Annotated in this window: 96 protein-coding genes and 1 tRNA gene (2 of these 97 running past the window's edge); 54 read left to right on the top strand and 43 right to left on the bottom strand. The window is 63.7% G+C overall.

Annotation, left to right across the window (positions count from 1 at the left end; genetic code table 11):
- The 8 genes from AB4Z43_RS12125 to AB4Z43_RS12160 all read left to right on the top strand — a co-directional run.
- Nucleotides 1–1,974 carry the 3' portion of an indolepyruvate ferredoxin oxidoreductase family protein gene (locus tag AB4Z43_RS12125; RefSeq protein ID WP_441937593.1) on the top strand. Its footprint begins 1,506 nt before the window's first position, so only the last 1,974 of its 3,480 coding nucleotides appear in the window; the start codon falls outside the window, past its left edge; it ends in the stop codon at nt 1,972–1,974.
- 91 nt (nt 1,975–2,065) lie between these two features.
- Nucleotides 2,066–4,381, top strand: a complete 2,316-nt coding sequence (locus AB4Z43_RS12130; RefSeq protein ID WP_019862762.1) for a putative bifunctional diguanylate cyclase/phosphodiesterase — start codon at nt 2,066–2,068, stop codon at nt 4,379–4,381.
- 147 nt (nt 4,382–4,528) lie between these two features.
- Nucleotides 4,529–5,296: an N-acyl amino acid synthase FeeM domain-containing protein gene (locus AB4Z43_RS12135; RefSeq protein WP_019862763.1), complete on the top strand. Its 768-nt coding sequence runs from the start codon at nt 4,529–4,531 to the stop codon at nt 5,294–5,296.
- Nucleotides 5,297–5,426: 130 nt separating this feature from the next.
- Entirely contained in the window at nt 5,427–5,576 is a 150-nt protein-coding gene (locus AB4Z43_RS12140) for a DUF3096 domain-containing protein (protein ID WP_019862764.1), read from the top strand.
- A 164-nt stretch (nt 5,577–5,740) separates the two neighbouring features.
- The gene (locus AB4Z43_RS12145; RefSeq protein WP_019862765.1) at nt 5,741–5,965 is read left to right on the top strand and encodes an aa3-type cytochrome c oxidase subunit IV; all 225 of its coding nucleotides are present in this window, start codon (nt 5,741–5,743) and stop codon (nt 5,963–5,965) included.
- 85 nt (nt 5,966–6,050) lie between these two features.
- Nucleotides 6,051–7,322: a Re/Si-specific NAD(P)(+) transhydrogenase subunit alpha gene (locus AB4Z43_RS12150; RefSeq protein ID WP_441937597.1), complete on the top strand. Its 1,272-nt coding sequence runs from the start codon at nt 6,051–6,053 to the stop codon at nt 7,320–7,322.
- Entirely contained in the window at nt 7,322–7,747 is a 426-nt protein-coding gene (locus AB4Z43_RS12155; RefSeq protein ID WP_032921464.1) for a proton-translocating transhydrogenase family protein, read from the top strand. Before AB4Z43_RS12150 ends, AB4Z43_RS12155 begins: the two co-directional genes overlap by 1 nt.
- Nucleotides 7,748–7,753: 6 nt before the next feature.
- A complete protein-coding gene (locus AB4Z43_RS12160; protein ID WP_069090813.1) occupies nt 7,754–9,151 on the top strand; it encodes an NAD(P)(+) transhydrogenase (Re/Si-specific) subunit beta in 1,398 nt (465 codons plus the stop codon).
- A 75-nt stretch (nt 9,152–9,226) separates the two neighbouring features.
- Here AB4Z43_RS12160 and AB4Z43_RS12165 read toward each other — a convergent pair whose 3' ends face one another.
- A complete protein-coding gene (locus tag AB4Z43_RS12165; RefSeq protein WP_441937600.1) occupies nt 9,227–10,144 on the bottom strand; it encodes a hypothetical protein in 918 nt (305 codons plus the stop codon).
- Nucleotides 10,145–10,464: 320 nt separating this feature from the next.
- Between AB4Z43_RS12165 and AB4Z43_RS12170 the strand changes: the two genes are divergently transcribed.
- A complete protein-coding gene (locus AB4Z43_RS12170; RefSeq protein ID WP_441937602.1) occupies nt 10,465–11,613 on the top strand; it encodes an alpha/beta hydrolase family protein in 1,149 nt (382 codons plus the stop codon).
- A gap of 179 nt (nt 11,614–11,792) precedes the next feature.
- On the opposite strand, the gene gyrB is transcribed toward AB4Z43_RS12170, so the two are convergent.
- The 3 genes from gyrB to AB4Z43_RS12185 all read right to left on the bottom strand — a co-directional run bounded on the left by gyrB (nt 11,793) and on the right by AB4Z43_RS12185 (nt 17,699).
- On the bottom strand, nt 11,793–14,264 hold the full coding sequence (gene gyrB, locus AB4Z43_RS12175) for a DNA topoisomerase (ATP-hydrolyzing) subunit B (protein WP_441937604.1): 2,472 nt from the start codon (nt 14,262–14,264) through the stop codon (nt 11,793–11,795).
- A 145-nt stretch (nt 14,265–14,409) separates the two neighbouring features.
- Entirely contained in the window at nt 14,410–17,040 is a 2,631-nt protein-coding gene (locus AB4Z43_RS12180; RefSeq protein WP_038651620.1) for a caspase family protein, read from the bottom strand.
- A gap of 89 nt (nt 17,041–17,129) precedes the next feature.
- Nucleotides 17,130–17,699 (bottom strand): NADPH-dependent FMN reductase, encoded by a 570-nt coding sequence (locus tag AB4Z43_RS12185; protein WP_038651623.1) that lies wholly within the window; start codon nt 17,697–17,699, stop codon nt 17,130–17,132.
- 201 nt (nt 17,700–17,900) lie between these two features.
- Between AB4Z43_RS12185 and AB4Z43_RS12190 the strand changes: the two genes are divergently transcribed.
- Entirely contained in the window at nt 17,901–19,268 is a 1,368-nt protein-coding gene (locus AB4Z43_RS12190) for a cytochrome P450 (protein ID WP_019862775.1), read from the top strand.
- A gap of 27 nt (nt 19,269–19,295) precedes the next feature.
- On the opposite strand, the gene AB4Z43_RS12195 is transcribed toward AB4Z43_RS12190, so the two are convergent.
- From AB4Z43_RS12195 to AB4Z43_RS12205, 3 genes are all read right to left on the bottom strand, one after another.
- The gene (locus AB4Z43_RS12195) at nt 19,296–20,273 is read right to left on the bottom strand and encodes a complex I NDUFA9 subunit family protein (RefSeq protein WP_441937607.1); all 978 of its coding nucleotides are present in this window, start codon (nt 20,271–20,273) and stop codon (nt 19,296–19,298) included.
- Nucleotides 20,274–20,382: 109 nt separating this feature from the next.
- Nucleotides 20,383–20,835: a DoxX family protein gene (locus AB4Z43_RS12200; protein WP_202361026.1), complete on the bottom strand. Its 453-nt coding sequence runs from the start codon at nt 20,833–20,835 to the stop codon at nt 20,383–20,385.
- A gap of 360 nt (nt 20,836–21,195) precedes the next feature.
- Nucleotides 21,196–22,152 carry a GlxA family transcriptional regulator gene (locus tag AB4Z43_RS12205; protein ID WP_441937771.1) on the bottom strand — a complete coding sequence of 319 codons (957 nt, stop codon included), beginning with the start codon at nt 22,150–22,152 and terminating at the stop codon, nt 21,196–21,198.
- A gap of 88 nt (nt 22,153–22,240) precedes the next feature.
- On the opposite strand from AB4Z43_RS12205, the gene AB4Z43_RS12210 reads away from it, so the two are divergent.
- Nucleotides 22,241–23,377 (top strand): DJ-1/PfpI family protein, encoded by a 1,137-nt coding sequence (locus AB4Z43_RS12210; RefSeq protein ID WP_441937609.1) that lies wholly within the window; start codon nt 22,241–22,243, stop codon nt 23,375–23,377.
- Nucleotides 23,378–23,425: 48 nt separating this feature from the next.
- Here AB4Z43_RS12210 and AB4Z43_RS12215 read toward each other — a convergent pair whose 3' ends face one another.
- From AB4Z43_RS12215 to AB4Z43_RS12235, 5 genes are all read right to left on the bottom strand, one after another.
- Nucleotides 23,426–24,427 (bottom strand): Ldh family oxidoreductase, encoded by a 1,002-nt coding sequence (locus AB4Z43_RS12215; protein WP_019862779.1) that lies wholly within the window; start codon nt 24,425–24,427, stop codon nt 23,426–23,428.
- Between the two features lie 150 nt (nt 24,428–24,577).
- The gene (locus tag AB4Z43_RS12220; RefSeq protein WP_064984701.1) at nt 24,578–25,387 is read right to left on the bottom strand and encodes an ABC transporter permease; all 810 of its coding nucleotides are present in this window, start codon (nt 25,385–25,387) and stop codon (nt 24,578–24,580) included.
- Complete coding sequence (locus AB4Z43_RS12225) at nt 25,387–26,052, bottom strand: ABC transporter permease (RefSeq protein ID WP_441937611.1); 666 nt, start codon at nt 26,050–26,052, stop codon at nt 25,387–25,389. Before AB4Z43_RS12225 ends, AB4Z43_RS12220 begins: the two co-directional genes overlap by 1 nt.
- 206 nt (nt 26,053–26,258) lie before the next feature.
- Complete coding sequence (locus AB4Z43_RS12230) at nt 26,259–27,056, bottom strand: transporter substrate-binding domain-containing protein (protein ID WP_010913030.1); 798 nt, start codon at nt 27,054–27,056, stop codon at nt 26,259–26,261.
- A 54-nt stretch (nt 27,057–27,110) separates the two neighbouring features.
- Entirely contained in the window at nt 27,111–27,926 is an 816-nt protein-coding gene (locus AB4Z43_RS12235; protein WP_019862784.1) for an ABC transporter ATP-binding protein, read from the bottom strand.
- Between the two features lie 214 nt (nt 27,927–28,140).
- On the opposite strand from AB4Z43_RS12235, the gene AB4Z43_RS12240 reads away from it, so the two are divergent.
- From AB4Z43_RS12240 to AB4Z43_RS12255, 4 genes are all read left to right on the top strand, one after another.
- Nucleotides 28,141–29,013, top strand: a complete 873-nt coding sequence (locus AB4Z43_RS12240) for a dimethylarginine dimethylaminohydrolase family protein (RefSeq protein ID WP_019862785.1) — start codon at nt 28,141–28,143, stop codon at nt 29,011–29,013.
- Nucleotides 29,010–29,660: a TetR family transcriptional regulator C-terminal domain-containing protein gene (locus AB4Z43_RS12245; RefSeq protein WP_064984407.1), complete on the top strand. Its 651-nt coding sequence runs from the start codon at nt 29,010–29,012 to the stop codon at nt 29,658–29,660. The genes AB4Z43_RS12240 and AB4Z43_RS12245 overlap by 4 nt, the downstream gene beginning before the upstream one ends.
- 92 nt (nt 29,661–29,752) lie before the next feature.
- Nucleotides 29,753–31,333, top strand: coding sequence for a 5-guanidino-2-oxopentanoate decarboxylase (locus tag AB4Z43_RS12250; protein ID WP_441937614.1), 1,581 nt, complete (start codon nt 29,753–29,755; stop codon nt 31,331–31,333).
- A 238-nt stretch (nt 31,334–31,571) separates the two neighbouring features.
- Nucleotides 31,572–32,279 carry an SDR family NAD(P)-dependent oxidoreductase gene (locus AB4Z43_RS12255; protein WP_019862788.1) on the top strand — a complete coding sequence of 236 codons (708 nt, stop codon included), beginning with the start codon at nt 31,572–31,574 and terminating at the stop codon, nt 32,277–32,279.
- Here the strand turns inward: AB4Z43_RS12255 and AB4Z43_RS12260 are convergent.
- The 4 genes from AB4Z43_RS12260 to aroA all read right to left on the bottom strand — a co-directional run bounded on the left by AB4Z43_RS12260 (nt 32,264) and on the right by aroA (nt 38,259).
- Complete coding sequence (locus AB4Z43_RS12260) at nt 32,264–34,129, bottom strand: hypothetical protein (RefSeq protein ID WP_441937616.1); 1,866 nt, start codon at nt 34,127–34,129, stop codon at nt 32,264–32,266. The genes AB4Z43_RS12255 and AB4Z43_RS12260 overlap by 16 nt on opposite strands.
- A 134-nt stretch (nt 34,130–34,263) precedes the next feature.
- Entirely contained in the window at nt 34,264–35,961 is a 1,698-nt protein-coding gene (gene rpsA, locus AB4Z43_RS12265; RefSeq protein WP_010913037.1) for a 30S ribosomal protein S1, read from the bottom strand.
- Between the two features lie 209 nt (nt 35,962–36,170).
- Nucleotides 36,171–36,821: a (d)CMP kinase gene (cmk, locus tag AB4Z43_RS12270; protein ID WP_019862791.1), complete on the bottom strand. Its 651-nt coding sequence runs from the start codon at nt 36,819–36,821 to the stop codon at nt 36,171–36,173.
- 79 nt (nt 36,822–36,900) lie between these two features.
- Nucleotides 36,901–38,259 carry a 3-phosphoshikimate 1-carboxyvinyltransferase gene (aroA, locus tag AB4Z43_RS12275; RefSeq protein WP_069090822.1) on the bottom strand — a complete coding sequence of 453 codons (1,359 nt, stop codon included), beginning with the start codon at nt 38,257–38,259 and terminating at the stop codon, nt 36,901–36,903.
- Between the two features lie 206 nt (nt 38,260–38,465).
- On the opposite strand from aroA, the gene AB4Z43_RS12280 reads away from it, so the two are divergent.
- Together AB4Z43_RS12280 and AB4Z43_RS12285 are read left to right on the top strand one after the other, a co-directional pair.
- Nucleotides 38,466–38,852 carry a TIGR02300 family protein gene (locus AB4Z43_RS12280; protein ID WP_027047671.1) on the top strand — a complete coding sequence of 129 codons (387 nt, stop codon included), beginning with the start codon at nt 38,466–38,468 and terminating at the stop codon, nt 38,850–38,852.
- 172 nt (nt 38,853–39,024) lie between these two features.
- A tRNA-Ala gene (locus tag AB4Z43_RS12285) sits at nt 39,025–39,100 on the top strand.
- Between the two features lie 494 nt (nt 39,101–39,594).
- On the opposite strand, the gene AB4Z43_RS12290 is transcribed toward AB4Z43_RS12285, so the two are convergent.
- Nucleotides 39,595–39,846, bottom strand: a complete 252-nt coding sequence (locus AB4Z43_RS12290) for a hypothetical protein (protein ID WP_441937619.1) — start codon at nt 39,844–39,846, stop codon at nt 39,595–39,597.
- A 725-nt stretch (nt 39,847–40,571) separates the two neighbouring features.
- On the opposite strand from AB4Z43_RS12290, the gene ssuD reads away from it, so the two are divergent.
- From ssuD to AB4Z43_RS12350, 12 genes are all read left to right on the top strand, one after another.
- Entirely contained in the window at nt 40,572–41,744 is a 1,173-nt protein-coding gene (gene ssuD, locus AB4Z43_RS12295) for an FMNH2-dependent alkanesulfonate monooxygenase (protein WP_441937621.1), read from the top strand.
- Nucleotides 41,741–43,201, top strand: a complete 1,461-nt coding sequence (locus tag AB4Z43_RS12300) for an FAD/NAD(P)-binding protein (protein ID WP_441937623.1) — start codon at nt 41,741–41,743, stop codon at nt 43,199–43,201. Before ssuD ends, AB4Z43_RS12300 begins: the two co-directional genes overlap by 4 nt.
- 165 nt (nt 43,202–43,366) lie before the next feature.
- A complete protein-coding gene (gene sfnG, locus AB4Z43_RS12305; protein ID WP_064984414.1) occupies nt 43,367–44,470 on the top strand; it encodes a dimethylsulfone monooxygenase SfnG in 1,104 nt (367 codons plus the stop codon).
- Between the two features lie 123 nt (nt 44,471–44,593).
- Nucleotides 44,594–45,520: an ABC transporter ATP-binding protein gene (locus AB4Z43_RS12310; RefSeq protein WP_441937625.1), complete on the top strand. Its 927-nt coding sequence runs from the start codon at nt 44,594–44,596 to the stop codon at nt 45,518–45,520.
- The gene (locus AB4Z43_RS12315; RefSeq protein ID WP_441937627.1) at nt 45,517–46,416 is read left to right on the top strand and encodes a branched-chain amino acid ABC transporter permease; all 900 of its coding nucleotides are present in this window, start codon (nt 45,517–45,519) and stop codon (nt 46,414–46,416) included. The genes AB4Z43_RS12310 and AB4Z43_RS12315 overlap by 4 nt, the downstream gene beginning before the upstream one ends.
- A 2-nt stretch (nt 46,417–46,418) precedes the next feature.
- A complete protein-coding gene (locus AB4Z43_RS12320; RefSeq protein ID WP_064984419.1) occupies nt 46,419–47,459 on the top strand; it encodes a branched-chain amino acid ABC transporter permease in 1,041 nt (346 codons plus the stop codon).
- Nucleotides 47,460–47,544: 85 nt separating this feature from the next.
- A complete protein-coding gene (locus AB4Z43_RS12325; protein WP_441937629.1) occupies nt 47,545–48,882 on the top strand; it encodes an ABC transporter substrate-binding protein in 1,338 nt (445 codons plus the stop codon).
- Nucleotides 48,883–48,961: 79 nt separating this feature from the next.
- A complete protein-coding gene (locus AB4Z43_RS12330) occupies nt 48,962–49,768 on the top strand; it encodes an ABC transporter ATP-binding protein (RefSeq protein WP_441937631.1) in 807 nt (268 codons plus the stop codon).
- Nucleotides 49,769–49,791: 23 nt separating this feature from the next.
- Complete coding sequence (locus tag AB4Z43_RS12335; protein ID WP_441937633.1) at nt 49,792–51,039, top strand: SfnB family sulfur acquisition oxidoreductase; 1,248 nt, start codon at nt 49,792–49,794, stop codon at nt 51,037–51,039.
- A gap of 63 nt (nt 51,040–51,102) precedes the next feature.
- Nucleotides 51,103–51,663: an FMN reductase gene (gene msuE / locus AB4Z43_RS12340; RefSeq protein ID WP_019862803.1), complete on the top strand. Its 561-nt coding sequence runs from the start codon at nt 51,103–51,105 to the stop codon at nt 51,661–51,663.
- A gap of 115 nt (nt 51,664–51,778) precedes the next feature.
- Entirely contained in the window at nt 51,779–52,264 is a 486-nt protein-coding gene (locus tag AB4Z43_RS12345) for a hypothetical protein (RefSeq protein ID WP_038651664.1), read from the top strand.
- Nucleotides 52,265–52,476: 212 nt separating this feature from the next.
- Nucleotides 52,477–53,688 (top strand): epoxide hydrolase family protein, encoded by a 1,212-nt coding sequence (locus AB4Z43_RS12350; RefSeq protein ID WP_441937636.1) that lies wholly within the window; start codon nt 52,477–52,479, stop codon nt 53,686–53,688.
- Between the two features lie 39 nt (nt 53,689–53,727).
- Here AB4Z43_RS12350 and AB4Z43_RS12355 read toward each other — a convergent pair whose 3' ends face one another.
- The 7 genes from AB4Z43_RS12355 to AB4Z43_RS12385 all read right to left on the bottom strand — a co-directional run bounded on the left by AB4Z43_RS12355 (nt 53,728) and on the right by AB4Z43_RS12385 (nt 62,804).
- Nucleotides 53,728–54,402, bottom strand: coding sequence for a helix-turn-helix domain-containing protein (locus tag AB4Z43_RS12355; protein ID WP_441937638.1), 675 nt, complete (start codon nt 54,400–54,402; stop codon nt 53,728–53,730).
- Between the two features lie 168 nt (nt 54,403–54,570).
- Nucleotides 54,571–55,113, bottom strand: a complete 543-nt coding sequence (locus AB4Z43_RS12360; RefSeq protein ID WP_441937640.1) for a hypothetical protein — start codon at nt 55,111–55,113, stop codon at nt 54,571–54,573.
- Entirely contained in the window at nt 55,106–57,991 is a 2,886-nt protein-coding gene (locus tag AB4Z43_RS12365) for a sarcosine oxidase subunit alpha family protein (protein WP_441937642.1), read from the bottom strand. Before AB4Z43_RS12365 ends, AB4Z43_RS12360 begins: the two co-directional genes overlap by 8 nt.
- Nucleotides 57,988–58,254, bottom strand: a complete 267-nt coding sequence (locus AB4Z43_RS12370; protein WP_064984431.1) for a sarcosine oxidase subunit delta — start codon at nt 58,252–58,254, stop codon at nt 57,988–57,990. The genes AB4Z43_RS12365 and AB4Z43_RS12370 overlap by 4 nt, the downstream gene beginning before the upstream one ends.
- 20 nt (nt 58,255–58,274) lie before the next feature.
- Entirely contained in the window at nt 58,275–59,528 is a 1,254-nt protein-coding gene (locus tag AB4Z43_RS12375) for a sarcosine oxidase subunit beta family protein (protein ID WP_441937644.1), read from the bottom strand.
- Between the two features lie 37 nt (nt 59,529–59,565).
- Entirely contained in the window at nt 59,566–61,977 is a 2,412-nt protein-coding gene (locus AB4Z43_RS12380; protein WP_441937646.1) for a GcvT family protein, read from the bottom strand.
- Nucleotides 61,978–62,144: 167 nt separating this feature from the next.
- On the bottom strand, nt 62,145–62,804 hold the full coding sequence (locus AB4Z43_RS12385; RefSeq protein WP_064984434.1) for a TetR/AcrR family transcriptional regulator: 660 nt from the start codon (nt 62,802–62,804) through the stop codon (nt 62,145–62,147).
- Between the two features lie 239 nt (nt 62,805–63,043).
- On the opposite strand from AB4Z43_RS12385, the gene AB4Z43_RS12390 reads away from it, so the two are divergent.
- From AB4Z43_RS12390 to AB4Z43_RS12400, 3 genes are all read left to right on the top strand, one after another.
- Nucleotides 63,044–64,483: an aldehyde dehydrogenase family protein gene (locus AB4Z43_RS12390; protein WP_019862814.1), complete on the top strand. Its 1,440-nt coding sequence runs from the start codon at nt 63,044–63,046 to the stop codon at nt 64,481–64,483.
- A gap of 54 nt (nt 64,484–64,537) precedes the next feature.
- Complete coding sequence (locus AB4Z43_RS12395; RefSeq protein WP_441937649.1) at nt 64,538–65,113, top strand: DUF1349 domain-containing protein; 576 nt, start codon at nt 64,538–64,540, stop codon at nt 65,111–65,113.
- A 64-nt stretch (nt 65,114–65,177) separates the two neighbouring features.
- Nucleotides 65,178–66,170 (top strand): hypothetical protein, encoded by a 993-nt coding sequence (locus AB4Z43_RS12400; RefSeq protein ID WP_441937651.1) that lies wholly within the window; start codon nt 65,178–65,180, stop codon nt 66,168–66,170.
- Here AB4Z43_RS12400 and AB4Z43_RS12405 read toward each other — a convergent pair.
- From AB4Z43_RS12405 to AB4Z43_RS12430, 6 genes are all read right to left on the bottom strand, one after another.
- Nucleotides 66,153–67,727, bottom strand: a complete 1,575-nt coding sequence (locus AB4Z43_RS12405) for a glycosyltransferase (RefSeq protein ID WP_441937653.1) — start codon at nt 67,725–67,727, stop codon at nt 66,153–66,155. The genes AB4Z43_RS12400 and AB4Z43_RS12405 overlap by 18 nt on opposite strands.
- Nucleotides 67,724–68,947, bottom strand: coding sequence for a glycosyltransferase family 4 protein (locus AB4Z43_RS12410; protein ID WP_441937655.1), 1,224 nt, complete (start codon nt 68,945–68,947; stop codon nt 67,724–67,726). Before AB4Z43_RS12410 ends, AB4Z43_RS12405 begins: the two co-directional genes overlap by 4 nt.
- 170 nt (nt 68,948–69,117) lie before the next feature.
- Nucleotides 69,118–70,647, bottom strand: coding sequence for a mercuric reductase (locus AB4Z43_RS12415; protein ID WP_441937657.1), 1,530 nt, complete (start codon nt 70,645–70,647; stop codon nt 69,118–69,120).
- The gene (locus AB4Z43_RS12420; RefSeq protein ID WP_441937658.1) at nt 70,637–71,986 is read right to left on the bottom strand and encodes a glucoamylase family protein; all 1,350 of its coding nucleotides are present in this window, start codon (nt 71,984–71,986) and stop codon (nt 70,637–70,639) included. The genes AB4Z43_RS12415 and AB4Z43_RS12420 overlap by 11 nt, the downstream gene beginning before the upstream one ends.
- Nucleotides 71,987–72,210: 224 nt before the next feature.
- Nucleotides 72,211–72,960, bottom strand: a complete 750-nt coding sequence (locus AB4Z43_RS12425; RefSeq protein WP_441937660.1) for an SDR family NAD(P)-dependent oxidoreductase — start codon at nt 72,958–72,960, stop codon at nt 72,211–72,213.
- 102 nt (nt 72,961–73,062) lie between these two features.
- Nucleotides 73,063–73,833, bottom strand: coding sequence for a helix-turn-helix domain-containing protein (locus AB4Z43_RS12430; RefSeq protein WP_441937662.1), 771 nt, complete (start codon nt 73,831–73,833; stop codon nt 73,063–73,065).
- Between the two features lie 110 nt (nt 73,834–73,943).
- On the opposite strand from AB4Z43_RS12430, the gene AB4Z43_RS12435 reads away from it, so the two are divergent.
- The 5 genes from AB4Z43_RS12435 to AB4Z43_RS12455 all read left to right on the top strand — a co-directional run bounded on the left by AB4Z43_RS12435 (nt 73,944) and on the right by AB4Z43_RS12455 (nt 81,333).
- The gene (locus tag AB4Z43_RS12435) at nt 73,944–76,085 is read left to right on the top strand and encodes a hydantoinase/oxoprolinase family protein (RefSeq protein ID WP_019862823.1); all 2,142 of its coding nucleotides are present in this window, start codon (nt 73,944–73,946) and stop codon (nt 76,083–76,085) included.
- A 14-nt stretch (nt 76,086–76,099) separates the two neighbouring features.
- The gene (locus AB4Z43_RS12440; RefSeq protein WP_038651702.1) at nt 76,100–78,304 is read left to right on the top strand and encodes a hydantoinase B/oxoprolinase family protein; all 2,205 of its coding nucleotides are present in this window, start codon (nt 76,100–76,102) and stop codon (nt 78,302–78,304) included.
- Entirely contained in the window at nt 78,301–78,786 is a 486-nt protein-coding gene (locus AB4Z43_RS12445; protein WP_019862825.1) for an acetone carboxylase subunit gamma, read from the top strand. Before AB4Z43_RS12440 ends, AB4Z43_RS12445 begins: the two co-directional genes overlap by 4 nt.
- A 70-nt stretch (nt 78,787–78,856) precedes the next feature.
- Entirely contained in the window at nt 78,857–79,684 is an 828-nt protein-coding gene (locus AB4Z43_RS12450; protein ID WP_441937665.1) for an SDR family NAD(P)-dependent oxidoreductase, read from the top strand.
- A 335-nt stretch (nt 79,685–80,019) separates the two neighbouring features.
- Nucleotides 80,020–81,333: an O-antigen ligase family protein gene (locus AB4Z43_RS12455; RefSeq protein ID WP_038651709.1), complete on the top strand. Its 1,314-nt coding sequence runs from the start codon at nt 80,020–80,022 to the stop codon at nt 81,331–81,333.
- Between the two features lie 100 nt (nt 81,334–81,433).
- Here the strand turns inward: AB4Z43_RS12455 and AB4Z43_RS12460 are convergent, their stop codons facing one another.
- Nucleotides 81,434–82,330, bottom strand: coding sequence for a LysR family transcriptional regulator (locus AB4Z43_RS12460; RefSeq protein WP_441937667.1), 897 nt, complete (start codon nt 82,328–82,330; stop codon nt 81,434–81,436).
- Nucleotides 82,331–82,603: 273 nt separating this feature from the next.
- Between AB4Z43_RS12460 and AB4Z43_RS12465 the strand changes: the two genes are divergently transcribed.
- The gene (locus AB4Z43_RS12465; RefSeq protein WP_027047679.1) at nt 82,604–83,338 is read left to right on the top strand and encodes an SDR family NAD(P)-dependent oxidoreductase; all 735 of its coding nucleotides are present in this window, start codon (nt 82,604–82,606) and stop codon (nt 83,336–83,338) included.
- Between the two features lie 154 nt (nt 83,339–83,492).
- Entirely contained in the window at nt 83,493–84,092 is a 600-nt protein-coding gene (locus AB4Z43_RS12470; protein ID WP_441937669.1) for an NADPH-dependent F420 reductase, read from the top strand.
- A gap of 185 nt (nt 84,093–84,277) precedes the next feature.
- Here AB4Z43_RS12470 and AB4Z43_RS12475 read toward each other — a convergent pair whose 3' ends face one another.
- Entirely contained in the window at nt 84,278–85,537 is a 1,260-nt protein-coding gene (locus tag AB4Z43_RS12475) for a polysaccharide biosynthesis/export family protein (RefSeq protein ID WP_441937671.1), read from the bottom strand.
- Nucleotides 85,538–85,621: 84 nt separating this feature from the next.
- Nucleotides 85,622–86,299, bottom strand: coding sequence for a sugar transferase (locus tag AB4Z43_RS12480; protein WP_027047680.1), 678 nt, complete (start codon nt 86,297–86,299; stop codon nt 85,622–85,624).
- Between the two features lie 601 nt (nt 86,300–86,900).
- On the opposite strand from AB4Z43_RS12480, the gene AB4Z43_RS12485 reads away from it, so the two are divergent.
- Nucleotides 86,901–87,176, top strand: coding sequence for a hypothetical protein (locus AB4Z43_RS12485; protein WP_010913072.1), 276 nt, complete (start codon nt 86,901–86,903; stop codon nt 87,174–87,176).
- Between the two features lie 24 nt (nt 87,177–87,200).
- On the opposite strand, the gene AB4Z43_RS12490 is transcribed toward AB4Z43_RS12485, so the two are convergent.
- From AB4Z43_RS12490 to AB4Z43_RS12515, 6 genes are all read right to left on the bottom strand, one after another.
- The gene (locus AB4Z43_RS12490; RefSeq protein ID WP_441937673.1) at nt 87,201–89,045 is read right to left on the bottom strand and encodes an ABC transporter ATP-binding protein; all 1,845 of its coding nucleotides are present in this window, start codon (nt 89,043–89,045) and stop codon (nt 87,201–87,203) included.
- Nucleotides 89,046–89,053: 8 nt separating this feature from the next.
- Nucleotides 89,054–90,055, bottom strand: a complete 1,002-nt coding sequence (locus tag AB4Z43_RS12495) for a serine kinase (RefSeq protein ID WP_441937675.1) — start codon at nt 90,053–90,055, stop codon at nt 89,054–89,056.
- Nucleotides 90,052–91,974, bottom strand: coding sequence for a lasso peptide isopeptide bond-forming cyclase (locus AB4Z43_RS12500; RefSeq protein WP_441937677.1), 1,923 nt, complete (start codon nt 91,972–91,974; stop codon nt 90,052–90,054). The genes AB4Z43_RS12495 and AB4Z43_RS12500 overlap by 4 nt, the downstream gene beginning before the upstream one ends.
- Nucleotides 91,971–92,381, bottom strand: coding sequence for a lasso peptide biosynthesis B2 protein (locus tag AB4Z43_RS12505; RefSeq protein ID WP_441937678.1), 411 nt, complete (start codon nt 92,379–92,381; stop codon nt 91,971–91,973). Before AB4Z43_RS12505 ends, AB4Z43_RS12500 begins: the two co-directional genes overlap by 4 nt.
- Before the next feature lie 88 nt (nt 92,382–92,469).
- Nucleotides 92,470–92,769 (bottom strand): PqqD family protein, encoded by a 300-nt coding sequence (locus tag AB4Z43_RS12510; RefSeq protein ID WP_019862839.1) that lies wholly within the window; start codon nt 92,767–92,769, stop codon nt 92,470–92,472.
- A 136-nt stretch (nt 92,770–92,905) separates the two neighbouring features.
- A complete protein-coding gene (locus AB4Z43_RS12515; protein ID WP_010913078.1) occupies nt 92,906–93,058 on the bottom strand; it encodes a lasso peptide in 153 nt (50 codons plus the stop codon).
- 517 nt (nt 93,059–93,575) lie between these two features.
- Here AB4Z43_RS12515 and AB4Z43_RS12520 point away from each other — a divergent pair.
- The 8 genes from AB4Z43_RS12520 (at nt 93,576) to AB4Z43_RS12555 (ending at nt 102,009) form a co-directional block, all read left to right on the top strand.
- Nucleotides 93,576–94,700, top strand: a complete 1,125-nt coding sequence (locus tag AB4Z43_RS12520) for a nucleotidyltransferase family protein (protein WP_441937681.1) — start codon at nt 93,576–93,578, stop codon at nt 94,698–94,700.
- Between the two features lie 64 nt (nt 94,701–94,764).
- Nucleotides 94,765–95,787 (top strand): glycosyltransferase family 2 protein, encoded by a 1,023-nt coding sequence (locus AB4Z43_RS12525; RefSeq protein WP_019862841.1) that lies wholly within the window; start codon nt 94,765–94,767, stop codon nt 95,785–95,787.
- A 288-nt stretch (nt 95,788–96,075) separates the two neighbouring features.
- Complete coding sequence (locus AB4Z43_RS12530; RefSeq protein WP_019862842.1) at nt 96,076–96,477, top strand: hypothetical protein; 402 nt, start codon at nt 96,076–96,078, stop codon at nt 96,475–96,477.
- A 154-nt stretch (nt 96,478–96,631) separates the two neighbouring features.
- Nucleotides 96,632–97,513 carry a glycoside hydrolase family 16 protein gene (locus AB4Z43_RS12535; protein WP_064984456.1) on the top strand — a complete coding sequence of 294 codons (882 nt, stop codon included), beginning with the start codon at nt 96,632–96,634 and terminating at the stop codon, nt 97,511–97,513.
- A gap of 49 nt (nt 97,514–97,562) precedes the next feature.
- Complete coding sequence (locus AB4Z43_RS12540; RefSeq protein WP_019862845.1) at nt 97,563–98,894, top strand: UDP-glucose dehydrogenase family protein; 1,332 nt, start codon at nt 97,563–97,565, stop codon at nt 98,892–98,894.
- A gap of 64 nt (nt 98,895–98,958) precedes the next feature.
- Entirely contained in the window at nt 98,959–100,401 is a 1,443-nt protein-coding gene (locus AB4Z43_RS12545; RefSeq protein WP_064984708.1) for a GMC oxidoreductase, read from the top strand.
- Nucleotides 100,402–100,414: 13 nt separating this feature from the next.
- Nucleotides 100,415–100,864, top strand: coding sequence for a hypothetical protein (locus AB4Z43_RS12550; protein WP_038651740.1), 450 nt, complete (start codon nt 100,415–100,417; stop codon nt 100,862–100,864).
- A gap of 65 nt (nt 100,865–100,929) precedes the next feature.
- Complete coding sequence (locus AB4Z43_RS12555) at nt 100,930–102,009, top strand: glycosyltransferase (RefSeq protein WP_019862848.1); 1,080 nt, start codon at nt 100,930–100,932, stop codon at nt 102,007–102,009.
- A 124-nt stretch (nt 102,010–102,133) separates the two neighbouring features.
- Here the strand turns inward: AB4Z43_RS12555 and AB4Z43_RS12560 are convergent, their stop codons facing one another.
- Together AB4Z43_RS12560 and AB4Z43_RS12565 are read right to left on the bottom strand one after the other, a co-directional pair.
- A complete protein-coding gene (locus AB4Z43_RS12560) occupies nt 102,134–103,156 on the bottom strand; it encodes a phosphoribosyltransferase family protein (RefSeq protein WP_064984459.1) in 1,023 nt (340 codons plus the stop codon).
- Nucleotides 103,157–103,209: 53 nt separating this feature from the next.
- On the bottom strand, nt 103,210–104,706 hold the full coding sequence (locus tag AB4Z43_RS12565; protein ID WP_441937684.1) for a lipopolysaccharide biosynthesis protein: 1,497 nt from the start codon (nt 104,704–104,706) through the stop codon (nt 103,210–103,212).
- Nucleotides 104,707–104,893: 187 nt separating this feature from the next.
- Here AB4Z43_RS12565 and AB4Z43_RS12570 point away from each other — a divergent pair, with 187 nt between their 5' ends.
- From AB4Z43_RS12570 to AB4Z43_RS12595, 6 genes are all read left to right on the top strand, one after another.
- Complete coding sequence (locus tag AB4Z43_RS12570; protein WP_019862851.1) at nt 104,894–106,066, top strand: glycosyl transferase family 1; 1,173 nt, start codon at nt 104,894–104,896, stop codon at nt 106,064–106,066.
- Between the two features lie 15 nt (nt 106,067–106,081).
- Nucleotides 106,082–107,071: a glycosyltransferase family 2 protein gene (locus AB4Z43_RS12575; protein ID WP_064984463.1), complete on the top strand. Its 990-nt coding sequence runs from the start codon at nt 106,082–106,084 to the stop codon at nt 107,069–107,071.
- Nucleotides 107,071–108,021 carry a glycosyltransferase gene (locus AB4Z43_RS12580; RefSeq protein ID WP_441937686.1) on the top strand — a complete coding sequence of 317 codons (951 nt, stop codon included), beginning with the start codon at nt 107,071–107,073 and terminating at the stop codon, nt 108,019–108,021. The genes AB4Z43_RS12575 and AB4Z43_RS12580 overlap by 1 nt, the downstream gene beginning before the upstream one ends.
- Entirely contained in the window at nt 108,011–108,994 is a 984-nt protein-coding gene (locus AB4Z43_RS12585; protein WP_064984466.1) for a glycosyltransferase family 2 protein, read from the top strand. The genes AB4Z43_RS12580 and AB4Z43_RS12585 overlap by 11 nt, the downstream gene beginning before the upstream one ends.
- 74 nt (nt 108,995–109,068) lie before the next feature.
- The gene (locus AB4Z43_RS12590) at nt 109,069–109,965 is read left to right on the top strand and encodes a UTP--glucose-1-phosphate uridylyltransferase (RefSeq protein ID WP_019862855.1); all 897 of its coding nucleotides are present in this window, start codon (nt 109,069–109,071) and stop codon (nt 109,963–109,965) included.
- 284 nt (nt 109,966–110,249) lie between these two features.
- Nucleotides 110,250–112,637: a polysaccharide biosynthesis tyrosine autokinase gene (locus AB4Z43_RS12595; RefSeq protein ID WP_064984468.1), complete on the top strand. Its 2,388-nt coding sequence runs from the start codon at nt 110,250–110,252 to the stop codon at nt 112,635–112,637.
- A 59-nt stretch (nt 112,638–112,696) separates the two neighbouring features.
- Here the strand turns inward: AB4Z43_RS12595 and AB4Z43_RS12600 are convergent, their stop codons facing one another.
- Both AB4Z43_RS12600 and AB4Z43_RS12605 read right to left on the bottom strand, forming a co-directional pair.
- Nucleotides 112,697–113,779 carry an acyltransferase family protein gene (locus AB4Z43_RS12600; RefSeq protein WP_441937689.1) on the bottom strand — a complete coding sequence of 361 codons (1,083 nt, stop codon included), beginning with the start codon at nt 113,777–113,779 and terminating at the stop codon, nt 112,697–112,699.
- 134 nt (nt 113,780–113,913) lie between these two features.
- A protein-coding gene (locus AB4Z43_RS12605; RefSeq protein WP_202360990.1) for a propionyl-CoA synthetase crosses the window boundary here: on the bottom strand, nt 113,914–115,069 show its 3' portion. It continues 752 nt past the right edge of the window; the window shows 1,156 of its 1,908 coding nt (coding positions 753–1,908); its start codon lies beyond the right edge, outside the window; it ends in the stop codon at nt 113,914–113,916.

Here is a 115,069-nt window from a genome sequence, read left to right on the forward strand (position 1 = left end):
GGCACGCTGGCGATCCGCTTCGCTTTGTCGAGTGAGGCCAACATCACCTACAAGATCCTCTACAACGACGCCGTGGCCATGACCGGCGGCCAGCCGCATGAGGGCGGCCTGACGGTCGACATGATCGCCAGGCAGGTGCGGGCCGAAGGCGTCGACCGCATCGCCATCGTCACCGACGAGCCGGACAAATACGCCGGCAAGGCCGAATTTCCGGCCGGCGCCACCATCCATCACCGCGACGACCTCGATCTCGTCCAGCGCGAGCTGCGCGACGTCAAGGGCGTCTCGATCCTGCTCTACGACCAGACCTGTGCCGCCGAAAAACGCCGGCGGCGCAAGCGCGGCACCTTTCCCGATCCCGACAAGCGCGTCTTCATCAACGAACTGGTCTGCGAAGGCTGTGGCGATTGCGGCGTGCAGTCGAACTGCGTCTCGATCCAGCCGGTCGAGACCGAATTCGGCCGCAAGCGCAAGATCGACCAGTCGAGCTGCAACAAGGACTTCTCTTGCGTCAACGGCTTCTGCCCGTCCTTCGTCACCGTGCACGGCGCCAAGATCCGCAAGGCTGAGGGCCTTGCCGGCAAGACCGATCCGCTTGACGGCGTCCCGACACCGGCCGAATTCCCGCTGGGCGCCGAGGGCTGGGCGGCGATCATCGACGGCGTCGGCGGCACCGGCGTCGTCACCGTTGGTGCCGTGCTCGGCATGGCGGCCCATCTCGAGGACAAGGGCTGCGGCATGATCGACATGGCTGGCCTCGCCCAGAAGGGCGGCTCGGTATTCACCCATGTCCGCATCGCCCGCACGCCGGACGACATCCATGCCATCCGCGTCTCGGCTGGTAAGGCCGACCTCGTGCTTGGCTGCGACCTCGTCGTGTCGGGTGCCAAGAAGGTGCTGACCGCAGTGCGCGAGGGCCATACGATCTTCCTTGCCAACACCGCGGAGATCATGCCCGGCGAGTTTGCCCGCTCGGCGGATTTCTCCTTGCCGATCGAGCGCCTGAAGAAGGCGATCCGCACCGCCGCCGGCGACGACAAGGCGCATTTCTTCGATGCCACCCGCACCGCCACGGCGCTGTTCGGCAATTCGCTCGGCGCCAACATGTTCATGCTCGGCTTTGCTTTCCAGCATGGCGGCCTGCCGCTGTCGGCGGAGGCTGTCGAGAGGGCGATTGAGCTCAACGGCGAAGCGGTGGCGATGAACATCGCCGCCTTCCGCTGGGGCCGCCGCGCGGCGCACCAGCCGGATTTCGTGCGTGGCCTCGTCGCCCAGCCAGGCAAGGCAGGAGAGACGGCCCCGGTCGCGCACTCGCTGGACGAGATCATTGCCCGCCGTGTCGCCTTCCTGACCGCCTACCAGAACACCGCCTATGGCAAGCGCTATGCCGACAGGCTGGCGCTGCTGCGCGCCGCCGAGGCCAGGGCCGTGCCAGGCTCGACCGCCGTGACCGAGGCGGCGGCCAGGAACCTGTTCAAGCTGATGGCGATCAAGGACGAATACGAGGTGGCGCGGCTCTACACCGACGGCTCCTTCGCCGCCGAGTTAGGCAAGCAGTTCCAGAGCTATGAAAAACTCGAATTCCATCTCGCCCCGCCGATCATGGGCCGTCGCGGCAATGACGGCAGACCGCGGAAGTCGAGCTTCGGCCCCTGGATGATGAAGGGATTCCGCCTGCTGGCGGCGCTGAAGGGCCTGCGCGGCACCGCTTTCGACCTTTTCGGCTATACCGCCGAACGACGCATGGAACGGCAGCTTCTGGCGCAATATGAGGGCGATCTTGAGCTCGTCGCCAGGTCACTGGCGCCTGATAAGGCCGAGGCGGCGGTCGCTCTGGTTTCGGTTCCCGCGCTCATCCGTGGTTATGGCCATGTCCGGCAGGCCAGCGCGGAAAAGGCCGCGGGCGAGCGTCGAAGACTGGTCGAGCGCCTGTCCAGCCCGCCGACGCGGGCGGAACTCCAGGCCGCCGAGTGATCCAAAAAGCCTCTGAAATCAGGCATTTCAAGCCAAGCTAAAGGTTTTTTAATGGGACTATGCCAAGGCTGGGGCTCATTGGGCGCCAGTAATGGGCAAAACAAAAGCCGATAACATCCCCGTGGATGTTTATATCCAGTTTGTGCGCTCGTTGTTCGACAACGCGCACATGCTGATAATCGGCGCGCTTTGCCACGCTGTCATCAGCCTCATGGTTTACTGGCGCAATGGCCAGCCGGTTTTTCTGGCTCTGGCGGGCGCGCTGCTTGGCATCGGCGTCTGGCGTTACTTCAGCCTGCGGCGGTTCCACCGCTCGGGCGGTGAAATGCACGACGCCGCCGATGCAAAGAAGTGGGAGCGCGAATACATCCTGAAGGGCAGCCTTCAAGGGTTGTTGCTGGGGTTCTTTTGCTTCATTTCCATCTATGTCTACTCCGATTCCTATGCAGAGATCGGAGCGCTGTCGGTAACGATGGCCTCTTTGGTGACCGTCGTCGGCCGAAATTACGGGTCGCCGCGCATGGTGATGATCTTCGCGGTTACCTTTGTCGGGCCGATCGCCGCGGCGCTCATCCTCAGGTTCGACATCCCCTATGTCGTGCTCGGGCTGCTGATCATTCCCTTCATGTTTATCATCAAGGGCAGTGCCGACCACGTCCGCAACGTGTTGTTTTCGGCAGTCGTTGGACACAAGCAGGCGCGACAGATCGCGCAGCGGTTCAACCGCGCCCTCAACACCATGTCGCATGGTCTGGTGATGCTCGGCCCCGACGGCAAGGTGGTCGTCGGCAACGCTGAAGCCGCCCGTCTGATGTCACTAAGGTCGCCGGACCAACTGCTCGGACGGTCGATCCATTCGCTGTTGCTGCGCGGCGTCGCCGGCGGCATGCTGGCACCGAAGGATTGCCGCTACGTGGAGGCGCAACTGACGCGCGCGCTGCGCGAGGGACGTGACCGCAAGGTGCTTGTCTCCTTCTCCAACGGGCAGCACTACGAATTCTCCGCTCGCGAAGGCAACCAGGAATTGGGTGTCATCACCTTTGAAGACGTCACGGCTCGTGTCGAGGCGGAGGAAAAGATCCGTTTCATGGCGCGCTACGACAACCTCACCGGTCTGCCGAACCGCGCTTATTTCCATGAACTGGTCGGCGAGCTGATGGCTTCCGGAGAGCGCGACCGGCTGTGCGGCCTGGCCGTGCTCGACCTCGACGATTTCAAGAGCGTCAATGACACGCTCGGCCATCCGATCGGCGACGGGTTGATCTACGCGGTCGCCGAGCGTCTCGCCGCCGTTGCCGGGCAAGGCATCACCGTCAGCCGTTTCGGCGGCGACGAATTCATGGTCTTCTTCGACCGCATCGAGGATGAGAGCCATCTGACCATGCAGATCGACGAGATCTTCGCGGCATTGCAGGGCGAGGTGGACGTCGCCGGGCATGGATTGCGGATCCAGGCCAGCGCCGGCGCGGTTCTGTCCAAGGTCGCGGAAACCGATGTCGACGCCATGATCGTCAAGGCAGACCTCGCGCTCTACAAGGCCAAGGAGCTTGGTAAGAACGGCTGGCGGCTGTTCGAGGCGGCAATGGACGCCGCGTTCCGCAACCGGCAGCTGATGAAGGCGGATCTTCGCAGCGCGGTGGAAAGCAGGAGCCTGCGGGTCGTCTACCAGCCGATCGTGGCGATGGACACCATGCGCATCGCCAGCTGCGAGGCGCTGTGCCGCTGGGACCATCCCGATCTCGGACCGATTTCACCCGGCGTCTTCATCCCGCTGGCCGAGGAGATGGGCATCATTTCAGAGATCAGCGCCTTTGTGCTTCAGGCCGCCTGCCTCGAATGCGCCAAATGGCCCGACCAGACCAGCGTCTCGGTCAATCTGTCCGCCAGGGACTTCCGCAATGGCGACGTCATCCGGAAGGTTCGCGAAGCGCTGGAGGTTTCCGGGCTGGCGGCCAACCGCCTTGAGATCGAAGTCACCGAAACCGCACTGCTGGATGACAAGTCGCAGACCCGCCAATACATCGAGGAACTGAAGCAGCTTGGCGTGCGCATTGCCCTTGATGATTTCGGCACCGGCTATTCGAGCCTGAGCTATCTCCACAAGCTGCCCCTCGACAAGATCAAGATCGACCGCTCCTTCGTGATGGACGTCACCCAGAATCCGCGCTCGCTGGAGCTGCTGAAGGGCGTCGTCGACCTGGCCCGTATCCTGGGACTCATAGTCACTATCGAAGGCGTCGAAACATTCGAGCAGCTCAAGGTCCTGCTGCATTCGGTGAAGCCGGATCTTGTCCAGGGCTTCCTGTTCGGCGCAGCGCTCAGCGCGTCGGGCATCGAAACCATGTCCAACGTGACCTGGCCTTTCGCGGCGGAATTGCAGCCGGTTGCGAGGCGCGTCGCCACCTGAAATCAGCCATCGATTGCCCAAAGCGCCGCTGCGCCCGCAATTTACCATTTGTTAACGTTAATTTAGGGTAAACGCAAAAGCTGGCAATTTTGCTTCTTGTTCCTCCGGCGCTTCGCTATTGTCGTTGTGTGGCGGTGCGAGGACAAAATGGAAAACAAGGTATTGGGTACGCCGCTGGCGGCTGCGACCAGCGATAAGCATCGCCCGTCAGTGTTCTCGGATCACGTCATGGATGTTCTGGAGCACGTGGAATATCGGCTCTGCGATGGCGCCGAGGACCTCGAGGCGATCTACAGGCTCCGCTACAACTCCTACCTTCACGCCGGCATGGTGAAGCCGATGGCTTCCCGCATGGTGAAGGACAGTTTCGACGATCTGCCCAATTCCTATCGCTTTGGCGTGTTCTTCGACGGTGTGCTCGTCAGCACCATCAGGCTCCATTATGCCAGCGCGAGATACCCTGTTTCACCCAGTACCGATGTTTTCGGCGACGTGCTGGCGCGGCGTCTGGCGGCCGGTGAGACTTTCGTCGATCCAAGCCGGTTCGCGGCCGATCTCGAATGGTCGAGCAGCCTGCGGGTGCTGCCATACATTACGCTCAGGCTGGCGGTGGTTGCCTGCAGTCACTTCAAGCCGACTTATTGCCTGACGGCGATCAAGGAAGAACATTCCGCTTTCTATCACCGCATCTTCAGGTCGGAGCAGGCGGTGCCCCCGCGAAACTATCCCGGGCTTACCGTTCCCGTGCATCTGTACCAGTCGAAATGCTCCGAAAACATGCAGGCGACGCTGGATCGCTTCCCGTTCTTCAACTCGACGACGTTCGAGCAACGCATGCTTTTCCAACGCCCCAACAGGGGTGAACTGGCGCCGTTGACCATCCTGCCCACCGCCAAATATTTCGAAGCGGCCTAAGCGCACGCGGCCCAAGGGCCTCATGTCTCGTCATTGGGTAACGATGCATCCCGATGGAGCTTTCCAGGCCTGACGGCGTTATCAGTGGCAGCATCAGCCGATGCCATCGCCTCTGGAAAGGACCCCCGACATGCATATTTCCCAGCTTGCGCTCACGCCGCTTATCTCGCTGATCGCCGGTGTGCTGATCCTGATCATGCCACGGCTGCTGAACTACATCGTCGCGCTCTATCTGATCGTCGTCGGGCTGCTCGGGCTTTTCCCGCACCTCGCTGGCTGAGCGCCGCCGAGCTGGCCTGCCGCAACAGCCACCCTTCGCCGAACCGGTCGGCGGTTTCAATTTTCCCTTGAGGCAGTTGTCGGCTCCAATGCGGCAATAGCGCCATTGCTCTCGGGCCGGCTTTTCGCTATGTGCCTGAAAGATGTCTTCGAAGGGGTATTCCTATGGCTGATCACTCGCCGACCGGTCCTGTCGAACTGGGCGCGAAGATGGACTATGCCGAGCATGACCGCACCTATGCGGGCTTTCTCGCTCTGGCCAAATATGGATCGCTTTTCTGCGGCGCGCTGCTTATCGCGATGGCCTTCGGTTTCTTCGCGGGCGGTTTCTTCTCGGCACTTATCCTGTTCGCCTTGATCATGGCCGCCGGCGCCTTCATTCTGCGATAGACCTTCCAAAACCCAGTTGCCATTGACCTCGCCGGATATTCCGGCCGACTTTGCGCAAACAGGTTCCAGCCGAAAGGATCATGCGGTGGGACAGACGGTTTTCATCCCTCGTGAGCTTGATGCGAACGAGCCGCGCGTCGCGGCCTCGCCCGATACGGTCAAGCGGCTGGCGGGGCTGGGCTTCGCCGTGATTGTCGAAACCGGCGCCGGCACAAGGTCGCGCATCCCCGACGAAGAGTTTGCCAAGGCGGGTGCCGCCATCGGCAAGGCCGCGGACGTTGCCAAGGCCGATGTCGTGCTGAAGGTCCGCCGGCCTGATGAAACCGAGCTGAAGAGCTACAAATCGGGTGCGGCCGTGATCGCCATCATGGATCCCTACGGCAACGATGCCGTCGTCGCGGCGCTGGCAAAGGCCGGTGTCACTGCCTTCTCGATGGAATTCATGCCGCGCATCACCCGGGCGCAATCGATGGACGTGCTATCCAGCCAGGCCAATCTCGCCGGCTATCAGGCGGTCATCGACGGCGCCTCGGAATATGATCGTGCCTTGCCGATGATGATGACGGCGGCCGGCACGGTGCCGGCGGCGAAAGTCTTCATCATGGGCGTCGGCGTCGCCGGCCTGCAGGCGATCGCCACGGCGCGCCGCCTTGGTGCCGTTGTCACCGCCACCGACGTGCGCCCCGCCGCCAAGGAACAGGTCGCCTCGCTCGGCGCGAAGTTCCTGGCCGTCGAGGACGAAGAGTTCAAGGCCGCCGAAACAGCCGGCGGCTACGCCAAGGAAATGTCCAAGGAATACCAGGCCAAGCAGGCGGCACTCACCGCCGAGCACATCGCCAAGCAGGACATCGTCATCACCACGGCGCTGATTCCAGGCCGGCCGGCGCCGAAGCTGGTGTCGGCGGCGATGGTCGCCTCGATGAAGCCGGGCTCGGTGCTCGTCGACCTCGCCGTCGAGCGTGGCGGCAATGTCGAAGGTGCTCGGCCGGGTCAGGTGGTGACCACGGCCAATGGCGTAAAAATCGTCGGCCACCTCAACGTGCCAGGCCGCGTCGCCGCGTCCGCCTCGCTTCTCTATGCCAAGAATCTGTTCGCTTTCCTCGAGACGCTGGTCGACAAGGCCACCAAGACGCTCGCCATCAACCGCGACGACGATCTGGTCAAGGCGACGATGCTGACCGACGGCGGCAAGGTGGTTCATCCGGCCTTCGCCAAGGCCGACCAGCAGCCGCGTGTCGAACCCGCGGCGATCCCGGCCAAGACCATGGTCGCCGACGCGTCCACGCCGAAAAAGACCGCGGCCAAGAAACCTGCCGCATCCAAGTCGTCCTCGCCCAAGTCGAAAGGCACAGCGTGATGGATCAGACCCTGCAGAAAGCCCTGGACCAGCTCGACCAGGCAAGTGCCGCCGTCCGGCTGGCGGTGCAGAACCTGGCCAATGCTCCAGGCGGCGCCGAGGCGGCGGGTGATGCCGCGCACGCCCTGTCCGGCGGCGCCATCGATCCCTTTGTCTTCCGCTTCGCCATCTTCGTGCTGGCGATCTTCGTCGGCTACTATGTCGTCTGGTCGGTGACCCCTGCGCTGCACACGCCGCTGATGGCCGTCACCAACGCCATCTCGTCCGTCATCGTCGTCGGCGCGCTGCTCGCCGTCGGCATCGCCGCCTCCGGCATTGCCGCCGGCTTCGGCTTCGTCGCGCTGATGCTGGTCTCGGTCAACATCTTCGGCGGCTTCCTCGTCACCCAGCGCATGCTGGCCATGTACAAGAAGAAGGACAAGTAGAGCGCCATGAACGCCAACTTCGCGTCCTTCCTCTATCTCGTCTCCGGCGTCCTGTTCATCATGGCGTTGCGCGGCCTGTCGCACCCGACCACCAGCCGCCAGGGCAATCTCTACGGCATGATCGGCATGGGCATAGCCATTGCCACCACGCTGGCGCTGGCGACCCCGTCCGCGGGCCGCTTCGGCCTCATCGTGCTCGGCCTCGCCATCGGCGGCGGCGTCGGCGCCGTCACCGCGCGCCGCATCGCCATGACCTCGATGCCGCAGCTGGTCGCCGCCTTCCACTCGCTGGTCGGCCTCGCCGCCGTCATGGTCGCGGCGGCGGCCATCTATGCGCCGGAAAGTTTTGGCATCGGCACGGCGGGCGACATCCATGCACAAGCGCTGATCGAAATGAGCCTCGGCGTCGCCATCGGCGCCATCACCTTCACCGGCTCGGTCATCGCCTTCCTGAAGCTCGATGGCCGCATGTCGGGCAAGCCGATCATGATCGGCGGTCGCCACTTCATCAACGCGGCTCTCGGCGCCGCGCTCATAGTGCTGATCGTGCTTTTGGTCAGCACGGAATCGAAGCTGGTCTTCTGGCTGATCGTCGCCGCTTCGCTGGTGCTCGGCATACTTTTGATCATCCCGATCGGCGGCGCCGACATGCCGGTCGTCGTCTCGATGCTCAACTCCTATTCGGGCTGGGCGGCGGCCGCGCTCGGCTTCACGCTCGGCAATCTGGCGCTGATCATCACCGGCGCGCTGGTCGGCTCGTCCGGCGCGATCCTGTCCTACATCATGTGCAAGGGCATGAACCGAAGCTTCATCTCGGTCATCCTCGGCGGCTTCGGCGGCGAGACGGCGGCTGCGGCCGACGACGGCATCGAGCGCACGGTCAAGCAGGGCTCGGCCGACGACGCCGCCTACCTGATGATGAACGCGCAGAAGGTCATCATCGTGCCCGGCTACGGCATGGCGGTCGCCCAGGCGCAGCACGCGCTGCGCGAAATGGCCGATAAGCTCAAGGCCAACGGCGTCGACGTGAAGTACGCCATTCATCCTGTGGCCGGCCGCATGCCCGGACACATGAACGTGCTCTTGGCCGAAGCCAACGTGCCCTATGACGAAGTGTTCGAGCTCGAGGACATCAATTCGGAGTTCGCCCAGGCCGACGTCGCCTATGTCATCGGCGCCAACGACGTCACCAACCCGTCTGCCCGCGACGACAAGTCCTCGCCGATCTACGGCATGCCGATCCTCGACGTCGACAAGGCGCGCACCTGCCTGTTCGTCAAGCGCTCGCTCGGCTCCGGCTATGCCGGTATCGACAACACGCTGTTCTATAAGGACGGCACCATGATGCTGCTCGGCGACGCCAAGAAGATGACCGAGGAAATCGTCAAGGCCATGGATCACTGATACGGCCGATAGGCAGAAATAGCAAAGAGCCCGGCTCTGGTGCCGGGCTCTTTCATTTCTGGCGCAAGCCTAGGCTCAGCGGCTGGTCAGGAAAACCGCTTCCTCTTCGTCGCGCTGCCTGCCGCCGAGGGCCGCGGCCGCACTGGCGATGAAGGCGCCGATGACCAGCGACAAGGCACCGAGCAGGGCGAAGGTCGCACTGGCCTTCCTGGCGCTGTCGGCCGCCTGCTTGGCCTTGACCTTGGCGTCCTCGACCTTGGCAACCATTGCATCGACGCGCGCCTTGGCGTCGGCCTCGGAAAGGCCGGTGCGGGCGGCAACCAGTTGCGCCAGGTAGGTCTTGTCGTCGCCCGAAATCTCAACCGCGGCGGCGCTGGCGACGAGGATACGCGAGGCCTGGCCTACAGCGGCGGCATCCCCATCCGGAGTGGCAGCAGCCAGCTTGCTCGGATCGGCGGGACGAAACAGCGAATCCACCAAATAGGAGGTCGCGTTGTTGGCCGACGCATTGCCGGCATTGGCTGAGGCACCGGCAGATGCTCCCAGGGCTGCACCCGACGCCACCGTGGACACGGCCTGCACGCCCGAGCCAAGCACTGCGGAAAGCGCAGAGCCGAGGACACCGACGACAAGCAACGTGGCCAACGCCCAGGCAAGAAAGCCGTGCGCCGTGTCGCGGAAATAGACCTCATCCGTGTGGATGCCGACCCATTTGGTACGCAGGCGCCCCGCTAGGTAGCCGCCGACTCCGGAAGACAGCCATTGCACGATAACCAGCCAGATCGCGGTCGACGCCGCGAAGGTGGTGATCGACGCACCAGAGCCCGACCATGGTGAGACCATGGTGAGCCCAAGACCGGAGCCGAGCAGCATCAGGATGAAAGTCAGCGTCGAAGCCGCGAAGGCGCCGGCAATGATCGGTCCCCAACTGACTGCTGTCGCGGAGGATTCTTCGGAAGCGGATAGGTCGATAGCCGATACGGTGGGCTGCATCAACGCCCCCTACCGTACGAACAGCATGATGAGGATGATGATCGGGATCGGAATACCGAGCAACCAGAGCAAAATACCACGTCCCATGAAGGCCTCCTGTGAGAAATTGTGATCGATGTTGGCACAATGTCCCGAGAGGGCTTCCGTTCCGGCGGGCTATAAAATGATTTTGTTTGCCGGCGATGGAACAATTCGGAGCGTCGCTCCGCACCAATGTCTCAAGTGATCATGTTGTTGTGATTTGACCCATAGGCCGTGTCGGGCAAAAGCGGAAATCTGGACGAATTTTCTTCGAAGTGCCTTGCCGAACAGGAAGCCAAATGGCTCTGAAGAGATTCCAGAAGAAGCAAAGAGCAAAAGCCCGGCGGATTTCTGCTCCTGTCCGCGGGCTGCGCCCGGCAATTTTCGTCGGCCTGGTCTTGCTCTCTGGTTTGTTCACCTGGGGCGCGGCCCTTGCCGCTGCAACTGGTGCGCCGATCGGCGCGCCATCGGCCAGTTCGGCTGCCGAAGACACCGCGCATCTTTCTCCCGTGGGCTTCGAAGCGGTTCAAATACCCAATGGCGGAGAGGCGCCGCTGGCTGCCGGTATCTGGTACCCGACTTCAGCCGAGCCGCGCGATGTACCGCTGGAAGGCTTCCACCAGCGCGTTGCGCCTTCCGGTCCGGTAAAAGGCCATGCGCTGCCGCTTATCGTGATCTCGCATGGCGGCGGCGGATCCTATGCCGGCCACTATGATACGGCGATCGCGCTGGCGAGAGCGGGGTTCATCGTCGCCGCGGTCAGCCACGCCGGCGATACTTTCGACGACCAGAGCAAGGTGCTGATGTTATGGCGCCGGCCAGCCCAGCTAAGCCGGCTGATCGATTTCATGCTGAAGGACTGGCAGGAGCACGCCGACATCGATCCGCAGCGCATCGGCGCCTTCGGATTCTCGAATGGCGGCTTCACCGTACTGATCGAAGCGGGCGGAATACCCGATCTCGGCAGGATCGACCCATACTGTGCGGCAAACCCGCAGCACGATCTTTGCAAGGCGTTGGCGAAAGCGGGGGTCCATTCCGTTGCAAAAGCGGTCCAGCCGCCACCGGATGCGTGGCAGCCTGATCGGCGAATTCACGCCATCGCGGCTGCCGCGCCGGCGTTCGGCTTCACCTTTGACCGCGCCGGCCTCGCCGCGGTTCACATCCCGGTGCTTCTATGGCGCGCGGCCGACGACCGGCATCAACCCGACCCCTGGTATGAGGAACAGATCCGTTCGGCGCTGCCGCGACCGCCGGAGTATCGTGTCGAACCCCTGGCGGGTCACTATGCGTTCCTGCCGCCATGCGGTGCCCGACGGCGCGCCGCTGCTCCCGAAATTTGCATCGACGCACCCGGCTTTGACCGGGCCGCGTTCCATCAGCGCCTGAACGCCGCCCTGGCAGACTTCTTCAGCGCATCGCTACAGTCTCAAAGCCCGTCGCATTGAAGCGGATTCAGCGGACGCGCGCAGAGCAATTCCAGGAAAAGTGTGAGCGGTTTTCCGTCCGGAATTGCGTTAAAACAAAGAGATGGAGCGGTTCGCCGTTTCCGTGAAACGGTGAACCACTCCAGACTCTTGTGCATGTCGTTTGCCCAAAACCGCTGCACGGTTTTGGGCGACATGCATCAAATATCCAGATTGGCGACCGACAGCGCGTTGTCCTGTATGAATTCGCGCCGTGGCTCGACCTCGTCGCCCATCAGCCGTGAGAACAGGCTGTCGGCATCGGTCGCGTCGTTGACTTTGACCTGCAGCAGCGAGCGCACATTCGGGTCGAGCGTGGTTTCCCACAATTGCTCGGCATTCATTTCGCCGAGACCCTTGTAGCGCTGCATGGTCAGCCCCTTGCGGCCGGTCGCAAAGACGGCGTTGAGCAGCGCCAGTGGTCCCGAGACGATTTCGGAGACATCCTTGCGGCGCAGCACGGGCGGCGTCCCGTAGACCTCGCTGAGGCGCTGTGCGTAGCGGTCGAGCTGGCGGGCGTCGGCCGAATTGATCAGCCCCATGTCGAGATGGGCGTATTCCTTGACGCTGCGCACGGTGCGCTCGAAGACATAGCCGCCGCTGCCGTCATTCGAGGTCGACATGCGGCCGGTCCAGCCGCGCTCGGTGTCCTCGGCGATGATGTCGAGCCGTTGCGCGACCCGCTCCGCCATGGCGTTGGCGCGGCCAAGATCGCTGAAGACGTCGGGGTTGAGACCGCCGGCGATCGACGCTTGTTCGACCACGCCTCTGTTGTAGCGCGTGTGCAGGCCGTTGATGAGCTGGCGCACAGCCAGCGCGTCGTCGACCGCACCGCGCAGATCCTGCCCGGTACGCACTTCGCCCGAGCCCAGCGTGAGCGACGCTTCCTCCAGCCCGGACTCGATCAGGAACTCCTCGAAGGCGCTTTCATTCTTGATGTATTGCGAGCTCTTGCCGCGCGTCACTTTGTAGAGCGGCGGCTGGGCAATGTAGAGATGGCCGCGCTCGATCAGCTCCGGCATCTGCCGGAAGAAGAAGGTGAGCAACAAGGTCCTGATATGGGCGCCGTCGACGTCGGCGTCGGTCATCAGGATGATCTTGTGGTAGCGCAGCTTGTCGGCGTTGAACTCGTCCTTGCCGATCGAGGTGCCCAGCGCCGTGATCAGCGTGCCGATCATGTCGGAGCCGAGCATGCGGTCGAAACGCGCCCGCTCGACGTTGAGGATTTTGCCGCGCAGGGGAAGGATAGCCTGGTTCTGGCGCGAACGGCCACCCTTGGCCGAGCCGCCGGCCGAGTCACCCTCGACAATGAAGATTTCGGATTTCGCCGGATCGCGCTCCTGGCAGTCGGCCAGTTTGCCGGGCAAGGACGTGACGCCGAGCGAGCTCTTGCGGGTGATGTCGCGCGCCTTGCGCGCGGCTTCGCGCGCCGCCGCGGCCTGGATCACCTTGTCGATGACCACCTTGCCTTCGGTCGGATGCTCTTCCAGCCAGGTACCGAGCGCCTCGTTGACCAGCCCCTCGACCACCGGGCGGACCTCGGAGGAAACCAGCTTGTCCTTGGTCTGCGAGGAGAATTTCGGATCGGGAACCTTGACCGACAGTACCGCCGTCAGCCCTTCGCGGCAATCGTCGCCGATCAGCGAGACCTTTTCCTTCTTGGTCAGGCCCGAGGATTCGCCATAGCCGGTGATCTGGCGCGTCAGCGCGCCACGGAAACCGGCCAGATGGGTACCGCCATCGCGCTGCGGGATGTTGTTGGTGAAGGCCAGCACGTTCTCGTGATAACTGTCGTTCCACCACATCGCCACTTCGACCGTAATGCCGTCGCGCTCGGCCTTGATGGCGATCGGCTTCTCGATCAGCGGCTTCTTGACCCGGTCGAGATACTTGACGAACTCTTCGAGGCCGCCATCATAGTGCAGTTCATGCCGCACGACGTCGGCGTGGCGGGCGTCGGTCAGTATGATGCGCACGCCGGAATTGAGGAAGGCGAGCTCGCGCAGCCGGTGCTCCAGCGTGCCGAAGTCGAACTCGACCATGGTGAAGGTTTCGGCCGACGGGAAGAAGGTGATCGAGCTGCCGCTGCGGCCCTCATAGGTGCCGGGCTGCTTGTCCTGCTCGTAGCTGCCCGTGGCCTTCAACGGCGCATCGGCATTGCCGTGCGTGAAGCTCATTTCGAAGATCTGGCCGTTGCGGCGGATCTTGAGCTTCAGCCATGCCGAAAGGGCGTTGACCACCGAGACGCCGACGCCATGCAGGCCGCCCGACACCTTGTAGGAATTCTGGTCGAATTTGCCGCCGGCATGCAGCTGCGTCATGATCACTTCGGCCGCGGAAATGCCTTCGCCGGTGTGGATATCGGTCGGAATGCCACGGCCATTGTCGATCACCGTCACCGAACCATCGGGGTTGAGCGTCACGGTGACGAGGTCGGCGTGCCCTGCCAGGGCCTCGTCGATGGCGTTGTCGACCACCTCGTAGACCATGTGATGCAGGCCCGAACCGTCGTCAGTGTCGCCGATATACATGCCGGGGCGTTTGCGGACAGCGTCCAAGCCCTTCAAAACCTTGATGGAATCGGCGCCGTATTCGGCTTCGGCGCCGTTGGTGTTCTCGGTCTGGTCGCTCATGAAAACCTATTGTCTAGATGCCGCTTGTACAGCGCGAAAAATCGGCCCCGAATCGCGCGTCTGATATAACGTAGATATAGGCGCTAAAGGCAGTTTTTCCAAGGTTTGCGGGCATTTCCGGGCCGAATCCCGGGCTGGCAGCCGGCTATTTTTTCTGGGCGTTCAATTTGGCGAGAACGCCGCGCAAATATTTGATCGTGGGTTTGTCTCTTGGAGCCAGCCGGCCTGTGCGGTCGAGCTCCAGCGTCAGGTTCAGCGCCTTGGTCAGCACGGCCTTCGGATCCTTCGCCACATACGCGTAGTTGATGTAGGCCTGTACCAGATCAAATTGCCAGATCGCATTGTTCGGATCGGACTGAGCCAGTTTCTGGCGGATGCCGAGGCTGGCCTCGAAGGCCTTCTTGGAGCCCTCGAAGTGGCGCTGCTTGGTCTCCAGCATGCCGATTTCCGACAAAGTGATCGACAGGTCGCGTTGCCAGTCGGAATTGCCTGGATCGAGCTTGGCCAGCCGGTCGACAATGGCAAGACTATCCTGGTAGTTTTGCAATGCGCCGCCGACATTGCCCTGGGCATCAAGCACACCGGCAACTTTTTCCAGGCAGACCGACAGGTCGCGCTGCCAGTCGGTGTTGCCGGGGTCTTCAGCGGCAAGTTCGCGCGCTACGGCCAGCGCTTGCTGATAGGAAGCCAGTGCCGCTGGCCAGTTCTCCTGGTCGTTGAGCGCGTTGCCGATCTTGGCGTAACTGATCGACAGATCGCGCTTCAAGTCGGTGTCGTTAGGGTCACGGCGTACCAGTTCCTCGGCGATCGCCTGGCTCTTGCTGTAGGCCGCGAGCGCACCGGCGGCGTCGCCGCGCTCGCGCAGTACATCCCCAATCCTCTCGTGGCTGACAGAAACCGCGCGCTCGCGCTCAGGGTCATCGGGTTTGTTCTTGGCCAGCACAAGCCGAATTCTCAGGCTCTCTTCAAAGGCCGTTTGGGCGTCGTCCAACTGTCCCGCGGTCCGGGCAAGGTCGCCGATTTCATCATAGGTTATGGTCAGGTCGCGCAGCAGGTAGGCGCTGTTCGGCTCGGCATCGGCCAATTTCTGCTTGATCGACAGGCTTTGCTGGTAGGCCTTGGCCGCCGCACCCACATCGCCCTGCGTTGCCAGCACGTTGCCGATCTTGTCATTGGCCATGGCAAGATCCCCGAGCCAGCCTTTCTCGTCCGGCACGCTTGCGGTCAGGTCCCGCAGCATGTCCCGGGCCGCCTCATAGTGCTCCAGGGAGGTTGGCAGGTCGCCTTGCACCATCTTTATGTTGGCGAGCTTGATGTGGCTGATGGCGAGATCGCGCTTGACGCTGCGGTCGGTTTCCTGACGTGACCGCTGCTCGAGATTGGTCAACAGCGCGGTAAAGGCGCGGCCGGCCGCCTCGACATTGCCCACCGTCGTATAGAGAATACCGAGTTCCTCCAGCGTGCGGCTCTGGCGATCGGCCTGTTCCAGGTTGAGCGAGGTCTGCCCGGCCTCGCCATAGAGCGCCAGCACCGATTCATAGTCACTAATGGCCGTGGCGTAGTCGAGGTCGGCGCGCGCCGCACCACCGGATAGGAAGCGCGTCGCGGCCTCGGACAGGGTGCGGCTGACGAAATTGCCCTTCAGCGCCTGGCGCGAAACATTGTCGATGTCGGCGGCCTTGGCGAGAAGAGCGCGGGCACCATCGAAGGCGCCGAGCGAAAGCTGTTCCTCGGCCTGCCGGCGCAATTCCGCCACCTGCGGATCGTCGGAGGCGAGCGTCTTCATTTCGCCGCGCACCTTGACGAAGGCGTCGGCGGCCTCGCGCAGCCGGGCATTCAGGCTGTCGGCGGAGAGATGGTTGGCGTCGGAACTGATCAGCGCGCCATAAAGCGGCGCCAGCGGCATATCGGCGTCGCTGGCGATCTGTTCGACCTCGCCGCGCATTTCCGGGGTCACGTCGGCCATGGCCAGCAGCAGCCGTTCGCGCTCCGGCAGCTGTTCCTTGGCGGCAGCGGCAAAGAACAGTTTCGGCAGGCCGCTTTCGACATAAGGCAGTTGCTTGCCGCGCGAGAGGTCATAGACCTCCTGCTGCACCAAGGTCAGCACCGAGCGGATCTCCAATCCATCCGTGCCGAGATATTTGGTCAGCGCGGTCGTGAAGGGCGAGTTCTGGCCGGTGCCGTCGGCGGCGGTCTCGCCCGGGGCGGCCGAGAAGGCGAACAGGATGTTTTCCGCACGCCCGACGCGGCCGAGACCCGGCTTGACCTTGTCGGCGACATCCTTCGCCAGCGAAGTCGCGCCACGCCCTTCGCCGCTGCTTGCCGAGAACGGATCGCTGCGGCACGCATCGAGCACGATCAACCCGACCTTGGCGGTCGCGGCGACGGCATCGCGCACCTCCTCCAGCGGCAGACTGGTCTTGTCCAGTTGATCGAGCGAAGACGCGTCGGCATCGACCGGCAGCAGCCGGTTGTCGCCTGAGATTTCGACGCCATGGCCGGAGAAATAGACCAGCGCGACATCGGCGCCCTTGGCATCCTCGCGAAAGTCGTCGAGCGCGCGCCGCATGCGCCGAAGGTCCCGGTTGGTTTCTAGGGTGACCTCGAAGCCGAGCTTCTTAAGCGCGGCTTCCATCGCCTCGCCGTCATGGATGGGATTGGCGAGCGGCCGCACCAGCCGGTAGTCGTCCTCTGCCATGACCAGCGCCACGCGCCGTTCCGCCACCGCGGTGGCGGTGGTCGCAATCGTCAGCAGCAAGGCAAACAGCAAGCGCAAGTCGAACCGCCCCCGGCTCAGTCACCTGCCGACCATTCCACCTCTTTACGGCGCGGGCAAGCCGGCGCGTTTGGCCAACACCGGCCCGTTCAGGCAGCGCGCAGCGGCTTCAGCGCTTCGCTCCAGCGCAACAGCTCGTCCAGCATGGTCCTGGCCCCGCCGGTCACCTGTTCGCTGGCGCTGAAGGCGCCGTTCTCGTCGAGCAGCTTCTGATACATCGGCAGCGCGACGCCTTCCGGGATCGGCATGATCCCCACCGACGTCAAAAGCGGCTTCAGCGCCTGCGCCGCGCGCAGGCCGCCGGACACGCCGCCATAGCTGAAAATGGCGGCCGGCTTGTACTTCCATTCGCGCAGCAGGTAGTCGATCGCGTTGACGATCGCTGGCGCTGCGAAATAATTATACTCGGGCGCCACGAACACGAAGGCGTCCGCGGCGTCGATCGCCTTCGACCAGGCCTTGGTGTGGTCGTTCTGATAATTGCCAAGCCTTGGATGGTGCGGCTCGTCCAGCACCGGCAGGTGGAACGCGGCAATGTCGGTCAGCACCGGCTCGAATTTCCCGTGCTGGCGCGCGAATGTGTCCAGCCATTCGGCAAAAACCGGGCCGGCGCGGCCGGGCCGCGTGCTGCCGATGATAATGCTCAACTGGTGCTTCAAGGCGGGGCTCCTTTCTCAAGCGGTATCTGTTGGTGACTGTCAGTACGGCAGAGCGTCCCGGCGGACAAGGCGAGATGCCGGAGCAGGCGGTCACGATCGGATGAATGGAGCGTCTGCTTCGCGTGGCGAAGCGCCTGCCGTCCGGTCACATGGACGCGGGGATCGCCAGCCACTACATTGATGCGAGCAGCGGAGCACTTCATGGACATTCAGCCCGCCCCCTTTGTTCCCCCCGCGCCGAAGCCGCGCACAACGCCGCCTTCAACGCTGGAGATGATCCGCATTGTCTATCGCAATCCGCTCGAATTGTGGGGAGAGCATACCTATAACGAGCCGTGGATTTCCGCGAATGGCGTTGGTGGCCATCTGATCGTCGCCAACGATCCCGGCCTCATCCGACATGTGCTGGTCGACAACGCCAAGAACTACAAGATGGCGACGGTGCGCCAGAAGATCCTGCGGCCTATCCTGCGCGATGGTCTGCTGACCGCCGAGGGCGAGGTGTGGAGGCGCTCGCGAAAGGCGATGGCGCCGGTGTTCACGCCGCGCCATATCTTCGGCTTTGCCCAGCCGATGCTGAAACGCACCAAGGAGTTCGTCACCCGGTACGAAGCGGGCGGCACATCCGACATCGCCCACGACATGACATTGCTCACCTATGATATCCTCGCCGAGACGCTGTTCTCCGGCCAGATCGCGGGCGAGCCGGGCAGTTTCGCCAACGAGATCGACCGCCTGTTCGAAACCATGGGCCGCGTCGATCCGCTCGATCTGTTGCGCGCGCCCGACTGGCTGCCGCGGCTCACCCGCATCCGCGGCCGCAAGACCATGGCCTATTTCCGCAAGATCGTGACCGATACGGTCAAGATGCGCGAAGAGAAATTCAAGCGCGATCCCGATGCGGTGCCGCAAGATTTCCTGACGCTGCTGCTGAAGGCCGAAGGTCCCGACGGGCTGACGCGCTCGGAAGTCGAGGACAACATCATCACCTTCATCGGCGCCGGCCATGAGACCACCGCGCGGGCGCTGGGCTGGACGCTTTACTGCCTCGCCGAATCGCCATGGGAGCGCAATCGGGTCGAGCAGGAGATCGATGAGGTGCTGGCGCGCGAATCCGATCCGACGAAGTGGCTCGACGCCATGCCGTTGACCCGCGCCGCCTTCGACGAGGCGCTCCGGCTCTATCCGCCGGCGCCCTCGATCAACCGCGAGCCGATTGAGCCGGAGATGTGGAAGGATCTTTATATCCCCAAGCACGCGGCCGTGCTGGTCATGCCCTGGGTCGTCCACCGCCACAGGAAGCTGTGGGACAGACCCGACGCCTTCCTGCCCGAGCGCTTCCACCCAGGCAACCGTGAGAAGATCGATCGCTTCCAGTATCTGCCGTTCGGTGCGGGGCCGCGCGTCTGCATCGGCGCCAGTTTCGCCATGCAGGAAGCGATCATCGCCCTCGCCATCCTTTTGTCGCGCTTCCGCTTCGACACGACGGCCGAGACCAAGCCTTGGCCGGTGCAGAAGCTAACGACCCAACCGCAAGGTGGGCTGCCCATGCAGGTCACGCCGCGCTAGGCGTGACTTTCAGGCGGTTGCGGTGAATCAACCCGCGGGCTTGCGCTGCTGGAACTGGCCGGCGGCGCGGAAGCGCCAGAGGTAGCTCGGCAGGATCGTCGCGATCGATTGCGGCTGGATGTCGAGCCCGGCGAGCGTCCGGTTGGCCTTGACGGCGGCTTCCGAGACGATGTTGTGCTCGCGCAGCTGCATCACCTGGTCCTTGGTTAGCAGCGGATTGGGCAACAGGCCGAGGATCGAGGCCTGGATGTTGGCCACCCACCACGGCACGGGAACCAGCAAGCGCTTGCGCTCGATCACGGCGAGCAGCTCTTCCATGCACTCCTTGAAGGTGAGCACATTGGGGCCGCCAAGCTCGTAGATCTGGCCGCGATTGATCTTGCCGTCGACCGAGCGCGCCACCGCTTCGGCGACGTCGCCGACATAGACCGGCTGGAACTTGGTCCTGCCGCCGCCGATCAGCGGCAGCACCGGCGAATAGCGCGCCATGTTGGCGAAGCGGTTGAAGAAGCTGTCTTCCGGTCCGAAATTGATCGACGGCCGGAAGATCACGGCGTCGTTGATCGTCTCGAGCACGGCCTTCTCGCCAAGCGCTTTGGTGCGCGCGTAATCCGATTCGGAGTCCGCGTCTGCGCCAAGCGCTGAAATATGGGTCAGCCCGGCACCGACCGAGCGCGCCGCCTCGGCGACGGCGCGGGAGCCGAATTCGTGCACGGCGGAGAATTTCTGCCGGCCGGTCTCATGCAGGATGGCGACGAGGTTGACGACATGGTCGGCGCCCTGCACGGCGCGGTCGACCGACCAGCGCACGCGCACATTGGCCTGCACCGGCTGGATCTGGCCGACATTGCCGAGCGGCTGCAGATGGCCGGCAAGGTCGGGCCGCCGGCAAGCAACCCGGATGCGGTAGCCGCGCTTGGCCAGCGCGCGCACCACATGGCGGCCGACAAAGCCAGACCCGCCAAAGACGACGACGAGCTTTGGGGTCTGCAGGATTTCGGTCATGGCTGGCTCCGGCGCACTTTCCAGATGGCTTGGCTGAAGCCGTTTCATAGTCGGTTTTGCGCCAAAGGCAAAGGGTGACGCGTCGTCGCGTCACCCTCTTGAAAGCTGGTTAGAACACCTTGCCGATGCGGGCGTCGACCGAGTGACGGTTGCCGCCGCGAATGACGAAGAAGAGCAGGATCGCGGCCCACAAAAGCGACTTTTCAGCACCCGGAAAACCCTGGCCCATGGTCACCCAGTGGAACCAGACTGTGACCAGCAGTACGAACAGGCCGGCAAAAGCGGCAGGACGCGTCAAGAACCCGATGGCGATGAAAATGCCGCCGAAGAATTCGGTGCAGGCCAGAAGCAGCGACCAGAAGGCGCCGGGATAGAAGCCGAGGCCTTCGACCATCTCGGCGGCGCCGAAAGGATTGGTGATCTTTTGCGAGCCGTGGATGGCGAGGAACGCACCGGCGACGGCGCGCAGCACGGTTTCGCCGGCGTCATGCAGCGACGAATACAGGCGGCCGAGCGCCGGAATGATCAGTCTGCCGCGGGAAGCGTCGGTGGTTGCGGACATCGTAGCTCCTGTCTGTGTGAACACCTCTGCAGACGCCCGATGGATCCCATCAAGTCAAGTTAACTAAAGTTAACTTTTACGATCATGTTTATCGGACGCGTGGGACGAAACGCAGAAAACCCCGCCGAGGCGGGGTTTTCCGGGTGAACTCGCGTCGAAACCAGGGTCCAACGAGGCGGCCTGACCTGAGACGGTATCAGCATGGCGTAAGACGCCCGCCCCAGCCCTGGACGCATTCGACAAAAGACACCGACCGGGCAAACCCAACCCGGACAGTCATTGGTCGCCGCGACACGCAGGAAGGTTCATAAGGCGGATAAAAATCGTACCGCCGGGGCGACATGAATGCGTCGAAGGACGTCACCGGCCGCCATTGCGGGAAACCGCCGCTGCCCGCCTGAGCGCTTGCGGTGGCTGGCCAAAGCTTCTGAGGAAAGCGCGGCGCATTCGCCCGGCATCGCCGAAGCCGCTCTCTTCTGCGATGCGATCGAGCGACATGGGGCCTGTTTCAACAGCGATCCGCGCGCTCTCCAGGCGAATTCGTTCCACGGCCTTGGCCGGAGTGGTGCCGGTTTCCGCCTTGAAGGCGCGCGCAAAATGCCGCGGGCTCATGGCGGCACGATCGGCAAGGCACTCCACGGTCAGCGGTTGGGCGAGCGCGGTGCGCATCCACCCGATCAGCTCGATAAAGCGGCCCGTTCGTCCGCCGAGTTCGACAAGGGCGGAGAATTGCGACTGGCCGCCGGGGCGGCGTTGATGCACGACAAGCTGCTGCGCAACGCGTCGCGCCATGGCCGGGCCAAGATCATCCTCGATGAGCGCCAAGGCTAGGTCGATGCCGGCCGAAATGCCGGCTGAGGTCCACACGCTGCCATCCCTGACGAAGATCCGCTCCGCATCGAGTTTCACCGCGGGATAGCGGCGTGCGAAGTCGTGCGTGCTCCACCAGTGGGTGGTGGCGCGCCTGCCGTCGAGAAGTCCAGCTTCGGCCAGCAGATAGGCGCCTGTGCACACGCTCGCCGTTCGCCTCACACCCGTGCCCCGGAGCCAGGTGACGATCTCCTGTGCGGCAGCCATGGAGCGAATGATTTCGCCACCGGAGATGATGGCGGTGTCGAGCGGCTCTTCCGTCGACAAAGGCCGGGCCGCGAGCCGCACGCCGGATGAGCTTTCGATCTCCCCGCCGCCGGGCGCCAGTATATCGAGCGTATAGCTGCCGACACAAAAGCCTTCCGCCAGCTCAAAGGCCGCCGCCGGGCCGGCCGCATCCAGCAATTGGAAGCCGGGGTGAATGATGATGCCAACCTTGCGGATCATGGCAGTTTTTGCGCGATATATGTCATTTAGGACAAGTCCTACCGCAGTTAGGGTGATGGTCAAGTGTTTCGATCGGAAGGACTGGGTCATGAATTTGCGTATCATGCTGTGGAGTGGTCTCGGCCTCGTGGCGGCTGTCCTCGCATTGGGTGCCGCATGGCTGCTGTCGCTGCCGGCGGCGTCCCAGGCTGCCGTTCAGCCGGCAATCGATGCCAAGGAGGCCGCCGCGACGCTTGCGGCATTGAAGCCGCCGAAGCGCCAGCGTCCCCTGATCGCCATCGTCGGCATCAACGACGGCACCGAAACCACCGACTATCTCATGCCCTACGGCATCCTGCGGCGCGCCGATGTCGCCGATGTCGTGGCGCTGGCGACGCAGCCCGGACCGATGAGATTGCACCCGGCCTTGCAGATCGAGCCCGATGCGACGACAGCGGCATTCGACGCCGAGCATCCGGACGGCGCCGACTACGTCATCGTCCCGGCCATGATGCGCGACGACGACGCCGAGGTGCTGAAATGGATCAAGAGCCAGGCAGCCAAGGGCGCCATGGTGATCGGCATCTGCGCCGGCGCCAAGGTGGTCGGTGCCAGCGGGTTGCTCGACGGCAAGCGGGCGACGACCCATTGGTATTCCGTCGGCGAGCTCCGCGAGAAACATCCTGCGATTCACTATGTCGCCGACCGGCGCTTCGTCGTCGATCAGGGTGTCGCGACGACAACGGGGATCACCGCGTCGATGCCGATGATGCTGACCCTGATCGAGGCCATCGCCGGCCGGGACAAGGCCGAAGCCGTCGGCCGTGATCTGGGCCTGGCGCACTGGGATGCGCGGCACGACAGCGGCGTCTTCAAGTTCACCCGCCCGTTCGCGCTGACGGCGATCGGCAACGCGCTTGCCGTGCTGGATCATGAGCAGCTCGGCATCCCGCTGACATCAGGCGTGGATGAGGTGTCGCTGGCGCTGGTCGCCGATGCCTGGTCGCGAACCTTTCGCTCCGGCGCGGTCACATTCGCCGGCAACGACGGCGCGATCGTCAGCCGCGACGGCTTGCGTATCTTGCCTGACCAGATCGCCACCGGCTGGCCGGTCGACCGGTTGGTTCCGGCAATGGCCGATCCGCGGCCGGCGAGGGCGCTTGACCAGGCGCTGCAAGACATCTCGGCGCGCCACGGTGCACGCACGGCCGACTTCGTCGCCATGCAGCTCGAATATCCCCGGTGAAAGGCACTGTCTAAGGCCCGGCACCGGCCGGCGTTCGTCCGCCGCAATTCAGGCCGAATAGCGCTCGGCGAATTCGGAAATGCGCTGCACCACCGCCTTGGGCGCGGTGATGCCGCGCGCCTGCGCCTTCTCGGCGGCTTCCGCCCGGGCGCGGCCCGGCACATGCACGCCGAAGCGGCGGCGCAGGCGGTCGAGCTGGTCCTTCATGCGCTGTTCGAAATCCGGATCGAGCAGCTTGGGCTCGATAGCCAGCACGAACAGGCCGGTGCCGGGGCTGTCGGGCCCGCCGGTGAACCAGGGCGCATCGAGCGACCAGTTGGCCCCGGAAATGCCCGCAGCCAACACTTCGACCATCAGCGCGATGTTGGCGCCGCGCTGGCCGCCAAAGGCAAGCATGGCGCCCTTCATGGCCGCCGCCGGGTCGGTGGTCGGATTGCCGCTGGCGTCCAGCGCCCAGCCTTCCGGGATTTTCTTGCCGTCTTCGGCCGCCTTGCGGATGTTGACGAAGGCAGTGGCGCTCGATGACTGGTCGATGACCAGAGGCGCGCCGTCGGCGGCGGGCGCGGCAAACGACATCGGATTGGTGCAATAGACCGGCTTGACCGAGCCCGAGCCGGCAAGCACCGCCGGGCCGTTGGTCGCGGCGAAGGACACCAGCCCCTGTGCCGCCAGCCTGCCGGTGAAATAGCCGAGCGCGCCGCACGTATAGGCGTTCTTCTGCGAGAAGATGGCGACGCCGAACAATTTTGCCGCCTTGGCAAGATCGTCGATCGTCCGGTCGAAGCCGGTATGCGCCAGCCCGCCCCGTGCATCGCAGAGATAGACGGCCAGCGCCGGCCTTGTGATCACCGGATCGGCATTGCCGTCGATGCGCCCGGCTTCCAGCGCTTCGAGATAGTCGATGAAATGCGACAGGCCGACGGTCGAAAGCCCTTCCGCCTCGGCGGCGATGATCGAGGCGGTGAGCGACTGCGCCGCTTCCTCATTGGCGCCGGCGCCGAGTGCCGCCATCCGGCACAGTCCTCTTGCCTGGTCGAGACTGAGTTGCATTATGGCTGTCCTGGGGTTGCGGGAATCTGGTTGCGTTGTCTGGTCTGTGCCTAGCAGCAGATGAGCCGGCGTTTGTGTTGAAAATCGTCCGCACCTGCAAGAAAAGCGGCGGATATCTCCATCGTTGCCGTCTGCGCGATCGGTGCGCCTCTAGCCGACCTTGACCGGAATCCGCGCCTCGATCCGGCTGAGAGCCAGGACCAGAATGCCGGTGATCGCCATATAGATCAACGCCAGCAGCAGCAAGGGTTCGTAGGTGAGGTAGGTGTCCTGCCGCACCTTACCGGCGACGGCGAAGATATCGATCACGCTGATCGTCGCCACCAGCGGCGTCGACTTCAACTGCAGCACGGTCTCGCCGGTCAACGTCGGCAGCGCCCGGTAGAAGGCCTGCGGCAGCCAGATGCGCCGGAGGATCTTCCAGCGGCTCATGCCGAAGGCGCGGGCGGCTTCCAACTGTCCCTTGGGCACGCCGGCAAAGGCGCCGCGCATCACTTCGCCCTCGTAACCGGCGAAGGACAGGGTGAGAGCCAGAACGCCGTACGGCCATGCCTGCCTAAGATAGGGCCACATCCAGGAGTCGCGGATCCATGGATATTGAGGGAACAGCGAGCCCAGCCCGTAATAGAGCAGCCACAGTTGCAGAAGCAGCGGCGTGCCGCGGATGATGGTGCAGAAGACTTTCGCCGGCGCCGCGACCCAGATCGAACCGGCGGCCTGCGCCAGCCCGACCGGCACGGCGATCAGGAAGCCGAGCGCGCAGGTGACGGCCAGGATCCACAGGGCCCGCCAGATGCCCATCAGGCCCATTTCCCAATATTGCGGCAGCCAGTCCCAGCGCATGAAAAAGGCGGCCGACAGCACCAGCCCCAGCGCGATCAGGATGAGGACGATGCGGTGCGGCTGCAGCCAGAGCGAGGCGCGCGCCGCCGTGTTGATGATGGCCGCTTCGCCCGCCATCAGCGTGCCTCCTTGACCGAAGGCATGCCCCGCCGCGCCCATTTCTCGGCGCGGCCAAGCAGGAAGTTCGAAAACAGCGTCACCGCCAGATAGAGAACGCCGGCGGCGAGATAGAATATCAGATAGGCCTTGGTGACGCCTGCTGCCTGCCGAGTCGCCAGCGTCAGCTCGAAGAAGCCGACGACGGCCAGCAGCGCGGTGTCCTTCGTCGCGATCAGCCACAGATTGGCGAGACCCGGAATGGCAAAGGGCAGCATCGCCGGCAACGTGATGCGCCGCAAGAGAAGGCCGGGAGACATGCCGAAGGCGCGGGCGGCTTCGATCTGGCCTTGCGGGATGGCCAGGATCGCGCCGCGCATGACCTCCGTCGAATAGGCGCCCTGGCAGAAGCCGAGCACGGCTATGCCGGCCACCAGCCCGCTAATATCGACACGCTGGTAACCGATCGCGGTCAGCACCTGGTTTATCAGGTCGGTGCCGGCATAGTAGAGCAGCAGGATCAGCACCAGTTCCGGCACGGCGCGCACCACGGTGGTGTAGACCGCGAGCAGGTCGCGCACCACAGGCCCGCCATAGAGCTTGCCATAGGCGCCGCAGATTCCGATGACCAGGCCGACGATCGTGGCGCCGACGGCAATCTCGAGCGAATGCAACAACCCGAGCATAAGTGTGCCGCCCCAGCCGACGGGCGCGGGCGAGAGGAGTTCGATGATACCGGCCGCCGAGGCCGGAAGAAGCGCGTCGATCAGCTTTGCCCCCGGATTGCTGGCTCTCTCTGCCGACGCCAGCGGCCGGCGGCAGGCATGCGTGGGAAGGATAGGCCGGAGGGCACGACGTTGGCGTCATGCCCTCCGGCTCATGCGGAGGGGCGTCAGTTCGACTGCGTCGAGCCGCCGTAAATGTCGAAATCGAAGTATTTCTTCGAGATCTCGTCATACTTGCCGTTGGAGCGGATCGCCTTGATGCCGGCGTTGATCTTTTCCTTCAGGTCGGTGTCTTCCTTGCGCACGCCGGCGCCGACGCCCGGTCCGAGCACCTCGTCGTCCGGAGCCACCATGCCCTTCAGGTCGCAACAGGCCTTGCCCTGGTCGGACTTCAGGAATTCGCCAAGCGCGATGGAATCGGCCTGCACCGCATCGAGGCGGCCGGCGGCGAGATCCTGGTTGGCTTCGTCCTGGGTCTGGTATTCCTTGATTTCGGAAGCCGTGGAGCCGAAGTGCTTCTTGGCGTAGACGGCGTGCACGGTCGACACCTGGACGCCGACCACCTTGCCCTTCAGGTCGTCAGGCGTGGCGCCGAACTTCTGGTCCTTCGGTCCGATAATCGCCGTCGGCGTGTTGTAGTACTTGTCCGAGAAGTCGATCGTCTTCTTGCGCTCGTCGGTGATCGACATCGACGAGACGATGAGGTCGATCTTCTTGGTGGTCAGCGCCGGGATGATACCGTCCCAGGCAACAGGCGTGATGACGCAGTCGAGTTTCTCCTCGGCGCACACGGCGTCGATGAAGTCGATTTCCCAGCCGACCCATTTTCCCGAGGCATCCGGCGAGGTGAAGGGCGGATAGGGCTCGGCGGCGACGCCGATCTTGACCGGATCGGCCTTGGCCACGCCCATGGCGGCGACGCCGAGCAGCAGTGCCGCGGCGAATGTCTTCAGAACAGTCTTCATTTCAAACTCCCAGTTTGTTGTTGGTTCCCGGTTTTCTTCCGTCTCGGCCTGTCCCTAGCCGATGTTGCGGATGAACTGCTTGAGCCTTTCGGATTTCGGCGCGCCGAAGATCTGCTCCGGCGGGCCTTCTTCCTCGACGAGCCCGTTGTAGAGATAGACGACATGGGTCGCGACCTCGCGGGCGAACTTCATCTCATGGGTGACCAGCACCATGGTGCGGCCTTCGCGCGCCAGATCGCCGATAACCTTCAGCACCTCGCCGACCAGTTCGGGGTCGAGCGCCGAGGTCGGCTCGTCGAACAGCATGACGCGCGGATTGATGGCGAGCGCGCGGGCAATTGCGGCGCGCTGCTGCTGGCCGCCTGAAAGATAGGCCGGATAGACGTCGCGCTTTTCGGCAAGCCCGACGCGCGCCAGCAGTTTTTCGGCCTGGGCGATTGCCTCGTCGCGCTTGACACCGAGCACATGCACGGGAACCTCGATGACGTTTTCGATCAGCGTCATGTGGCTCCACAGGTTGAAGTTCTGGAACACCATGCCGAGCTTGGAGCGGATGCGCTCGATCTGCCTGCGGTCGGCCGGAACGGTGTGGCCATGGCTGTCCGCCTTGAGCTTGATCTCCTCGCCATTGACACGGATGATGCCGCTGGTCGGATTTTCCAGGCAGTTGATGCAGCGCAGCAGCGTCGATTTGCCCGAGCCCGAGCCGCCGATGATGGCGATCACCTCGCCATCGCGCGCCGACAGCGACACGCCCTTCAGCACATGCAGCTGGCCGAATTTCTTGTGCAGGTTTTCGACATGGATTGCTTCGGCAGCGCCACTCTGCGCCTTGCCGGATGAGACTGCGGCAGCTTCCACCGCGCTCACCGGCTGGCCTCTGCATCGTCGGCGGCAGTTCGTCGAACGTCTATCCGGCCAATCAACATATACGCTGTACTGCCCCGCTCCAGATTTCAGCATGGACCCAACGGCGCGAGCCCGTCAATCCCGCCCATTACGGCACTTGCGAGCTTGTTGCGCAAGTGTATAAATAGCCCTCCATGAAATTTTCTCGGTTTTTTTCAGCAAAAAAAGGGCTTCGATGAGCGCTTTCGGATCACAATCCATGGCAGCGCCGCTGCGACGCGTGCTGATGCGGTCGGCGGCCAACGCGATGCGCGACGCCGACAGAGCCGCCTGGCACTATGGCCCGGGATTCAATCCAGCGAAAGCGGCATCGCAGCACGCGGCCCTTGCTGAACTGGTGGCGGCCTCCGGCGCCGAAATCGAATGGATCGAGGACAAGGCCGACGGACTTTCGGACTCGGTGTTCACGCACGACCCATCGCTGATGACCAACCGCGGCGCACTGATTCTGTCCATGGGCAAGCCGTTGCGCGCCCGGGAGCCTTCGCTGCATGAGGAGACCTACAGGAGACTGGGCATTCCGATCCTCGGCCGCGTCGAGGCCCCAGGCCAGGTCGAAGGCGGTGACTGTGTCTGGCTGGATGCGCGCACGCTGGTGATCGGGCGCGGTGTCCGTTCCAACCAGGAAGGCATCCAGCAGATCTCCAACCTGCTGACGCCGCTGGGCGTATCGGTCTACGGCTTTGACCTTCCGTTGTGGCAGGGCGAAGAGGCCTGCCTGCATCTGATGTCGGTGATCAGCCCGCTGGCCGATGACCTTGCTTTGGTCTATTCACCGCTTTTGCCGGCCCCGTTCTATCAGATGCTGAAGGCGCGCGGCATCCGTCTGGTCGAAGGCGATGCCGAAGAGTTCGCGGCTTCCAACGGCCTCAGCCTGAACGTGCTGCCGACCAATCCGCTCCAGGTCATTGCCGTCGCAGGCTTTCCCAAGACCAAGGCCGCGATGGAAGCCGCCGGCTGCACGGTCGAAATCTTCGAGGCCGATGCGCTCTGCATCGCCTGTGAAGGCGGGCCGACATGCCTGACGCGGCCGATTCTGCGCCAATGAATGCGCCATCCCGCCGCAGGTTCCGTCGCGAGGGCGAGGAGCGGCGGCGGCAGGATTTGATCGAGGCAACTCTGGACAGCGTGGCGGAACGTGGTCTGCAGGGCGCCACCTTGCGCACCATCGCATTGCGCGCCGGCGTCACCGCCGGGCTGATCCGGCACTATTTTCCCGGCAAGGAAGAATTGCTGCAGGAAGCCTATGCTGCCCTCATGGGCCGCATGACCGAGCAGGCGAAAGCGGCGTTGGCCATGGAAGATGCCTCGCCGCGCCAGCGCCTTGCGGCTTTCGTTACCGCCAACCTCAACGTGCCGATCATCGACGCGCGAGTGTTTTCGCTCTGGGCAACCTTCATCGGCCGCGCCGGTGCGGATCCAAGCCTGGCTCGCGCCCACCGCGAAGGCTACCTTGGCTTTCGCAACGAGGTGGAAGCCGTTGTGGCCGAGGTGCTCGCCGCCGAACGGCGCGAGCCGGACGCAAGCCAGTTGCGCCACCATGCCATCGCGATCAATGCAATCATCGACGGGCTCTGGATAGAAGGCTGCCTGGCCGGCGAGATGTTCTCGCCCGGCGAATTGGCGGCGATCGGCATCAAGACTGTCGAGGCCGAACTGGGCCTCGCGCCGCTAAAGCAATTCCAGGAAAAGTAAGATGCGGTTTTCCGTCCGGAATTGCGTTGAAAACAAAGGACCGAGCCGATCACTGTTTCCGAACAGTGATCGGCTCTAAGGGAAGACAATCAATGACAACACTAGGCGAAGCCCTGATCATGCTGCTCGAAGCGCACGGCGTCGATACCGTCTTCGGCATTCCCGGCGTCCACACGGTCGAGCTCTACCGTGGCCTGGCGCGCTCGAAGATCCGCCATGTCACGCCGCGCCATGAACAGGGCGCCGGCTTCATGGCCGACGGCTATGCCCGAGCCAGCGGCAGACCAGGGGTCGCCTTCGTCATCACCGGACCGGGGCTGACCAACACCATCACCGCCATGGGCCAGGCGCGCGCCGATTCGGTGCCGATGCTGGTCATATCAGGCGTCAACGCAATGCCGACGCTGGGCAAGGGGCTGGGCTTCCTGCATGAGCTCCCGGACCAGCGCGGCATGATGGAAAAGGTGGCGCTGTTGTCGCGGCGCGTCACCGAGGCAAGCGAATTGCCTGACGCGCTGGCGCAGGCCTTCGCGCTGTTTTCATCGTCGCGGCCGGGTCCGGTGCACATCGAGATCCCGACCGATGTCATGGTCGAGCCGGCCGACGACATTTCGGCGTTGTTGAGCAATGCGGCACCGCCGGCACCGGATGGCGCGGCCATTGCCAGTGCTGCCAAACTCATCGCCGCCGCGCGCCGCCCGCTGATCCTGGCCGGAGGCGGCGCCAAGCGGGCCGAGATGGCGCTGCGGCGCCTGGCCGAGACACTGGGCGCGCCGGTCGTCGAGACCACCAATGCGCGCGGCCTGCTGCACCGCCACCCGCTCTGCGTGCCGGCAAGCCCAAGCCTGAGGGCGGTTCGGGCGCTGATGGCCGAGGCCGATCTGGTGATTGCCGCCGGCACCGAATTCGGCCCGACCGACTATGACGGCTATGGCGACGGCGGCTTTGTGCTGCCATCCAACCTGATTCGCATCGACATCGGCGCCGACCAGCTCGCACGCCGCCCGGTGACGGTCGGCATCCAGGCCGACTGCACCGAGGCGATTGAAGCCTTGCTCGCCGCGATCGGCCCCACTCATCCTGCCGCGTCCGGCGGCGAGGCGCGCGCCGCCGCCGCACGCAAGGCGGCATCCGCCGAGCTGAGCCCGGCCTATCTGGCGCAGGTGCATGCCGTGGAGATGATCCGCGATGCCTTGCCGGGCGCCATCGTCGTCGGCGATTCGACGCAGCCGGTCTACGCCGCCAACCTCTATTACGATCACGACCGGCCAGGCGGCTGGTTCAACGCCGCCACCGGCTTCGGCGCGCTTGGTTACGGCCCGCCGGCGGCAATCGGCGCCGCACTTGCCGTGCCCGATGCGCCGGTTGTCTGCCTGACCGGCGATGGCGGCTTCCAGTTCACCTTACCCGAACTTGGCGCGGCGCTCGATGCAAAGGCGCCGGTCATCTTCGTGGTCTGGAACAACAGGGGCTATCGCGAGATCGAGACCTCGATGCTCGATGTCGGCGTCGAGCCCGTTGGGGTCTCGCCGGCGCCGCCGGATTTCTGCAAGCTGGCCGAAGCCTATGGCATATCAGCAGAACGGCTCGCCGATATCGGCGCCTTGCCGCAGGCCCTGAAGCGCGCCCGGGCAACCGGATTGCCTTGCGTCATCGAAATCACCGTCGATTGAAGGCTTCAGCCCAGCGTTGATCTCTCGTCTGCATCGGACCATTCGTCGGCTCGCCTGTTGTACCGCAACGGCCGCATGGCTGACGCTATTGCCATAATATGCGTTGTGACGCATGCAAAGACGCGACGGCTGCCATGTCGAGATATCAATTGAGTGATCGCCCGAAAGGCGCGACGCTTCGCGTCGGGGCGGCACAACAAGCGACACAATCATAAAAACACGACAGGAGCGGTCCAGGATGACGGAAACACTTCAAGGCAGGCATATCGTTGTGACCGGTGGGACCGGCGCTCTCGGCGGTGCGGTGGTTGGCCGGCTGCTGGAACAGGGCGCCATCTGCCACGTGCCGAACGCACACGCCGCGGCACCCCAGCAATTTCCTTTCACCGCCCACGACAACGTCAAGCTGGCGCACAATGTCGACCTGTCGGACTCCGCCAAGGTCGAAGCCTTCTATGCCCAGGTTCCTGCCTTGTGGGGATCGATCCATCTCGCCGGCGGCTTCACCATGGCGCCGGTGGAAAAGATCGAATCGGCATCCTTTGCCGAGATGATGGACACTAACGCCCGCACTACCTTCCTGTGCAGCCGCGCGGCGATCCGATCGATGCTGGCGTCGGGCACATCAGGCCGCATCGTCAACGTCACCGCGCGCGCCGGGCTCGACCCCAGGCGCGGCGCCGGCATGGTCGCCTACACCGCCAGCAAGGCGGCGGTCGCGGCCATGACGGTGGCGATGGCCGAAGAACTCAAGGCCAAGGGCATCCTGGTCAATGCCGTGGCCCCGTCGACGCTCGACACGCCGGCAAACCGCGCCGACATGCCGGATGCCGATTTCAGCAAATGGGTCAGCCTGGAAGCAGCGGCCGAAGCCATCGCCTATCTCGCCTCGCCGGCCAACCAGGCGATGAGCGGAACGCTGGTGCCGCTCTACGGCCGGGCCTGAGCGGCGAGCGTCGAAGTCGGGCACGCGGCATCCGATCCATCGGCATTGCGATAGCTGTAGATGCGCAGCGGCGATGAAGCTTTCGTCGGGCACTCCCGCAACCATGCCGGCGGCCGGCCTTCAATCAGGCCCGCCGCGAATGGATAGGCGGCTTCCAGTCCCGGCAATGGCGGGCCTCGCCAGGCGCAAATCGCGACATGCGTTGCCTTGGACGCATCGAGTATCGCGCGGGGGTCGGCGGTCGCCGGATCGAGGAAACGATAGCTGCGCTCGATGCCCTTGGCCGATGGATGGTTGGGGATCGTCACCACCTTGGGGCCCTCGGCGAGGGCGACGAAACGTGAGCCGATCAGCGGGGGAGAAAGAACGACGGCGCCAGAGGGCCAACCCTGTTCCGGTTCAAAAGGGCTGGAATAGCAGCCGTCGGCGAGTTCGGCGGCGGGAACCGCCGCTTGCGCCGGTTTCACCGACAGGTGGTACAGCACCATTGCTCCGGACAAAACCAGACCGGGCAGGATCAATGCGTATCTGTGCGATGCCGCCGGCACCGGAGATTTCAAATAGCGACCCAGCCCCGCACTCGGCAGGAGGCTCGCCAGGGCGAAGATGAGGCCGATGCCGGAGAAGATCGGCAGGTAGCGGTAGTAGCGGACATAACCGATCGCAAGCGCCAGCGAGAGCAGCGAGAACAGCGCCAATATGACGACAGGCCGGCTTCGACCTTCCGGCCTGGCGCAGATCACGGCTGGCGTGAGCGCGCCGATAAACAGCAGCGCCATGCTGAGAAAACCCGTCGACAGGACGACATCAGGGCGCCGAAACAGGCTCAATTCCTGGAGAATTCTGTTGATCATGTTGTCGCGGACATAGGCGTCGATCGAGGCATAGGGGCTGGCCAGGCATTGCGGGAACAACCCCGCCAGCACCGCCGCGCTGGCCGCCGCGAACACCAGTAGGATTGCTGTTCGCATCGGCCACCCTCCACGCCGGCCGGCAAGCAAGGGCACGAAGGCGAACGAGAGCCCGGCCGCGACCAATGCCGTGACATGCGGCGTCGAATAGGTGTCGCATCTGACCGCGGCATAGGCAGAAGGCGGCACGATCGCCGCGAACAGGCCGATTGCACCGGCGGTCAAGGTCAGCCCGAAACCGATGATCCTGTTTTGGCCGCCCTCGCGGTCGAAGATCCAGTCGAAGGCATAGACCGCCATCACCAGGGCGTAGAACGGCGCGAATTCGGCGCTGACGGCGATTGCCAGGGCCGTCAGCAGCCCGTTGACGAAGGCCGAAAGGCGGTTCTGCGACATCATCAAAACCAGCGCCGCCAGCAGAAGCAGGATCTGCAGATTGTGATAGTCGATCCGTCCCGGGGCGAATTCGAAAAAGCTGCGCGCGGCAAAGATCAAAGCCAACGGCAATGCAACGGCCGGGTAGGCAAAGCCGATGGCTGTCACCAGCCGATTGTAGAAATAGAGCGCGGGCGCCAACAGCAGCAGCGGGACGGCAAAGCTTGCCAGCGTCAGAGCCGGCTCGAAGCCGGAAAACGGCGCCAACAGGCGCGCGAAGGCGGCGTAGGGCAAGTCCACGATCCACGGCCAGTGTGAGACATAGGGCTCTGGCTGGACGATGCCGGGCAGCGTGCGGTCGAAGATATTGCCCGTTTCAAGCAAAGTACGGATTTCGTGCAGCTTGAGGAGATCGTCCGCGTCATTGTTGAGCTGGAAGCCCAGAGACCACAGAGCGGTCGTCAGGATCGCCATCGCGCAAAAGCAGAACAGGACAGGCGAGCTGGTGTAAAGGCGCAGCAACCCCGAAGGCTGCGCAGCGGCACGATTGGCGCCAGTGCTCATGGAAGTATTCCGTTGGACCACCGGCAAATACGCGATGAAGTTTATGTTCTCGTAAAGAAAAAGACCCGCCGGATCGCTCCGGCGGGTCTTTTTTGTAAGGCCGCACGCGAGGCGTGCTGTCGATGGCTGACGCCTTAGTTGCCCTGCTTCTTCAGCGCGGCACCCAGGATATCGCCCAGCGAAGCGCCGGAGTCGGTCGAGCCGTACTGGGCGACCGCCTCCTTCTCTTCGGCGATTTCCAGCGCCTTGATCGAGACCTGCAGCTTGCGGGTCTTCTTGTCGAAGGCGATGACGCGGGCATCGACCTTCTGGCCGACGGTGAAGCGCTCTGGGCGCTGCTCGTCGCGGTCACGGCTCAGATCGGAGCGCTTGATGAAGGTCTCGATGCCGCTGTCGACCAGCCGCACTTCCAGACCGCCATCCTTGACGCCGATGACTTCACAGGTGACCACGGCGTTCTTGCGCAGTTCTCCGGAAGTCGCTGCTTCGCCGACCGTGTCGCGGGCCAGCTGCTTGATGCCGAGCGAGATGCGCTCCTTCTCGATGTCGACGTCGAGCACCTGCGCCTTGACCATGTCGCCGCGATTGTACTCTTCGATGACCTGCTCGCCCGGACGGGTCCAGTCGAGGTCGGAGAGGTGCACCATGCCGTCCACGTCGCCTTCCAGACCGATGAACAGGCCGAACTCGGTCTTGTTCTTGACCTCGCCCTCGACCTGGCTGCCGACCGGATGGTTGCGCGCGAAGGCTTCCCACGGGTTCTCGAGCGTCTGCTTGAGGCCGAGCGAGATGCGGCGCTTGGCCGGATCGACCTCGAGCACCACCACGTCGACTTCCTGGGTCGTCGACAGGATCTTGCCGGGATGCACGTTCTTCTTGGTCCACGACATTTCCGAAACGTGGATGAGACCTTCGATGCCCGGCTCCAGCTCGACGAACGCGCCGTAGTCGGTGATGTTGGTGACGGTGCCTTTGATCTTCTTGCCGATCGGGAACTTGGTGCCGATCTCGGACCACGGATCGCTCTCGAGCTGCTTCATGCCGAGCGAGATACGGTGGGTTTCCTGGTTGATGCGGATGATCTGCACCTTGACCGTCTGACCGATGTTGAGAATTTCGGTCGGATGATTGACGCGGCGCCAGGCCATGTCGGTGACATGCAGCAGGCCGTCGATGCCGCCGAGGTCGACGAACGCACCGTAGTCGGTGATGTTCTTGACGACGCCTTCGACAACCTGGCCTTCTTCGAGGTTCTGCACGATTTCCGAACGCTGTTCGGCGCGGCTCTCCTCGAGCACGGTGCGGCGCGACACCACGATGTTGCCGCGGCGGCGATCCATCTTGAGGATCTCGAAGGGCTGCGGGTTGTGCATCAGCGGGGAGACGTCGCGGATCGGGCGGATATCGACCTGGCTGCGCGGCAGGAAGGCCACGGCGCCGTCGAGGTCGACGGTGAAGCCGCCCTTGACCTGGTTGAAGATGACGCCTTCGACGCGCTCACCCTTGGTGAACTTCTCTTCGAGACGGACCCAGCTCTCTTCGCGGCGGGCCTTCTCGCGGGAAAGCATCGCTTCGCCAAGCGCGTTCTCGATGCGCTCGACATAAACTTCGACGGTGTCACCGACCTTGAGGGTGGTGTCCTTGCCCTTGACGCCGAATTCCTTCAGCGGCACGCGGCCTTCGACCTTGAGGCCGACGTCGATGATGGCCATGTCCTTTTCGATCGCGGTGATCGTGCCCTTGACGACCTGACCTTCGCCGGAATGGCCGGTAGTGAATGATTCTTCGAGCAGGCTCGCGAAATCGTCGCGAGTGGGATTTGCAGCTGACATTGTTTCTCCTGGAGTGCCCCGCATCTCTGAGCGGGACGGGCGCCGTGGGTTAGCGTTGCGTTGGCCTGCCGGCGTTCCGGACTTAAAAAAGCCCTGGGCCGCATTTTAAGCGGCAATTTCGGCGCATGAAGAATGCTGGCAGGCTGGTTAGTGCCCGATATGGGTATTTTCTGCGCTTCCGGCAACGGAAACGCGGGAGAAAACCCGGATCAGGCGTTGTTTCTCCTGGCCAGCACGTCGTCAACGATCGCCATGGCCGCGAGAAACGCGGCTTCTATAGCCATTTCGCTGGTATCTAGCAAGTGCGCGTCGGCGGCCGGCTTCAAGGGCGAGTCGGCACGGCCCATGTCGCGCTCGTCGCGGCGCATGATATCGGCGAGGATTTCGGCGAAATTGGCGGTGCCGCCGATGCTTTCGATCTCTGCCAGCCGGCGCTTGGCGCGTACCTCCGCGCTCGCCGTCACATAGAGTTTGATGTCGGCATCAGGGCACACGACCGTGCCGATGTCGCGCCCGTCCAGCACCGCGCCCGGCGGCGTCCTGGCGAAGGCGCGCTGCTTTTCCACGAGAATGCGCCGCACCGTCGGATACACCGCAACTTTCGAGGCGGCCTCGCCGATGGCATGCGCCGACAGCACCGCCCGGTCGAGCTTTGCCATATCGACCTGGCGCGCCGCGGTCTCGGCCGCCGAGACATTGTCGAGCGGCAGCGCATGCTGAAGCAATGCATAGGCGACCGCCCGATAGGTGAGGCCGGTGTCGAGCAGGTTCAGCCGGTAGTGGTCGGCGAGACGCCGGGCGAGTGTGCCTTTGCCTGCACCGGCAGGGCCGTCTATGGCAATGGTGAAGACGTGAGTCATTGGCTGGCCAACGAAAGGGTTGGGCGCCGAGATCCTTCGCCGCCTGCCAAAGTGCCGCGGCTGTTGGTTGCCATGACCGTCACCCGATCTCCGCCCCGAGCCCCGTCATCAGTCCCATGAACTCCGGAAAGCTCGTCGCGATCATCGCCTGGTCGTCGATGGTGACAGGCTTTTCCGTCGCCAGCCCCATGACCAGAAAGCTCATGGCGATGCGGTGGTCGAGATGTGTCTGCACCGTCGTATCCAGGCCGTTGGGATGGCCGCCGAGGCCCTTGCCGCCCGGCCTGCCGCGCACGGCAAGCGACGCCTCGCCCTCGTTGCAGTCGACGCCGTTGAGCTTCAGCCCGTTGGCGACGGCCGACAGCCGGTCGGATTCCTTCACGCGCAATTCTTCCAGCCCCTGCATCAGCGTCTCGCCCTCGGCGAAGCTGGCGGCGACAGCCAGCACCGGGTACTCGTCGATCATCGACGGTGCCCGCTCCGGCGGCACGGTGACGCCCTTGAGTTCGGAATAACGCACGCGCAGATCGGCGACGTCCTCGCCGCCGGCATTGCGTGGGTTCAAGATGTCGATCTGGCCGCCCATTTCCTGCAGCGTCAGCAGCAAGCCGGTGCGGGTCGGGTTCATCAGCACGTTTTCGATCACGATGTCCGAGCCCGGCACGATCAGCGCGGCGACCAGCGGGAAGCCGGCAGAGGACGGGTCGCCGGGCACGGCGATCGTCTGGCCGGTCAGCTTGCCTTGGCCCTCGATGAAGATATGGCGCACGCCGCGCTCGTCGGTCTCGACCGACAGATTGGCGCCGAAGCCTTTGAGCATCTTTTCGGTGTGGTCACGCGTCATCACCGGTTCGATGACGGTGGTGATGCCTGGCGTGTTGAGGCCGGCGAGCAATACCGCCGACTTCACCTGCGCGGAGGCCATCGGCACCCGGTAGGTGATCGGGGCGGCGTGCTTGGGGCCATGCAGCGTGATCGGCATGCGGTCGCCGGGCGTCGCCTTCAGCACCTGCACGCCCATCTGGCGCAGCGGTTCCAGCACGCGGCCCATCGGCCGGCCCGACAGCGAGGCGTCGCCGATGAAGGTGGTTTCCATGTCATAGGTGCCGACGAGACCCATGGTGAGCCGCGAGCCGGTGCCGGCATTGCCGAAGTCGAGCGGGCCTTCCGGCTGCAGCAGCGCGCCGTTGCCGGTGCCGCGGATCACCCATTCGGCGCCGCGCTTTTCGATATGCGCGCCCATCGCCTTCATGGCCGCGCCTGTGCGCATCACGTCCTCGCCCTCGAGCAGGCCGGTGATGCGGGTTTCGCCGGAGGCGAGGCCGCCGAACATGAAGGAGCGGTGCGAGATCGACTTGTCGCCCGGCACGCGCGCGGTGCCGGAAAGGGCTTGAGATTTGCGGGCGGTGGCCGGCTTGGCAGCGGCGGCGTGAGACATGGAATTTCCCTGGACGGAATGCCGGCGAGCCGGCGCTTTTCATTTGTTGCGGCGGTCTCGTATCACGGCGAGGCGAAATGGTCATCCCCATGGTCGTCACTTGCCGCGAGGCCTTTCAGGACTTGGTTTTGTGACGCCGGCTTTTGGCTTTGACAGCGCCGCAAACAGTGGTTAAGGGGACCACTCTTTTATTGACGAGGCTTGCCGTGGCAAAAACCGAACTTGGCACAAAGCGTATCGACCCCGAGACGGGTCGAAAATTCTACGACCTGAACAAGGACCCGATTGTCTCGCCCTACACCGGCAAGACCTATCCGCGTTCCTATTTCGAGGAAGGCAAGATCGCCGCCCTCGAGGAGGAAGAGGAAGTGGCCGAGAAGGAAGTGGACGCCGAGGACGAAGAGGGCGTTGAAGTCGTCTCGCTCGAAGAGGCCGACGACGACGTCAAGGGCGACGACCTGCCCGATCTCGGCGATGACGAGGACGTCGACCTCGGCGACGATGAGGATGACACTTTCCTCGCCGACGAAGAGGAAGAAGACGACGACGTTGCCGACATGATCGGCGTCGGCGACGACGACGACGAGGTCTGACAGGCCTGAAACGTAAGCGTTTGCAGGCTTTCTCGGCCTGTGAACAAAAAGCCGCTCATCAAGGCTTGATATCTGAGAAAGGCGGGGTTAGAAGCCGCCTGCACTAACGGCGCGGTGTTCCAACCCGCGCTGATCTCTTCGCCGGAAACGGCGCCGGCTGACTGCCGGGAGTGGGGCCATAGCTCAGTTGGGAGAGCGCTTGAATGGCATTCAAGAGGTCGTCGGTTCGATTCCGATTGGCTCCACCAAACAGTCTCCCAATGTTTTCAAGTTATTTGCCGTTTGCGTGTCCAGGGCTGCCATTCGGAAACCTGCCGGGGCACGGCCAGGAGCGTTTTTCGACTCCGAGACCAAGTTTGCGCGGCGGACTGACAGGAAAAAGCGGGAAAGCCGCGACCGAGCCTCAAGTTTCACCAGCACCGCAAGCCTTTAGGACTGCTCTTGGTACGGAAGCTTCACTTCGTCGTGCAAATGCGCGGCAACCAAGCGCGGTGTATGGTCGGGATCGTTCGACAGACCTTGGGATGGCGCAAGCAGATGACGGCCAAATAGCTTTGGCTTGACGGGGCGCTGGCCACTCCATCACTTCGCCCTTAGAGCGTTTCACCGTTTCATGGAAACGGCGAACCGCTCTAACTCTTTGTTTTGACGCAATTCCAGACGGAAAACCGCTCACACTTTTCCTGGAATTGCCCGTAGGCGGCGTCATGCTCGCAGTAGGTTGCGGCCGGCTTGTCGGTCATCATCGGCCCGATGAGACGCTACCGTCTCGACGGACGGGCCGATGAGCAGTGTCCGGTTCTGTATCGGTGCTTTCCGTCGAGCGCTTATAGAAAAGCCCAAATGCCAACAGGAAATATCCAACCTGCAGCATCATCAGCGTGAGGACGGTCCAAACGAGCGCTTTGCCGACAGATCCGGTTTCCATTTCGGCCCAGATCGCCACTACGGCCGACGTGGTGAACATCCCCACCAAAAATTGCGGAAAATACATGATTGCCCGCCCCCCGTTGTCGATAGCCCGCCGCTCCATTTGCGAAGCGGCGGGGCCCCCCATCTGCCCCCCGATTGCTGGGTGAGAGATGTCGCCGGCATTGCCGACAGTGCAATGACGGTGCCAGACACGGTGACCCATTAAGGGACACCTATGCCGACGATTGCAAGACCGGATAGCTGATTAACATTACCTGTGGCTAATATGCACCTAGGGGTCGGAAGGGACGGAGCGAACCTCGCCAGCGCGAGTTTCGGCCGCCGCCCCCTCCGACTGTCGGGACGCCCGATCACGTGTCCGGAGGGCAATCGATAGCGCCTTCACCTCGATCGAACGTCGGCTTCCAGCAGTTCTCGGTTGCTCCTAGCCCGCATGCCTTCGAAGTCCGGAATGCATGTGACTTTCCCAGTCATCATTTCTCGGCTTGAGCCACCTCCAGGCGCCCGATGCGCTGCAACGGAAAGCCGCCAAGCAGGGTTCTCCAATCCGCCAGGGCCTGACGCCAGCGAGCCCGCCGAGGATCAGGCGCGGGTTCGATCGATCGAAGGGAATTTCCAATTTTAACCGCGGATTTGGAATAAACTAACTCTACAGAGTTTATAGAATAAGCAAAGTGCGGACGATCTGTTTCCCGGACAGGATTCCGCCATGCCCGCCTCTTTGCGCTCGCTCTCAACCCCGCCAGGAAGAGTCCGCCATCGCCACCGGCTCGCGGGAGGCAGGCCATGACCGGCGACGTTCCGGACCGCATCAAGGTCCTCTGGTTTCTACCGACACATGGCGACAGCCGCTATCTCGGCACCGCTGAGGGCGGCCGATCGGTCGATCTGCCCTACCTGACGCAAGTGGCGAAGGCCGCCGACACGCTGGGCTATTACGGCGCGCTGCTGCCGACCGGCCGGTCGTGCGAGGATTCCTGGGTGATCGCCTCGGCGCTGGTGCCGCTGACCGAGCGGCTGCGTTTCCTGGTCGCCGTGCGGCCCGGCTTGCAGTCGCCGACGCTCGCCGCGCGTATGACGGCGACGCTCGACCGCATCTCCAATGGCCGCCTGCTGATCAATGTCGTCACCGGCGGCGATCCGCTTGAGAACAAGGGTGATGGCATTTTCCTGTCGCATGCCGAGCGCTACGAGGTGACGCAGGAATTCCTGCGGATCTACAAGCGCGTGCTGAGCGGTGAGACGGTCGAGCACCAGGGCAAGCATTTCCACATCGAGGATGGGAGGCTGCTGTTCCCGCCCGTGCAGACGCCCTATCCGCCGCTCTATTTTGGCGGCTCGTCCGATGCCGGGTCGACAGTGGCGGCGCAGGAGATCGACAAATATCTGACCTGGGGCGAACCGCCCGCCGATGTCGAGCGCAAGCTGGACGCCGTGCGTGATCTGGCCGAAAAGGCAGGCCGAAAACTCTCCTTCGGCATTCGCCTGCATGTCATCGCACGCGAAACCACCGAGGAGGCCTGGGCCGCCGCCGACCGGCTGATCAGCCGCCTCGATGACGCGACCATTGCTTCGGCCCAGAAGGTCTTTGCCCGCATGGATTCGGTCGGCCAGGCGCGGATGAGCGCGCTGCATGGCGGCGATCGCGCCAAGCTCGAGATCGCCCCCAATCTGTGGGCCGGTGTCGGCCTGGTGCGCGGCGGCGCGGGGACAGCCCTGGTCGGCGACCCCGACACCATCGCCGAGCGCATCGATGAGTACCGGCGCCTCGGCATCGACACCTTCATTCTGTCCGGCTACCCGCATCTGGAAGAAGCCTATCGTTTTGGCGAACTGGTGCTGCCGAAATTGCCAACCGATCATCCGGTCAAAGCCCCCGGCGCATCCGTCAACACCGGCCCGTTCGGCGAGACCATCGCCGGCGACCATCGGCCGAAGTCGCTCGCCAGCGCCTCGTGAACGCGCTGCCTCCGGTCAGCCGACTGCGCGTCGCCATCATCGGCGGCGGCTTTTCCGGCGCGGCGCTGGCCTGGCATCTGGCGCGGGCGCATCGGCCGGAGCGCCTGTCGATCTCGGTGATCGAGCCACGCCCCACGGTCGGCGGCGGCCTGGCCTATTCCAGCGAAGAGCCGTCGCACCGGGTCAATGTGCCGGCCGTCAGAATGAGCATCGCTCCCGACGACCCGCAGCATTTTGCCCGCTGGCTGGCCGGCTCCGGCGAACTCGAGCGTGATGCGGACGCGATCTGGAAGAATGGCGACGCCTATCCGCGCCGGCGGGTGTTCGGCCGCTATGTCGCCGAGCACCTCGCGCCCTATCTGGCTTCAGGCGCGGTCTGTCATGTCGGCGGTCTCGCCACAGGCGTGACACGCGAAGCTAATGGCGCGGGCTGGGCTGTGCAGACCTCCGCCGGACCTGTCATCGCCGACATCGTCGTCCTCGCCGCCACGCATCCTGCTCCCGCAATCCCGGCAGCGCTTGCTTCCCTGGCCGAAGCGCCGGGTTTTGTCGCCGATCCCTACGCAGCGTCGGCACTTGCCAGGATCGAGCCGGACGCTTCCGTGTTGATCGTCGGCTCCGGGCTGACCTCGGCCGACATGGTCGCGGAACTCGATCGCCGCGGTCATCGCGGCCGCGTCCTGGCGCTGTCACGCCGCGGACTGCGCTCGCGCGGCCATCCTGATGTCCGGGGCGAACCCTTTGGCGATTTCGCATCGGCGCCGGCCACATCGGCGCTCGGTATGCTTCGCAAAATCCGCGCCACGCTGGCGGCGGCGCGCGAGGCCAATGTCAACTGGCAGTCCGTCTTCGACCAGTTGCGCCTGCAGGGGCCGGTTCTGTGGGCCGCCCTTGCTCCGCCGGAACGCGCAAGGCTGGTCCGCCGGCTGCGCGTGTTCTGGGACGTCCATCGCTTCAGGATCGCGCCGCAAATTGCTTCCGTGCTCGACCGCCGCAAGGCCGCCGGCACGTTCGACACCATTGCCGCCAGGCTTGTCGCGTCGAACGACGAGGGCGAGAACCTCGCGGTCAGCTTTCAGCGCCGCGGCCAGACACGGATCGAGACGGCCCGCTTCGATGCCGTCATCAACACGACGGGGCCTGCCCATGGGCGGGCGCTTCAGCTCAATCCGGCGCTGCGCTCCCTGGCCGAGGCCGGTTTGATTAGGGTCGACGCCTACGGACTCGGCATTGAGACAAATCTCGACAGCCGCGCCATCGGCCGGGATGGCGAGGCGGTCGCCGGGCTCTTTGTCGCCGGTCCGTTGGCGCGGGGCACCTTCGGCGAACTCATGGGCCTGCCGGAGGTCGCCCGCCATGCCCAGATGGTCGCGACCGAGATCGCAAGGCTGGTCGACGGGTTTCCGTCCGTCCAGGCGGTTGGCGCCAATGCCAGCGACGTTGCGACCGTGCGCTGACAAGCTGAAGCCGGCCTGGCCGGGCAAAATTGGTATTTCCGTCCCAAGTGGCCGCCAAAAACGGAAAATCCTACTTTGTATATATAATCAGTAGACATAATAAATATCGGTGAGATCCGGCCACGCCGGACCGATCAACGACACGGCCTGAAGGGGAGACAGTTCATGGCACACGCAGCAACCGACGCGGTCAAGTTCGCCTACTGGGTGCCGAATGTTTCGGGCGGCCTGGTGATTTCCAACATCGAGCAGCGCACCAACCATTCGGCCGAATATAACCGCAAGCTGGCGCAGATCGCGGAGAAGGCCGGCTTCGACTATGCGCTGAGCCAGATCCGTTTCACCGCCGGCTACGGCGCCGACGAACAGCATGAATCGGTTGCCTTCAGCCATGATCTGCTGGCGGCCACCACGACGCTGAAGGTCATCGCGGCGATCCTGCCCGGGCCGTGGAATCCGGCGCTGGCCGCAAAGCAGCTCGCCACCATCAGCTACCTGACCAATGGCCGCGTCGCCATCAACCTCGTCTCCGGCTGGTTCCGCGGCGAGTTCCACGCCATCGGCGAGCACTGGCTCGACCATGACGAGCGCTACCGCCGCTCCGAGGAATTCATCCGCGCCTTGCGTGGAATATGGACGCAGGACAGCTTCACCTTCCGCGGCGATTTCTACCGCTTCAACGAATATTCACTGAAGCCGAAGCCGCCACAGCCTTTGCCGGAAATCTTCCAGGGTGGCTCGTCGCGTGCCGCGCGCGACATGGCCTCGCGTGTCTCGGACTGGTACTTCACCAACGGCAACACGCCGGCCGAAATCGCCAAGCAGGTGGATGACATCAGGGCCAAGGCGAAGGCCAACAACCATTCGGTCAAGGTTGGCGTCAACGCCTTCGCCATCGTCCGCGAGACGGAGGACGAGGCCAAGGCGGTGCTCGCCGAAATCATCGCCAAGGCCAACCCCGAAGCGGTCAACGCCTTCGGCCACGAGGTCAAGAATGCCGGCAAGGCCTCGCCGGAAGGCGAGGGCAACTGGGCAAAATCCTCCTTCGACGATCTGGTCCAGTACAATGACGGCTTCCGTTCGAACCTGATCGGCACGCCAAGGCAGGTCGCCGAGCGCATCGTCGATCTCAAGCGCGCCGGCGCCGATCTCATCCTGCTCGGCTTCCTGCACTTCCAGGAAGAGGTCGAGTATTTCGGCAAGCATGTCATCCCGCTCGTTCGCGAGCTGGAAAATGCCGAGCAGGCTGCATCGCTGGCAGCGGAATAACCCTTTTCAAAACGCAGGCCGATCAGTCCGGCCTGCACACCAATGAAGGTTCCCAAGCGCGCTCGATCGATCGGGCGGCGATGAGGGTTCGTGCGCCTGCTGAAGCAATCGAGGACGATTGGAATGCCGTTGGCCAGCTATGCCCTTGGAATGATGGACGCCTCGGTCTACGCGCCGGAAGTCTTTGCGCGCGGCCTGCCGTCAACGCCCCAGCCGTCCGCCGTTGGCATCGTGCCGGCAGGGTCGATCGCGGATGCCGCCGCTCCGTTGCTTTCACTGCAGGGCATCGGCCTGTCGTTCGGCGGCGTCGTCGCGCTGGCCGATATCGACCTGTCGGTGCGCCCCGGCGAGATTCGCGCCATCATCGGCCCGAACGGCGCCGGCAAGAGTTCGCTGATCAACGTCATCAGCGGCGTCTACCGGGCGGATCGCGGCCATGTCCTGCTCGATGGCGTCCGTTATGGTCAGGTGCCGACGCAGCGGCTGGCGCATCTCGGCGTCGCCAGGACGTTTCAGAACCTTGCTCTGTTCAAGGGCCTCAGCGTCCTCGACAATGTCGCCTCCGGCCTCGCCTACAAGGTCCGCTCCAATTTTGCCGGGCAGGTGCTCGGCATCGGCCGCTCGCGTGGCGAACAGCGCGACTCCCTGAGCCGCGCCGACCAAATCCTCGAATTCCTCGACCTCACGGCGGTTCGCGATCGCCTCGCAGGCACGCTGCCTTACGGGCTGCAGAAGCGGGTCGAACTGGCCCGCGCGCTGGTCGCTGAGCCGCGCCTGCTTCTGCTCGACGAACCGATGGCCGGCATGACCGCAAGCGAGAAGAGCGAGATGGCAAGTTTCGTGCGTGCCGCGCGCGACCGCTTCGCCACCACGGTCGTGCTGATCGAGCATGATGTCGGTGTCGTCATGGGCCTGTCCGACCGCATCGCCGTTCTCGACTACGGCCGCAAGATCGCTGACGCCACGCCCGACGAAGTCAGGAACGATCAGCGCGTTATCGATGCCTATCTCGGCGTCGCCTCCGACAATGAGGACGGGGCAGGCATATGATCGCCGATTTCGACTACCAGTTCTTCATCGAAGTGCTCGTCGGCGGCCTGCTCTCCGGCGTCATGTACTCGCTGGTCGCGATCGGCTTCGTGCTGATCTACAAGACATCAGGCGTGCTCAATTTCGCGCAAGGCGCGCTGCTCTTGTTTGCGGCACTCACCTTCGTCAGCCTGGTCGAGCGCGGCGTTCCCTTCGCGCTGGCGCTGGTGGCCACCTTCGCCATTATGGTGGCGATCGGCATCGCCATCGAGCGCACAGTGCTCAGGCCACTCACCAACAAGCCGCCGATCACGCTGTTCATGGCGACGCTCGGCCTGTCCTACATCATCGAGGGCGCTGCCCAGCTGATCTGGGGCACGCAGGTCCACGGCCTCGACCTCGGCATCGAGGATGTGCCGCTGGAAGTCGGCGGCGTGCTGATCAGCCAGTTCGACATCTTCGCGGCGGTGGTGGCCGCCGGCATGGTTCTGCTGCTGTCGCTGTTCTTCCGCTACACCCGCATCGGGCTCTCCTTCCGCGCCGTTGCCGACGACCAGTTCGCCGCCCTGGCTGTCGGCCTCAGGCTGCCGCTGATCTGGGCGACCGTCTGGGCCGCCGCCGGCCTGGTCGCGCTGGTCGCGGGTCTGCTCTGGGGCGCCCGCCTCGGCGTGCAGTTCTCCCTGTCGCTGGTGGTGCTCAAGGCGCTGCCGGTGCTGGTGCTTGGCGGCTTCGATTCCATTCTCGGCGCCATCGTCGGCGGCCTCTTGATCGGCGCCAGCGAGAAACTCGCCGAGGTCTATATCGGCGACTATTTCGGCGGCGGCATCGAGAGCTGGTTCGCCTATGTCGTGGCGCTGGTCTTCCTGCTCATTCGCCCCTCCGGCGTGTTCGGCCAGAAGCTCGTGGAAAGGGTCTGAGCATGGCCGCGATCACAAGCGATCTCACCTCCGCACCGGTGCTGCCGAAATGGATCGCGCCCGTGCTGCTGCTTGCCTTTGCCTATGGCGTCGTGCCGTTGATCGGTTCGAGCTATCTGTTCGAGGCCATCCTGCTGCCGTTCCTGGCGCTCGGTCTTGCCGGCGTCGGGCTGAACATCCTCACCGGCTATGCCGGCCAGGTCTCGCTGGGCAGCGCCGCCTTCATGGCGGCGGGCGCCTTCGCCGCCTATAATTTCAACCTGCGTGTTGAAGGCCTGCCGCTGATCGGCAGCATCGTGCTCGCCGGCATCGTCGCCGCCGCGATCGGCATCGTCTTCGGCCTGCCGAGCCTACGGCTGAAAGGGTTCTATCTCGCCGTCTCGACGCTCGCCGCTCAGTTCTTCGTGCAATGGGCGCTGACCAAGTTCAGCTGGTTCTCCAACAACTCGGCGTCCGGTGTCATCGACGCGCCGAGGCTGTCTATCGGCGGTCTTGCGCTGGATGGCGCCGTCGGCCGCTATCTCTTTGCGCTGACCATCGTCAGCATCCTCACCTTCCTCGCCTATCGGCTCGTGTCGTCGCAGACCGGTCGCAACTTCATTGCCATCCGCGACAACGAGACCGCCGCCCGCATCATCGGCATTCCGGTGCTGAAGACCAAGCTGCTGGCCTTCGCCATCTCCTCCTTCATCATCGGCGTTGCCGGCGTCATCTGGGCCTTCGCCTATCTCAGGACCGTCGAGCCGGACGGCTTCGATCTCGACCGCTCGTTCCAGATCCTGTTCATCATCATCATCGGCGGCCTCGCTTCGATCCGTGGCGCTTTCTTCGGCGCCGCCCTGATCGTCGTCTTCCCGCTTGGCCTGTCGCGCCTCGGCGGCTTCCTGCTCGGCGATGTCTTCGACTCGGGCGTCCTCGACATGAGCCAGCGCATCGTGCTCGGCGCCCTCATCATCCTGTTTCTGATCCTGGAACCCGACGGGCTGGTGGCCCTGTGGGACAGGATCCGAAGACGGCTCCTGTTCGCCTGGCAGTCGACATGAGCCCTGCGGGGCAACCGCATCGAACTGAATCGGAAAATGAACCAGAGGCCGAACCAAGACGGCCCATACCGGGAGTATCTCGACCATGACCTTCCTCAGCACAATCAAGGCGGCGGCGCTGTCCGCGGCGATGATCGTGTCGGTGGCCTTGCCGGCCGCCCACGCCGACGAACAATACTTTCCGCTGCAGAGCTATCGCGTCGGTCCCTACGCGGCCGGCGGCACCGGCTTTTTCGGCGGCTTCATCGACTATCTCAATCTCATCAACATCCGCGACGGCGGCGTCAACGGCGTCAAGCTGACCTGGGACGAATGCGAGACCCAGTACGAGGTCGAGCGTGGCGTCGAATGCTATGAGCGGCAGAAGAGCCATGCGGGTGCGGCCGCATGGAATCCGCTTTCGGTCGGCATCGCCTATGCCATGATCGACCGCATCACCGCCGACAAGGTGCCGTTGATCACCGTCAACCATGGCCGCACCGACTCCACCGACGGCCGCGTTTTCCCTTACGTCTTCCCGCTGCTGCTCAATCCCTACAGCGAGACATCAGGCATCGTGAACTACATCGCCGCCAAGGAAGGCGGCATCGACAAGCTCAAGGGCAAGAAGATCGTCGTGCTCTATCACGGCTCGCCCTACGGCAAGGAGACCATCCCGATCTATGAATTGCTGGCGCAGAAATACGGCTTCACCGTGCAGCAGATCGAGGTGCCGCATCCCGGCAATGAGCAGCAGTCGCAATGGCTGACCATCCGCCGCGCCAAGCCGGACTTCGTCGTCCTGCGCGGCTGGGGCGTGATGAACCCGGCGGCGCTGAAGACGGCGGTCAAGGTCGGCTTCCCCGTCGACCATATTGTCGGCAATGTCTGGTCGAATTCGGAAGAGGACGTCATCCCGGCCGGCGACGCCGCCAAGGGCTACACCGCCATCACCACCCAGGCCTCCGGCAACACCTATCCGGTGGTGCAGGAGATCGTGAAGACTGTCTACGGCGCCAGCAAGGGCAACCTTGAAGACAAGTCGCGCATCGGCTCGGTCTACCACAATCTCGGCATCGTCAACGGCATCCTCAATGTCGAGGCGATCCGTGTCGCGCAAGAGAAATTCGGCCACCGCACGCTGACCGGCGATGAAGTCCGCTGGGGCTTCGAACATCTCAAGCTCGATCCGGCCAAGGTCGAGGCGCTCGGCGCCAAGGACCTGTTCCACTCCATCAATGTCAGCTGGGACAATCACGAGGGCGAAGGCTACGTGACCTTCCAGCAGTGGGACGGCAAGAAGTGGAACGTCGTCTCCGACTGGATCGCGCCGGACTGGGCGCTGCTGCGGCCAATCATCGAGAAATCCGCCGAAGCCTATGCCGCCGAGAAGGGCATCAAGCTGCGCACCGCCGATGATGCCAACGCCGTGACCACCAACTGATCAGCCAATGCCGGGCGCCACGGACAGCTTTCCGTGGCGCACCGCTCCTTACGGTTCTCGAACCGCGGAAGAAGAGCCCATGCCGGACAATGACGTCATCCTTGCGGTGGACACGATCCATGCCACCTATAACCACGCCATCACGGCGCTGCATGGCGTCAGCTTCGAGATCCGGCGCGGCGAAATCCTGGCGCTGCTCGGCGCCAACGGCGCCGGCAAGACCACGACGCTGAAGACCGTCTCCAACCTGCTGCCGGCGGAACGCGGCCAGGTCAATGCCGGTAGCATCCGCTATGACGGCGCCGATGTCTCTCGCCGCAAGCCCGGCGATCTGGTGCGCGCCGGGCTGGTGTCGGTGCTGGAAGGCCGCCACTGCTTCAAGAGCCTCACCGTCGAGGAAAACCTGGTCGCCGGCGGCATCGGCCGCAGCGGCCGCCGTGCCGAGATCAACGCGGATCTCGAGCGGATCTACGGCTATTTTCCCCGTCTCAAGGAGAAGCGTCGGACCCTGTCCGGCCTGACCTCCGGCGGCGAGCAGCAGATGGCGGCGATCGGCCGGGCGCTGATGTCGCGGCCGCGTCTGCTGGTTCTCGACGAGCCGTCGATGGGGCTGGCCCCGCTCATCGTCCAGGACATCTTCCAGACACTCAGAAAACTCAACCGCGAAACCGGCCTGTCGATCCTGGTCGCCGAGCAGAATTCCGCTGTCGCGCTGCGCTATGCCGACCACGCCACGGTGCTCGAAAACGGCGTCTCCGTTCTCACCGGCGCGGCCGCCAATCTTCGCCAGCGCGAGGACGTGCGCGCCTTCTATCTCGGTCAATCGACCACCGGCCAACAGCCCTCGCCGGCTGCCAAACCAGCCCATCTCCATGCCGTCGCTTGAACAAAATCTCAAGGAGCAGTGAAATGACCGTCTCGACCGTCAAAACAGACCACGCCTCCGCCGCCGTGCCGCCCGTTGCAAGGCCGTCGGCGCCGGCCCACATCATCCGGGATGACGCCGAAGCGATTGCGGTGGCCCACGCGCTTGCCGCCGAATTCGTCAAGGGCTCCTCGAAGCGCGACCGCGAGCGGATCTGGCCGGTCGCCGAACTCGACGCCTTCTCGCAGAGCGGCCTGTGGTCGATCAACGTACCCAAGGCGTTCGGCGGGCCGGAGGTGTCCTACGCGACGTTGGCCAAGGTGATCGAGATCATCTCGGCTGCGGATTCCTCGATCGGCCAGATCGCGCAGAACCATCTCGGCGTCGTCGCCGCCATCCGCACCGTTTCCGACGCGGACCAGCAGAAGCTGCTGTTTGCCGAGGCGCTGAAAGGCACGCGGTTCGGCAACGCCTTTTCCGAGTTCGGCTCCAAGCGCGCCGCCGATTTCGAGACCCGTTTCACCGATGCCGGCGACCATGTCGTCGTCAACGGCCGCAAATTCTATTCCTCCGGCGCTTTGCTTGCCCATCTGGTGCCGATCGTGGCGCTCGATGACGAGGGTCGCGCCTGGTATGCCATTGCCGACCGCGGAGCGCCGGGCCTGACGGTCATCGACGACTGGTCGAGCTTCGGCCAGCGCACGACCTTGTCGGGCACCGTCATCATCGACAATGTCAAGGTGCCGAAGACTTTTCTGGTGCCCGGCTACAAGGGCTACGACAAACCGACCGCCGACGGCGCCATCTTCCAGATCATCCAGGTGGCGGTCGACACCGGCATTGCCCAGGCGGCGATCGACGAGACGGTTCACTTCGTCAGGACGAAGAGCCGCGCCTGGATCGACAGCGGCGTCGACAATGCCTGGGACGATCCCTACACCATCCAGGCGGTCGGCGACCTGACGCTGCGCCTGCACGCCGCGCAGGCGCTGCTCGACAAGGCCGGCCTGGCGATCGACCGCGCGGTGGCCGAGCCGACCGCCGATACGGTGGCGCATGCGCAGATCGTCACTGCCGAGGCGAAGATACTGTCGACCGAAATCGCCATCGCCGCCACCAACAAGCTGTTCGAACTGGCCGGCACGCGTTCGACGCTGGCCGAGCACAATCTCGACAGGCATTGGCGCAATGCCCGCACCCACACGCTGCACGATCCGGTACGCTGGAAGTACTCGATCCTCGGCAAATATTTCCTAAACGGCGAAAATCCGCCGCTGCACGCCTGGAGCTGATTTCCCCTCGGCGGGCCGGGTGGCCCGCCACTTCAAACTTCGACATCCAAGAGGCCCACTGCCATGTCAAACCCCACAGTCGTCGGTTTTTCCGGCAACATCACCCGGCCGTCAAAGACGCGCGCCTTCGTCGAACTGGTCACCAGGGACATCGCCGCGCGCCATGGCCTGTCGGCTGTAACCTACGACATCGAGGATGTCGGCCCTTCGCTCGGCACGGCACGGTGGGCGCGCGACCTCGACAGCCGGGCGCAGCCGATCCTGGCGCAGATCCTCGCGGCCGATGTGCTGGTGGTCGGTTCGCCGACCTACAAGGGCAGCTATACCGGCCTGTTCAAGCACTTCTTCGACCTGATCGATCCGGCCGCGTTGCGGGGCAAGCCCATCGTGCTGACCGCGACCGGCGGCGGCGAGCGCCATGCGTTGATCGTCGAGCATCAACTGCGGCCGCTGTTTGGCTTCTTCGAGGCCTTTGCCTTGCCGACTGCCGTCTATGCCACCGACAAGGATTTCACCGACGGAGTGCTGCGCTCCGAGGCGATCCTGAAGCGCGCGGCGCAGGCGGTGGACGAGGTCGGCTTCGTACTCGCCAACCGCTCGGCAGGCAGGATCGCCGCCGAATAGCAGCCGACAGTGGCTTTCACCGATTGAAATCCGCACGAGCGGCTTCCTCACTTACGTGCAATTTACGACCGCCCGCTACAAAGTTCCTGTCTGATTCGCCCGGGACAGGAACACCATGAGCAAAGCCCTTACGACCTTCGCACTCGTCGCCGTGCTGACCGCCTTGCTCATGGCGCTGAGCCTTGCGGTGGCCAGGCATGGCTATCCCTATGGCGCAATCGGCGTCAGACGCCTCGACGGCATCGCTGATGCCGGAACCTTCATTCCGCTCGCCGCCGTCTTTTTCTTCAGCGCGCTGTTGATGATGATCCTGCCGATCAGGGCGGCCAGCATCGTCCTCACCCATTGCGCCGACGCGATCTTCTGGGCGGTGATCGTGCTGTTCGCCACCATCGTCGGCGGCCTTCTCGCCCGATGGGCTTTCGGCCAGGGCAGCGCAATGCTCGCATTGCTGAACTGGCGGTTCCTGTTTGCCGTGGCTGTCGTCGGTTGCCACTTCGTCATGAACGAACTGCGCCGCAACGTGCTGTTGCGCAGCCTGTTCTTCGTGGTCTTCGCCGCCGCGACGCTCGCCTGCCTGTTCTGGTCGTTCACCCTCTAGAAAAAGCACAATGTTCGTCCGCCTCCACCCTTTGTTGCCGGGTGGCGGAACGCTGCACCGTTTGTCGTTGTGCATCCCTCATGCCTCAGCGGGCGCGAGAATGAGACCTGTCGCGTGCTCGTCTCGTCTGGATGGTTTGCGCAAATTTACAATCCGCGCGGCCGCCGTTCCAATAGTTTGGCTCCATCGAAAATGAACAAGGAGCTGCGAGAATGAACCGCCGCGAATTTGCCAAAAGCGCCATCGCGGCAGCTCTTCTCGGCGGTCTCACCGATCGCAGCGCCGTCTCACAGGAGAATACGACAATGGCCAAGCCGACGCCGTTCAAGATTGCCATTTCCGATGACCAACTCGCCGATCTCAAGGCGCGCCTGAGCCACACCCGCTGGCCGGATGAACCCGCCGGAGCCGGATGGATGACTGGTACGAATCTCGACTACATTAAGAAGCTGACCGCCTACTGGCTCCATGACTATGATTGGCGGAAGGCCGAAGCGAGCCTGAACGCATTGCCGAACTACAAGGTCGATATCGAGGGCATCGACCTGCATTTCGTCCATCAGCCGTCGAAAAAGAAGGGTGCGACGGCAATCCTTCTGCTTCATGGCTGGCCGGACAGTTTTTACCGCTATCACAAGGTCGTGGATGCGCTGGCGGAGGAATTTCACGTCGTCGTGCCGTCCATTCCGGGGACTGGCTTTTCTGGCAGAACGGCTCTGCCCGCCGACAAGGTGGCCGACATTCTTGCTCACCTTATGAATGACGTGCTGGGCTACGACCGCTTCATCGTGGCTGGCGGCGATCTGGGGTCGGTGATCGCCATGTCGCTGGCGCAGCGCCACTCGGACAAGCTTATCGGCTTCCATCTGACCGATGTGGGCTACCCGGACCAGACCACGGATTTTGGCGCCCTCAGCGGGCCGGAGCAGGGTTACGCGGGAGCGATCCAGCAATGGTTCTTCATGCATGGCGCCTTCAATCTGGTCCAGGCGACAAAGCCGCAGAGCCTTGCCTTTGCCATGAACGACTCTCCGGTCGGCCTTGCCGCATGGATTATGAGCTTCATGGCCGGAATGGGGGTCGGCGACGAGGCCGACGCCAGATTTGGTCGCGACGCGCTTTTGACCAACATCATGATCTACTGGCTGACGGAAACGGCGGCCTCGTCCTTCCGCATTTACAATCAGAACGCGATGCAGCCGCCGACCATCAAGGGAAAGAACACCGGGGTTCCGGTGGCGGTGGCGACCGAAGCGCCGATCCCGGGCGGCGTTCGCCTGCCGCGTGAATGGGCGGACCGCCAGACGTCGGGAAATGTCGTGCAATTTCACAATATGGAAAAGACGGGCCATTTCGCCGCGTGGGAAGATCCGGCATTCTATGTCGAGGACATCAAGCAATTCGCGGCGCTTGTCACGAAATAGCGCCGCGGTGATCTCCGCCGGGCGAACCCTCGCCCGGCATCAGATCTTGTGAACCGCATCGAGGTTTGATGGCAGAGAACCCATGATCTTCTTTATGGATTTGATCATGTGCGGTTGATCCGTATAGCCAAGATCGAAAGCCACGGCCGCGGCACTATCGCCGGCTTTCAAGCGCCGAACCGCTTCCTGTGCGCGGCGGATCAACTGGAAATCCTTCTGCGTGATGCCGGTGGTGTTCTTGAAATGCTGCTGCACCGAGCGTTTGGAGGCAGCCTTGGGCTTCTCGGTAAAGGCCCTGGCCACGACGTCGTCGGACGCAAGCAGCCCCGCCGCTATCATCTCGTCGACAAGAGCTTCGGCGTTCAGGAAAGTCGGCAACGGCAGTTCCACGCCATCCAATAGAAATTGGTCTTGTGTTACATCCAGAAATCGGACCGCGGCGCCGGTTCGCACCTCCTTGTCACGCGCAAGATAGACATGGGCGGCAAATGAGATGACGACCGAGTGCTCACCCTCGACATATGGCACGTCGACGGGCTCGGTTGCCTGGCCGCTAAAGAACACCACGGAAATCCCGTCCGGCGCGACGCTGCGGAGCAGATCCCACGAACCGTCAGGTGTGGCTTTGTAAATCCCGTCGCTCAAACACACAGTTTGCCAGACTGTGTCGATCCAGGGATGGGGAGATGGCCGGCTCGTATGCTTTTGGACCATGATCGGCAATTGCTCCGGCAAAACCGCGACGTCGATTCATGAATGGAGATTTTACAGTCGAACCCTTGCGCGACGGCGTCCAGCCCTTGCGATTGATTTTGCGCAAGACGCACCCACGCCGACCTGGGGTGGCAGTCAGCCAGGGATGTTCGGCATTGTCGTGGCCGGCTAGTTCTGGGATCCGGCGGCGATTTTGGCGGCGGCTGTTTCCATCCATGTCCAGAGATAGGCGGCGAGGCCACGATCGACATGGATGCGCAGGCTGCGCTGACGGCGGTACACGACGGCGCTGATGCCGGCGAAGGAAAGCGTTGCACTGGCGCTTGGCTGCCCAGCGGGGTCAAGCGTCGTCCCGCGTGCGATGAAGGCATCAAGCGCCGGGCCTTCGACCTCGAACACCTGCAATCCGGCGCTGATCTCCGTCACAGCGAACCCCTCGGAGAACCACCCGGTGGCAATGCCGATGGGTGTGGTGGACACGGCAAGCAGGCGGTCCCGCGCCAAGCGCACCGAATAGCGTATGCCTTCCGCCAGGCCGAATGCCCTGACGGCCGGCCCATCGAAGCCGGAAGCCTCGGCCCATGCCGCGAGGTCGCCGCTGACCAGGCGTTGGTGCAGCCCGGCAACGGCGCCTACTTTGAGCCCCGGCACTTCAATGGTGGCGTTCCGCCAGTCCGGTGGGACGGACCATTTTTCCGCGAGATCACGCATGGAGCCGGTCTCCTGCCGGGTCGAAGGCGCAAGGCGCGGCGATCGTCGCCGTCCTGACCTTGCCGAGATGCTGGACTTCGATCGTCTCGCCGTGGCGCGCCGCGCCGCGCTCGATCAGAGCGAGCGCGATGGGCCGGCCAAACGTCGGGCTCCGGTAGCTCGAGGTGACGAAGCCCTGGCTGTGCAGCCTGCCGCTCTCCCGCTTGATGCCATGCGCGCCGGTTGGCAGCGGCGCTTCACCGGACGGCACCGTCAGGCCGACAAGCTGCAGGCGATCGCCGCGCGAGGCCTCCTCGGTAAACAGCGAGCGGCGACCGACATATTCGGTCTGGCGTTTGGTGCGTGGGCCTTCGCTGCCGAGGTCGTGTGGCAGCGTGGTGCCGTCCGTATCTTTTCCAATGACGATGAAGCCTTTTTCGGCACGCAGGATCATCAGCGCTTCGAGACCGATGACGACGGCATCGAATGCCTGCCCGGCTTGCCGCAGATGCGCCCATAGCGGCTCGGCGCGATCCGCAGGGATCGAGATCTCGTAGCTCCTGTCGCCGGTGAAGCTGACCCGCGCGATGCGCACCGCGTCGCCGCTATAGCTGCCGTGACCGATCGCCATATGCGGCAGATCGGCATCGTCGAGCGAGAGGCCAAGATCGATTGTTTCGAGCAGCTTGCGGGCATTCGGTCCTGAGACGGTAAGTGTCGCCATGTCCGATGTGGCGTTGTGGATATAGACGGCGTCACGGCCAAAGCGGTCCTGGCGCCATTCCTCCAGCCGGGCATGTACGGCAGCGACATGCGAGGACGAGCACGACACGACGAAGCGATGCTCGTCCAGCCGCACCAGCACGCCGTCGTCGAAGACCACGCCATTCTCCGACAGCATGAAGCCATAGCGGCAGCGGCCCGGCTTCAGCGTCGACATGGTGTTGTAGTACAGGAAATCGACGAATGCGGCCGCCTTCGGTCCGATCACCTCGATCTTGCCGAGCGTCGAACCGTCGAACAGCGCGACCGACCGGCGCGCGCGCAACGCCTCGTCCTGGATGGCGCGATCCGTATCGGCGCCACGGCCGCCATAATGGGCAGGCCGCAGCCAGCCGCCATATTCCTGGAAGATGGCGCCGCTTTCGCGATGCACGCTCTCCAGCGGCAGCCGGCGCACCGGCGCCATCAACTCGCCAACGCGCGCGCCGGCAAAGCTCGCCAGCGGCACCGGCGTGAAGGGCGGACGGTAGGTGGTGGTGCCGACCTCCGGCACGGTGCGGCCGGTAATCCCGGCCATCAGCGCCAGGCCGGGCAGGTTGGAGGTCTTGCCCTGGTCCGTCGCCATGCCAAGCGTCGTGTAACGCTTCAGATGCTCGACCGAGACGAAGTTTTCGCGTGCCGCCAGTTCGACGTCCTTCACCGTCACGTCGTTCTGATAGTCGATCCAGATGCGCCCTTTCGAGCCGGGCACCGGCCACGCTGCAACGATGCCGCCAGTCGCCTCCGGTCCGGTGCTGCGCGGTAGGGCGGCCGTCGTCGGACCAAGCGGCGCAACAGCTGTCCGCGCGTCGGCAAACACTTCCGACAACGAGACGGAACCGGCTGCCGCACCGGCGACTGAAATGCCATCGACGGGATCACCCGGCAGGAACGCGGCGCGGGCGTCGCTCCAGGCGAGCTTGCCTTTGGCCTGGCCGAACAGATGGATTGTCGGCGTCCAGCCGCCCGAGACCAGCACGCAGTCGGCGTCGAGCCTGGTGCCGTCATCCAGCGTTACGCCCTCGAGGCGCAGTCTGCCCATGGCGGCTGCAAGCGCCCGCCCTTTGACCAGCCGCACCTTGGCCGGGGTTTCGGGGATGCCGTCACGCCTGATGTCGACAAGCGTGACGTCGGCGCCAGCCTCGGCCAACGCTGCCGCCACCTCATAAGCACTGTCATTGTTGGTCGCGACGACAACGCGCCGGCCGACGAGAACCGCGTGGCGTCTGAGATAGGCGAGTGCCGCATCCGCCGACAGGACGCCCGGCAGGTCGTTGTTGGCGAAGGGCAGTGGCCGCTCGATGGCGCCGGTCGCCAGCACGATATGACGCGGCCGGACCCGCCACAGCGTGTCGCGCCGGCCATCGAAATGACGCTGGTTCAGCCCGACCAGATCGTGGTCGTAGATGCCGAAGGCGGTGGTCGATGGCAGGATCAGGTGACCGCCGGCGGTAAGTTCCGCAACTGTCTCCTCGATCCACATGGCCACGGGCTTGCCGTCGATCTCGCCGGCGCGATGGCCGAGCGATCCGCCCGGTTTGCGCTGGTCGTCGACCAGCGTGACGGAGAGGCCCGCGCCGGCGGCCATCCTGGCTGTCGCCAGTCCGGCCGGTCCAGCGCCGACCACCAGCACGTCGCAATGATGGTTGACCTGATCCGCCGTGCCCGGCGAGGTCCAGTCGGTGTCGACCTTGCCCAGTCCGGCCATGGCGCGGATGCGCGGCTCGAACATGTGCCAGTCCGGCCACATGAAGGTCTTGTAGTAGAACGCCGCCGGAATGAAGCGCGAGAAGCGATCGAGGAAGGCGTTGCGGTCGGCCAGCGCATTGGGCGTCGCGTTGACGCTTTTCGCCACCAGCCCGTCGCGTGCCGGCTCGGTCGTGGCCCGCGTGTTCGGCGACGCCTGTGGGCCGCCAATATCGACCAGCGCGTTCGGCTCCTCGACGCCGGCGCCCCAGATGCCGCGCGGCCGGTGGTATTTGAAGCTACGGCCGACGACCGCGATATCATTGGCGAGCAGTGCCGAAGCGATGGTGTCGCCGGCAAAACCGTCCACGCTTGCGCCGTCGAAGCTGAAGCGGATCGGTCGCGAGCGGTCGATGGCGCTGCCGCCGGTGGCGAGACGCGAGGCGCTCACGCCGCGTGCTCCCCGCCAAGCGCGGTCGACGACAGCACCTTGTGCGTGACGGTGTCACGCTCCATGACGAAGAACTCGCCGCAGCTCATGTGAACCCAGATCTCGCGCGCCGTGCCCTTCGGGTTGCTGCGCAGATAGAGATAGTTGGTCCAGCTTTCGATCGGCACCTCGGCGCCGTCAGGCCTGGCATTGCCGGCATCGCCGCCATAGTGGAATTCGGTCTCGTCGCGCGGGCCGCAGAACGGGCAAGGGAAAAGCTGCATGATTGCCTCGGATCCTTGTCTCAGTGCGCGATGCCGGAGCCGGCCGCTTCATCGATCAGCCGTCCGCTGGCGAAGCGATCGAGATCAAAGGGGCGGCTGATGTCGTTGTGCTTGCCGGTCGCCAGCAGGTTCGCCAGCAGCGTGCCGCCGGAGGGAATGGCCTTGAAGCCGCCCGTGCCCCAGCCGCAATTGAGGAAGAGGTTGGGCAGCGGCGAGGGACCGATGATCGGCGAGGAGTCCGGCACCACGTCGACGATGCCGGCCCATTGCCGCATCAGCTTCAACTGGCCGAAGATCGGGAACATTTCCAGCAGCCCGGCGATCACGGTTTCCAGCGTCGGCAGATTGCCGCGCTGCGCATAGGAGGGGACGCGGTCGAGCCCGCCGCCGATGACGATCTCGCCCTTGTCCGACTGGCTGACATAGACGCCGCAGCCGGGCGACAGCACCACCGTGTCGAGGATCGGCTTCACCGGCTCGGAGACGCAGGCCTGCAGCGCATAGGAATTGATCGGCAGCCTGAAGCCGGCCTTGGTCGCCAGCACCGAGGAATGGCCGGCCACCGCCATGCCGATGCGCTCGGCGCGGATCGCGCCGCGCGTCGTCTGGACGCCGCGGCATCGGCCGCCTTCGACGATGAAATCGGTGATCGAGCAATTCTGGATGATGTCGACGCCGAGCCGGCTCGCCGCCCGCGCATAGCCCCAGGCGACCGCGTCGTGGCGCGCGGTGCCGGCCCTGCCTTGCCAGATACCGCCGAACACGGGGAAACGCGCATCCGGGGAGAAATTGTAGATCGGCGCCACGCGCCGCACATCTTCTGATGAAAACAGCTCCGCATCGATGCCGTTGAGCTGCATGGCGTTGACGGTGCGTGCGCCGATCTCCATCTCGGCCGTCGAGTGGCAGAGATTGACCATGCCGCGCTGCGACAGCATGACGTTGTAGTTCAAATCCTTCGACAGGCCTTCATAGAGCCGGTGCGCCAGCCCGTAGAGTTCGACGCTTTCGGGATAATAGTAGTTGGAGCGCACCACGGTGGTGTTGCGGCCGGTATTGCCGCCGCCGATCCAGCCCTTTTCCAGCACTGCGACCTGGGTGATGCCGTGATTCTTGGCTAGGTAGTAGGCTGTCGCCAGCCCGTGGCCGCCGCCGCCGATGATGATCGCGTCATAGGTCGGCTTCGGCTCGGGCGAGCGCCAGGCCTGCTTCCAGCCGGTCTGGCCGGCAAGGCCCTCCTTGAACAGCGACAAAGCGGAATAGCGTCTGGTCATGGCATGTCTTCCGCAGGGATGGCAGCGGTTCGTCCGGTCATGCCCGCATCGCTTTGCCCTGTGGATCGTAGGGCGACGAAGCGATGACGCGCGCACCTGTTTCGACGCCGACGATATGGGTTGTCAACTCCGTATCGATACCGGCCGCATCGTGATCGACAAGCGCCATGGCAAGGCTCTTGCCGACCGTATGGCCATAGCCGCCCGATGTAACGAAACCGGCAAGCTTGCCTCTGCTCCAGACCGGTTCGTAGCCGCTGGCGTCGGCATCCGCAGCGTCGATTTCGAGCGTCACCAGCGTGCGCCTGGATCCGGTCTTCCGCTCTTTCAGCGCTGCTTCACGGCCGATGAAGTCACCCTTGTCGAAGGCGATCCAGCGGTCCATGCCGGTTTCATCAGGCGTATAATCCTGGGTGAACTCGCGCGACCAGATGCCAAAACTCTTTTCGAGCCGCAGCGAGTTGACGGCGCCGAAGCCGTATTCCGTGACGCCAAGGTCGCTGCCTGCCGCCAGCAGCGCGCGGCGCAGCCCGGCGTGCTCGTTGGCCTGGCAATGGATCTCGTAGCCGAGCTCGCCGATGACCGAGAGCCGCCCGACCTTGGCCCGCACCAGGCCGACATCGAGCGTCTTACAGGCGAGGAAGCCGAAGGCCTCATGCGAGACATCCTGGTGCGTCAGCCGCTCGAGCAGACGCCGCGCATTGGGGCCGGCCAATGAGAAGCCGGCGACCGCGTCCGAAATGTCGCGCACGGTGACGCCGTCAGCGAGATGCTGTTCGAACCAGCGCATGTGCCATTGGCGAAGATAATAGGACCCCATGATCCACCAGGAGCCGTCGCCCCAGTTGAAGGCCGTGAGATCGCCCTTGAGCTTGCCGTTTTCGCCCAGCATCGGCGCGAGCTTCGCGCGGCCGGGCTTGGGCAGCGCGCAGGCAAGCAGCCGGTCGAGCCACGCCTCCGCATGCGGTCCGGAGACCTCGTAGCGCGAGAAGGCGGTGATATCGAGCAGGCCGACGCCTTCGCGCACCTTGCGGCATTCCTGGCCGACGATGTCGAAAGCGTTGGAGCGCCTCAGCGTCGGTGCCTCGACGAAGCCTTGCGGGGCAAAATACAGCGGCACTTCCATGCCCCAGGAATTGCCCCAGCGCGCACCCGCGGCGTCCATGGCGTCATGCGCACCCGCCGTCTTCAACGGCCGTCCCGCCGGCAATTGCTCGTTGGGATAGCTCATGACGAAGCGGCGTGAATAGAACTGCCCGGTCGTCTGCTTGATGTATTCGCGGTTGGAGGCGAAATCGCCGTAGCGGGCGATGTCCATGCCGTAGACGTCGGCTTCCGGCTCGCCATGGATCATCCATTCGGCGAGCGACTTGCCGACGCCGCCGCCTTGCAGGAACCCGGCCATGACGCCGCAGGCCACCCAGTAGTTGGGGACGCCGCGCACCGGGCCGACCAACGGATTGCCGTCCGGCGAGAAGGTGAAGGCGCCGTTCACCCAGCGCTTGATGCCGGCGGTCTCAAGGCAGGGGTAGCGGCTGAAGCCGAGCGCCAGCTCGTTGGCGATGCGATCGGTGTCCTCCTGGATCAGCTCGATGCCGTAGTCCCACGGCGCGCCGTCCATGTTCCAGTGCTTGTGCTTGATTTCGTAGATGCCGAGCAGCAGGCCCTTCTGCTCCTGGCGCATATAGGTGAAGCCTTCGAGGTCGACGATCAGCGGCAATTCCCGGTCGAGCGCCTGGATCTCAGGCAGCGCCTCGGTGACGAAGTAGTGATGCTCCATCGGCGACACCGGCAGGTCGATGCCGGCCATCCGACCGACCTGCTTGGCCCACAATCCGCCGGCATTGACGACGTGCTCGGCAATGACAGTGCCTTTCTCGGTGACCACATCCCAGCTGCCGTCGGCGCGGCGGTTCAGCGCCAGCACGCGGTTGTGCTCGATGATCTCGGCGCCGCGCTTCCTTGCCGCCTTGGCATAGGCATGGACGACGCCCGAGGGGTCGATATGGCCCTCGCGCGCCGCGTAAAGGCCGCCCAGCATGCCGTCGGTGTTGAGGATCGGGCAGCGCTGCCTGATCTCGTCGACGCCGACCAGATGGACATCGTCAATGCCCATGGTCTGGAAGATGCGGTAGGAGGCCTTCAGCCATTCCCAACGTTCCGGCGCCGACGCGACCGAGATGCCGCCGGTCATGTGCATGCCGATGTTCTGGCCCGATTCCGTCTCGACCTCCGACAACAGGTCGATCGTATAGGCCTGCAGCGCGGCGATGTTGGGGTCGGCGTTCAGCGCGTGGAAGCCGCCGGCCGCGTGCCAGCTGGACCCGGCGGTCAGCACCTCGCGTTCGATTAGCGCGACATCGCTCCAGCCGAACTTCGCCAGATGGTAGAGCACCGAAGCCCCAACCACGCCGCCGCCGACTACGATCGCCCTGTATTGGGATTTCATCTTGCCGCACTCCACCGGTTATGGCGGCGCAGCCTACCGGCATTGTACACATGTGTCTAGTACGTTGCCAAGTTGGCTCGCAGCAGGCAAGCGTGCTGGCTGGCTATGGGGGTGGCCTACGGACCGCGTCTAGAAAACTGTCGGGTCAGGGCGGCCGGCGAATGTGTCTATCGTTTGCCGGAAAGCGTCTTCTCGACGTAGCGCGCAAAATCCTCGACATCTTCTGCCGGAGGCTCCTGGCCGGTGAAGCTGCGCAGATAGGAGGCGACGTGCGTGAGACGGGTGCTCATCGGTTCGTTGAGCTCAAGCGAGTAATAGCCGATCTGCATGAAATAGAGGACGCGAGCGCGCACGAATGCGTCCTCTTCCTCATAGCCGTGACGTTTGAACATGTCGCGTATGGCATTGACGCGTTCCTCGTCGGCCTCGTCGAGGGCGCGCCTGATGGCGGGTGAACGCCGGGCCCAGGCCCTGATCGCGAAGTCCAGCCGGGGATCGAACAGCCTCTCATCCACCCAGCATTCGAAAATGCTCATCACGCCGCGGATGACGGTCGCGGAAGGCCGCGAGGCGCGTTCGACGATGAACCTTGTGTTGGTCTGCCGCCAATAGTCCAGCAACTGGTCGAGCAGATCCTGCCGGCTCTTGAAATACCAGTAGAAGCTGGAGCGCGAGACATCGAGCTGCTGGCCAAGCGTCAGCACGCGGACGCGTTCGACGCCGTCCGAGATCAGCGTTTCAAGCGCCAGTTTCAGCCAGTCTTCGCGCGTGGCCTTGATGTTGCCGGTGGCGCCGGCGCGCTGGATCGTCGTTTCGAGTGCTGCCATCTCTACGACGCATGACACGCCGCATCAGCCAAATCAAGGCTATGGACATAGGTGTACAGGGCAATTCGCCTGGTCGGGAATAACGCTCCGCGGATACCAGCCGGGCTGGCTGCGACGGCTGGCCCGGGGATTTTTGTCGCGGCTGTTCGACCAGTGCGTGCTTTCCCGCAAGGCATTTGTCTGGCAAATACCAATTCACCAGATGCCGCAGCGCGGCCAACCAGCAGGAAAGACCAGATATGGCACAGTTTCGAAAGAACCTCATCGATGGCGAATGGGTCGGCGATGCCGGCTCCCGCAACATCAACCCTTCGGACACCGGCGATGTCGTCGGCGAATATGCCTCGGCTGGGGTCGAACAGGCCAAGCAGGCCATCGCGGCGGCCAAGGCGGCGTTTCCTTCATGGTCCCGCTCCGGTCCATTGGCACGCCATGCGGTGCTGAAAAAGGCGTCCGACGAGATCATGGCGCGCAAGGACGAGATCGGCCGCAATCTGGCGCGTGAGGAAGGCAAGACGCTGGCCGAAGGCATTGGCGAGACCATCCGCGCCGCCCAGATATTCGATTTCTTTGCCGGCGAAACGTTGCGCCTGACCGGAGAGATGGTGCCGAGCGTGCGGCCGGGCGTCGGCGTCGAGATCACCCGCGAGGCTGTCGGCGTGGTCGGCATCATCACGCCGTGGAATTTCCCCATCGCCATCCCGGCCTGGAAGATCGCGCCGGCGCTGGCGCATGGCAACACCATCGTCTTCAAGCCGGCCGAGCTGGTTCCGGAGAGCGCCTGGTCCATCGTCGATATCCTGCATCGCGCCGGCCTGCCCAAGGGCGTGCTCAACCTCGTGATGGGCAAGGGCTCGGTGGTCGGCCAGGCGATGCTCGACAGCCCCGATGTCAACGCCATCACCTTCACCGGTTCGGTCGGCACGGGAAAACGCGTCGCCGCGGCAAGTGTCGAGCATATGCGCAAGTTCCAGCTCGAAATGGGCGGTAAGAACCCGCTGGTCGTGCTTGACGACGCCGATCTTGCGGTCGCGGTCGATTGCGCGCTCAACGGCGCCTTCTTCTCGACCGGCCAGCGCTGCACCGCCTCGTCCAGGCTGATCGTGACCGAAGGGATCCATGACCGTTTCGTCGATGCGCTGAAGGAGCGGATGGGCAGACTGGTGATCGGCGATGCGCTCGATGCGCAGACCCAGATCGGCCCGGTCGTCGACGCGACCCAGCTGAAACAGGACGAGGATTATATCGCCATCGGAGTCAGGGAAGGCGCTACGCTCGCCTTCGGCGGCGAACGGCTCGACCGCAAGACACCCGGCTTCTATCTCAGCCCGGCCCTGCTGACCGAAGCCACCAATGCCATGCGCTCTTCGCGCGAGGAGATTTTTGGCCCAGTCGCCAGCGTCATCCGCGTCAAGGATTATGACGAGGCGCTTTCCGTCGCCAACGACACGCCTTTCGGGCTCACCTCGGGCATCTGCACCACGAGCCTGAAGCATGCCACGCACTTCAAGCGCAATTCGGAGGCCGGCATGGTGATGGTCAACCTGCCGACGGCGGGCGTCGATTTCCATGTTCCCTTCGGTGGCCGCAAGGGCTCGAGCTACGGCCCGCGCGAACAGGGCCGCTATGCCATGGAGTTCTACACCACGGTGAAGACCGCCTATACATTCGCAGGCTGATCGGGCGCCGGCCTGTCGGGCCGGCGACCTTCACCGGGGAATCGGCATGAGGCAATGACGTTGCAGGACCTGACCTGGCTCAACCCGCCACCGCATCACGCCGTCGACGGCGATGCGGTGCGCGTGCGCACCGGCAAGAAGACCGATTTCTGGCGCGAGACCTTCTACGGTTTCTGGCGTGACAACGGCCATTTCCTGCATCGGCCGGTCGAGGGCGATTTCACCGCCGAAGTCACCGTCAAGGGCGACTACAAGGTGCTCTATGACCAGGCCGGACTGATGGTCCGGCTCAGCGAAACGCATTGGATCAAGGCCGGCATCGAATACACCGACGGCCTTGCCTATTTCTCCGTCGTCGTCACCAACGACACATCGGACTGGTCGCTGGTGGCCATTCACGCAGGCCCGAACGGCGTCAGCATCCGCCTGACCCGCCACGGCGAGGCGATCCGCGTCCAGTATCTCGACGCTTCGGACGGTCACTGGAAGCCGGTGCGGCTCGCCTATTTTCCGATCTCGAAAACGGTCGATGTCGGCATGATGTGCTGTTCGCCGCAGCGCGAGGGTTTCGAGGTCACATTCTCCGGATTTTCGGTCGGCCCGCCGATTTCACGGGAACTTCACGGCTGACGTTCCGGCCGGAACCGGGACATTGCAGCCGCGACGGTGTCTGGGCTAAGCCTTGCCGATGGGCATGTCGCGTTGGCGGGCAAAACTCAAAAAGGCGGTGCGTTCCTGGGCGCTGAGATTTCTCGGCGTTCCTTCCGTGCTGTGGTCGCAAGGCATCGCTTACTTCTGCGACTTCGCCGGACCCGATTGGTATCGCAACGCGCCGACCGAATCGACGCAGGACGAGGCCTTTTTCCGCGACCACTACAGTGGCGCGCACGGCATCGTCTGGGTGCGGCTGAGCACATTGGCCAGGGAGCGGCGAACCTGCGACCTCGATACGTTCACCCGGGTCGTCTTGCCGACCATCAAGGCTCCCTTCGTCCTGCTGACGACCGACGGCGATGCCTCCGTGCCGTCCGACCTGGCGAAGGACACCGTCGAGCGGCTTCTCGCCAACCCCCATATGGTGTGCTGGTACAGCCAGAACTGCGATGGCGTTCACCCCCGGATCAAGCCGTTCCCGATCGGACTGGACCTCCACACGCCACGCTCCCTTGCGACGCCTGCCGGACTGGTGCGGCAACTGCAAACCGTGCGCGGCCGGCAAGGCAGTGCGGATCGTCGCCAGCCCCGGATATTCTGTGATTTCAGCGTCAGCAGCGGCTCGAGCGAGCGTCGGGAATTGCTTGATGTGCTGGACGGATGCCCGCATGTCGACTTCCTGAAAAGACGCGTTTCGCAGCGCGGCATCTGGCAGCTGTATTCGCAGTATCCGCTCGTGCTTTCGACCACGGGAAACGGCCTCGACTGTCACCGCACATGGGAGCTGCTTTATCTCGGCTGCATCGTGGTGACCAAGACCTCGCCGCTCGATCCTCTCTACGAGGGCTTGCCGGTCATCATTGTCGAGGATTGGCACGAGGTCAGGGATCCGGAAGCGCCACAGCGCTGGATCGGCAAAGTCGCGCATCTGACGGACCGGGAATATTTGTGGCGACGCCTGCGGCCGCAGGCCTATCTGGAGCCCCTCAGGCAGGAATTTCGGCAGGCTGCCGCCTCACCAGGGGACGTGTAGGATCTCCAGCTTCGGCAGGCCGACCGGCCGGATGCCGAGATCGTTGGCGAGCACCCCAAAGGCTTCGGTCTCGATCAGGTCGCGGTAGGGAATTTCGGGGAAGCGAAGGCCGCCGCGATGCAGAGCGGCATCGACCAGAAGCATGGTTCCGCCGACCGCATCGAGGCCGATGATGTCCAGATGCCTGACATCGCTCAGATGATAGCGATATGGGGTCTGCTTGGGAGGCTGGTGCAGACCGCCGCGGATCTCGCGGTAGTAGCGATAATCCCTGGTCCGCCGTCGGATAACGAAACTTTTGAGGTCGAAGCTGTCGCCGCCGGCGATCTTCACGCAGTTGGGCACAGCGATGCGATGCCGCGTGGCGATCAGCCGGCCCAGCACATCGCCGGGAAAGCGCCAGATGTCGATATCGATCCACAGCGCCCAGTCGTCGTCTTCCTTCAGCCCGTGATCGATGAGGTAATTTCGCACCTTGGCAATCGCGCCGCGCCGCACGCGTTGCATGCTCGGCCTGGCCCGTTTTGCCCTGTCGAGCCTGGTGCCGACCTGTCGCTGCAGCAGCACAATATCACGATATTTGCCGGCCAGTCCCGTCGTCGCGGCCTGCAGCCGTTCCCAGCTGCCATCCAGGCTGTCGCCTTCGCAGAAGACCAGCTTGATCCTGTCCTTGGGGTAGTCTAGCCCGTCCAGCGCATCGAGAAAGGGTTGGATGAGGTCGGCGGCGTCGCGAAGCGGCACCAGAACAGCGATGTTCTGGCCCGAAGGCGGCGGCGCCGCCAGAACCGCCGTGTCGACGCCGGCTTTGGCCTCGGCCTCATCCAGATACGCTCCGCGCGTCAGCTGGTACCGAAGCCGATAGGCTTGGTTGCGCAGCCTGGTCGTCCATTTCGGTGGCGGCTCCGGGATCCACCATGTGCCGGCCCAGTGATGGATCGAAAGTGCTGCAGTATCGTCGCCGGCCTCACGCTCCATGCTCCCGGCAGACGTCACCGGCGAGAACAGGCCGGAAGGGTGAATGGCAAAGGCTTCCTGATCGCTGTAACCGCGCTGGGCGGAGGTCAAAAGGCAAGGACCGGTCGCGTCGAGCACGTCCTCGGCGTCTGCGAGCCCGGGCATCATGGACAGGACATGCATCCAGAACGGATGCCGGGACGGGCTCGCGATTGTTCCGTTGAACAGAAGATAGGGCAGGCCCCGGAAGTCCGCCTGGACGGCCGCATGCGACGCCGGCTCCTTGCACAGCACGACACGGGTCTCGCCCATGATCGGATCGAAGGCCGCCACGCATTCGCAGTCGATGTCGGCATAGACCCCGCCAAAATGATGCAGCAGCATGTAGCGGGCCGCATCCGAGCGCTGCACGCCCCTTGTGTAGCCGCAGAACATCGACAGGAAATCAGGGTAGTGCTCGGCCACGAATTCGAGCAGCATCCGGTCGCTCCAGAACATCACCGTCCAGTGCGGATTGTGCCGCTTCCAGCTGTCTGCATAGGCCTGGAAGCGCGCTGGAATGGCGTCGCTCTTCCAGGTCTGGTGCAGGATTGCCGGAATCATCCGGTGGCGCCGTTTGATCCAAGCCCGTCACGAACGGCATCGCGGATCGCTTGCGGGCCGAACCTTGCCCATACCGCCTGGTGCGCCCGAAGGCGTTGCCGCGCCCTGCGTTCGGGGTCGAGACAGAGTCCGATGGCCATCTCGGCAAGCGTTTCATCGGATTGAGACAGCAGCACCTCGTCATTTTCGACCAGGTCCAGGCCTTCGGCCGCGATCGGCGTGGCGATCACCGGCACGCCCGCGGCCATTGCCTCCAGGATCTTGATGCGTGTGCCGCCGCCCGCCGTCAGTGGGACGATGGTGAGATGCGCGCTGGACAACAGCGGCGCGACATCCGCGGGATCTTCGATGAGCTCCACACCAGGCAATCCAGCCAATGCCTGCACTTCCGGTCGCGGGGTGCGTCCCGCCAGGACGAGCTTGGCATCCGGCAGGGCGTTTCGCATACGGGGCAATATGACACTGGCCAACCGCTGGGCGGCATCGATGTTTGGCGGGTAGGCGAGATGGCCGATGAACACGATCACCGGAAAGCCGTTGTCGGTCGACGGCTCGGCGGGCAGGCGCGCGAGACCATCCCCGGCCTGCGGAATTCCGTTCGGAACAACGTCGATCGGGATCCTGTGCCGGGAAAGCGTCATCAGCTTCCGGCGATCGAGGTTCGAGCAGACCCATACCCTGTCGACGAGGGATAGTGCTTTTCTCTCGAGGAGCCGGACGTTGAATGCTGCCGCGCTTCGCTTGGCACTGAGACGCCTGATCTGTCCGGCCAGGTCGGACTCGACATTGTGCATGTCGAGAATGAGTTGCTCCACCAGCGGCCGCAGGGGCCGCAGCAGCTTGAACAGGCCAACGCCCTCGACAATGATGGTGTCAGGGCGGAATTCACGGACGAGTGCCTCAAGCCGCGTCAGCGCGGAACGCGATATGCGATTCTCCGCCCTTGAGCGCCACCAACCGATCGAGGCTGTACGAGGTTCGCCTTCGATCGACAGGGCCTCGACCCGGATCAATGGATCAGGTGCATTCCTTACCTTGTTCGGCTTCACTGAAACCAGGCAGACCGGTCCGAACCTGGCGGCCGCTTCGGCGTTGCGATAGTTTCTCAGATCCGCACCTGAAGCAGGCGGAAAGCCCGGGTCGTGCGACACGACCACCGTACGTTTCTGGGTCGCCCGCTCGGGCTGGCCGACAGCTGGTTGCGCGCCTGTGCCGTTCAATGCTGACGCCTGGGGCTTTGTGCCAGGCAAGGGGTCCAATTCGGATGGCATTCAGAACGATTCCGTGATTACAGGCATCAGCGCCACCTTGTTTAGCTGAACAAGGCTTTCGTCAAGCACTGTATATTTTGAATACTGCCGCGCCCCGAGTCCTCTGCGCGGGGCCGGGTTCATCGCCTCGACCAGGCCAGCCAGCGCGCCGCCAGACGCCTGCGCAAGGAGGTGAACCGGGTTCGCCTGTAGGCATCGCCCGCCATTTTGATGCCTTGTGCCTGCGTCGGGAACGGATGGATGACGTCGGCCAGGGCGTGCAATCCCATGCCCGACCTTATGGCAAGCGTCACCGCATTGATCATCTCGCCGGCATGGGCGGCGACGACCGTCGCCCCCAGGATGCGGTCGGATCCCTCCCTGACATGGATCTTGACGAACCCTTCCTCCTCGCCGTCCATCACGGCGCGGGCGACATCATGCATCAGCACCGTATAGGTCTTGACCGGAATGCCGTTCTGCCGCGCCTCGATCGGATAGAGCCCGACATGGGCGATCTCCGGGTCGGTATAGGTGCACCAGGGAACGACGAGGTCACTGAGCCTTTCGCGCCCGCGAAACAGGGCATTGCGCACGACAATGCGTGCCGTTGCCTCTGCGGTATGGGTGAACTTGTATTCCAGGCAAACATCGCCTGCCGCGTAGATGTGCGGATTGGTGGTCCTCAGGTGATCGTCCACCTTGATGCCGTTGGCGTCATACACCACGCCGGCCTCTTCCAGGCCGAGACCCCTGACATTGGGCGAACGGCCGACGCCGGTGATGATCTCGTCAACGGAGATCGTTGTCGTGTCGCCGTCCCGCAAAAGGTCGGCGAGCTTCTTGCCGCCTTCCTTGCGCACCGCCACCACCTCGGTGTTCAGGCGCACCTCCACCCCCTCCCGTGCCAGCGCGTCCGAAAGGATCTGCGCGGCGTCGCGTTCCTCGCCGGGCAGGAACATCGGATCGTTCTGCGCCAGGATGACTTTCGCACCGAGCAGGCAGAAGGCCTGCGCCGTCTCGCAGCCAAGCGGACCGCCGCCGATGACCAGGAGCCGCTCAGGACGTTGCGTGAGGTTGAACATGCTCTCATTGTCGAGATAGCCGGCCTCGGCAAGTCCGGGGATCGCCGGCCCGCTCGGATGCGCGCCCGTCGCGACCAGGGCCTTCTTGAAATGCAGCGTCTTGCCGGCGACTTCAACCGTGTCCGGTCCGCCAAACTGCGCTTCGCCGAAATAGAGGTCGATGCCTTCGGCTGTGATGGCCGCGGCTGAATCGGCGCGGCTGAGCCGCTGCCGGATCTGCCGCATCCGCATCATGACCCGCTCGAAGTCGACGGGAAGACGCGCAGGCGTGTCACCGCCGAAATTCTCGGCGTCGCGCATGTCGGCATAGAGCCTGGCCGTGCGGATGATCGACTTCGACGGGATGCCGCCGACATTGACGCAGGCGCCGCCGATCAGCCCGCGCTCAATCAGCGCGACCTTTGCGCCAAGGCTTGCGGCGTCACGCGCGGCGGTCAGCCCGGCTGGTCCGGCGCCGATGACGACGAGATTGTAGGGGCCGTCGGGCGTAGGGTTCTTCCAGTGCGGCGGATGCGCGCCTCGGACCAGTTCGACGTCGTTGCGGTCGACCGGGAAGGTGGCCGCCTTTGTCTGCTCACGCGCCATCGTAGGCCCCTGACGTGGAGCCTGCCGGCTGTGCCAGCCAGCCGCCGGTGAAACCCGCTCTGTCCAGGCCACGGCGGATGTGCGGATTGGAGCGCATCAGCTCCCAGACCAGGCGCGAGCGGTGGTTCTCGATCATCATCACCACGATGCCCTGGTCCAGCCCGTAATGGCCTTCCGACACCCAGCCGTCGCGGCCGAATTTTCGCCGGTTGGCCAAGGTCGGATTGAAGCCGCTCGGCAGGCGGAAATTGTCGATCACTTGCGGATAGCGCTCGCCGAGATGACGCATGGCTGCCAGGCAGATGTCAGGCGCGAAAGGCAGCGACGCCGGATAGGACCATGGCGCGATCGTCCCGTCATCCGGCCCGAACGGTGCGCCGCGCGCGGCATAACCCGAAAACCGGTGCCTCCGTCGCTCCACGCTGGCGCGGAAGCCGCCCGGCCCGTCTCCCGCCGAAAGGCCCCAAAGGTTCTCGCCATAGCCGTCGAAGCCATAGGGGTTGTGACGGGCATAATCGCGGTGGAGATAGGTCGAGCGGCGGCTGTTTTCGAAATAGTCCGAATTCTTCTCGCGCATGAAGGCGTCGCGGATGCCGGCGAAATCGATCCAGGCATGCGAGAATTGGTGCATGAACAGCGGGCCGCCATAGAGCACGTCGTGGCCGTAGATGTTTTCCCACTGGTAGGTCGCCGTCCAGGCTTCGTAACTATCGTCGGAAGTCGGGCTGTTCGGCGAGGCCATCGACAGCACATAGAGGATGGTCGCCTCGTTATAGCCTTCCCAGCCATAGTGGAGAAAACCGCTCTTCGGCTTCCAGCCTTGCCGCAAGGTCGGGCTGCTGCCTTGCGCCCAGCGCCAGTCGACGCGCCGGTAGAGCGCTTCGGCAAGCCGCCGGATTTCGGCCTCCTTCGCGTCCCCGCCGGAGAAATATGCGCCGGCCACCAATATGCCGGCCATCAGCAAGGCGGTGTCCACCATCGACAGCTCGCAGCGCCAGACGCGCAAGCCTGTGCGCATGTCGAGGAAGTGGTAGTAGAAACCCTTATGGCCGGTGACGTTGTCACCACCGTTTTGGGGACTGGCCGAGAAGAAACGCAGCGCCGCAAGCGTCAGCTCCACCGCCGCCGCACGTGTCATCCAGCCGCGCTCGACACCGATCGGATAGCAGGAGAGGGCGAAACCGACGACGGCGATGCTGGCCGGCGAGTTCGGCCGCGATGTATCGGCGACCAGCCCGTTGTCGGGGTTCACATTCTCCAGGAAATAGCCGAAGGCCGCGCGCTGATAGCGGTCCAGGAGGTCGTCATCGGACAGTGCTGCAGGATCTGCTTCAGGCAAGCGATGCAATCTCCAGCCTTATGGCCGCGACCCCTGTCGATAGCACGGCGCCGGCACGGCGGCCGTGGGTCATCGCCAAACTGTCTCGTCGTGTCATGGCCTCCCCGCAAACCCTGTTCTGTCGCCGCCCGTCGCCGACTATATACGCCTGTCCAGTTCCGATCGTTGCCTCGTCACGCGGAATTGTAGTCGCACCGGCCAATGTTGGGATGTTACGGCCCGGGTCAATAAGTGGCGCGGCCGCCGGAGACGTCGAAGACGGCGGCGGTCGTGAACGAGCATTCTTCCGAGGCGATCCAGCAGATCAGCGCCGCCACTTCCTCGACCTCGCCAAAGCGCCCCATCGGTATCTTGGACAGCATGAAGTCGATGTGCTCCTGGCTCATCTGCTTGAAGATCGCTGTTCGAACGGCCGCCGGCGTCACGCAATTCACCGTTACCTTGGTCTTGGCCAGTTCCTTGCCCAGCGACTTGGTCAGTCCGATCACGGCGGCTTTGGACGTGCTGTAGGCGGAAGCGTTGGGATTGCCTTCCTTGCCGGCGATCGAGGCGATGTTGACGATGCGGCCATAATTGCGCTCGAGCATATGCGGCACCAGCGCCCTGTTGCAGTAGAAGACGCCGTTGATGTTGATGTCGATGACCTTCTGCCAGTCCTCGGTCGAATAGGCCCAGGCCGTCATGTTCGGGCCGGTGATGGCCGCGCTGGTCACCAGGATGTCGACGCCGCCAAGCGCTTCGATCGTCCTTGCGGCGGCGCCTTCGACGCCGGCGGCATCGGCGACGTCAATGGCAACACCATGCAGGCCAGGGATGAGAGTTTTCGCCTGTTCGATCTGGGCCGGATCACGGTCCCAGACGCAGACGCGTCCACCTTCCTCGACGATCCTTTGCGCGACTGCCAGGCCGATGCCCGAGGCTCCGCCGGTGATGACGGCTGACCGGCCAGCGAAGCGTCCCGCGAAGTTCGGCATATGGTCTTCCTCCCAATCGATGGCGAATGTGAAGTCAACCGCAACCAAGTTCAAGGCGGGATCGGGCTTGCCGGACGGGATATTGGTAGGCCAGCAGGAGCGCTATCGGTGCTGAAAGAACTGCAAGAACAGCTCCCGCTCGGTGGTGATGTCGAGCTTCTCGTAGATGCGCCGGCGATGGTTCTTGACGGTGCCGACGGTGATGCCGAGACGCTCGGCGATGTTGGCTGTCGGATGACCGGCGAGGATCAGCTGCACCAGCTCCCGCTCGCGCAGCGACAGTTCCGGCCACAGGCTTGTCGGGATGGTCGGCTTCTGTTGCGGCGAAGCGCCGGGGCCGGTCGGGGCAGAGGTGCGCGAAAAGTTGCTGCCGCGCGCCTTAATGTCGAGCGCATGCAGCGCCTCGAACACCGGCAGTCGCTCGTCCAAGAGGGCAATCTCGCTATCCTTGAACGAACTGGTCGAGCGGTCGAGGAAGATGCCCAGGCACCAGTCGCCGCCATCGGCCAGCATGATGCCGACCTCGTCGCAGATTTCGGACTGTGCCAGGAAGCCGGCTATGTACTGGCCGCGCTTGGCTTCTTCGTCGGCCAATCCCTTGAGTGGCAGGATGCCGAGACGACGCTCGCGTCGCCACGAGGCATAGAACGGGTCGAAGACGTAGTAATTGTCGAGATAGCGCCGCACCATCTGGTCCGAGAAGCGCCGGTGCTTGACGAATTCGGGTGTCTTTGTCGCCGAGTAACGGGTGACCGTCACCAAATCGTGCGCAATGTCGGCCCCGATCAGGTCGATCAGGCAGTCGACATGCCGGTCGGTGCCGGTGGCGGCGATCGCCTTGGCCAGCGGCGCCCAGATGTTGCCCATGCGCATGCCCTTTTCTCGGCGAACCGCGCCGCGCAGTCATTGTGTCTTTAGGCATATGGCGCGATCCGCACGATCGAATCTAGCCTGCGGTCATTCTCGAAGAGGGAAGGCGACCCGTGGACCAGATCACCACCAACCCCATCGTCATCGGCATCGACGCCGGCGGCACCATGACCGACACGATCCTTGTCGATCAGGACGGCCACTTCAAGATCGGCAAGTCGGCGACCACGCCGAAGAACGAGGCCGAGGGTTTCCTCGCCTCGGCCGAGGACGCGGCCGATGCCTGGGGCATCTCGCTGGAGCAGCTGTTCTCCGGCGTCAACGTCGTGCTCTATTCCGGCACCGGCATGCTCAACACGCTGTTGTCGCGCACGGGGCGCCGGCTGGGCCTCATCACCACCAAAGGCCTGGAGGACATGATCCTGATGGGCCGCGGCCTGCAGGCCTGGGCGGACTATTCCTATGCCGACCGGCTGCATGCGGTGACACACCAGCATCCCGATCCGCTGGTGCCGCGCCGCCGCACCCATGGCGTCACCGAGCGCATCGACCAGTTCGGCGACATCATCCTGCCGCTCTACGAACATGAGGTCGCGACCGCCGCCAGGAAGCTGATCGCCGACAAGGTCGAGGCGATCTGCATCATGACCATCTTCTCGCATGTCAATCCCGTGCACGAGAAGCGCATTGCCGAGATCTGCCGCCAGGAGATCGCCAAGGCCGGTGCCGACATCCTCGTCTACACCAGCCACGAGGTGCGCCCGGTCATCCGTGAGCAGTCGCGGCTGAACTCGGTGCTGATCGAGGCCTATGCCACCTCGCGCGGCCGCAAGCAGCTCAAGGGCATCGAGGACGTCTCGAAGAAATACGGCTTCAAATATGGTGTGCAGACGCTGCTCTCCTTCGGCGGCCTGACCTCGATCAACCATCCGCGCCTGCATGAGACCATGATCTCCGGCCCGATCGGCGGGATTCTGGGTGCGGCCTATGTCGGCAAGCTGATCGGCAACGACTCGCTGATCTGCTCGGACATGGGCGGCACCTCCTTCGACATGGGCGTCATCACCCGCGGCCAGACGCGGATCGAGAACGAGCCATTGATGGACCGCTTCAAGCTCAACGTGCCGACGCTGCATCTCGACACGATCGGCGCCGGCGCAGGCATGATCCTAAAAGTCGATCCGCTGACCAAGAAAGTCTCGCTCGGGCCGGAAAGCGCCGGCTCCGATCCCGGCCCGATCTGCTTCGACAAGGGCGGCACCGAACCGACCATCGCCGATTGCGACGCCATCCTCGGCCGTCTCAATCCGCACTATTTCCTTGGCGGCAAGGTCGTGCTGCAGGTCGAGAAGGCGAGGATAGCCTTCGAGGAAAAATGCTCGCGCCTGCTTGGCGTCGGTGTCGAGGAAGCCGCCGAAGGCATGATCGACATGCTGGAGGCCGACGCCAACAACGCGCTGCGCCGCGTCATCTCCGGCCAGGGCATCCACCCCTCGGAATTCACCCTGCTCTCTTATGGCGGCTCGGGTCCGCTGCATCTCGCCGGCTGCTCCAGGGGCATCGGCTTCAAGGACATCATCACCTTCCAGTTCGCCGCCGCCTTCTCGGCCTTCGGCTGCACCACCGCCGATTTCATGCGCCGCCACTCCGTGTCGACGCAGCATGACATCGGCGCGCGGGCCAGCGACGACGAGCTGCTCGCCTTCGGCAAGAAGGTCACCGCCGTCTGGGACGACCTCACCAAGGCGGCGGTCGACGAGATGATCGTGGACGGCCATGCGCGCGAAAAGATCAAGACCGTGCCGTTCCTGATGATGCGCTACACCGGCCAGCTCGAGGACGTGGAGGTGATGGCGCCGCTGTCGGCCCTCCAATCGGCCGACGACATGCGCAGGGTCATCGACGAGTTCGAGGCGGTCTACGCCAAGGTCAACCATCGCGTCTCGCGCTATGGCGAAGCCGGCTTCTCCATCACCGAACTTGGGCTGATAGCCACCGCCGACAAGGTCAAGCCGGTGCTCTTGAAGCGCCCGCTTGGCAAGTCTGATCCGTCGTCCGCCCATAAGGGCGTGCGCGAGGCCTATATTGGCGGCCGCTGGCACAAGGCCAATCTCTACGAGATGGACTTTCTGCAGCCCGGTCATGAGGTGATCGGCCCGGCCATCATCGAACATCCCGCCACCACGCTCGTCGTTCATCCGCAGGACCGTGTCCATGTCGATGAGTGGACGCTGCTGCACTACACCCACGCTTGAGAAGGGCGAACGCCATGCTGGACAAACCCGCCTCCGCCCTGCGCATCCGCGAACGGCTGATCGAATCCGAACGGCTCATGGAAGAGACCGGCTGCTATGACGGCATCACCGAATTGCAGCTGCGCAACCAGGATCCGCTGAAATTCGAGACGCTGCACACCAAGCTGCGCGCCTATTGCGTCTCGGCACGCGAAATGGCCCGCCGCATCTCGGCTTCGCCGGGCGTGCGCGAAGTCGGCGAGATGGTCGTCGCCATCTACACGCCGGAAGGCGATGCGATCGCGCTCTCCAACGGCATCATGGTGCATGTGCACACGATGAGCCGCTTCATCAAATGGATGATCCGCAACGGCTACGAGGAAAACCCTTGCATCCGCGACGGCGACATCTTCGCCAACAACGACGCCTTCATCGGCACCGTTCAGGTGCCCGATGTGATGGACGTGGTGCCGATCTTCCACTCCGGCAAGCTGGTCGGCTGGGCGGGCGCGGTCTGCCACGAACTCGAGGCCGGCGGCATCACCCCCGGCGGCGATGTGGCGCTGGCGCAGGAACGCTTCACCGAGGGCCTTTTCGTCTGCGCCGAAAAGGTCGGCGAGAACGACGAGATCCGTCGCGACTATGTCATCCGCTGCGAGCGCAATTTGCGCATGCCGATCTATTGGGTGCTCGACGAGAAGGCCAAGGTCGCCTCCTGCATCGACATGCGCGAAAGCGTCAAGGCGCTGATCGACGAGATCGGCCTGGATTATTGGATGCAGGTGTCGAAGGAATTCATCGAGGAAGGCCGCCGTGCCCAGCTCGCCCGCACGCGCCAGCTCACGGTTCCCGGCATCTATCGCGGTCATACATTCTACGGCCATGTCACCGCGGGCAAGCCTGGCTATCAGCCGCTCGGCGATCCCGACTGGCTCTACAACATGCCGATCGAAATGGAGATCACCACCGACGGCAAGATCATCATGGACTTCGAGGGCACGCAGCCCTGGGGCTACCATTCGATGAACTGCACGCCGGCCGGCATGGATGGCGGCATGTTCGTGACGCTCACCCAGCACATGAATTTCGAGGGCCTGGTCAATGACGGCGCCTGGATGGCGACCGAGCTGAAGCTGCCGCACGGCACCTGGACCAACCCGGACAATGAGATGGTGGCGACCGCCACCTCATGGGCCTTGCTGCTACCGGCCTACGGCGTGTTCCAGCGGCTGTTGTCGCGCTCCTTCATCGGGCGCGGCTTTGTCGAGGAAGCTTTCGTCGGCCAGGTCAACAGCCCGATGATCGAGATGGGCGGCACCAGCCAGTACGGCAAGCTGTTCGGCATGGCGCATTTCGAATGCGCCGCCGCCGGTTCCGGCGCGCTGGCCATCAAGGATGGGCTGGACACCGCCTATGTCGGCTGGAACCCCGAATCCGACATGGGCAATATCGAGATCTGGGAACAGAACATGCCGATGGTCTATATCGGCCGCTCGATCGTTCCCAATTCCGGCGGCGCCGGCAAATATCGCGGCGGCTGCTCCTTCATCTCTACCTGGCTGGTCAGCAAGACCGACCATCTCAGGCTGGTTACATCTGAACATTCCTCCCGCGTGTTCGACAATGGCGGCATGTGCGGCGGCTACCCGGCGCCAACCTGCCAGAAGCACCGCGCGGTGCGCGATAGCAACATCTTCGAACTCGCCGAAAAGCGGGCGCCGCTGGCGCATCACACCGGCACCAACCCGCATCGCTCGGAACTCGAACTGCGGCTGCAGGGCGAGCACGTGACGATGGAAGGCCCTTACATCACCGCCCCGCACAAGACCGGCGACGTCTTCACCCATTCCTATAATGGCGGCGGTGGTTATGGCGACGTGCTGGAGCGCGACCCGCTCAAGACGGCGACGGATGTCGAGAACGGCTATCTCACCAAGGAAGCGGCTACAGGCATCTTCGGCATCATGCTCGACGAGGACGAGGACGGCTATCCCGTCGCCAACCTCGAGGCCACCAAGCGCCACCGCGCCGAAATTCGCGCCAGGCGGCTTGCGCAGGCAAAGCCGGTCTCGGAGTGGATCGCTACCGAACGCTGCCGTGTCGAGAAGGCCGACTTCGCGCCCGAGGTGAAGAAGATGTACGCCAGCGCGATCAAGCTATCGTCGCGCTTCACCAGGGAATTCAGCGATTTCTGGAACGTCGACGCCAAATCGATCTTCATGCCGGGAGCAAAGCCATGACCTCGTACAGCAAGGAAGTCATCGCCGATCTGGTCGCGGGCACGCTGCCCTGGCCGCAGACGCGCCGCGTCATGAGCGCCTACAAGGATGACGACCGCTTCTTCAAATACGTCGCGGTGCTGCAGGACCGTGTCGGCTGGAAGGACCCGATCCTGCTGCCGGTCTCGGATCACCTCTTCATCTGCCAGAGCGGCGACGAGCGTGTGACACGCTGCGAATGCGGTCACTCCTTCGGCGACTATCGCAAGAACTGGAAGCTCAAGGCTTCGATCATCGTGCGCAACACCGAGGAGACGCTGCGCGAAATCTATCCCAACAGCGATATCCCCGATCCGCAATGGATGGAGATCCGCGAATTCATCTGCCCGGAATGCGGCACCATGCACGAGGTGGAAGCGGCTGCCCCCGGCTATCCCATCGTGCACGATTTTCAGCCCGATCTCGAAGGCTTCTATCGCGAATGGCTGGGCAAGCCGCTCTAGAGAAAGGCGGACCGCGTCGACAAATACTCCGGAACCTGATTGCCTGCCGCAACCATTGGAGAAGCACGCGATGACAAACCTTGCTGGGCGCGGTGCAATCGTCACCGGCGGCTTTTCCGGGATGGGCTTCGCCATTGCCACGGCCTTGGCTGAAGCCGGTGCCAATGTCGCCGTCGGCTCCTACATCGCGTCTGCGGGCGCCGACAGATCCGACGCCGCCTACTATCCCGGCGTCGACGAAATCGAGCGCGTGCGCTCGGCCCTGTCGGCCCATGGCACCAGGGTGCATGCTGCTCACCTCGATGTCCGCGACAGCGAGGTCACCAACCGTTTCGTGGCGGAAGCCGAGGCCGCCATCGGTCCTGCCGATATCTTGGTCAACGCCGCCGGCACCACCGCCGAGCAGCCGGTCTGCGGCCATTCCGACGCGCTGTGGGACAAGATCGTCGACACCAACCTGACCGGCGCCTTCCGCGCCACCCGTGCCGTGCTTCCCGGCATGATCGAGCGTGGCTGGGGCCGCATCGTCAACATCGGCTCGACCGCGGCTTCAGTCGGCTGGAAGGACAATCCCGCCTACTGCGCCTCCAAGGCCGGCCTGCTTGGCTTGACCCGCTGCGTGGCGCTGGAGGGCGCGACGCATGGCGTCACCTGCGTCATGATCAGCCCGACCTGGGTCGAGACCGAACTGATGCGCCGCAACGTGGCCCAGGTCGTCGAGCGCGAGGGCAAGGGGCGCACGGCGGAAGAAGCGATGGCCGAGATCGCCAGGGGCAACCCGCAGCAGCGCATGCTGCAGCCGCAGGAAATCGCCGCACTGGCCGTGTTCCTGTGCTCGGACCTGGCCAAGGGCATCACCATGGAAAACATCCAGGTCACCGGCGGAGCACTCTGGTAGCGTCCTCGTCGCTGATCCAGGCGGCTGTCGCGGGGCGGGCCACCGGCTGATCTCTCTGCGTTCGCTGGAGCAATTCCAGGAGAAGTGTGAACGGTCTTCCCACAGGAATTGCGTCAAAACAAAGAGTTAGAGTGGTTCGCCGTTTCCGCGAAACGGTGAACGGCTCTGATGTAAGACAAGGTGACCGGATTTGCCATTGAGCATGCGGTGCGATAGGCTATATTGCACTGCACAATGGAGATGCCGTTTATTGCACGCCCCTCTTTGCGGATATGCCGGCCGGCTTGCGGCCTGCCGGGTTTGCTGGTCTTGGGCCGCGCCGACGGGACTCTGAGATGAAAATTCCAAAGTCCCTGCTGGTCGATCCCGAGAAGAACTCGGTCTATGGCGCTTTTGCCGTTGCCGTCTCGATCTGGGCGTTCTCCTATTCCGTCATTTTCGGCCAGGTGCTGATCCTGGCCTACTATGCCGTCTGGCTTCCGCTCATCCTGGTCGACTATCGGCGCTTCCTGCGGCAGCTTTCCAGCGCCTGGCTGCCGCTGCTGTTCGCGGCCTATATATGTTTTTCCATCTTCTGGTCGCAGGCGCCCGGCGTCACCGCCAGAACGGCGGTCCAGTACCTGTCCCACATCGCCTGTGCCTATGTCGCGGCGCGCACCGTCAGCGTGCGGACCCTGACCCTCGGCGCCCTGATCGGGATCTTCTTCGTCATGCTCTATTCGCTCAAGGTCGGGGCCTATTCCGAGGACGTCCTTGACGGCACCTACAATTTCGTTGGCGCATTTGCGTCCAAGAACCAGATCGGCTTCGTCGGCTCGCTCGGCATCTATTTCTCCGTGGTGTTCCTTGCTTTCCTGCGCCGTGGCCGGCTGAGTTTCATGCTGACCGTGCCTGTCGTGCTGCTGTCGGCCTACCTGCTGGTCATTTCGCATTCCGCGACCTCGATGGCCTCGATACCGGCGGTTCTGGCGCTGATCGCGCTTCTTGCCATGACCAAGCTTTTGTCACGGCGCTATCGCCGGGTGATCTTCGTGGTCGGCGCTGGCCTGATCGTCGTGGTGGCCTTTGTCGCCCTCAATCTCGGGCTCATGGACTTCGTGCTTGGCCTCTTCGGCAAGGATTCGACGCTCACCGGGCGGACCTATCTGTGGGAGCAGGGCTGGAACGCCGCGCAGCGCTCGCCGATCCTCGGCGTCGGCTATGCCGCCTATTGGGTGCAAGGCTTTGCCGAGGCCGAGCGGCTGTGGAACGAATTCTACATCACCACCCGCACCGGCTTCCATTTCCACAACACCTATGTCGAGGCGCTTGTCGAACTCGGCTTCACCGGAGCGGTGATGATCTCGCTGATCATGCTGCGCACGCTCTACGGCCATGTCTCGACGGTGATTTTCAAGGCATGGCAGGCCGAATCGGTGGTGCTGTTCGGCGTGATGGTGTTGCTGCTCATCCGTTCCTTCGTCGAGGTCGAGGTCCTCAACCCCTACATTATGGGCTCCTTCCTGATGTATTTCAGCTACTTCAAGCTGGCGCGGCTGCCGGTCACCCGCACCCGCTGGTCGCCGGCCTTCGAGCCGGCGGATGCGGCAAGGGGCGAGCCGGCCTGGCCCCGGCATGTCGGCCGTCCGGCCGCCGCCGATCAGATGTGAACTACGGTCCCGCGACCGGGTTCGACCTCATGTCGGACGCTAGGAATGTTCGCTTGCAGGCACTTGTCCACTGCAAGCGTCGCCGTCGACCTGCCGCGCGTCAGTCGCGCGATACGGACAGTCCCGCCAGAAGCGGCGCATGCGCGGCGAGCCTGCGGGATACGAACTCGGTGAAGAGCCGCACGCGCTTCGTCTTGCGCGTCTCGCCCTGTGTGAGAAGCCAAACCGTTCCATACATATGCAGGTCGGTGCCCGGCACCCTCGCCAGCAGGGGGTCGGCATCTCCGACGAAGCACGGCAGTGTCGTCATCCCAAGCCCTTGCCGTACAGCGACGATCTGCGCCTCGCCGTCCGTGATCCTGAACGGAACCCCTGTGGTGTGAACCTCGCCCTCGCTGGCCCAATCCGGGATTCCATGGCTGCTTATGACGATCCACCGGATGGGATCAGGCGCGCCCGCACGCCACGCGGCCAGTCGATCGCGGGACATATAGACGCCTCCAAACAGCTGCGGTCCCTTCAGGCCGTGAAGATTGAGCGGCAGGGTTTTGCGGTCGTAGACGACGCGGATCGCGACGTCGGCCTCTCGGTTGGTCAGATTTGCCAGCTCGCCGGATGACAAGACTTCCATCTCGATGTCGCGATGCAGACGCGCGAAATCGGCGAAGTCCGGCATGAGCAGGTGTGTCGCGAGGGGCGGTGCCAGCGTTACCCGCAGAAGCCCGCGCACGCTCTGGTCGCGCCCGAAGACGCGCGTCTCCAGCTGGTGCGACGACGCTTCCATCTGGTTTGCGAGCTCGAGGACCTCCTCGCCCGCAGCCGTCAGGCGGTAGCCCGAGGGCAGCTTTTCGAACATGTGCGCCCCGAGGCGTTCCTCGAGCTGGGCGATGCGTCGCAGCACGGTCGAGTGATTCACCCCGAGGCGCCCGGCGGCAGCCCGCACCGAGCCTCCGCGCGCGACGGCAAGAAAGTAGCGAACGTCATCCCAGTCGATCATGGTGCAATCCGGCACCGCTAGGTGCGCCTTTCAAAGCCGGTGTCTAACACATCGTACGGCAACTCGTATGTGGGTGGCGCGGGGCGGCCATCAGAGCCCATGCCGACAAGCAGGCCGGTTCCGAACGGCGGACACCGATCGTCGCGGCTGGTCCAGCCGGATCGATTTCGCACCACCGATGTGCGCGCTTCCGTACTCAACAACTGACGAGGGCGGCCCCATTTCGAGGTTCTCGGAGGCAGATGCTGTCCCGACACCACGAAAGGAAAAGTCATGGGAAAGCTAGACGGTAAGGTTGCGGTCGTCACGGGAGGATCGAGCGGCATGGCGCTGGCGAGCGCCAAGCGGTTCGTTGAAGAAGGCGCCTATGTTTTCATCACGGGCCGGAGACAGGAGGCGCTGGACGAGGCCATCAAGCTGGTCGGACGGAACGTGACCGGCGTGCGCGGCGACGCGGCCAATCTCGACGACCTCGACCGTCTGTTCGACGCGGTCAGGCGGGAAAAGGGCAAGATCGACGTCCTGTACGCGAGCGCCGGCACGGGCGAAGCCGTCCCACTGGGCGAGATTACCGAGCAGCATTTCGATGCGGCCTTCAACCTGAATGCGCGCGGCACGCTGTTTACGGTCCAGAAGGCGTTGCCGCTGTTCAACGATGGCGGATCGATCCTCATGACCGGGTCAGTTGCTTCGGTGAAAGGTTTTCCTGGTTACGGCGTGTATGCGGCGAGCAAGGCGGCGTTGCGTTCATTCGCACGCACTTGGCTCAACGAACTGAAGGACAGGAATATCCGCGTGAACGTGCTGAGCCCGGGGCCGATCGCCACACCGATGCAGGACCAGGTTCTCACCGAGGAGGCGAAGCAGATGTTCGAATCCCTGATCCCGCGGGGAAAGATGGGGCGTCCTGAGGAAATCGCGGCTGTCGCGGTGTTTCTTGCTTCAGACGATTCGAGCTTCGTGAATGGGGTGGAGTTGTCTGTCGACGGCGGCTTCTCGGCCATCTGAATTCGCGCCGGATCGTCGGAAGTGGCTGACCGTCCGGCCGCGCCGAAGTCGTTCACGCCGGGACGTCTACGCAAAGGTCGCTACACAGTGGAACGAATAACCCGGCGCCGTTGAAGGCCGGGCAATCAATATCAACACGGATCGGAGAAGCACTATGAGCTACGCAATTATAGGATTCGGTAAGATAGGCCAGGCTCTCGCCCACGCCTTCGCCCGTAAGAACATCGAGGTGACCGTCGCGAGCCGCCGGCCGCCCGAGGCGTTGGCGCCGCAGGCAAGGGCGATTGGCCCCACGGTCGTCGCCAAATCGCTGCGGGATGCGCTCGAGGCCGACACGATCATCCTGGCGGTCCCGTTTGCGGAGCATCGCGACGTCGCGAAGGCCCTGCCGAGCTGGGAAGGCAAGACGGTCATCGACGCGATGAACGCGTTTCCCGTCCCGGAAGAGCTGGACGGCCTCCCGTCCTCCGCCTTCGTCGCGAAGGCGTTTGCCGGCGCCAAGTTCGTGAAAGGCTTCAATCACCTGGCTGCGGCCACCCTGGCTGCCGATCCGGTCGTCGAGGGCGGCCACCGGGTGGTTTTTCTGTCGAGCGACGACGAGGACGCGACCGCTCTCGTGGCGGATTTGGCCAAACAACTCGGATTCGCAGCCGTCAAGCTGGGAAAACTCAACGAGGGTGGCGCGCTGGTGCACGCACGCGGCCGCACTTGGGGCCAGCTCATCTTCCAGGACCTGTTCAAGAAGGAGCAGTAACGGATTTACTGACCACTGTCAGAGGCGCTGCTGCCCGGACCGTCCATGACAGTCAACGCGGGCCAAGTCATAATCCGAGGTCCGGAAGCGAGGGCTTCCGGTTTCCGCTTGGCATCGCCACGCAACAAATCGCGGAGCGGCTCTGCGTTCCGTGAAACGATGAACCGCTCAGAGGGACGCGTGACCTACTGGCTGGCGAGTGGCGCCAGCTTGACCTTGATCACGTCGCCGGGCAGCACCGGTGTCTCTTCCTTCGCCGCGATTTCGCTGGTCTTGCCGTCGACATTGCGCACCAGCGAATAGAGCAGCGTAGGCTGCTGGTCGTTGGTGATGGCGGCAGTCGTTGCGGGGTCGCTGGCCTGGGCGATCAGGCCTTTCTGCATGTTCACCTTTAGCGCGGCCTCGTTCAGGTCGGCTTCGGTCTGCTGCCGGTCGGCGGCGAGGCTCGAGCTCAACGTGTTCTGGGCGTCGATGGCGTCCTGCGTCGCCTTGCTGATCGACTGCTTGGCGGTGAGGATGGCCGTCTCGTAGTCGAGGATCTTGCCCTGCAGGTCGGTGACGGACTGCTGCGAGTCCAGGAGCCTGGCATTGGCGACCAGGCCCTTCTGCGCCAACGGACCGATGCTGGTGAGCTGCTGCTGCGCCAAGTCGACCTGCTTCTGCTGGTTGACGATCTTCTTTTGCAGCGATTCGATTTCGGCCTGAAGGACACTCTTGAGATCGTCGAGCGCCTCGAGCTTCAACTTCAGCGCCTTCTGGTCCGCCGTGAGAATCGTCATTTCGTCGGCGACGATGGTCGGCAGCCGCGGATCGCCCTCGACCTCTTTCGGCGCTTCGAAACTTGCCTTGCCGGCCAGATCGGCATCGATGCGGGCGCGCCTGACGAGCAGCCGGACGCGCTGGTCGTCGGAGATATCGAAATTGCCCTTGGCGGTGACCAGGTCCTTGCCGAGCTGGGGGCCGTAATCGGCGCTGCGCCTGATGCCGCCGGCGACACTGATCGCTTTCAGCACCGTCAGTTCGGGTACAAAGGGAAACTGGCCGGGATTCTGCACTTCGCCCGAAATATAGAAGGGCCGGAACTGCGCCATCTCGACCGAGGCCTCGGGCTTGTCCGACAGAGCGAGCTTGTGCTGCAGCGCCTCGGCGATTGCCGCCGCGACTTCCGCCGTGGTCTTGCCGGCCGCCGGCAACTCGCCGACGAAAGGCACCGACAGCGTGCCAGCGGGGCCGACCGTGTATTCGCCGTTTACCGCCGTCCGGTCGCGGAACGTGCCTTCGACGGTCTGCCATTCAGCGATGCGGATGTTGAGCTTGTCCTGCGAGCCGAGATGGTATTCACCTGAGATGGCGACCTGGGGAAGAAAAGCCAGCGACATCGCAAGGCAGGTGGCCATAAGCCGAGAGCGGCCGGAAAAGCGGCCGCTGCCAAAGGCTTCAAACATATCTTTTTTCAACTGAACGTTCCGATCCGTTTTAGCCCCATCGCCCGATGAGCTTGCCGCCGGATGCCTGGTGCCGGCGACCGGTCAGTAAGAGCCGCGTGACATCCAGACGGCCGGCACGGTCTTGATGATGATGCGCACGTCGCCGAACAGCGACCAGTTCTCGACATAGTGGCGGTCAAAGGCGACGCGGCTGTCGTAGGAGACGTCGTTGCGGCCGCTGACCTGCCACAGGCCAGTCAGGCCGGGCCGCGACTTCAGATAGTAGACGGCGGCGCTGCCGTAGATTTCCAACTCGTCGCGCACCACCGGGCGAGGACCGACAAGGCTCATATCGCCCTGCAGGATATTGATGATCTGCGGCAATTCGTCGAGGCTGAGCTTGCGCAGCACCGCGCCGACGCGGGTGACGCGCGGATCGTTCTTCAGCTTGCGGGTCGCTATCCATTCCGCATTGGCCTCTGGATTGGTGGCGAGATAGGCGGCCAGCACCTTGTCGCCGTCCGGAACCATGGTGCGGAATTTCAGGCACGGAAAAATCCGTCCGCCGCGCCCGATTCGCCGATGGCCGTAGAAAATCGATCCACCGTCGGAAAATTTGACCAGCAGCGCTACCATAATGAACAGCGGGCTGAGAGCGATCAGACCAACCAGTGAACCGAAAATGTCGAAGCTGCGCTTGATGAGGCCGCCGATCGGCGGCGGAAAATCGGTGTCAGCCTGCGAAAAGTCCGCCGTGGCCGACTTGGCAATATCCCTCATGCGGAAACTCCATGCGTTGAACGAATGGTTCACCACACGATACCAAAAAAATGTTGCAGCGCAACACACAATTTCCTGGCCCATTGAAATAGTCCCGTCATGAATTGACTAAATAATAAGCTAGCGATGCACATTTTTCGGGATGTTTAGCACATTTGTGACAATAAATGGGCAAGCTTAAAAAAATGCGGACCTTTTTGGGGCGAATCTGGGGCAAGGCGTTCTCGCGGGCCCTGAATGGTACATATTAGAGCTTTAGGAAGGCGCTAAGTTTCCAACTATTAACATAAAATACTACATAATATTGGGAATTGTACTGAAACGGGTCGGCTCCTGCAGGTTGAGTGAATTGCGGTGGTGTGCGTTGCAGCATGCCAGAGTCGATCCCGCGAGCTCAATCAAAAATATGTGCGGTTGCCCTTGCCGCCTCCTGCTCGCCTTAATAGAATTGCAAATTATACCTGTCAGAGTGGCGACAGGTTGAAAGGCCGGAAGCAACCGGTCGATAGCGGGCACCTTTACAAGCCCGCATGACAAAGGGACGGCGCTCGGGTGGGGCTATCGTTTGATAAAACCCGGGCCGGTTTATGGGCTGTTGGGTATGTCGCTTCCAAAATTCATCGTTGGGATGATTTTCGCTCTTGCAATCGTCGTCGCCTGGTCATGGCTTGGTGGCGCGTCGCTAGGCATGACGCTGCTACGCGTCATCATCTGCGCCGTGATCATCCAGGCCGGCTATTTCGTCCTCGTCTATGCCATGATCGCCCGGAGCGCGCCGACGCCTGCCGACAGGCTGCGTGAAGCCGAGAGAAAGCTGAGTTCGCCAGACGTGACCGAAGGCGAGAAGCTGGGCAACGCCCGGCGCAGCCTGCACTAGTTCCTGCAAAGGATATCCGCGACCTCAGGCCACATTGGCGGGTTCGGTTTCCGACTGCTCCCCCGACAGCATCCTCGACAGCCGGCTCGCCGGCTTCGCCTTCAGCCGCTGATACTGGCCGACCTCCACGACGCGGCCGTCTTCCATCGCCACCACCCAGTCGGCGAAGGCGATCATCGACGGCCGGTGCGCGATGGTCAGGATGGTCATCGCGCCGCGCAAGCCGTCGATCGACCGGGCGATCAGCGACTGGTTCTGCCAGTCGAGCGCGCTGGTCGCCTCATCGAGGATGAGCAGCGACGGCTTGCGCAGCAGCGCACGCGCCAGCGCAATGCGTTGACGCTCGCCGCCCGAGAGCCGCACGCCGCGGTCGCCGACCACGGTCTCGAGCCGCTGGTCGAGCCGTTCGACGAAGTCACCGGCATGCGCGGCGCGCAGCGCGGTCCACAGATCGTCGTCGCTGGCCTGCGGCGCTGCAAGGCGCAGGTTGGCCGCGATCGTGTCATGCAGCAGGAACACGTCCTGCGGCACATAGGCCACCTGATAGCGCCAGCGCCGGCGATTGCCGGCATCGATCTCGACGCCGTCGACCAGGATCTTGCCGGCGGTCGGCTCGAGCAGGCCGAGCAGCATGTCGGCGATCGTGCTCTTGCCCGACCCCGAGGGGCCGATCAGGGCCGTGACCTTGCCGGCCGGCAGCCCGAAGGTGATGTCGCTCACCACCGCCTTGCCGGAGCCGTCATCGTAGCCGAAGGAGACGCCGCGAATATTCAGCCCGGTATCGAGCGACAGCTTTTGCGCATTCTCGGATTCGGCATGGCCAGGCTCGCGCTCGGCGTCGAAACGGGCCTGCAGGCTGCGCATGGCCGTATAGGCGGGCAGGTTGATCAGCACCTGCTGGGCCTGCGTCTGCATGTCCATGAAGCGCGGCGCGATGCGCATGAAGACGAGAAGCAGCACGACAATCTCGGCCAGAGACAGGTTGAAGCGGACCAGCGCCACATAGATAAACAGGCTGAGGCCCACGACGCTGGCCACCTGGAACACCGCGGTGCCGATCGAGCTGTTGCGCACATAGTCGATGTTGTCGGCCTTCATCTTTTCCAGCGTCGACTGCAACTGCGCGAAATAGCTGGCCTCGACATTCAGGCTCTTGGCCACCTTGATGCCGCCGAGGAACTCCGAGACCGTGCGGTACTGATCCTGGCGATTGCTGGTCAGGACACGCCCGAAGGCGGTTGCGCGCGCGCGAAACGGCTGCAGCGCTATGAACATCACGATGCCGATGACGATCGCAAACGCCGTCATCACCGGCGAGATGAACATCGAGATCACGAGATAGCCCACCAAAAGCACTGATATCTGCACCAGCATCAGCAGCGAGAAGGCGGCGCCCTGAACGCGATCGATGTCGCCGGTCAGGGCATGGTCGAGATCGGAGCTGCGCATGCGCGAGAACACGCCCCAGCGCGCCTTGCCGATGCTCTCGAACAGGTTCATGCGCAAACGGTTGATGAAATCGAAGAGAAGCCTGGCCATGTAGACCGACTTGAAGCGGTTGAACGCCGCCTGCACGGCAACGAGCCCGACCAGCGCGCACAGCACGGTGGTCAGCTGCAGCGTTCCATCCGGCACCAGCCAGCGCACGAAATCATTGTTCGGCAGCCTCACCGCGAAATCCTGGTCGGCGCGGCCGACCAGATGCAGCAGCGGCACAAGCAGCAGGATCGAAATGCCTTCCGTCAGGCTGCCGAGGATCAGGAACAGCAGCGCCGTCCAGGTCCGCCGCCCGCCGATCTGGGCGATGACGGCGCCGAACGCGGCGACATCGCGAAACAGCGATAGACGAAGGATCGGGGACTTCGACATGATTGCGCTCACCGCTGCCGACGGACGGCCGCCAAACCCTGGGCCGCCAAGTCGGTTTCAATCAGCTCGACGGCCTCGCCAATCCTGTCGAGGCCGGTCGGAACTTCCAGCCGAAACACGCCGACATGGTTAGCGATTGCTGAACATTGGCGAAGATGAAGTGCCGCGAAATCGCCGGAGAGCGCCGCGCGGCCGAAGCGCGTCACATAGGAGAACTTGATGATCGCCGGCAGGGCGGCAATCCCGGGCAAGGCCGAGACCGCGGCCTTCGCGCCGCGCTCGAGGACATAGATCCTGGTCGCCGGCGCCATGCCGCCGGAGAAGGCGCCATGCAGGCGATGCTGCATCTTCTCGATCGCCGGATGCACTTGCGGCCGCACCTCCGCCTGGCCAAGCGAGATCGCGGCCGCCGCGTCGGCGGCAAGCTTGATCTGGGGAAAGCCCGGAACGATCATCGGCGCGTCCGGTCTGGCGAGATGCAGCGCCACGACATCGTCGGTAAGCAGATGATGACCGGCCCGGATCAGCGCGCTTGCCGTGGTCGATTTGCCGGCACCCTTGTCGCCCATGAAGATGGCGCCCCTGCCGGCCACCGCGATGGCGCTGGCATGCAGGACGAGCAGGCCACGCTGGTGCAGCAGCAGCGCCATCACCGGCCCGAGCAGTGGAAAGGCAAGCAGGGCGTCATCGACGCCGGGCGCCGGCTCGATATCAATGCGGCTGGCATTGCTGATCAGGAAGGAGCCGACGGCATGCCAAGCCAGATATTGCCGGTCCGGCTCGAAGCGGAAGATCGTCGCGGCCTCGGACGAAGGCTTCGGCATGTCGATCGTGCCGATGGCGATCAGTATATCCGCCGCAGCCGGCTCGGCCGGCTCCAGCTCGGGCAGCGCCACGTCGGACGCCACGGTCAGGCCATAGGCCCGGTAGTAGCGCCGCTCCCGCATCGTCTGGCCATCGGAAGGAGGATCGTCAAGATATGTGGCGAGCGGCTGGTTGGGAGGCGTCATGCGGGGCTCCCGCTGTGCTGGACCTGCCGCAGCCACAGCGACAGCGAGGCCGAACGCCAGACATACTGGACATCCAGCGGCGCTGCCTGATCGGGCTGGCGCAGCAGCCGCGCATAGGCGGCGCTCACCTGCGGCAGGTTGACATAGGGCGCGATACGGCCGGCATCCGAAACCAGCAGCTGTTCCAGGAGGTCGCGGTGGTTGCGCACCATGCCGTTGACGAGATTGGCGGTGAAATCGATCTTGTCGCGCCGCCACTGCACCGCCGCCGGCAGGATGCCCTCCATGGCCCGTCGCAACACGTAGCGGCCAAAGCCGTGGCTGAGTTTCTGCTCGCCTGGCAGCGCCAGGCAGAATTCGACCAGCGGCTTGTCCCAGAACGGATAGCGCGGCTCGACGCCGAAATTGGCCGCGGCCTTGTCGAGCACTTCGAAAGAGTGCGGCACATAGCCGTTGGACAAGATCCAGCGATGGCTGAGCGCGTCGCTGGCCTGGACGCCGGGCGGCATGTAGCCGGCCCGATGGAAGCGGTCGATGAGTTCGGTCCGCCTGGCCAGGTCCGGATTGATCAGGTCGCGCCAGCTGCGGCCGCGCTGCATTTGCGTGGGCTTGCGTATCCTGTTCAGGGCACGGTTCGCCAGCTGTCTCGCCTTGGCGATGCGCCAGGCCGGTCCGTAAAGGGTCAGGAACTGGAAATAGAGGCCGAGCGTGCTGTCGCCATAAGTGTCGGAGGCGCTGCGAACCTCGCGCCAAAGGTCCAGCCACCTTCCGCCATTGGCAAGCTCGTGCAGATGGCCGTGTCCCTGTGAGACGACCTCGTCGCCGCCATGGCCGTCGAGCAGCACCTTGATGCCTTTTGCGCCCGCCGTCCGGTAAATGCCGCGGGTCAGCGTCAGGCCCGGCGCCAGGAAGGTGCCCTCCTGTTCCTCCAGCACCCGCTCGAACTCGGCGAAGGGCGCATAATTGCCGACAGGGATCAGTGTCGGATCGGTCTTCTGCTGATCGAGCACGGCATCGATGAAGACCCGTTCGTCCATCGAAGAGCCCTTCTCGAAAACCAGCGAAAAGGTCGGCAGCCTGGGTTTCCGCTCGGCGGCGTTCTGCAGGGCGGCGACACAGGCGATCGAGGAGGAATCGAGACCGCCGCTCAGCATCGCGCCGACCGACTGGCTTCCGCGCATGCGGTTGCGCACCGATTGCGAAAATAGATGCGCGAATTCCTCCGCCGCATCCGACCGCGGCGGTCGTGCCGACGGCTCGATCTGCCAGTATCGTCGCAGCACCACCTGCTGCGCGGTGACAGTTAGGCTGTGGCGCGCCGGCAGGCTGAAGATATCGCTGTAGGGGGTGGATTGCGGGTCGTCCGGAAGCCCGGCCAGAAATCCCGAAATGCGGTGCTCGCTGATGCGCACGCCGACCCCGTCAAGCCCAAGCATAGGCCCGATCTCCGAGGCAAAGGCAAAGCGCCGGTCCGCGGCGTGATAGTAGAATGGCTTGACCCCGAAATGGTCGCGCGCGCAGAACAAAAGCTGCCGCTCGGCATCCCAGATGGCAAAGGCGAAATCGCCCTGCAGGTGCGCGGGGCTGGCTTCGCCCCAGCGCAGATAGGCCCGCATCAGCAATACGGCGTCCGCAACCGACCTGTCGCGTATGCCAAGCCTCGCCATCAGCTCGTCGCGATTGTCCAGCCGGCAATCGGCGGTGATGGCGAGCTTGCCGCCGGCCATCGTCTGCGGGCCGGGACCGGCTTCATCCGTGGTGTTGAGCCAGGCGTGGCCGAGCGCGATGCCGCTGTCCAGCCACCAGGAGTTTCCGTCGGGCCCGCGATGGCGCATGCGGGCCAGCATCCGCTGGATGTCGCTTGCCGCGTCCACCGGCGCGGGGTCCTGTCGCAGCAGGATTCCGGCGACGCCGCTCATCGGCTGCCGTGGTCGACCAGATGCGCGAAACCATCGACGGAGCCGCCAAGCACGACATGGTTGTCGCTGACCAGCCAGGCATGCGCCTTCAACTGCTCGCCCGTGCCGCGTTCGATGCCGATGCGGATGTTGGAGGCATTGCCCTGGCGCGCGAGAATGTATTGGCCCGAAAGCGCCTGGGTAAGGCAAGAGGCGCGCGGAACGAACCGTGCGGCAGCGGCAACCCCCCAGGCGACGAGCCGCAGCTCGCCCATGCTGGCGCACTGGCGCGCGTTGAGTCGGGTCACCATGCCGCGAACACGGTTGTAGGAGAACAAGGTCAGCCCCAGCCGGACGGTCGCGACCACCAGCAGGCAGTGGCAGAGGAAAAGCGCTTCCGGGCCACTCAGGGACAGGATCCTGGCCAATCCCCGGCCGGGCCGGCGGTTGGCAGGCCTCGGTCTCTGGTCCGTCGCAGGTCTCCGCCGCGAGATCATGGCCTTTTGCGGAACCTGCCTAGACAAGTGCCTCATTGTGCAGCCTCGCAAGTCCGTTTTCGGCGAAGCCCCTAAGCAAGGCGTCGACGTCAGCCTTGCAGCGCTCGGCGTCGACATTGTAGCGCGCAAGCACAGCGCTGCGGATATCGGCGATCGACTTCGGCTCCTGGATTTGCTCCCAGATGAACGCGCCGACGCTGTTGAGGCTGTAATAGATATTGGATTTCAGGTTGAGAAGCGCGAGGCCATCGCCGAATTCACAGGCCACCGCATCCCCGGTGGCACTTACGCAATCGTGCTCGGATGGGTTCCAGTTCATGCCAAAACCTCGTTAGCAACACACGGTCTGCGCGTCGTCAGTTCAAAAGCGGAAAGTCGGGGATTTTCATCCCCGGCTCCATTTACGGTCTTCAATCCTGGAGGCCCAACGTCACTCCTCCAGAACCAAGCTGGTCTCAGGAGAACGTCAGATCGCCAATCGGGGTGTGCGCCGGAAACGACGCGTCGATTGCCGTGCTGCCGCCACCGCCCTGGGTAATGGTTTCGATCGAACCATGTACCGTCAGGCTTGGCGTTTCGTACTCATGCTTTTCAACATTCTGTTCCATTTTACTCTCCAATGAGGACTGGAAACGGCCTGTCGAGTGCCGTCAGCACTTTCATGCTGCGATGCAATAGCTGCATGGCAACATTTATGAGTCAAGCCTGATTTACTTCTGGTTAATCAATTACGGGTTGCGGGCGTCACCATGCGTGTGCGGAATGCTCAAGATTCGGCCGCTGTCGAGCTGAAGCTCGGTGCAGTCTGCCTTCAGCACGGGCTATTCTTTAAGCAATTGAATTTGCTTGCATAAAAAGTTCATGGCGGTGGCGCTTTTTTAGGCATGGCTAAAAAGATGAATTCTTGTTAGCCAGCCGGTGTCGATGATCAGCTGAAGCCGCCTCGATTGGGTCGGGATTTCAGCCGTATGTTGCGCTGCTCGAGAAACGGCGGCAAACGCTCTGGTTGCAAAATTTCGCGCTGTGAAAGGAAAGACTTTACGGCGTCGAGCTTTTTGAGGATGCTTTGTTTCGCACCTGCAGCATAAACGTCGTGCAAACCGCATTTTGGAGACTATGCGCTCAATGGCCTTGCCGGAAAGTTCCTACGAACGACTGCGCGCAGCCGACTGTGCCGACGAGATTGGCTATGTGCAGGCCTGCCTGCGGTTGTATTTCTCAGGCGCGGCGGCTGCGGCCGGCGATGTGTCGACGCCGAGCCTTTCCGCCACCGCCGTCGCCGATATCGCCAGGCTGAACAAGGTCGCCACCTTCGTTTTGAAAGCGCTGTCGCGCGCCCCGGCCAGCGAAAGGCCCGCCGAGCTTTTCCAATGGCTCGACGCCTATCGTCGGCGGACGGTTTCGATGAACGCCGCCTGTCTCATGGATTCGATGGCGATCCATAAGGCGCTGCGCGACAGGCAGATCGATTTCGTCTTTCTCAAAGGTCCCTTCCAGCAGCATCTGCTCTATGACGACCATTTCATGAAGCCTTCGGGCGATGTCGACATCCTGGTTTCCCCGGCCGGATTCTCGAAAGCACGCGATGCGCTGCGCTCGATCGGCTATGAGGTCTCAGGCAAGTCACGCTCCGTCTGGTGGGTTCGCTTCCTTGGCGAACAGCACATGATCCGTGGCAACGGGCCGTCCACGGTCGACCTTCATTATCGCCTCCAGCAGCCCGGTTCGCCCAGCCCGCGCGATGCCGACGGCTTCCTGCGGCGCAAGCGGCTGGTCGAGATCACCGGCACCGAAGTGCCCTTCACGTCGGCCGCCGACACGCTGATGCTGTCCTGCATCAGCGTCGCCAAGGCCCTGTTCAACCACGAACCCTGTGCCGGCTATGTCTGCGATATCAGGGCCAGCGCCAACCGTCTTGGCGAGGCCGATCAGCAGCGTGTGCTGGATGCAGCGGTAAGCCAGGGGCTGGACGACACGTTGCTGCTCGGCCTGCGCGCCGCCGATGTACTGCTGGGCGCCACCGGCACGGTTCTGTCGGAGCGGGCCAAGCCGATCTTGTCGCGCATCGGCAATGATGACCTGCTCAACATGGTTATCGCGCCATGGCTGTCGTCCTTGCGGTGGCCGCAGCGGCGAACGGTGTTGTGGGAATTGTGCGGCAGGGCTCCCGTGCGCTACCTGGCCGAGGCCGGCTGGGCAGCGTCGGCGGATCTCAGTCGCCGCATCTTCGAGCGGCCGGCCAGCCCGTGATGGCGGTGGCGTCGCAATACGTACAGGGCGAGGGCAAATCGGAACCTGTGCAAGAGGCTAACCCATGTCGATGACGAAATCAGAGGTCTGCGTGATCATCGCGGCCAAAAATGCGGCACGCACGATCGCGGTCGCCATCGCGTCCGCATTGCGCGAACCCGAGGTGGCGGAGGTCGTCGTCGTTGACGACGGCTCCACCGACAACACGACCGAGGTCGCCCGCGCCGCCGACGACGGCAGCGGCCGGCTCAGGGTCATGCGCCTCGACGTCAATCGTGGCCCCTCCTTTGCGCGCAATGCCGCGATCGCCGGCTCGAAAGCGCCGTTCATCAGCATTCTGGATGCCGACGACTTCTTCCTCGAGGGCCGGTTCCGCAACCTGTTTGCCGCCGCCGACTGGGATTTCGCGGCCGACAACATCATGCTCATCAGGGATGATGCGACGAGCGACGCGACCAAGATCGTCGCCCCGGATTTTGCCGCCGATCCGGAATTCCTCGACTTCGAGCGCTTCGTCGAAGGCAACATCTCCAGGCGCCGCGTGCAGAGAGGCGAGCTTGGCTTCTTGAAGCCGGTGATCAGCCGCGCCTTCCTCGATCGGCACCGATTGCGCTACGACGAAAGCCTGCGGCTGGGCGAGGATTACGAGCTCTACGCCCGCGCTGTCGCCCATGGCGCGCGGTTCAAGGTCATCCGTTCCTGCGGCTACGGCGCCATCGTACGCGCTGATTCGCTCAGCGGCCGCCACAAGACGCAGGACCTGAAGCGGCTGGCCGACGCCGATCTGGCGCTGCTGGCGATAGATAGCCTGCCGGAAGGCTCCAAGGCGGTGCTGCGGCGGCACGAGCGGCATGTGCGCGACAAATACCGGCTGCGCAATTTCCTCGACGTGAAGGCCGAGCGCGGGCTGGCTTCGGCCGCGGCCTACGCCTTTGCAAGTCAATCCAACCTGGTCCCCATCGTCCAGGGCGTGGCCTCCGACAAGCTAGAGGCACTGTTTCGGCGCGTTGGCCTTGTGTCCGGGCAAAAGCGCGTGCCACCGCTGCGTTTCCTGATGGCCGGGACCAGTGCGGGCAAGGAGCGGTAAGGGGCGGGAATGCTCGCTTCATCCGTCAAACAGCATTCGCACGGCGCAAACCATTTCCACTGGATTTAAGAGTTTACGAATTGGGTGGTTGCCTCACGGCTCCGACGATGGCAGTCTATGTTGCGGTGCAGCAAATTGAATGACCAACCGAACTGGCCCCCGATCGGATTGGTCCGACGTCTCTCCCGTCAAAAGGAGCTGGACAATGCGGTACGAGCTTTTCAGCCCCGCTTGCGGGGATCGGCCAGTGGTCGGCAGGCAAGCCGGCGATAACAGGAATTTAAGCCCATGGCCTCGATATTTGGCTTCAGATCAAGGGATCCTGCCCGCGACCGGCAGGCCGACATAGCGCGCCACGACCGGCTGGCGAAACTGTTCGAGCAGATCGCCGCCGAGATCGAGGCCGAGAAAACCGGCCTGGAGAGCCGCTACCGCAAGACGGCGACCAATGCGGCCTTTCTTGTCGAAGCCATGGAAAACGGCTCCGCTTCGCAGAGGCGCTCATCCGAAGTCAGCGCGCTGACGCAATCGATCCTGAATTGCGAGCGCCGCATCGCCGCCTTGTCGCGCCAGGACGGCCTGATGAAAGAGCTGCGTCATTCGCTGAATATGGTCTTCGACGCGGCTGGGGAGTCCGATTCGGCCGACGCGGCCGATTTCGCCAGGCCCGCGGGCGCCGGCCGGGCGTGAGACTACTTCAAAGGCATGATGCAAGCTTCGAAGGTATGATGCAGACAGGAGAGGATTTCGGGAGGGCCGAAGAGGAGGCCAAGGTTGGCCCGTTTGGAAGCGGTTCAAACGTCGACTTTGGGTTGGGGACGCACAGCACAAAGGTGAGTTTGGTATGAATTTGGATCCGAAAACCACGTCCACGACAGCAATTGACGCAACCTCCGTCGCGCATCAGACCCGGCAAGCCGACCTGCGGCGGTTGGGCTTGATCGGCGGGTTGCTGCTGGCTGCTCTCGGCAGCCTCTTTGCGGCTCCCTCCCATGCGCAGGATATCCAGTCCGCTCCCTCTTTCGTCGATGATTTCAAGAGCTTCGACAAGTCGCGCTGGTATGTGTCCGATGGCTGGAGCAATGGCAGTCATCAGAATTGCACCTGGTCGAAGGGGCTGGTGGAGCTTTCAGACGGTGTGCTGTCGCTTGGCTTCGAAAAACAGAAGCTGAAGGATCGCGAGTTCGCCTGCGGCGAGATCCAGACCAAGCAGCGCTTCGGCTATGGCACCTATGAGGCACGGCTGAAGACCGACACCGGCTCCGGCCTCAACGCGGCCTTCTTCACCTATATCGGCCCGTCGGACAAGCAGCCCTGGGACGAGATCGACTTCGAGATCCTGACCAAGGACACCTCCAAGGTGCAGGTCAACGCCTATATCGACGGCAAGGGCAAGAACGAGAAGCTGGTCGAGGTGCCGGGCGGCACGGACAAGGGCTTCAACGACTACGCCTTCGTCTGGGAGAAGGACAGTTTGCGCTGGTACGTCAACGGCGAGCTGGTGAACACCATCACCGACCCGGCGAAGCTGCCCAGCCATGCGCAGAAGATCTTCTTCAGCCTTTGGGGCAGCGACACCATGAAGGGTTGGATGGGCGCCTTCGCGGATCCGGGCCGCAAGCTTTCGCTGCAGGTCGAACGCGTTGCCTTCACCGCGCTCGGCCAGCCATGCCAGTTTCCGGAATCGCTCGTATGCAGCGTAAAAGAGTTGGGAAAGACGAATTGAACCGGCCGGACCGAGAACGGGTCGCGGCCATGGATGGGAATGAAACCGAATGAACTTGACGGTGTTTGGAATTGGCTATGTCGGCCTCGTGCAGGCGGCGGTGCTTGCCGAGGTTGGCCACCAGGTGGTTTGCGTCGACATCGACGAAGGCAAGGTGGAGCGCCTCAACCAGGGCTTCGTGCCGATCTTCGAGCCAGGCCTCGAAACCATCGTCAGGGAGAATCATGCCGCCGGCCGCATCAAATTCACCACCGATGCCGCCGCCGCCGTCCGGCACGGTGAAATCCAGATGATCGCGGTCGGAACGCCGCCCGGCGAGGACGGCTCGGCCGACCTCAAATATGTTCTGGCCGTCGCCGAGACCATCGGCCGCGAGATGGATAGCGCCAAGATCGTCGTCGGCAAGTCGACCGTGCCGGTCGGCACCTGTGAAAAGGTGAAAGCCAGGATCGCCGAAACGCTGAAGAAGAGAGGGCGTGAGGATCTTGCCTTCGACGTCGCCTCCAATCCCGAGTTCCTCAAGGAAGGCTCGGCCGTCGCCGACTGCATGAAGCCCGACCGCATCATCGTCGGCACCTCGAGCGAGGGGACCGAGGCGGTGATGCGCGAGCTCTACGCGCCCTTCAACCGCAACCACGAAAAGATGATCGTGATGGATGTGCGCAGCGCCGAATTCACGAAATACGCCGCCAACTGCATGCTGGCCACCAAGATCAGCTTCATGAACGAGATGGCCAATCTGGCCGAGCAGCTCGGCGCCGACATCGAGGAGGTGCGCAAGGGCATCGGCAGCGATCCGCGCATCGGCTACCACTTCATCTATCCCGGTCTCGGCTATGGCGGCTCATGCTTTCCCAAGGACGTCCGCGCCCTGATCAAGACCGCCGAGGGCGTCAAGTTCGATGCCAAGCTGCTGCGCGCCGTCGAGGAGCGCAACAATGACCAGAAATCCGTGCTGTTCGACAAGGTGAACCGCTATTTCAAGGGCAATCTCAAGGGCAAGACCTTTGCGCTGTGGGGCCTGGCTTTCAAACCCAACACCGACGATATGCGCGAGGCGCCGGCGCGAGTCCTGATGGAAGCGCTGTGGAAGGCCGGCGCGACCGTACAGGCTTACGATCCCGAGGCGATGCAGGAATGCCAGGCCATTTACGGCCTGCGCGACGACCTGCTGCTCTGCGGCACCAAGGAAGCGGCCCTGCGCGGCGCCGATGCGCTGCTCATCGCCACTGAATGGAAGAGCTTTCGCGCCCCGTCCTTCGATGCGTTGAAGGACGCGCTGACCACGCCGGTCATCTTCGACGGCCGCAACCTCTATGACCCCAAGGTCGTGGCGCGCCACGGCATCGAATATCACTCGATCGGCAGAATGGCGGCATGAGGGCGAGCGTGGGAAGCAAGCGGAATTTGGCACACGCGCCCGGCGCAGAAAGGAGTTGCGGCTGATGGTGCTGGACGTAAAGCCAGAGCAAATCACCAAGGATCATTTCGATCTCATCGCGATCGGTTCCGGTTTCGGTTCGGCCTTCTTCCTGCACGAATTCGCCAAGCGGCGTAAGGCGCGCATCCTGATCCTGGAATGGGGTCGGCACAACACGCATGAATGGCAGCTCGGCCAGAACGCCAACACCGACATCGACGACGAGACGACCTACAAGACCAACTCCGACAAGCCGTGGAATTACACGATCGGACTGGGTGGCGGGACCAACTGCTGGTTCGCCCAGACGCCGAGGTTCCATCCCAATGACTTCAGGCTGAAAAGCACCTATGGCATCGGCAATGACTGGCCGATCAGCTACGACGATGTCGAGCCGTTCTACTGCGATGCCGAAGAGATCATGTCGATCTCCGGCGATTCCGACATGGCGGCGATGCTGCCGCGATCGAAACCGTTTCCGCAACCGCCGCATCGCATGTCGACGCCGGACAAGATGATGAAGGCGGCCCAGCCCGACCAGCATTTCGTCATGCCGACCGCCCGCGCCCGAGTGCCGACCGCGCAGCGCACCTCGTGCTGCGCCAATCTGCGCTGCTGGCTGTGCCCGGTCGACGCGAAATTCACCGCCAACAATGGCCTGATGCATGTCTTCGAGCATCCTGACGTTTCGGTCTGCCTCGGCGCGGAAGTGCGGCGGCTTGATCAGGTCGGCGGCACGGTCCGTTCGGTCACCTTCGTTCATGACGGCAAGGAGTATCAGGTCAGCGGCGACCTCTTCATTCTTGGCGCCAACGCCATCCAGAGCGCGGCGATCATGCTGCGCTCGGGGCTGGGAGACGAATTCGTCGGGCGCGGCCTGCATGAATCCTATGGCTGGAATGTCGAGGTCTATCTCGACGGCGTCGACAATTTCGACGGCAGCACCATCACCACCGGACTGAATTTCGGCCTCTATGACGGTCCGCACCGGTCCGAGCACGCGGCGGCGCTGGTCTATTTCGAGAACCGCTGGCAGCACGGGATGCGCGCCGAGAAGGGACGTCTGCGGCAGGCGCTGCCGTTGGTCGTGGTCACGGAAAACCTGCTCGATCACGAGAATTTCGTCACCCTCGACGAGGACGACAATGCCTTCGTCTCCTTCAAGGCGCCGTCGGACTATGCGGTCAAGGGCATGGCCCGGGCGCTGGACAAATTACCGGCACTGCTTGCCCCGCTGCCGGTCGAACGGCTCTTCGACCGCGGCATCCGGCCAACGGAATCGCATGTCCAGGGCACACTGAGGATGGGTACCGGCCCCGCTGATTCGGTGATCGACAGCAACATGATCCATCACCGGTTGAGAAACCTGGTTGTCGTCGGCACCAGCACCTATCCGAGCTGCTCCTGCGCCAATCCAAGCCTGACCGCGGCGGCTTTGTCCCTGCGGGCGGCGAGCCGGATCGCGTGAGAGGAGCGGGCCGATGATCGAAGTCACACGGCGCTCCGCACTGGCCATCCTGGCGGGTGGCGTTGCCTCGACGGGCGTTGCCTATGCCGCCGTCTCCTCGTTTTCGGACGAGGATCTGGTTCGCGTCACGCTGGAAAAATACCTCGGCAGGCTGAATATGCGCATCGAGCATCTGCAGCAGTTCGTGCTGGAGTTCCGCAACCGCAACCCCTGGATCTTTCCGAGCGAGAAACTTAGCGACGCAGTCACTCTGGTCGAGGAGCTCAAACTGGGCGCCGCCCGCCGTCTGCTGCCCCAGGAGAAGCGGGAAGATCTGATACATTTCGACCGCTGGGTCATCGCCGAATTCCATATGCTGACGGACTACGCCTGGCGCAGTTCGCCTGACGATCCGATCCGGTTCACCGGATGGAACTCATGCACCAATCCGTTCGCGACGCTTGATCCGCCACAGAGCGCTTGAGGCGCCTTCGACGCGGCCGTTGATCGGCCGCATGACTGAAACGCGAAAGACCAGGAGCCAGGATCATGAAAGTCCTCTTTGCCAGCGGCAACGGCTATCCGCCCGAGTTCGGTGGCGGCGTCCAATCCAGCACGCACCATCTGGTGCAGCAACTGATCGAACATGGCCATGAAGCGTCGGTGCTCTGCGCCCTGTTCGGCGACGGCATGTTCGGCTTCAAGGCGCGCGCCAAGATGAAGCTCATGCGGCAACCGGCGGTCGTCGACAGCTTTCCCGGTTACCCGGTGATAAGGACATGGTTTCCCTGGGAGGCGGCAGGGTTTGCCGTCAAGAAACTGAAGCCGGATGTGACGGTGGTCCAGTGCCACAAATCGGTTCCGCTCGGCAAAGCCCTGCAGGCCGAGGGCGTGCCGCTGGTGGTCTATCTCAGAAATGTCGAGTTCCATGAGCTGGGCGGCGATTTGCGCGAGTTGGGTTCCGCGCTCTACATCGCCAATTCGGAGTTCACCGCGCGCAGCTACAAGAGGGAATTCGGCATCGAGGCGACGGTCATTCCGCCGACCATCAACCCGACGCAGTACAGCACGCCGACCACGGGCCAGTTCGTCACCCTGATCAATCCCTATGAGGAGAAGGGCTTCGAGCTGGCGGTGCGCATTGCCGGCGCCTGCCCGGAAATCCCGTTCCTGTTCGTTGAAAGCTGGAAGCTGGAGGACGACCATCGCGCGCGCATCGAGGAGACGATCGCGCCGCTCGGCAATGTCACGCTGGAGAGCCGCACCAACGACATGAAGACGATCTATGGCCGCACCAGGATCCTGCTCGCGCCCTCGAAATGGGAGGAGGCCTGGGGCCGAGTCGCGTCCGAAGCCCATTGCAGCGGCATCCCCGTCGTCGGTTCCCGGCGCGGCGGTCTGCCCGAAGCCATCGGCCCCGGCGGCACGGTGCTCGACTATGACGCTCCGCTCATCGACTGGGTCGCGGCCGTCAGGCAGCTGTGGAACGACAACAAGGAATATGAGCGGGTTTCAAACCTCGCGCGCGGCTTCGCGGCGCGTCCGGAGCTCGATCCCGATCGGCAGTTCGTCACCTTCTTCTCGATACTGGACAGGGCGGTGCGGCAGCGCGCGCTGCAGGCCGCTTAGAGCAATTCCAGGAAAAGTGTGAGCGGTTTTCCGTCCGGAATTGCGTTAAAACAATAGGATAGAGCGGTTCGCCGTTTCTGTGAAACGGTTAAACGCTCTAGCCAGCACTCAGCAAGCCAGCCGATCAGGCCGGGCGCTTGACCCGGCTTTTCAGCGTTTCATAGCCGCGGGCGCCAAGCAGGGCGCGGGCCAGGGCCTTGGCGGCGCCCTTGCGGCCTTGCTGCGAGTTGATCTGCCGCAGCCTGGCCGGCAGGTTGCGCGCCGCCTGGCCGAGCGCCGGCAGCGACAGTGCGTCGGGAAAGCTCACCATATGGGTTTCGACACACAGCACCGGCTTGCCTGACAGCTCCGTGATCTTCAGCGCCTGCGCATGTTCGCTTTCGATGAACAGGATGGCGTTGGATTTGCGGTAGAAATCGGCCTTGAAACTGCCATGCGCGCCGAGCCGCTGACGCTCCGCCTTGCTCGGCAGGTCGAGCATGATCAGCTGGTCGTACAGGATCCCGTTCTTGGCCAGCCACGCCTCGGTCAGCGCGCGGTATTTCTCCAGCCGGCTGGTGACCAGCCAGCCGATCCTGTGGGTCGGGGCATGCAGCGGCCGCGCTTCGCTGAGGAATTTCTCATAGGCCGGACCATCGTCGTTTTCCGCCTCGGTCGGATCGAGGCACAGCACGCCGTCTATGTCGACGCAGCATTGCGCCAGGAATTTGTGATGCATGAAATTCCACTGGAACATGCGCGGATGCGGCACCACTTCGAAGACGACGTCGGTTTCCCGATGCTTCGGCTCCAGGCCGAATACTGCGGCATAGATTAAATCACCCTCGATGCCGGCAGCCTCGATACGGGCACGGGCATCGCGCATGGCGTTGCCGCCGGCGATGCTGTCGTCGATCACAAGCACCTTGCGCATGTCCGAGACCTTGCGGTCGAGTGCGGCGCGCCGCTTGGTGATGCCTGACGTATAGACCCGGCCTTCCAGGAAGGAATCCAGATCGGTCATCGGAATGTTCGCCGCAAGGCTGACCAGCGTCCCCGCCAGCACGCCGCTTCTGGGCACGCCGACCACAAGGTCGATGTCGCGCGGCAGCCGGTGAAGGTTGCCGACAATCGTGTCATTCATGTCGGAGATCGATCGGTAGTGCATGGATCAGACCTGATGTTCGTGTGGATATTGGGTAGCCGGCAAAGGTGCCGAAATTATTGCGCCTCGCGCGGCATTGCCGCCGGCCGTCTTGCCGGCAGCATTTTCAGGGCCTCGCGCAAGGCCTCGCGGCCGGATGCGAAGGCCAGCGCGACGACAACGGTGATGAGGTAGGCAAGCATGGCACCGCTGGCCAGGGCGACGACATGCTGCTGCGGCAGCATCGGCTTGATCAGCCAGACCGCCGCCAGTGCCAGATGCGCGCCGAGCACGAACGGCGTTGCCGCGCGCAGCACATGGCTGGCCCGCAGCGGTCCGCTCTTGCCGACATAGAGCCACAGGAACGGCGTGCGCAGATATTCGCTGACCGCATAGGCGATCGCCACGCCGAGCGCGCCATAGGGCAGGCCGAGCGCGAAGGCGAGCACCGAGGTCACGGCGGTGATGATGCCCCAGCGCATGAAGTCGCCGGAGCGGCCCTGGCTGACGAAAAGCCAGCCCGCCGGGTTGTTGAGCGGCTGCAGCAGCCCGGCAAAGCCGAGCGCCAGGAAGATCGAGGCGCTTGCGCGCCACTGTTCGCCGAGCACGAAGGGGATCAGCACATCCGACATCGCGGTGGCGAAGGCGACGCCGGGCAGCGCCACCAAAAGGATCAGCGGCATGACGCGCAGATAGGCGCTGCGGTAGCGGTCCGGCTCATCCTTCAGCCTGGACAGCGCCGGCACCATGACCTTCGACAGCGGATTGGTGATCTGGCTGAGCGGGAACAGAAGCAGCTTGTAGGCGCGGTCGTAGAGGCCGAGTTGCTGCTCGCCCCAGTATTTGCCGATCAGCACATTGTCGAGGTTGCGGGCAAAGAAATTGGCGAAGTTGAAGCCGGTGATGCCGGCGCCGAAATGTATCAGCTCGCCGATGCCGGCGACCTTGCGCGGCAGGCCGGGCCGCCAGCGCGAGCTTGCCCAGTAGCACAGCGTCGGCAGCACCGCGCCGGTCAGCGTGCCGGCAAACAGCGCCCAGTAGGAGCGGTCGATGAAGGTCCAGGCAATCGACACAACCAGCCCGGCAACCGCGCTGGCGACGTCGATGATCGCCAGGCGCCCGAACTGCATGCGTCGTGTCAAAAGCGCCAGATGCTGGGCGCCGAGCCCATAAGCCATGATTTGCAGCCCGAACGCGCCGACCAGCCCGGCCACGCGCGGCTCGCCATAGAAGGCCGCGACCAACGGTGCCGCACCCGCGAGCACGCAGGCCAGGATGGCGCTGACCGCGACATTGATCCAGAAGAGGTAGTTCACCTCCTCATGGCGGATGCCCGATTTCTGGATCGTCGCCTGGGTCAGGCCGAAATCCTGGAACAGCGCGATGAAGGCCAGCACGGGCGCGCACATCGCCACGACGCCGAAATCCTGCGGCGACAAGAGCCGCGACAGCACGATGACGGATATGATCTGTGTCGCGACCCGCACCGATTGCGACATGGCGGTCACCACCGCGCCGCGCCCGACCGATTTACGCAGCGAGCCTTCCGGCGGATCGAATGGGTTGGCTTCCAAATTCAGGATTCCTGATTTTTGCGCGGATTTCCGAACCCTGAAAATCCACGACCGCCGCCATCCCCAAACTACGGCAATAATTTTGCAGTGCAACAGAAAATGTCCATTACCGCGCCAAAAATGTTGCGATGCAGCAAGAGCTGTACTAGCATCCCTTTGGGTGGGGTCAAACAGCGGTCGAGTTTTCATGCTGCATGTCTTGTACCTGGTGCACGATGTTTCCGATCCGGCGGTTCGCCGACGGATCACAATGCTCAGGACAGGCGGCGCCCGGGTCACTCTGGCGGGCTTTCGCCGCACCGCAACCCCGATTGCCGATATCGAAGGATTGCAGCCGGTCGACCTTGGGGCGACGCGCGACGGCCGATTCGCCCAGCGCCTGGCGGCGGTCGCGAAAGCGACGGTTTCGATAGGCGCGAAGCTGAAGGGCGCGCCGCGGCCCGATCTCATCATCGCGCGCAATCTGGAAATGCTGGCGCTGGCGCGCCGCGCCAGGTCGGCCTTCGGCGCCACGGTGCCGATTGTCTATGAATGCCTCGACATCCACCGCCTGGTGCTTCGCGACGACATCTTCGGCAAGGCGCTGCGCGCCACCGAGCGCCATCTGGCGCGCGACGTGAAGTTGCTGGTGACCAGTTCGCCCGCCTTCATCGCCAATTATTTCAAGCCCTTCCGCCAGGTTGCCGCCCCCGTCGAGCTGATCGAGAACAAATATTTCGAGGCAGCGGCGATCCTGCCCGGCGAGCGTGAAACAGTCGAAGCGCCTGCCGCCCCGCCCTGGCGAATCGGCTGGTTCGGAGCACTGCGCTGCCGGCGCTCGCTCAAGCTTCTGGCTGATTTCACCCACCGCATGGACGGACGTTTCGAAATCGTGCTGCGCGGCCGTCCGGCGCTCTCCGAATTCCCGGATTTCCACGCCTTCGTCGATGCCGAGCCTTATCTGTCGTTTCGTGGACCTTACCGCAATCCGGAGGACATGGCGGCGATCTACCAGGACGTGCATTTCTCCTGGGCGATCGATTTCTTCGAGGAGGGGCAGAATTCGGAGTGGCTGCTGCCCAACCGTCTCTATGAAGGCTGCCGTTTCGGGGCGGTGCCGATCGCTATGGGCCATACGGAAACCGGACGGTTCCTCAGCCAGCAGGACATCGGCATCCTGTTGCCCAAGGCGACGCCCGAGGCGCTCGAAACTGCGCTCGGCACGATGGAGGAGCAGCGCTTCGGCAGACTGAAGGCGCGCGTGCTTGCCCGCAATCCGAGGACGTGGAGCTACGATCGCAGCGACTGCAGCGCGCTGGTCGAAAAGCTGCGCCGCCTGACCACCGTGCGCGAGCCCCTCGCGACTGAAGCCCTGGCATAGGATGAACATCGCCCGATGACGCAAGCGCTTCCCTCCAGCCTGATCGTGATCCCTTGCCTGAACGAGGCAGCCCATATCAGTGCGCTTCTCGGCCAGCTTTGCCCGGCGGCGGCAAGGCTTGGCGCCCGGATCGTCGTTGCCGATGGCGGCAGCACGGACGGCACGCTGGCCATTGTCGAGCAGATCGCCGCCAAGGACCCGCGCGTTGTCCTGCTTCACAACAAGCGGCGCATCCAGAGCGCGGCGATCAATCTCGCCGTCGGCACTTTTGGCGAAGGTGCGGAATATCTCATCCGCATCGACGCGCATGGCGGCTATCCCGACGATTATTGCGACCGGCTGCTCGAGGAGGCGCTGGCCACATCAGCCGATTCGGTCGTGGTTTCGATGCTGACCAGCGGCAGCGGCGCCGTGCAGAAATCGGTCGCGGCGGCGCAGAATTCGAAACTCGGCACCGGTGGTTCCAAGCATCGTCACCTCTCCGCTGGAGAATGGGTCGACCACGGCCATCACGCGCTGATGCGGATATCGGCCTTCGGTGCTGTCGGCGGCTATGACGAGACCTTCAGCCACAATGAGGATGCCGAGCTCGACTACCGGCTGCGGCAGGCCGGCTACAGCATCTGGATGAGCGGCAAGACGCAGATGGTCTACTATCCGCGCGCCTCGCTCAAAGGTCTCTATTTCCAGTATCTCGGCTATGGCCGCGGCCGCGCCAAGAATGTGCTGAAGCACCGCGTCATCCCGAAGGTCCGGCAGATGGTGCCGCTGGCGGTCCTTCCGGTGGTTCTTCTGGCGGCCTTCTCTTTCGTGCACTGGATCGCGGCTGTGCCGCTGCTGGTCTGGGCTTCGGTCTGCCTCGGCTACGGCCTGGTGACGGCCATTCGCCAGCGCAATGCCGACATCGCGCTGGCGGGCGTCTCGGCCATGGTCATGCATTTCGGCTGGTCCGTCGGCTTCTGGCTGCAGCTTCTCGGCCTCGGCGCGCGACGCGGGGTGGCGTGATGGTGGCTCAGGCCAAGAACCGCAGCATCGACATCGGCGTGTGCACGTTCCGCCGGCCGGAACTGGCCGACACGCTGCGCTCGCTCGCCGCCATGGACATGCCTGAGGGCTTCGATATCAGCGTCATTGTCGCCGACAATGACGACACGCCGAGCGCGCAGGCATTGGTGACGGCGCTGTCGCAGGAATTGGCGCTGCCGATCCGCTACCGGCATGCCCCGGCGCGCAACATCTCGGTCGCCCGCAACGCTTGCCTCGATGCCAGCGAGGCGGATTTCCTCGCCTTCATCGACGACGATGAGACTGCCTCCGCCCGTTGGCTGGCCGAGCTGGTGGCGACGGCCGAGGAGAGTGGTGCAACGGCGGTGCTCGGCCCGGTGCGGGCGCTCTACCGCCCTGATGCGCCCGAATGGATGCGGCGCGGCGACTTCCACTCGACCTTGCCGGTCTGGGTGCGCGGCGAGATCCGCACCGGCTACACCTGCAACGTCCTGCTGCGCATGCGGTCGGACAGCCTGCGCGGCCGTCGCTTCAGCCTGGCGCGCGGCCAGACCGGAGGCGAGGACACCGAACTCTTCGATCAGATGGTCAAGGCCGGCGGCCGCATCGCCTTCGCTCAAGAGGCCTGGGTGGACGAGGTGGTGCCGCGCTCAAGGGCCGCGTTCGACTGGCTCGGCCGCCGTCGCTTCCGTGTCGGTCAGACGCATGGTCACCTGTTGGGCAGCAATGCGCGCGGCATCGGGTTGATCAAGCATGTCGGCCTTGCCGCGGCAAAGGCGGCCTATTGTTTCGCCGCGGCCCTTCCCGTGGTCGCCAGCCCGGTGCGCAGGAACCGCAGCGTGCTGCGCGGCATCATGCATGTCGGCGTCGTCAGCGGCCTTGTCGGCTTCCGCGAACTGCGCCTCTACGGTCAGTCGTCACCTGGGGAAGGAGGCAAGCGTGCAGCCTGACGTTTCCCCAACCTCCGATGTTTCAGTCCCCGATGTTTCCTTTGTCATCGCCGCCTACAATGCCGAGGCGACGCTCGACCGCGCGATTGCCAGCGCCATCGCGCAGAAGGGCGTCAGCGTCGAGATCATCGTCGTCGACGACCAGTCGCGCGACGCCACGCTCGATGTGGCGCGGGCCTACCCGCAGGACATTGTGCGCGTCGTCGCGCTCGCCAGGAATCGCGGTCCCGGCGGCGCCCGGAATGCCGGGCTCGACGTCGCCCGCGGCAGATGGGTCGCGGTTCTCGATTCCGACGATGCCGTCTTCCCCGGTCGCATCGCCGCCATGATCGGCCGCGCCGAAAAAGCGGGTGCCCAGATCGCCGTCGACAATCTCCAGGTCATCCGCGAGGACGGTGTCGTGGAGGATGCGATGTTCCCAAGGCGGTATCTGGAAGGCCTGAGCGAGATTTCGCTGGCCACCTACATCGCCGGCAACGTGGTCTTCGAATCGAAGTTCAACCTCGGCTACCTCAAGCCGATCTTCCAGCGCCGGTTCCTGGACGAAAACCGGCTTCGCTATGACGAGAAACTGAGGATCGGCGAGGATTACATCCTGTTTGCCGAGGCGCTCGCCAAGGGCGGCAGATGCGTGGTCGAGCCTGAGATCGGCTACGCCTACCATATTCGCAGCGGTTCCATCTCGCGTGTGCTCGAGCTTCACCATGTCGAAGCGATGCGCAAGGCGGATGCCGTATTCGCTCAAACCCATCGGATGGACAAGGCGGCCCAGGCGGCCTTTGCCCGGCGCGGCCGCAGCCTGCGCAAGGCAGCCTCCTTCCTGGCAATGGTCCAGCACATCAAGGCGCGGTCCCCGCTCAAGGCGATCCGGACGGCGCTCAGCGACCCGGCGGCGGTCAGGCATATGGGCATGCCGATCGCCGTGCGGTTGCGACGAGTAGCGGCACAATTTGCCGTGGGGGCGGGGAGGTGAAGATGCAGGCACATGGAGGGATTTTTCGTGGCCTGTGAATGGACTGAAGTCGATCTCCTCAGAAGGAATTTGCGATGAAGAAAATCAGGAAGGCCGTGATACCGGTGGCGGGGCTTGGAACACGGTTCCTGCCGGCGACCAAATCGATGCCGAAGGAAATGCTTCCGGTGGTCGACAGGCCTGTCGTGCAATATGCGGTGGACGAGGCCTTCGAAGCCGGCATCGAGCACATCGTGTTCGTGACCGGCCGCAACAAGGCGGTCATCGAGGACTATTTCGACCTGCATCCGGAATTGATCGGAACCCTGGAGCAGACCGGCAAGAAGACCCAGCTGGAGGCGCTCGAAAGCATGCTGCCGGTGGCCGGCGCCACCTCCTTCATCCGCCAGCAATCCCCGCAGGGCCTCGGCCACGCCGTCTGGTGCGCCCGCGAGGTGATCGGCAATGAGCCCTTCGCTTTGCTTTTGCCAGACATGGTCTCCTTCGGCGGGCGCGGCTGTCTGGCCGAAACCGTCGACCTCTATGAGCGCACCGGCGGCAACGTCATCGCCGTCGAACGCTGCGATCCGAGCGAGACCAACAAATACGGCATTGTCGGCCGCGGCGCCGAAATCGGCGGCGGTTTCGAGGTCACGGCCATGGTCGAGAAGCCTGCCCCGGCCAACGCGCCGTCGAACTTCTACATCAACGGCCGCTACATCCTGCAGCCCGAGATCTTTGCGCTGCTGGGCAATCAGCAGCGTGGCGCCGGCAACGAGATCCAGCTGACGGACGCCATGGTCCGGCTGTCGAAGGATCAGCCGTTCTTTGCTCAGCCTTTCCTGGGCCGCATGTTCGACTGCGGATCCAAGGAAGGCTTCATCCAGGCCAACATCGCCTTCGCGCTGGCGCGCAACGACATGAAGGGCCCGGTTTTCGAGATGCTTCAGGAGTTCGTCCGGTCGCATGAACGCCAGGAAGAAGCCGCATAATGCCCATCTTTCGGGAGTATTGCCGGATGGCCGGCGGCGAGAGGCCGACAGGCCCCGTCGTCTGGCATGAAGCTTGCGTTGCTTTTGGCAATGCTCCCGATCGTTGAGGCGCTGCAAGCCCAAGCATGATCCCGGAAAGTGGCTCCCGGTTTCCGGAAAGGTCATGCTTAGAACTGAGACAGGTCGTGATCCCGGAAGTTTTCGGAAAAGATCATGCCCAAACAAAGAGATAGAGCCTCAACCCGATGGTCGGGAACGCAACGGGCTCTGGGATTGGACCGACGATGAACTATGCCAATTTTCCTCTCGACAAGAGGATGCCATTGCCGAATTCGGACGCAGGAAACGGCGAAGACTTCATCGATATCGAGCGGCTGCTTGGCATGGCTGCGCGGCAAGCCAAGGTGGTTGCCGTGTGCGCAGCCATCGGTCTTTTCCTGGGCATGCTCTATCTGCAGACAACGCCGCCTAAATATGTGTCGGTTTCGAGCGTCTTGATCGACGAGGGCCTGAACAAGATCGTCGACGATATTTCGGCGGCGTCGACGACCATGCAGACCGATTCCGCCATTCTGAGCCAGATCGAGATCCTGACCTCGACGCGGCTCGCGGCGGTGGTCGTCGACAAGCTCAAGCTCGCCCAGAACGATGCGTTCATGAACCCGCCGCAGTCCGCGTTTGCCCAAGGCGTCGGCCTGATCCGCGGCCTGATCCAGTATGTCCGCCCTAGCCCGCCTATCCCGGGCATGGGTGACATCAGCAAGCTCGACCCCGCCACCCGCGATGCGCTGATCGCCACGTCGAGCCGCGACTATGCGATCCTCAAGTTGCAGAACGAGATCCAGGCGGATCGTGTCGGACGAAGCTACGTCATCGCGCTTGGCTATCAGGCGACCGATCCGGGCCTGGCGAAAGCGATCACCAAGGCCTATGCCGACGCCTATCTTGCCGATCAGCTCGATGCCAGCTTCGACGCGACCGAGCGCGCGGCGGTCTGGCTGCAGGGCCGGCTGACGGAACTGCGCGAAAGCTCGCAGCAGGCATCGCTGGCTGTCGAGAAGTTCAGGGCAGAACACGGCTTGTCCGCCAACAGCGATGGTCAGCTGATGAGCGACAAGCAGCTTGCCGACCTCAACGCCCAGCTCATCGTGGCGCAGGCCGACACGGCGCGCGCCAGCGCCCGCTACCAGCAGTACAAGTCGATCGTCGACAGCGGCTCGGACAATGCCTTCAAGGATGCCGCCATTTCGAGCGATCAGCCGAGCAGCTCGGTCATTTCAGCGCTCAAGACCCGCTACCTCACCGTCGCCAAGCGCCAGCAGGATGTCGAGGCGAATTTTGGTCCCGACCATCCGCAAGCCGTGGCGCTAGCCAAGGAAAAGGCCGACATATCGAAGCAGATTTTCGGCGAGCTCAAGCAGCTCACCGAAAGCTATCGCAACGAGTATGAGGTGGCGCTGGCGCGCGAGACCGCGCTCAGGGCCAATGTTGCCGCCGCTCAAGGCAAGAGCTCCATCGACAACCAGTCGCAGGTCCAGTTGCGCGACCTCGACCAGAAGGCGACGGCGCTCACCACGCTCTATCAGACGTTCCTCGGCCGCTATGAGGAAGCCGCGCAGCAGCAATCCTTCCCGGTCGGCAAGATCCGCATCATCTCGGACGCCTCGACGCCGCTCTCGGCCTCGAGCCCGCGCACCGTCGTCGTGCTCGGACTTTCGCTCGTGCTCGGCGTGCTGATGGGCGCCGGCTTCGGCGGCCTCAACGAGTTCAACGAGCGGTTCTTCCGGACCGGCGAAGAAGTGCGCGACCGTGTCGGCCTCAAATTCCTCGGCTATCTGCCGACCATAGGCAGCAGGCCCGCCAAGGACGACAAGCAGACCGACGCTCTACCGGATGCCAAGACAGCGAGGTCGCCGGCGGCCATCGAAAGGCGGGCGCGCATGCGGGTGAGCATCGACGCGCCGGCATCGATGTTCTCCGAAACGCTGCGCAGCGCCAAGATCGCCTTCGATGTCGTGATGGAAGGACAGGGCAGCCGAGTCGTCGGCGTCATCTCGGTGCTTCCCGGTGAAGGAAAGTCGACGGTCGCGGCCAATCTCGCCGGGCTGCTCGCCGCCAACGGCGCCAGGACGCTGCTCATCGACGGTGACCTGCGCAATCCGGGCCTCAGCCGCAGCCTCGGCATGGAGGCCGAGCAGGGTCTCATGGAAGCCGTGGTCAACGGCCAGACCTGGCAATCGGTCGGCAAGATCGACCGGCAGACCAAGCTCGCCATCATCCCCGCCGTGCTGCGCGGCAACTTCTCGCACACCAGCGAGCTGTTGTCCTCGGCCGGAATGCGGCGCTTCATCGAGAACGCCAAGGAGACATTCGAATACATCGTCGTCGACCTGCCGCCGCTCGGGCCGGTGGTCGATGCCAAGGCCTTCGCGCCGCTGGTCGACGGCTTCGTGCTGGTCACCGAATGGGGCCGCACGCCGCGCGCCATGGTCAGATCGATGCTGGAATCCGAACCCTATGTCGCCAACAAGATCGTCGGCGCGGTGCTGAACAAGGTCGACCTGAAGAAGCTCGCCAAATACGGATCGTTCGGCGCTTCGGAAAAATTCTTCGATAAATATTCGAGCTACTATCTCGACAAGTCCGAAGTGCGCAGCAAGGCGACGGTCTGATATCGGTCCACCGTCTCTGGTGAGGCCAGCCGTGTCATCACGGCTGGTGACGGCCTTGGCTACGCGGCCTTGAGCCGGTAACGGAAGACGGTGTGGTCGAGCAGCAGCCTTATGCGCGGTTCGGCTTCCGTTGCCACAAGCCAGCTTGCCGCGATCATCGTCGCACCGACCACTGCCATCGACAGGAGATAAGGCACTCCGGCACGGACCATCGCCCCGAGCATCGCCGCGCCGACGACGTCGTGGATCAGGTAGAGCGGATAGGTCATCAGGCCGATCCGGCGCCAGCCGCTCCAGCTGAGGTCGAGCCGCAGCGACCACGCCATAAGCGCGATCGCGACGAGGAAGATCAGGATCGGCGGTGCATAGGGCATCACGGCATTGACCTTGATGCTGTGGACGTCGACTGAACTGGCGATCTGCAGCACGCCCCCGCCGAGGAACAGCAGGCAGAAGCCGAGGCGAGGCACCGTCGGCGCCTTGAACCGGATCAGCCACAGCAGCACGCCGACGGCGAAGAAGCAGCCGTGATGCACCAAAGTGAGCTGCAGCAGCCGCGTCTCGGCGAAGTCGGCCCAGCCGAGCGGATAATAGTGGCACCAGAACAGCGTGCTGACCAGGCCGATGACGATGGCGACCGGCTCCATCAGATCGAAGCGACCAAGCCGCAGCAGGATCCAGACGATGGCGTAGAAGGCGATCTCGATGCCGAGTGTCCAGTAGACGCTGTCCACCCAGGGACCATAGGGCGCGAACAGGCCGGTGCGGACCAGCCTGACCACAGCATCGGTCGGCCAGCTCAGGCCGATGGCGAGAAGCAGCACGGCGGTGACCGGTGCGCAGATCCAGACCGCCGGCGCCAGTCGCTTCACCCTGGCCTCGAAGAACCGCAGCGGCGTCGACTTCTCGGCGCTGAAGGCGATGACGAAACCGCTGATGACGAAGAAGATCTCGACGCCGACCCATCCGGATCCGACCCAGGCGCCTATGCCAGGCTGTGCCGGCATGCCGCCCGTGGCTTGTGCCGAAATGCCATCGGGATAAGCCCACACCCAGAAGCCATAGTGGTAGACCATGACCAGAACGGCGGCGAGAAACCGCAGGATGTCGACGCCGCCAAACGTGATTTTTTGCTGAGCCATACCGCACCGTCGGATGGCCCCCCGCGAGACACTGTAGGGTGGCTTGCTGCATTGCACAACAAAAGTATTGCTTTCCGATCAGGATTGACCAACCGGCAAGGACAGACTGTGCGAAACCACTCGCCGCATCAGCCTCAAATCCCGATCCCGCGCGCCTTCATCGCAGCGGTGATCTCGTCGAGGATGGTCGGGTCGTCGATGGTCGCCGGCATCGTCCATTCTTCCTTGTCGGCGATCTTCTGCATGGTGCCGCGCAGGATCTTTCCCGACCGCGTCTTGGGCAGGCGTTTGATCGTCACCACGGTCTTGAAAGCGGCGACCGGCCCGATTCGCTCGCGCACCAGCGCCACGACCTCCTTCTCGATGGTGCCGCCGTCGCGAGCGACACCGGCGTTCAGCACCACGAAGCCGAGCGGAATTTGCCCCTTCATCGCATCGGCGATGCCGACGACGGCGCATTCGGCGACATCGGGATGGGCGGCCAGTACCTCTTCCATGGCGCCGGTCGACAGCCGGTGGCCGGCAACATTGATGATGTCGTCGGTGCGGGCCATCACGTAGAGATAGCCGTCCTCGTCGATCATGCCGGCATCGGCGGTCTTGTAGTAGCCGGGAAACTCATCGAGATAGGCCTGGCGGAAGCGGGCGTCGGCGTTCCATAGCGTCGGCAGGCAGCCGGCCGGCAGCGGCAGCTTGACCACGACATTGCCGAGCGTGCCGCGCGGCACTTCATGGCCGGCATCGTCGAGCACGCAGATGTCGTAGCCCGGCATCGGCACGCCGGGCGAACCGTATTTCACCGGCAGCAGGCCGAGCCCCGCAGGGTTGATGGTCATCGGCGAACCGGTCTCGGTCTGCCACCAATGGTCGATCACCGGCACGTTGAGCTTCTGCTCCGCCCATTTGATGGTTTCGGGATCGGCGCGTTCGCCGGCGAGGAACAGCGTGCGGAATTTCGACAGATCGTATCTGGCAACGAACTCACCCCGGGGATCCTGGCCCTTGATCGCCCGGAACGCCGTCGGCGCGGTGAACAGCGCGACCACGCCATGGTCCGAGATGACCCGCCAGTAGGTGCCGGCATCAGGTGTGCCGATCGGCTTGCCTTCGAACAGGACGCTGGTGCTGCCATGCAGCAGCGGTCCGTAGACGATGTAGGAATGGCCGACGACCCAGCCGACATCGGACGCTGCCCAGAACACTTCGCCCGGCTTGACGCCGAACTCGTTTTCCATCGTCCATTTCAGCGCGACCATGTGGCCGCCATTGTCGCGCACGATGCCCTTGGGC

Source organism: Mesorhizobium sp. 2RAF45, from assembly GCF_052115225.1.
Classification (GTDB): domain Bacteria; phylum Pseudomonadota; class Alphaproteobacteria; order Rhizobiales; family Rhizobiaceae; genus Mesorhizobium; species Mesorhizobium jarvisii.

Excerpts from the sequence above, each read along its gene's own strand:
- AB4Z43_RS12425 (WP_441937660.1), bottom strand. The coding sequence starts at position 72,960 with ATGCCGAACTTCGCGGGACGCTTCGCTGGCCGGTCAGCCGTCATCACC.
- AB4Z43_RS12355 (WP_441937638.1), bottom strand. The coding sequence starts at position 54,402 with ATGGTCCAAAAGCATACGAGCCGGCCATCTCCCCATCCCTGGATCGAC.
- AB4Z43_RS12375 (WP_441937644.1), bottom strand. The coding sequence starts at position 59,528 with ATGACCAGACGCTATTCCGCTTTGTCGCTGTTCAAGGAGGGCCTTGCC.
- AB4Z43_RS12260 (WP_441937616.1), bottom strand. The coding sequence starts at position 34,129 with ATGAGCACTGGCGCCAATCGTGCCGCTGCGCAGCCTTCGGGGTTGCTG.
- AB4Z43_RS12310 (WP_441937625.1), top strand. The coding sequence starts at position 44,594 with ATGCCGTTGGCCAGCTATGCCCTTGGAATGATGGACGCCTCGGTCTAC.
- AB4Z43_RS12370 (WP_064984431.1), bottom strand. The coding sequence starts at position 58,254 with ATGCAGCTTTTCCCTTGCCCGTTCTGCGGCCCGCGCGACGAGACCGAA.
- AB4Z43_RS12595 (WP_064984468.1), top strand. The coding sequence starts at position 110,250 with ATGAACTATGCCAATTTTCCTCTCGACAAGAGGATGCCATTGCCGAAT.
- msuE (WP_019862803.1), top strand. The coding sequence starts at position 51,103 with ATGTCAAACCCCACAGTCGTCGGTTTTTCCGGCAACATCACCCGGCCG.
- AB4Z43_RS12190 (WP_019862775.1), top strand. The coding sequence starts at position 17,901 with ATGGACATTCAGCCCGCCCCCTTTGTTCCCCCCGCGCCGAAGCCGCGC.
- AB4Z43_RS12135 (WP_019862763.1), top strand. The coding sequence starts at position 4,529 with ATGGAAAACAAGGTATTGGGTACGCCGCTGGCGGCTGCGACCAGCGAT.
- AB4Z43_RS12540 (WP_019862845.1), top strand. The coding sequence starts at position 97,563 with ATGAACTTGACGGTGTTTGGAATTGGCTATGTCGGCCTCGTGCAGGCG.
- AB4Z43_RS12550 (WP_038651740.1), top strand. The coding sequence starts at position 100,415 with ATGATCGAAGTCACACGGCGCTCCGCACTGGCCATCCTGGCGGGTGGC.
- AB4Z43_RS12450 (WP_441937665.1), top strand. The coding sequence starts at position 78,857 with ATGACAAACCTTGCTGGGCGCGGTGCAATCGTCACCGGCGGCTTTTCC.
- AB4Z43_RS12205 (WP_441937771.1), bottom strand. The coding sequence starts at position 22,152 with ATGATCCGCAAGGTTGGCATCATCATTCACCCCGGCTTCCAATTGCTG.
- AB4Z43_RS12385 (WP_064984434.1), bottom strand. The coding sequence starts at position 62,804 with ATGGCAGCACTCGAAACGACGATCCAGCGCGCCGGCGCCACCGGCAAC.
- AB4Z43_RS12155 (WP_032921464.1), top strand. The coding sequence starts at position 7,322 with ATGGATCAGACCCTGCAGAAAGCCCTGGACCAGCTCGACCAGGCAAGT.
- AB4Z43_RS12500 (WP_441937677.1), bottom strand. The coding sequence starts at position 91,974 with ATGAGCGGCGTCGCCGGAATCCTGCTGCGACAGGACCCCGCGCCGGTG.
- aroA (WP_069090822.1), bottom strand. The coding sequence starts at position 38,259 with ATGTCTCACGCCGCCGCTGCCAAGCCGGCCACCGCCCGCAAATCTCAA.
- AB4Z43_RS12535 (WP_064984456.1), top strand. The coding sequence starts at position 96,632 with ATGAATTTGGATCCGAAAACCACGTCCACGACAGCAATTGACGCAACC.
- AB4Z43_RS12440 (WP_038651702.1), top strand. The coding sequence starts at position 76,100 with ATGCTGGACAAACCCGCCTCCGCCCTGCGCATCCGCGAACGGCTGATC.
- AB4Z43_RS12130 (WP_019862762.1), top strand. The coding sequence starts at position 2,066 with ATGGGCAAAACAAAAGCCGATAACATCCCCGTGGATGTTTATATCCAG.
- AB4Z43_RS12140 (WP_019862764.1), top strand. The coding sequence starts at position 5,427 with ATGCATATTTCCCAGCTTGCGCTCACGCCGCTTATCTCGCTGATCGCC.
- AB4Z43_RS12225 (WP_441937611.1), bottom strand. The coding sequence starts at position 26,052 with ATGCTCGGGTTGTTGCATTCGCTCGAGATTGCCGTCGGCGCCACGATC.
- AB4Z43_RS12170 (WP_441937602.1), top strand. The coding sequence starts at position 10,465 with ATGGCTCTGAAGAGATTCCAGAAGAAGCAAAGAGCAAAAGCCCGGCGG.
- AB4Z43_RS12245 (WP_064984407.1), top strand. The coding sequence starts at position 29,010 with ATGAATGCGCCATCCCGCCGCAGGTTCCGTCGCGAGGGCGAGGAGCGG.
- AB4Z43_RS12290 (WP_441937619.1), bottom strand. The coding sequence starts at position 39,846 with ATGTATTTTCCGCAATTTTTGGTGGGGATGTTCACCACGTCGGCCGTA.
- AB4Z43_RS12520 (WP_441937681.1), top strand. The coding sequence starts at position 93,576 with ATGGCCTTGCCGGAAAGTTCCTACGAACGACTGCGCGCAGCCGACTGT.
- cmk (WP_019862791.1), bottom strand. The coding sequence starts at position 36,821 with ATGACTCACGTCTTCACCATTGCCATAGACGGCCCTGCCGGTGCAGGC.
- AB4Z43_RS12485 (WP_010913072.1), top strand. The coding sequence starts at position 86,901 with ATGTCGCTTCCAAAATTCATCGTTGGGATGATTTTCGCTCTTGCAATC.
- AB4Z43_RS12165 (WP_441937600.1), bottom strand. The coding sequence starts at position 10,144 with ATGCAGCCCACCGTATCGGCTATCGACCTATCCGCTTCCGAAGAATCC.
- AB4Z43_RS12380 (WP_441937646.1), bottom strand. The coding sequence starts at position 61,977 with ATGAAATCCCAATACAGGGCGATCGTAGTCGGCGGCGGCGTGGTTGGG.
- AB4Z43_RS12470 (WP_441937669.1), top strand. The coding sequence starts at position 83,493 with ATGAGCTACGCAATTATAGGATTCGGTAAGATAGGCCAGGCTCTCGCC.
- AB4Z43_RS12570 (WP_019862851.1), top strand. The coding sequence starts at position 104,894 with ATGCTGCATGTCTTGTACCTGGTGCACGATGTTTCCGATCCGGCGGTT.
- AB4Z43_RS12430 (WP_441937662.1), bottom strand. The coding sequence starts at position 73,833 with ATGCGCATGGGCAACATCTGGGCGCCGCTGGCCAAGGCGATCGCCGCC.
- AB4Z43_RS12580 (WP_441937686.1), top strand. The coding sequence starts at position 107,071 with ATGGTGGCTCAGGCCAAGAACCGCAGCATCGACATCGGCGTGTGCACG.
- AB4Z43_RS12255 (WP_019862788.1), top strand. The coding sequence starts at position 31,572 with ATGACGGAAACACTTCAAGGCAGGCATATCGTTGTGACCGGTGGGACC.
- gyrB (WP_441937604.1), bottom strand. The coding sequence starts at position 14,264 with ATGAGCGACCAGACCGAGAACACCAACGGCGCCGAAGCCGAATACGGC.
- AB4Z43_RS12395 (WP_441937649.1), top strand. The coding sequence starts at position 64,538 with ATGACGTTGCAGGACCTGACCTGGCTCAACCCGCCACCGCATCACGCC.
- AB4Z43_RS12445 (WP_019862825.1), top strand. The coding sequence starts at position 78,301 with ATGACCTCGTACAGCAAGGAAGTCATCGCCGATCTGGTCGCGGGCACG.
- AB4Z43_RS12220 (WP_064984701.1), bottom strand. The coding sequence starts at position 25,387 with ATGGCGGGCGAAGCGGCCATCATCAACACGGCGGCGCGCGCCTCGCTC.
- AB4Z43_RS12525 (WP_019862841.1), top strand. The coding sequence starts at position 94,765 with ATGTCGATGACGAAATCAGAGGTCTGCGTGATCATCGCGGCCAAAAAT.
- sfnG (WP_064984414.1), top strand. The coding sequence starts at position 43,367 with ATGGCACACGCAGCAACCGACGCGGTCAAGTTCGCCTACTGGGTGCCG.
- AB4Z43_RS12390 (WP_019862814.1), top strand. The coding sequence starts at position 63,044 with ATGGCACAGTTTCGAAAGAACCTCATCGATGGCGAATGGGTCGGCGAT.
- AB4Z43_RS12230 (WP_010913030.1), bottom strand. The coding sequence starts at position 27,056 with ATGAAGACTGTTCTGAAGACATTCGCCGCGGCACTGCTGCTCGGCGTC.
- AB4Z43_RS12145 (WP_019862765.1), top strand. The coding sequence starts at position 5,741 with ATGGCTGATCACTCGCCGACCGGTCCTGTCGAACTGGGCGCGAAGATG.
- AB4Z43_RS12400 (WP_441937651.1), top strand. The coding sequence starts at position 65,178 with ATGTCGCGTTGGCGGGCAAAACTCAAAAAGGCGGTGCGTTCCTGGGCG.
- AB4Z43_RS12455 (WP_038651709.1), top strand. The coding sequence starts at position 80,020 with ATGAAAATTCCAAAGTCCCTGCTGGTCGATCCCGAGAAGAACTCGGTC.
- AB4Z43_RS12415 (WP_441937657.1), bottom strand. The coding sequence starts at position 70,647 with ATGGCGCGTGAGCAGACAAAGGCGGCCACCTTCCCGGTCGACCGCAAC.
- AB4Z43_RS12590 (WP_019862855.1), top strand. The coding sequence starts at position 109,069 with ATGAAGAAAATCAGGAAGGCCGTGATACCGGTGGCGGGGCTTGGAACA.
- AB4Z43_RS12330 (WP_441937631.1), top strand. The coding sequence starts at position 48,962 with ATGCCGGACAATGACGTCATCCTTGCGGTGGACACGATCCATGCCACC.
- AB4Z43_RS12335 (WP_441937633.1), top strand. The coding sequence starts at position 49,792 with ATGACCGTCTCGACCGTCAAAACAGACCACGCCTCCGCCGCCGTGCCG.
- AB4Z43_RS12360 (WP_441937640.1), bottom strand. The coding sequence starts at position 55,113 with ATGCGTGATCTCGCGGAAAAATGGTCCGTCCCACCGGACTGGCGGAAC.
- AB4Z43_RS12555 (WP_019862848.1), top strand. The coding sequence starts at position 100,930 with ATGAAAGTCCTCTTTGCCAGCGGCAACGGCTATCCGCCCGAGTTCGGT.
- AB4Z43_RS12250 (WP_441937614.1), top strand. The coding sequence starts at position 29,753 with ATGACAACACTAGGCGAAGCCCTGATCATGCTGCTCGAAGCGCACGGC.
- AB4Z43_RS12200 (WP_202361026.1), bottom strand. The coding sequence starts at position 20,835 with ATGTCCGCAACCACCGACGCTTCCCGCGGCAGACTGATCATTCCGGCG.
- AB4Z43_RS12475 (WP_441937671.1), bottom strand. The coding sequence starts at position 85,537 with ATGTTTGAAGCCTTTGGCAGCGGCCGCTTTTCCGGCCGCTCTCGGCTT.
- AB4Z43_RS12315 (WP_441937627.1), top strand. The coding sequence starts at position 45,517 with ATGATCGCCGATTTCGACTACCAGTTCTTCATCGAAGTGCTCGTCGGC.
- AB4Z43_RS12325 (WP_441937629.1), top strand. The coding sequence starts at position 47,545 with ATGACCTTCCTCAGCACAATCAAGGCGGCGGCGCTGTCCGCGGCGATG.
- AB4Z43_RS12480 (WP_027047680.1), bottom strand. The coding sequence starts at position 86,299 with ATGAGGGATATTGCCAAGTCGGCCACGGCGGACTTTTCGCAGGCTGAC.
- AB4Z43_RS12600 (WP_441937689.1), bottom strand. The coding sequence starts at position 113,779 with ATGGCTCAGCAAAAAATCACGTTTGGCGGCGTCGACATCCTGCGGTTT.
- AB4Z43_RS12545 (WP_064984708.1), top strand. The coding sequence starts at position 98,959 with ATGGTGCTGGACGTAAAGCCAGAGCAAATCACCAAGGATCATTTCGAT.
- AB4Z43_RS12530 (WP_019862842.1), top strand. The coding sequence starts at position 96,076 with ATGGCCTCGATATTTGGCTTCAGATCAAGGGATCCTGCCCGCGACCGG.
- AB4Z43_RS12460 (WP_441937667.1), bottom strand. The coding sequence starts at position 82,330 with ATGATCGACTGGGATGACGTTCGCTACTTTCTTGCCGTCGCGCGCGGA.
- AB4Z43_RS12350 (WP_441937636.1), top strand. The coding sequence starts at position 52,477 with ATGAACCGCCGCGAATTTGCCAAAAGCGCCATCGCGGCAGCTCTTCTC.
- AB4Z43_RS12405 (WP_441937653.1), bottom strand. The coding sequence starts at position 67,727 with ATGATTCCGGCAATCCTGCACCAGACCTGGAAGAGCGACGCCATTCCA.
- AB4Z43_RS12345 (WP_038651664.1), top strand. The coding sequence starts at position 51,779 with ATGAGCAAAGCCCTTACGACCTTCGCACTCGTCGCCGTGCTGACCGCC.
- AB4Z43_RS12160 (WP_069090813.1), top strand. The coding sequence starts at position 7,754 with ATGAACGCCAACTTCGCGTCCTTCCTCTATCTCGTCTCCGGCGTCCTG.
- AB4Z43_RS12560 (WP_064984459.1), bottom strand. The coding sequence starts at position 103,156 with ATGCACTACCGATCGATCTCCGACATGAATGACACGATTGTCGGCAAC.
- AB4Z43_RS12575 (WP_064984463.1), top strand. The coding sequence starts at position 106,082 with ATGACGCAAGCGCTTCCCTCCAGCCTGATCGTGATCCCTTGCCTGAAC.
- ssuD (WP_441937621.1), top strand. The coding sequence starts at position 40,572 with ATGACCGGCGACGTTCCGGACCGCATCAAGGTCCTCTGGTTTCTACCG.
- AB4Z43_RS12495 (WP_441937675.1), bottom strand. The coding sequence starts at position 90,055 with ATGACGCCTCCCAACCAGCCGCTCGCCACATATCTTGACGATCCTCCT.
- AB4Z43_RS12240 (WP_019862785.1), top strand. The coding sequence starts at position 28,141 with ATGAGCGCTTTCGGATCACAATCCATGGCAGCGCCGCTGCGACGCGTG.
- rpsA (WP_010913037.1), bottom strand. The coding sequence starts at position 35,961 with ATGTCAGCTGCAAATCCCACTCGCGACGATTTCGCGAGCCTGCTCGAA.
- AB4Z43_RS12515 (WP_010913078.1), bottom strand. The coding sequence starts at position 93,058 with ATGGAACAGAATGTTGAAAAGCATGAGTACGAAACGCCAAGCCTGACG.
- AB4Z43_RS12195 (WP_441937607.1), bottom strand. The coding sequence starts at position 20,273 with ATGACCGAAATCCTGCAGACCCCAAAGCTCGTCGTCGTCTTTGGCGGG.
- AB4Z43_RS12210 (WP_441937609.1), top strand. The coding sequence starts at position 22,241 with ATGAATTTGCGTATCATGCTGTGGAGTGGTCTCGGCCTCGTGGCGGCT.
- AB4Z43_RS12465 (WP_027047679.1), top strand. The coding sequence starts at position 82,604 with ATGGGAAAGCTAGACGGTAAGGTTGCGGTCGTCACGGGAGGATCGAGC.
- AB4Z43_RS12320 (WP_064984419.1), top strand. The coding sequence starts at position 46,419 with ATGGCCGCGATCACAAGCGATCTCACCTCCGCACCGGTGCTGCCGAAA.
- AB4Z43_RS12215 (WP_019862779.1), bottom strand. The coding sequence starts at position 24,427 with ATGCAACTCAGTCTCGACCAGGCAAGAGGACTGTGCCGGATGGCGGCA.
- AB4Z43_RS12510 (WP_019862839.1), bottom strand. The coding sequence starts at position 92,769 with ATGAACTGGAACCCATCCGAGCACGATTGCGTAAGTGCCACCGGGGAT.
- AB4Z43_RS12490 (WP_441937673.1), bottom strand. The coding sequence starts at position 89,045 with ATGTCGAAGTCCCCGATCCTTCGTCTATCGCTGTTTCGCGATGTCGCC.